The organism is Mycoplana sp. 10N416, from assembly GCF_056394765.1.
The window spans coordinates 168,135-283,157 of record NZ_JBFTIM010000005.1; the positions used below are offsets into that span (position 1 = coordinate 168,135).

The window sequence follows — 115,023 nt, forward strand, 5'->3', positions numbered from 1 at the left end:
CAGAACCAGCCGGGCAAGCTCTTCAATGCTGAACTCGACGGGATTACCGAGATTGACCGGCCCCTCGGCGGTCGGGCTCTGCATCAACCGGTCGATGCCGCGGATCAGATCGTCGACATAGCAGAAGGATCGGCTCTGCGTTCCGTCACCGTAGAGCGTCAGCGGCTGGCCGAGCAGTGCCTGCACAATGAAGTTCGACACCACGCGGCCGTCGTCCCAACGCATCCTGGGCCCGTAGGTGTTGAAGATCCGCGCCATTCTCAGCGTCAGGCCGCGTGCCCTGGCAAAATCGGTGCACAGCGTCTCGGCGAAGCGCTTCCCTTCGTCGTAGCAGGCGCGCGGCCCGATGGAGTTCACATTGCCCCAATAATCCTCGCGTTGCGGATGGACGTGCGGGTCACCATAGACCTCCGAGGTGGAGGTCTGGAAGACGCGCGCGCCGTCCCGTTCGGCCCTGCGAAGGACGTTCCAGACACCGGTGGAATTGACGAGCGCGGTCGAGACCGGATCGGCCTGATAGTGGACCGGCGACGCCGCACAGGCGAGGTTGTAGATTTCGCTGAACGCCGGAAGGGTGTCGGGAATGCCGTCGATGATGTCGTGCCGGACAACGGTCAGACGAGCGCTCGCCTCCAGATTGGCGAAATTTTCACAGCGTCCGGTGTGGATATTGTCGAGGCAAAAAACATGGTTGCCACGGGAAGCAAGGAGCTCGGCCAAATGCGAACCGAGAAAGCCGGCACCACCGGTGATGAGGATATTCCGGTCTTCCGAAACCTCCCTCTGGTCCATCCACTTGAAGCTCACCAATGCACTCCGCTCGAGATCGAGCGCAGCACGGTCCAGCAAGCCCCGCCACGCCATTGCCGCTTTCTCCGTGTTGGCGGGCCTGATGCACGTAACCTGGCGGCGAGCAACATATCCGGAAAATCAACCGTTGCGTCAATTGCCACAAAGCAGTGACTGCAGGCAAGCCCTTGGCTTTCTCGCGAACGATCGCAGCGCCGCGCGAAAAATTGCGTTTTTTGACATAGCGCTGTCGGAATGCTGTCCCATGCTTCGTCAACAATCCGAAGCTGCGAAATCGCCTGCATCGTGGAACGTGGCACGTCCACTGAACGTTAATATCAACCCTGATGTCGAACGCGCTAAAGAGGAGTTACGTGCATGAGACCAAACCACGACATCGTCTCCCGCGACGAATGGCTCGAGGCCCGCAAGTCGCTTTTGGCCATGGAGAAGGAAGAAACGAAACTGCGCGACAAGGTGCGCGCCGAACGCCTGGCCCTGCCCTGGATCAAGGTTGACAAAACCTACACGTTCGACACGCCCGAGGGAAAAAAGACGCTGGCCGACCTCTTCGACGGCCGCAGTCAGTTGATGGTCTATCACTTCATGTACGGGCCGGACTGGAAAGCAGGATGTCCCGGCTGCTCCTTCGTGGCCGACCACATCGACGGCATGCTGCCGCATCTGAACCATCACGACGTGACCTTCATCTGCATCTCGCGGGCACCGCTCGACAAGATCGAGGCCTACAAGAAGCGGATGGGGTGGAAGTTCCCGTGGTACTCCTCGTACGGCAGCGACTTCAACTTCGACTACCAGGTCTCCTTCACCAAGGCGGAGCTGGCGGGCGGCAAGGTTTTCTACAACTACCGCGAGACACCCTCGGCCGACGCCCATGACGAACTGCCGGGCATGAGCGCCTTCTTCCGCGCGGAAGACGGCACCGTCTACCACACCTACTCGGAATACGCGCGCGGCGGAGAGGAAATCCTCGGCACGCTGATGGTCCTCGACCGGGCGCCGAAAGGCCGCAACGAGACCGGAACGCTGAGCTTCGTCAAGCGGCACGACGAATACGACGACGCGCCGCGGGCATAGCCCTGCTGCGGCTGACCGCGGAGGTCGGGAAATCCGGCTGCCGTCCGCGCGTGATTGACTGCGGCCGGCGCCGTCCTATCTCCGCACTTGCTTGTTGGGCCAAATGAAACCGGAGGAACCAATGTCCACGAACCAAGGAAAATTCGTCTGGTATGAGCTGATGACCACCGACACGGCCGCCGCCGAGCGGTTCTACAAATCCGTCGTCGGCTGGACCGCCAAGGATGCCGGCATGCCGGACATGGCATACACGCTCTTCTCCGCCGGTGACCGGATGGTCGCCGGGCTGATGACGACACCGAAGGAGGCCGAGGGCATGCCGCCGGGCTGGATCGGCTACATCTACGCCGACAACGTGGATACGACCGCGAAGGAGGTCGCCGCGAAGGGCGGCAAGGTCTATCGCCAGCCGGACGACATCCCGGGCGTCGGCCGCTTCGCCGTCGTCGGCGATCCGACCGGGGCCGTGTTCTGCCTGTTCAGCTCGACCAGCGAAGAGAGCCAGGATGCCGATCGCGCAGCACCCGGCCAGATCGGCTGGCACGAACTGATGGCCGGCGACCTGAACACCGCCTGGACTTTCTATTCCTCGCTCTTCGGCTGGGAAAAGGACCAGGCGCTCGACATGGGCGAGATGGGCGTCTACCAGCTCTTCAAGATCAATGGCCAAACGTCCGGCGGCATGATGACGAAGCCGAAGGACCTGCCGGCACCGCCCTACTGGGGCTATTACTTCAATGTCGACGCCATCGACGCGGCTGTCGAGCGCGTCACCGCCGGCGGCGGCAAGGTGGTAATGGGACCAATGGAGGTCCCCGGCGGCAGCTGGATCATCAACGCCGTCGACCCGCAGGGCGCCCACTTCTCCCTCGTCGCACCGAAGCGCTGACGGGTTGCCAATGAACTGCAACAGCTCCCCGCGCCGCGCCAAGGCCCGTCGCGGGGAGAAGCTCGGCCGGACCCGTGGCATCGGTTCCGGTCGAGGGTGGAAGTGGGAACCGTGCCCCGCCCCCACGCGTCTCGCCTCCCCTGATCCCGCCATCCGGCTCCCCGCCGAGATCGAGGCTGTGGCACTTTCGCGCTGCGCTTTTCAGTGCGAGTCCCGTTTCCATACAGGCGAACAAGCGCACAACGACCTGCAATTCCAACATCGGTACGGTTTCGATCAAATTGTAGTTACTACCGAAACGGGAAAATAATTTTTCCGCGCTACCGTCCGCCCCAACATTATGATGATGGGGTGGCGACAGATGAAACTGGCAACGGAAAAGCAGGGCGTCCTTTCCCGCCTGGCAAGGGACCGCCGTGGCAACTTCGGAATGATGACGGCGCTGTTGCTGCCGGTGCTTCTGGGCGCCGGCGGGATCTCGATCGACGTCACCAAGATGATGATGACGAAGAACCGGCTGCAGGATGCGGCCGATGCGGCCGCGCTCGCGGCGGCATCGGCGCTTGCCAACGATGGCTACACCATCGACGCAGCCAAGCTCCTGGCATTGCGGTTCATCGAGACGCAGATGCGGAGCGGCGGCAACGTCGATGGCGAAGGGACCGAGACCAAAAATCCGGACAGCGAGGAGCCAAGTTCCTTCGCCAGCTCGGTAGTCGATATCCAGGAGACGGCCACGGGCAAGAGCAGCAAGTCCTGGGTCATCAATGTCACCGCCAGGATGGACATGGACCTGAACCCGCTGACGCGACTTCTCGTCAAGGACAAGGCAACGATAACGGCCAATACATTGGCTGAAAGCGCCACCGAATCGAAGAACGCACTGTCGATGTATCTAGTGCTCGACAAGTCCGGCTCGATGATGGCGAACACCGAAAAGAAGATCATACCGGTGACAAGCTGCGTACAATACGATGACAACTGGAACAAACTGAACAAGGGGAACCCAATTTCTCCTTGCTACGTGAAGAAGATCGAGGCTCTCAAGACCGCCGCGGGCAGCCTGTTTGGCACGCTGGATACGGCCGATCCTGACACGATCTATGTGCGGACCGGCACCGTCTCCTACAACGACAAACCGGGAACGGCCTACAACATCAACTGGGGTACGACCGCGTCCCGCACACAGGTGAATGCGCTCGAGGGCGGCAACGGCACGAGTTCGACCGCCGCCATGCAGGCAGCGTACGACAAGCTGATAGACTCGACTGAAAATACCCAGCACTGGAAGAAGAACCAGCAGGTGCCGACGAAGTACATCGTGTTCATGACGGACGGAAACAACAACAACACCTCCGACGACACGAAGACGCTGAATATCTGCAAGACCGCAAAGAACGCCGGGATGAAAATATACACCGTCGCGTTCATGGCGCCGCCACGTGGCCAAAAGCTGCTGAGCGACTGCGCATCGCCCGGAAGCTACTTCGTCGCCGACAAGATGACGGATCTCGTCAAGGCTTTCGAGAAGATCGGCCAGGAGGCGGCCGCAACGATTGCGCGCCTGACGCACTGAACCCGACGATCTAGGTTCCTGTTGCTTCTGCAAATCCGCCGCGCCCCGGGGTGCGGCGGATTTGGCATTTCTGATTGAACGCCCCTGCATCCACCGCATGCCTCCTATCCGGTGAACTCGTATTGCAAGCGCTTCGGATCGATGCAAAATTATGGCAGGCTGAATTCCAACGGCCGCCGATTGCAATGAAGGGGTTCGTTACCGCCCATGATGAACAGGGTCTCCTCCAACGAAATCCCCGCCCCGGCCCTGCGCTCCACCGAGCCGTCGCAGCTTGCCACCGAGCTTCTGGAACGCCTGAAGTACCGTATCGGCAAGGATCCGAAGGTCGCCAAGCCGCATGACTGGTTGACCGCCGCCATCCTGGTGGCGCGTGACCGCATCACCGACAAGTGGATGGATTCGACCCGGCGCACCTACGCCACCGGCGCAAAGCGGGTCTACTACCTGTCGCTGGAGTTTCTCATCGGCCGCCTGATGCGCGATGCCATGACCAATATCGGCATCATGGACGAGATGCGCGAGGCGCTGGCCTCGCTCGGCGTCGACATCGACGTTATCGCCGAGCTCGAACCGGACGCAGCGCTTGGCAATGGCGGTCTCGGCCGGCTTGCCGCCTGTTTCATCGAATCCATGGCGACGACCGACGTGCCTGCCTACGGCTACGGCATCCGCTACGTGCATGGCCTGTTCCGTCAGCAAATGGCCGACGGATGGCAGGTGGAACTGCCCGAGACCTGGCTGGCGCACGGCAACCCCTGGGAATTCGAGCGCCGCGAAAGCTCCTATGAGATCGGCTTCGGCGGCGCCGTCGAGACGCTCGACCTCGGCGAAAACAAGCAGCGCTTCGTCTGGAAGCCGGCCGAGCGTGTCATCGCCACCGCCTACGACACGCCTGCCGTCGGCTGGCGCGCCAAGCGCGTCAACACGCTGCGCCTGTGGTCCGCCCATCCGATCGATCCGATCCTGCTCGACGCCTTCAATGCCGGCGACCATATCGGCGCGCTGCGCGAGAGCAACAAGGCCGAAAGCCTGACCCGCGTGCTGTATCCGGCGGATGCCACGCCGGCCGGCCAGGAGTTGCGGCTTCGGCAGGAGTTCTTCTTCTCCTCCGCCTCGCTGCAGGACATTTTGCGCCGCCATCTGCAGCAGTATCCGGATTTCACCTCGCTGCCCGATGCGGTCGCCATCCAGCTGAACGACACCCATCCGGCCGTCTCCGTCGCCGAACTGGTGCGCCTGCTGACCGACGTGCACGGGCTGGAATTCGATGCCGCCTGGGACATCGCCCGCAAGACCTTCGCCTATACGAACCACACGCTCTTGCCCGAAGCGCTGGAGAGCTGGCCGGTGCCGCTGTTCGAGCGGCTGTTGCCCCGCCACATGCAGATCGTCTATGCAATCAACGCCAAGATCCTGCTCGAGGCCCGCAGGGACCGCGGCTACGACGACCAGAAGATCCGCAACATCTCGCTGATCGAGGAAGGCGGCGAGCGCCGCGTGCGGATGGGCAACCTCGCCTTCGTCGGCTCGCATTCGGTCAACGGCGTCTCGGCGCTGCACACCGAGTTGATGAAGGAAACGGTCTTCGCCGATCTTCACCGGCTCTATCCAAGCCGCATCAACAACAAGACCAACGGGATCACGCCGCGCCGTTGGCTAATGCAGTGCAATCCCGGCCTGTTCAACCTGATCCGCGAATCGATCGGCACCTCGTTCGAGGACGATGCGGAGCGGCTGAAGGCGCTCGACGTCTTTGCCGGCGATGCCGCCTTTCGGGAGCGCTTTGCCGCCATCAAGCGGGAGAACAAGGTCAAGCTGGCCCATCTCGTCCAGGCCCGGCTCGGCGTGCGCCTCGATCCCGATGCGATGTTCGACATCCAGATCAAGCGCATCCACGAATACAAGCGCCAGCTTCTCAACATCATCGAAGCGGTGGCGCTTTACGACCAGATCCGCTCGCGCCCGGAGCGGGACTGGGTGCCGCGGGTAAAGCTTTTCGCCGGCAAGGCGGCGCCGAGCTATCACAACGCCAAGCTGATCATCAAGCTCGCCAACGACGTCGCACGGGTGATAAACAACGACCCGGCCGTGCGCGGGCTTCTCAAGGTGGTCTTCGTGCCGAACTACAACGTCTCGCTGGCCGAGGTGATGGTTCCGGCCGCTGATCTCTCTGAACAGATCTCCACCGCCGGCATGGAGGCGTCCGGCACCGGCAACATGAAATTCGCCCTGAACGGTGCGCTGACCATCGGCACGCTCGACGGCGCCAATGTGGAAATGCGCGACCATGTCGGCGCGGACAACATCGTCATCTTCGGCATGACGGCGGACGAGGTCGCCCGAGTGCGCGCCGAGGGACACAACCCCCGCGCCATCATCGAGAACTCTCCGGAACTCTCACAGGCGCTGCTCGCCATTTCCTCCGGCGTCTTTTCCCCCGATGACCGCGACCGCTTTTCCGGGCTCATCGACGGCCTCTACAATCACGACTGGTTCATGGTCGCCGCCGACTTCGATGCCTATGCGAAGGCGCAACGCGACGTGGACAGTCTCTGGGTCGACAAGGCCAGCTGGAACACCAAGGCCATCCTCAACACGGCGCGCATGGGCTGGTTCTCGTCGGACCGGACGATCCGCCAATACGCGACCGAGATCTGGGGCGTTTGATGACGAGAAAGGACCCGCTGGACCAACAATCGACGGGTCTTCTGAAGGCCGATATCGAGGCAATTGTTGAAAGCCGGCACGCGGATCCCTTCTCGGTCCTGGGCGTCCAGCAGGTCGGCGACACCTTCGTCGCCCGCTGTTTCATCCCTCATGCCGAAACCGTCACGGCCGAAACGCTCGCCGGCAAGGGGATCGGCCCGCTTGACTGCCTCGACCCCGCCGGCATCTTTGCCGGCCCGGTATCCGTTCGCAAGCAGCAACCGATCCGCTATCGTGCCCGCAATTCCGGCGGCGAGTGGATCGTTGTCGACCCTTATTCCTTCGGCCCGGTGCTGGGACCGATGGACGACTATTACATTCGCCAAGGCTCCCACCTGCGCCTCTTCGAACGCATGGGCGCCCATCCGCTGACGCTGGAAGGCGTCGACGGTTTCCACTTCGCCGTCTGGGCCCCGAACGCACAGCGGGTCTCCGTCGTTGGCGACTTCAACGAATGGGATGGTCGCCGCCATGTCATGCGGCTGCGCCGGGACACCGGCATCTGGGAGATCTTCCTTCCCGGTGTCAGCGCCGGCCAGGCCTACAAGTACGAGATCGTCGGCAAGAACGGCGAACTGCTGCCGCTGAAGGCGGATCCCTTTGCCCGGCGCTCGGAACTGCGGCCGCGAACCGCCTCGATGACGACCGGCGAAATCGCCCAGGTCTGGGAAGACGACGCCCACCGCGCCTTCTGGTCGAAGGCCGATCCGCGTCGCCAGCCGATCTCCATCTACGAGGTGCATGCCGGTTCCTGGCAGCGGCGCGACAATGGCGAGATGCTGTCCTGGGACGAGCTGGCCGACCGGCTGATCCCCTATTGCGTCGACATGGGCTTCACCCACATCGAATTCCTGCCGATCTCGGAGTTTCCCTACGATCCGTCCTGGGGCTACCAGACGACCGGCCTCTACGCGCCCACCGCCCGTTTCGGCGAACCCGAAGGCTTCGCCCGCTTCGTCAACGGCGCGCACAAGGTCGGCATCGGCGTCATCCTCGACTGGGTGCCGGCGCATTTCCCGACCGACGAGCATGGCCTGCGCTGGTTCGACGGCACCGCGCTCTACGAACACGCCGACCCGCGCAAGGGCTTTCATCCCGACTGGAACACAGCGATCTACAATTTCGGCCGCCTGGAAGTCCTCGCCTTCCTGATCAACAACGCGCTCTACTGGGCAGAGAAGTTCCACATCGACGGGCTGCGCGTCGATGCGGTCGCCTCGATGCTCTACCTCGACTATTCGCGCAAGCACGGCGAGTGGGTGCCGAACGAATATGGCGGCAACGAAAATCTCGAGGCCGTGCGCTTCCTGCAGGAAATGAATTCCCGCCTCTACGGCACCCGGCCGGGGGTGATGACAATCGCCGAGGAATCGACCTCCTGGCCGAAAGTCTCCCATCCGGTGCACGAGGGCGGACTGGGCTTCGGCTTCAAGTGGAACATGGGGTTCATGCACGACACCCTGCAGTACCTCAAGCGCGAGCCCGTGCACCGCAAGTTCCACCACAACGACATGACCTTCGGCCTGCTCTATGCGTTTTCCGAGAACTTCGTGCTGCCGCTCTCCCATGACGAGGTCGTGCACGGCAAGGGCTCGTTGATCGCCAAGATGGCCGGCGACGACTGGCAAAAGTTCGCGACGCTGAGAGCCTACTACGCCTTCATGTGGGGCTACCCCGGCAAGAAGCTGCTGTTCATGGGGCAGGAATTCGCCCAGTGGCGGGAATGGGACGAGGACCGCGCGCTCGACTGGAACCTCCTTGAGTACCCCCTGCACGAGGGCATGCGCCGGCTGGTTCGCGATCTCAACGGCACCTACCGGCGGAAGGTGGCGCTGCACGGGCGAGACTGCGAGGGCGAAGGCTTCGAGTGGCTGCTCGCCGACGATCGCGATAACTCGGTGTTCGCCTGGCTGCGCAAGGCGCCCGGCGAAAAGATGATTGCGATCGTCACCAACTTCACGCCAACCTATCGGGAAAGCTATCGCATTCCGCTGCCGGTTGAAGGACGGTGGAAGGAGATTCTCAACACCGATGCCGAGATCTATGGTGGATCGGGCAAGGGAAATGGAGGCGCCGTTCAGGCGACCCGGGACAACAGGGGGAACGTTTCAGCTTCGGTGACGCTGCCACCACTGGCGACGCTGATGCTGGAACAGGATGCATGAGGAATGTCGGGAGGACACGATGGAGCAGAAGCGGATTCAACCCCTCGCGCGTGACGCGATGGCCTATGTTCTTGCCGGCGGGCGCGGTAGCCGCCTGAACGAACTGACCGACCGCCGCGCCAAGCCGGCGGTCTATTTCGGCGGCAAGGCACGCATCATCGATTTCGCCCTCTCCAATGCCTTGAACTCCGGCATCCGCCGCATCGGCGTCGCCACCCAGTACAAGGCCCACTCGCTGATCCGCCACCTGCAGCGCGGCTGGAACTTCTTCCGTCCCGAGCGCAACGAGAGCTTCGACATCCTGCCCGCCAGCCAGCGCGTCTCCGAGACGCAATGGTACGAAGGCACCGCCGACGCGGTCTACCAGAACATCGACATCATCGAGGACTACGGCGTCGAATACATGGTCATCCTGGCCGGCGACCACGTCTACAAGATGGACTACGAGCTGATGCTCCAGCAGCACGTCGATTCCGGCGCCCAAGTGACGATCGGCTGTCTCGAAGTGCCCCGGAAGGAAGCCACCGGTTTCGGCGTCATGCAGGTCGACGAAAAAGACGAGATCATGGCCTTCGTCGAAAAGCCGGCCGATCCGCCCGGCATTCCCGGAAATCCGGACATGGCGCTCGCCTCCATGGGCATCTACGTGTTCCACACGAAGTTCCTGATGGACATCCTGCGCCGCGACGCGGCCGATCCCAATTCCTCCCGCGACTTTGGCAAGGACATCATCCCCTACATTGTCGAGAACGGCAAAGCGGTCGCCCATCGCTTCACCGCTTCCTGCGTGCGCTCCGATTTCGAGCGTGAGGCCTATTGGCGCGACGTCGGCACGATCGACGCCTACTGGCAGGCCAACATCGATCTGACCGACGTGACCCCGGAACTGGACATATACGACGTGACCTGGCCGATCTGGACCTATGCCGAGATCACGCCGCCGGCGAAATTCGTCCATGACGACGAGGACCGCCGCGGCTCGGCGATCTCCTCGCTCGTCTCGGGCAATTGCATCATCTCGGGCTCATCGCTGCATCGGAGCCTGCTCTTCACCGGCGTGCGCGCCAACTCCTATTCTCGCCTCGAAGGCGCCGTCGTCCTTCCCGATGTGACCATCGGCCGGCATGCGCAACTGTCCAACGTGGTGATCGACCGCGGCGTGACCATCCCCGAGGGGCTGATCGTTGGCGAGGACCCGGAACTGGACGGCCGGCGTTTCCGCCGCTCCGACAGCGGCATTTGCCTGATCACGCAGCCGATGATCGACCGGCTGGAACTCTAGGATCTGTTACCAATGAACGTACTTTCGGTGGCATCCGAGGTGTTCCCGCTCATCAAGACGGGCGGCCTTGCCGACGTGACCGGCGCGCTCCCGCTTGCGCTCGACGGCAACGGGGTGCGAATGCGAACCCTGCTGCCGGGCTATCCGGCGGTGATGCAGCAACTGACAAAACCGCGCAAGATCGCGACGCTGCCGAGCGTGTTCGGCGATGAGATGCGGATCCTTGCTGCGCAGCATGCCGGGCTCGACCTGTTCGTCCTCGACGCGCCGGTCTATTTCGACCGCAGCGGTGGGCCGTACGTCGATGCGACCGGCAAGGACTATCCCGACAACTGGAAGCGGTTTGCCGCCCTTTCGCATGCAGGCGCGGAGATCGCGCGCGGCCTGCTGCCGGACTGGACGCCCGACATCGTCCATGCGCATGACTGGCAGGCGGCGATGACCCCTGTCTACATGCGCTATTCCGGTCTCGGGCACATCCCCAGCGTCGTGACGGTGCACAACCTTGCCTTCCAGGGCCAGTTCGGCTCGGAGATCTTTCCCGAACTTGGCCTACCGCCGGAAGCCTTCAGCGTCGAAGGGCTCGAATATTATGGCGACGTCAGCTTCATGAAAGGCGGCCTGCGGACGGCCTGGGAAGTGACGACGGTCAGCCCGACCTACGCGCAGGAAATCAGGACGCCCGAGTTCGGAATGGGGCTCGACGGCCTCATCAACGCCCGTGCAGGCGAGCTGATGGGCATCGTCAACGGTGTCGACACCGCCGTCTGGGACCCGACGACGGATCCGCACATCGCCGCCAACTATGGTCCCGGCGCGCTGCGCGCCCGATCGAAGAACCGGCAGGCGCTGCTCGAGCGGTTCGGACTGGTGGACGGCGGCGGGCCGGTGTTCTGCGTCGTTTCCCGCCTCGCCTGGCAAAAGGGGATCGACCTCATTGCCGAAGTCGCCGACTGGATCGTCGCCGAAGGCGGCACGCTGGCGGTGCTGGGAACCGGCGATCAGGGTCTGGAGGGCGCGCTGCTGGCCGCTGCGTCGCGCCATCGCGGGCGCGTCGGCATCATCATCGGCTACGACGAGCCCTTGTCCCACCTGATGCAGGCCGGCGCCGACGCCATCCTCATCCCCTCGCGATTCGAACCCTGTGGCCTCACCCAGCTTTACGGCCTGCGCTACGGCTGCGTGCCGATCGTCGCCCGCACCGGCGGGCTTGCCGACACGGTGATCGATGCCAACGAGGCCGCACTTTCCGCCCGGGTCGCGACCGGTTTCCAGTTCGCGCCGGTCACGACCGACGCATTCCGCCACGTCCTTCGCCGCGCTTTCACCGCATTTAGGGACCCAAAGGTCTGGGCCCGATTGCAGAATCAGGGAATGAAGTCCGACGTTTCCTGGAAGAAAAGCGCCGAACGCTATGTTAGCCTTTATTCCAGCCTCCTCGCGAGAGTGTAAGCCATGATTACGACTGTAGAAACAAAGCCATACGACGATCAGAAACCCGGCACTTCCGGTCTGCGCAAAAAGGTGCCCGTGTTCCAGCAGGCGAACTATGCGGAGAACTTCATCCAGTCGATCTTCGATTCGCTGGAGGGCTTTTCCGGGCAGACACTCGTGATCGGCGGCGACGGTCGCTACTACAATCGCGAGGTGATCCAGATCGCCATCAAGATGGCGGCGGCAAACGGCTTTGGGCAGGTGCTGGTCGGCCGCGGCGGCATTCTTTCGACCCCTGCCGCCTCGAACCTGATCCGCAAGTACAAGGCCTTCGGCGGCATCATCCTGTCGGCCAGCCACAATCCCGGCGGACCGACCGAAGACTTCGGCATCAAGTACAACATCGGCAACGGCGGGCCCGCACCCGAAAAGATAACCGATGCAATTTACGCCCGCTCGAAGGTGATCGACAGCTACAAGATTGCCGATGCTGCCGATATCAATCTCGACCTCGAAGGAACAAGTACGGTCGAAGACATGACCGTGACGGTCATCGACCCCGTCACCGACTATGCCGAACTGATGGAGCAACTGTTCGATTTCGCCGCGATCCGCCGCATGTTCGCCGGCGGCTTCCGTATGGTGTTCGATGCCATGAGCGCCGTGACCGGTCCCTACGCCAAGGAGATCCTCGAGAATCGCCTCGGCGCGCCCAAGGGCTCGGTGCTGAACTTCATGCCGCTGCCCGATTTCGGTGGGCATCACCCCGACCCGAACCTCGTTCATGCCCGCGCCCTTTATGAGGCGATGATGGCCGACGATGCGCCCGATTTCGGTGCGGCATCGGACGGCGACGGCGACCGCAACCTGATCATCGGCCGCGGCATCTTCGTCACCCCCTCGGACAGCCTCGCGCTTCTTGCGGCCAACGCGCACCTAGCGCCCGGTTACAGCAAGGGGCTTGCCGGCATTGCCCGTTCGATGCCGACCAGCGGCGCGGCCGATCGCGTCGCCGAAAAGCTTGGCATCGGCATGTACGAGACGCCCACGGGCTGGAAGTTCTTCGGCAATCTGCTCGACGCCGGCAAGGTGACGATCTGCGGCGAGGAGAGCGCCGGCACCGGCTCCAATCACGTGCGCGAAAAGGACGGTTTGTGGGCCGTGCTGCTCTGGCTCAACATCCTTGCGGTGCGCAAGGAAAGCGTGCTCGACATCGTCCAGAAGCATTGGGCGACCTATGGCCGCAACTATTATTCCCGCCACGACTATGAAGAGGTCGAAACCGAAGCCGCGAACGGTCTCATCGAAGATTTGCGCAAGCGGCTCGCTGATCTTCCTGGCAAGCCGTTCGACGGCCGCGTGGTCGAGATGGCAGACGACTTCGCCTATCACGATCCGATCGACAAGTCGGTCAGCAAGCATCAGGGCATTCGCATTCTCTTCGTCGGCGGCTCGCGCATCGTCTTCCGCCTGTCGGGCACAGGCACCTCGGGCGCGACGCTGCGCGTCTATATCGAGCGCTTCGAGCCGGACGCGGCGCGTCACGACGTCGAAACGCAAGAGGCGCTGGCCGATCTCATCGCCATCGCCGACGAGATCGCCGGCATCAAGGCCCGCACCGGCCGCAGCGCGCCGAGCGTGATCACCTGAAATGACCGCGGTGCCTCACGCCGCCTCCACGCCGAAGGTGGCGGAACCGCTTGGCGCGACCGTTGTGGAGGGCGGCGTCGCCTTCGCCGTTCATTCCCGCGATGCCGCGCGCGTCGATCTTTGCCTCTTCGACGACAACGGCAAGGAAGAGATACGGCGCTTGCCGATGCGGCGCGACGCGGACAACGTGCACCGGGTCTTCGTCGACGGCGTCGGCCCCGGCACGCGCTATGGCTATCGGGCCGACGGCGTCCATTCGCCCGATCACGGCCTCTGGTTCGATCCGAGCAAGCTGCTCGTCGATCCCTATGCCAAGCAGCTGGACCGGCGCTTCGTCCATGACGTCCGCCTCACCCGCTATGGCGAGGACACCGCCGATCTCGTGCCGAAGGCCATTGTCACGATCGACGCGCCGATGTCGCCGGCCCCGCCGCGGTTTCGTCCGGGCGGGATGATCTACGAGATTGCGGTGCGCGGCTTCACCATGCTGCACCCCGACATTCCGCAAGAAGCCCGCGGCACCATCGGCGCGCTGGCCCATCCATCCGTGATCGCCCATCTGAAGCGGATCGGCGTCGATGCGGTGGAACTGATGCCGATCGTCGCTTGGATTGACGAACGCCACCTCCCCGCGCTCGGGCTGCACAACAGCTGGGGCTACAATCCGGTCGCGCTGATGGCGCTCGATCCGATGCTTGCGCCCGGCGGCATCAGCGAACTGGCTTCGACGGTCGCTGCCTTGCACGCCGAGGGCATCGGCGTGATCCTCGACCTGGTCTTCAACCACTCCGGCGAAAGCGATCGCTTCGGCACAACGCTGTCGATGCGTGGCCTCGATAACCTCGCTTACTATCGCCATGTGCCCGGCCGGCCCAGCGAACTGGTCAACGACACAGGCTGCGGCAATACCATCGCCTGCGAACATCCGGTCGTCCGGCGGCTGATCCTCGACAGCATGCGCCACTTCGTGCGGAACGCCGGCGTGGACGGCTTTCGCTTCGATCTAGCCACGGTTCTCGGACGCGAGGCCAACGGCTTCGACCCCAAGGCGGCGCTCTTTTCGGAAATGCGGACCGACCCCATCTTGTCCGACCGCATCCTGATTGCCGAACCCTGGGACATTGGCTTGGGGGGCTACCAGCTCGGCAGTTTTCCGCCGTCCTTCCTCGAATGGAACGATCGCTTCCGCGATGACACGCGGCTGTTCTGGCGCGGCGATGCCGGCAGGCTCGGCGCGTTTGCGACCGTTCTCTCAGGCTCCGCCGACACTTTCCAGCACGATGGGGCGACGCAGACACGCAGCGTCAATTTCATTGCAGCCCATGATGGCTTCACGCTTCTGGACCTGGTTTCCTATGCCGGCAAGCACAACGAGGCCAACGGCGAACACAACCGCGACGGCCACGACGAAAACCATTCCTGGAACAATGGCGTGGAGGGCGAAACAGGCGACAAGACCGTGCTGTCAGCGCGCAAACGCGACGTCATGGCATTGCTTTCCAGCCTCTTTGCCTCAAAGGGAACGGTGCTGCTCACGGCCGGCGACGAAGGTGGACGCAGCCAGCAGGGCAACAACAACGCGTATTGCGAGGACAACGCGCTGACCTGGCTCGATTGGGCGAGAATCGACGAGGACCTTATCGCCCATGTCGTCGCGCTCGCGGCCATCCGTAGGCGGTTCTCCATCTTTTCCGACCCGAGTTTCTACTACGGCAAGGGAGACGTCGAGTGGCTACGGTTGGACGGTACGCCGATGCAGGTCTGCGACTGGGAAACCCCGTCAGCGTCGTCGCTGGCCATGACACTCACCAGCCTCGATACCGAAAGCGGGCGAACGGTGCGGCTTGCGGTGTGCTTCAACCGAAGCCACGAGCCGCTGCCGCTTTCCCTGCCCGCCGTCGCCGGCGGGAATTGGCGCAGCCTGCTGATAAAGACTGGATCAACGGTGACGGAAGTGCCGCCGCGCAGCGTGGATTTTCTGATCGAGCAGGTTTGACCGTTCGTCCCTGTCAAAAACGGTCGGACCGGGACCTTTCCACCGAACATCGCTGTGAAAACCGGTTACGATTTCGCGACCCATGCGCTAAACATCGCCTTCAAGCTTCGCTGTGCGCCGAACGAAAGGACTGACGATGCCACCCGAAATCCACCTTACCGACGTCAAGGACCTTGTCGGCAAGGAGATCGGCGTGTCGAAATGGTTTTCCGTCGACCAGACCATGATCGATCGTTTCGCCGAGGCGACCGAGGACCACCAGTTCATCCATACCGATCCCGTTCGCGCTGCGGTGGAAACGCCGTTCGGCGGCACGATCGCGCACGGTTTCCTGTCGCTGTCCCTGCTGTCGGCGATGAATTACGACTGCCTGCCGCGCGTCATCGAACAGACGATGGGCATCAACTACGGCTTCGACAAGGTGCGCTTCATGGCGCCGGTTAAGAGCGGCGCCCGCGTTCGCGGCCGCTTCACCATGGCTGAAGCTCGCTTTCGCGGTGCCGGCATGCTGATGGTCACCTACGAGGTGACCGTCGACATCGAGAACGAACGCAAGCCGGCGCTGACAGCGAACTGGATCACGATCATCCAGTTCGACCCGAAGGACCGGCCGGAGGATGCGTAACCGGCCAGTCGATGTCGCCAGGATGCAGACGCGGGTTAAAGCCCCGCGTCTTCTGCTCCTTCCGCAAGAAGCGCGGACGCATAGGGGGCGAACGACCGCCAGCACTCGACCCGAAACTCCTCCTCGCCGGTCCGGAAGATGACGACCTCGATCTTGCCGAGCACCGTCCGTGCACAGGCGCCGACCGGGAACGCCGACGGCGAAAGGTCGTGCGGGGTGGCGCAAGCGATCGCCAGCGCCGCCTTCGGTCCGGCGACCAGGATCGCCGTGTTGCGATGGGAAATATCGGCAGCGGAATGCAGCGCGCCTGCTTTGGCCGCCGCAGCGGCCAGGTCGGCGCCGTTCTCGTCGATCAGCAGCCACTCGTCGGGGCCAAGCCAGAGCGCATGACGCCCGTTCTTGGTGGACGATGTCTTCGGGTCCGTCGGCAGGTCGACGCCGAGCGCGCGGGACAATACGGCGATGGCATCGGGCCGGGCGCGCAATGACAGGCGGGTCGCCGGACCGGCCGCGGAGACGTTGGCGGCGCCGGAGCCGCCGTGAAAGCCGCCGAGGGGCGCTTTTCGCAATGCTTGGTCAGCCATTGAGGCGTGCTCCTTCCTTGTCAATGAACACCATGTCCGTGACCTCGACGGCAATCGTGCGATCGCTCATGGGCACGTAAAGCGTCTGTCCCATGCGGGCCTGGCCGCCGGCGACGAGCGCCAGGGCGATCGAATGGCCGCAATTCGACGACCAGTAGGACGAGGTGACGTGGCCGAGCATCTTCATCGGGATCGGCTGGTTCGGATCGGCGACGATATGAGCGCCTTCCTCCAGCACCACCGTCGGGTCCTTGGTCTTGAGGCCGACCAGTTGCTTGCGGCCCTCAGCGACGAGGTCCGGGCGCTTCAGGCCGCGGATGCCGACGAAATCGGTCTTCTTCTTCGAGACCGCCCAGCCGACGCCCGCGTCAAAGGGCGTTACCGTGCCGTCGGTATCCTGACCGACAATGATGTAACCCTTCTCGGCGCGCAGGACGTGCATCGTCTCGGTGCCGTAGGCGCAGGCGCCCATCGGCTCGGCCCGGGCCCAGATCGCTTCCCAGACGGCCTGGGCGTAGTCGGCCGGGACGTTGACTTCGAAGCCGGTCTCGCCGGTGAACGACATGCGGAACAGCCGGGTCGGCACGCCGCAGATCTTGCCCTCACGCACGCTCATATGCGGGAAAGCCTCGTTCGACAGGTCGATGCCCTCGACGAGCGGTGCGATGATCTCGCGCGCCTTCGGCCCCTGAACGGCGATGACCGCCCACTGCTCCGTGGTCGAGGTCAGCCACACCTTGAGGTGGGGGAACTCGGTCTGGAGGTAGTCCTCCATGTGGTTCATCACCCGCGGCGCGCCGCCAGTCGTGGTGGTGACGTGGAAGCGGTCCTCGGCAATGCGGCCGACGACGCCGTCGTCATAGACGAAGCCGTCCTCGCGCAGCATGATGCCGTAACGGCAGCGGCCGGGCTTCAGCGTGTCCCAGGCGTTGGTGTAGAGCAGGTTCAGGAACTCGGCCGCATCCGGGCCGACCACCTCGATCTTGCCGAGCGTCGAGGCGTCGAACACGCCGGCGACGTCGCGCACCGTCTTGCATTCGCGGTTCACCGCCTCATGCATGGTCTCGCCGGCACGCGGATAGTACCAGGCACGCTTCCATTGGCCGACGTCCTCGAACACGGCACCATGCGCCTCTTCCCAGGCGTGGATCGGCGTCTTGCGGGTCGGATCGAAGAGCTCGCCGCGCGAGTGGTTGATGATCGTCCCGTAGGTCACCGGCGTATAGGGCGCGCGGAAGGTGGTCAGGCCGACCTTCGGGATGTCGCGGCCCAGTGTCTCGGCAGCGATCGCCAGGCCGTGGATGTTGGACAGCTTGCCCTGATCGGTCGCCATGCCGTTGGTGGTGAAGCGCTTGATGTGCTCGATCGAGTGCATGCCCTCGCGAACGGCAAGGCGGATGTCCTTGGCGCAGACGTCGTTCTGGAAGTCGATGAACGCCTTGACATTGTCGTTGGCGCCCGCCCCTTCGGCCGCACCGGCCATGCCGCCGGTCCATTCGAAGGCATTCTCGGCGCGGATCTCGACCTTGCCGCCGGAATTGCTGCCGGTCGCGCGCGCCATCAGTTCACCGGCGGCGAGCGCTTCCTCGACGGTTGCCTGCAGGCCATTGGTGCCGTTGCAGGCGCCGACCGACAGGCAATCCTGCGCATAGGTGCCCGGCAGGAACTGGCCGGCTTCGGCGTTGTAGGCGACCTTGCCGCGCGACTGCGAGAACAGGTGAACGGACGGCGTCCAGCCGGCCGACATGATCAGCGCATCGACGGCAATGGTGCGCTTTCCGCCGCCACCGTTGCGGGCGACCGTCATGGAATTGACGCGGCGATGCCCCTTGGTGTCAATCACGGAATGGCCGGTCAGCACTTCGATGCCGAGGCTGCGGGCTTCGGCGAGGACCGCCTCGCCCGGCTTGGTGCGGTTGTCGACGATCGCAGCGATCCGGACACCGGCGCGCGCCAGATCGAAGGCCGCCTCGTAAGCCGAATCGTTGGCGGTGTAGACGCCAACCTTCTTGCCGACGGCGACGCCGAAGTGGTTGAGGTAGGTCCGCGCGGCGGACGCCAGCATGATGCCGGGACGATCGTTGTTGGCGAACACCATGTGGCGTTCGATCGCGCCCGTCGCCAGGACGACGCGCTTGGCCCGCACCTGCCACATCCGCTCGCGCGGCAGCTTGCGGTCCGGACGCGACAGGTGGTCGGTGACCCGTTCGGCCAGCACGACGAAGTTCTGCGCATAGTAGCCGAAGGCGGTCGTGCGGGTGAGGACGGTGACGTTGTCCATCGCCGCGAGCCGGGCCGCGGTCGCCTGCGCCCAGGCAAAGCCGTCCTGTCCGTCGATCGTGACCGACTTGTCGTAGTGCAACGCACCGCCGACTTCCGGCTGCTCGTCGCAGAGGATCACCTGTGCGCCGCTCTCAGCGGCGGCAAGGGCCGCCGAAAGGCCGGCGATGCCGGCACCGACGACGAGCACGTCACAATGGGCGAAGCGGTTGGCGTAGTGGTCGGTATCAGCCTGCGTCGGCGCGACGCCGAGGCCGGCGGCAGCGCGGATGCGCGGCTCGTAGAACTTTTCCCAGGCGGCTTTCGGCCACATGAAGGTCTTGTAGTAGAAGCCGGCAGCGAAGAAGGGCGACAGCAGGTTGTTGACGCCCCCGACATCGAAGGCCAGCGACGGCCAGCGGTTCTGCGACGAGATCGTCGCGCCGTCGAACACCTCCTGCACGGTCGCCCGCACGTTCGGCTGCTTGCGGGCGGCGTCGCGCTCGACGTCGATCAGCGCATTCGGCTCCTCTGCGCCGGCCGACAGGATGCCGCGTGGACGATGGTACTTGAACGAGCGGCCGACAAGATGGACGCCGTTGGCCAGCAGCGCCGAGGCGACCGTGTCACCCTCCAGCGCCTCATAGCTCTTGCCGTCGAATGTGAACCTTGCCTGGCGGGCGGGGGTCAGGCGACCGGCGCCCGTGATACGATTTGCCCCGCTCATCCTGCCACTCCTTCCGTAGCTTCATAGGTTTCGACGGTCCTTTCCGTCGCTGCCGGCGCCGGCGAAAGATCCGGGCGCGGCTGGCCCGCCTTGTAGGTCGTCACGAACTTGTCGCTCACGGTGTCGCGCGCGGCGTTGAAGAAGCGGCCGCAGCCATGAATGTGGCGCCAGCGCTCGTAGACGAGACCCTTGACGTTGTCGCGCAGGAAAAAGAAGGCCTCGAACTCTTCATCCGAGATGTCAGCGATGTTGGTCGGACGCAGGATATGGGCGTCGCCGGCGCCGCGGAACTCCAGTTCCGGGCGCTCTTCCTCGCAGTAGGGGCAATGGATCAGCAGCATCTTGTCGTCTCCGGCCTGCCACCCTCCACCGGAGAGCGCAGGCGATTAAGAAGGTTTAGTGAGCCACGGCGGCGGCGGCGGCCTCGTCGATCAGGCGGCCGGTACGGAACCGCTCCATCGTGAAGGGCGCATTGATCGGATGCGGCTCGTCGCGGGCGATCGTGTGGGCGAAGACATGGGCGGAGCCGGGCGTCGCCTTGAAGCCGCCGGTGCCCCAGCCGCAGTTGACGTACAGGCCCTTGACCGGCGTCTTGGCCAGGATCGGCGAGCGGTCCGGCGTCACGTCGACGATGCCCCCCCAGGAGCGCATCATCTTCATGCGGGTGAACATCGGGAACAGTTCACAGATCGCATCCAGCGTGTGGGTGATGATGTGCAGGCCGCCGGTCTGCGAATAGGACTGGTACTGGTCGGTGCCGGCACCGATCACCAGCTCGCCCTTGTCCGACTGCGAGATATAGGCGTGGACCGTGTTCGACATGACGACGCAGGGGAAGATCGGCTTGACCGGCTCGGAGACCATCGCCTGCAGCGGGAAGCTGAGGAGCGGCATGCGGATATCGGCCATCTGCATGACGACAGAGGTGTGCCCGGCCGCGACGACGCCGACCTTCTTGGCGTTGATCGGCCCGCGCGTCGTCTCGACGCCGGCCACCGAACCGTCCGGGTTGCGGCGGATGCCGGTGACCTCGCAGTTCTGGATGATGTGGACGCCGCGATCGGAGGCGCCGCGGGCATAACCCCAGGCGACGGCGTCGTGGCGGGCGGTACCGCCCTTGCGCTGCAGCGTCGCGCCGACCACCGGGTAGCGGGCGGAACGGGAAATGTCGAGCGGCGGGCAGTATTCCTTGGCCTGCTCCGGCGTCAGCCATTCATTGTCCACACCGTTCAGGCGGTTGGCGTGGAGAGTACGCTGGAAGCCCTGCGCGTCGTGGATGTTGTGGGCCAGCATCATAACGCCGCGCGGCGAATACATGACGTTGTAATTCAGGTCTTGGGAAAGACCGTCCCACAGCTTCAGGGCATGGTTATAAAGACCTGCGCTTTCGTCATAGAGGTAATTCGAGCGGATGATGGTCGTGTTGCGGCCAGTGTTGCCGCCGCCGAGCCAGCCCTTTTCGAGGACGGCGATATTGGTGATGCCGTGCTCCTTGGCGAGATAATAGGCGGTTCCGAGGCCATGGCCGCCCGCGCCGATGATGATGACATCATACTCCTTGCGGGGTTCGGGCGATGCCCATTGTGGCTCCCATCCCGTGTGGCCGCGCAACGCCTCGCGTGCGACGGCAAAGACCGAATATTTGCGCATCCGCCTCTACTCCGTATGTGTCCGGCTCGATTTCCGTGTCGCCGATAGAAAGCAAATCTGGGGCAGTTACAACGTTTTCTTTGCGACGCATTCAGGCGCGGCTTGCGCGGCTTGCGACATCGGTACGATAACGTACGTCGCAGCCCTTGTTCCGACCGCTGCCCGGTGATTTTTCCCGTGGTTTCGAGCCGGACGTCTGGACTTCCACCCAATGTTCTGGTATCCGACCTCCCACTCGCGTGCCTGCTGGGCTGCGAAACTATTTTTTGTTTGCCTCGTCGACCTGGATCCCCGAGGCGTCCAACACAAACAAAGGAACGGGATACTCGTGCAGGTACTAGTCCGCGATAACAACGTCGATCAGGCGCTCCGCGCTCTCAAGAAGAAGATGCAGCGCGAAGGCATCTTCCGCGAAATGAAGATGCGGGACTACTACGAAAAGCCGTCGCAGAAGCGTGCCCGCGAGAAGGCCGAGGCCGTCCGCCGCGTCCGCAAGCTGGCTCGCAAGCGCGCACAGCGCGAAGGCCTGATTGCCGGTGGCCGCACGGGCCGTTGATCCGTCGTTTTTTCGACGTTTTCAGATGCAAGGTCTGGCGGGGGCGATAGGATCGCCACCGCCTTTTTTGATGCGCGTCGGGCATTGTGCCTGGGGACCCGCGCATTTGCTCCAATCCGCCGCAAGGTGGGTGCCGATCGCGCCGCTGGGCAGCCGACGCATCAGCGTTGCCATGCTGTCCAATGGAACGAGCCCCCAGCGGTGGCAGGTCACGCCGGCGCGAGGGGATGCACGATGGGCGCGACGCGCTTTATTGAGGGATCAGATCTTAATGGCAGCTAATACGGCGCATTCCACCTCCACGCTGAAACGCTTCGCTGATGCCACGAACCTTCGCAGGCCCGTTGCCGTCGCCCTTCTCACCCTTGCCTCGGCCGGGCTGCTGACCGCCTGCCAGAGCAACAGCACCTCCGACGTCATGCGCGTCGAGCGCGCGCAGGGCTCGTCGGAGAACATCTCCTCGTTGTCGAGCGTGATCGCCGCCAATCCGCAGGATCCGGAAGGCTATAACGTCCGCGGCTCCGCCTACGGCCGCGCCGGCCAGTTCCGCGACGCGCTGGAGGACTTCAACCGGGCGGTACAGCTCAACCCGCGCTTCTACCAGGCCTACGCCAACCGCGCCCTGGTTCAACGCAACATGGGCAATCAGGCCGAGGCTGCCGCCGACTACAACATGGCTTTGCAGATCAACCCGAGCTACGACGTCGCCTATATCGGCCGCGGCAACCTCTACCGCCAGGCCGGCCGCATGGACGACGCGTTCAACGACTTCAACAAGGCGGTCCAGCTCGACACGACGGATCCGCGCGCCTACCACAACCGCGGCCTCATCTACCAGAAGCGCGGCCAGCACGGTCCGGCGATCGAAGACTTTTCAAAGGCGATCTCCCTTTCGCCCAGCTCGCCGGAACCCTACAACGGCCGCGGCCTGTCCTATGCCGCCCAGGGCGACGACGAAAACGCGTTTGCCGATTTCAACACGTCGATCACGCTCGACGGCAAGATTGCCGAGTCCTGGGCGAACCAGGCGCTGATCTACGAGCGCAAGGGCGACATGGCGAAGGCTGCGAAGTCCTATTCGCACGCGCTCCAGCTCGACCCCAAGTACCTGCCTGCCAAGGACGGCCTGGCCCGCACCCGCGGCAAGTCGGCATAACAGGCAGCATTCCAGACTGCGAAGAGATTCGGCCAAGCCCGCGAGACGATCGCGGGCTTTTTCATTGCATCGCCGGCTGAAAGGCCCCTCATCCGGCCTGCCGGCCTTCTCCCCGCAAGCGGGACGAAGGACATATGCCGCGCCGCTTCCAACCTACCTCCCCGCATGCGGAAAGAGTGACGGGCACCGCCGCGAGTGCCCTTCTCCCCACAAGCGCGGAGAACGGCACGGCAGGCGGATGAGGGGTTGAGAACCAGCCTTGAACCAAACCAAAAGGCCCGCGATCGTCTCGCGGGCCCCTTTTTCTTTCACCGGTTTGCGTCGGCTCAGTGGTTCATCGCCTTGACGATGTCCTCGGTCATCTTCTTGGCGTCGCCGAGCAGCATCATCGTGCCGTCTTTGTAGAACAGCGTGTTGTCGATGCCGGCATAGCCGGAGCCGAGCGAGCGCTTGACGAACAGGCAGGTCTTGGCCTTGTCGACGTCGAGGATCGGCATGCCGTAGATCGGCGAGGACTTGTCGTCGCGCGCGGCCGGATTGGTGACGTCGTTGGCGCCGATGACATAGGCGACGTCGGCCTGGGCGAACTCCGAGTTGATGTCCTCCAGCTCGAACACCTCGTCATAGGGCACGTTGGCTTCTGCGAGCAGCACGTTCATGTGGCCGGGCATACGACCGGCCACCGGATGGATCGCGTACTTCACCTCGACGCCGTTCGCCTTCAGCTTGTCGGCGAGTTCGCGCAGCGCGTGCTGCGCCTGCGCCACCGCCATGCCATAGCCCGGCACGATGATGACCTTGGAGGCGTTCGCCATCAGGAAGGCGGCGTCGTCGGCCGAACCCTGCTTGACGGTGCGCTGGATGCCGTCGTCGACCACCGCCGCCGTCTCGCCGCCGAAGCCGCCGAGGATGACCGAGATGAACGAGCGGTTCATGCCCTTGCACATGATGTAGGACAGGATCGCACCCGACGAGCCGACCAGCGCGCCGGTGATGATCAGCGCCAGGTTGCCCAGCGTGAAGCCGATGCCGGCAGCCGCCCACCCCGAATAGGAGTTCAGCATCGAGACGACGACGGGCATGTCGGCGCCGCCGATCGGAATGATGATCAGCACGCCGAGCGCCAGCGCCAGCAGGACGATCGCCCAGAAATTGAAATGGCTCTCGGTCAGCGCCAGCCCGACGATGAAGAAGACGATCAGCGCCAGCAGCACGGCATTGATCAAGTGCCGCGACGGAAGCATGATCGGCTTGCCGGACATGCGCCCGTCGAGCTTCAGGAAGGCGATGATCGAGCCGGTGAAGGTGATCGCGCCGATCGCGACGCCGAGCGCCATTTCCACCAGCGCCTGGCCATGGATGGAGCCGACCTCACCAATGCCGAAGGCGGCCGGCGAATAGAGCGCAGCGGCGGCCACAAGCACCGCGGCGAGACCGACCAGCGAGTGGAAGCCGGCGACCAGTTGCGGCATCGAGGTCATCGGGATCGAGCGGGCGATATAGGCGCCCACGCCGCCACCGATCGCCAGGCCGACGACGATCAGCATGAATCCGCCGAAGGAGGGCGAAGCCAGGATCAGCGTCGTGACGATGGCGATGCCCATGCCGGTCATGCCGAGCATGTTGCCGCGCCGGCTGGTGGTCGGGTGCGACAGGCCGCGCAGCGCCATGATGAACAGCACGCCCGAGACGAGATAGAGGAAGGCTGCGAGATTCTGAGACATCAGCAGGCCCTCACTTCTCTTTTTTCTTGTACATCGCCAGCATGCGCTGGGTGACGAGGAAGCCGCCGAAGATGTTGACGGAGGCAAGCACCAGGGCGACGAAGCCGAAGCCGGTGGCGATGCCCGACAGCGAGATGCCGACGGCGAGCAGCGCGCCGACGACGATCACCGAGGAGATCGCGTTGGTGACGGCCATCAGCGGCGTGTGTAGCGCCGGCGTCACCGACCAGACGACGTAGTAGCCGACGAAGATCGACAGCACGAAGATCGCCAGCCGGAAGACGAACGGATCGATCGCCCCGCCGGAAACGCCATGCGCGACGGCGCCGGCGGCCTCGGGGGCATACTCGGCCGCCGTGCGGACCGCTTCGACGGCGCGCTCGAGATCGGTGAGCGCCTTGTCCAGGAGTTCGTTGGCCATCACGCGTTCTCCTTGCTCTCGGCAGCGGCGAAGTTCGGATGGACGACCGCACCATCGCGGGTCAGCATCGTCGCCTTGACCAGTTCGTCCTCGGGATTGACGGCGGGCGTTTTTGCTTCCTTGTTAACCAGCGTCTCCAGGAAGGTGACGAGGTTTTTCGCGTAGAGCAGCGACGCGGAGGCAGGGATCCGGCCCGGCATGTTGAGATAGCCGATGACCTTGACGCCCTCGACATCGACGACCTTGCCGGCCTCGGAGCCCTCGATGTTGCCGCCACGCTCGACGGCGAGGTCGACGGCGATCGCCCCCGGGCGCATCGATTTCAGCATCTCACGGGTGACAAGCTTCGGTGCGGGGCGACCGGGGATCAAAGCGGTGGTGATGATGATGTCCTGCTTGGCGATGTGGTCGGCAACGAGCGCCGCCTGCTTCGCCTGGTATTCCTTGGACATTTCCTTGGCGTAGCCGCCGGCCGTCTCGGCGGCCTTGAACTCCTCGTCCTCCACGGCGATGAATTTGCCGCCGAGAGAGGCGACCTGCTCCTTGGCGGCAGGACGAACGTCGGTGGCGGAGACGGCGGCACCGAGGCGCTTGGCCGTCGCGATTGCCTGCAAACCGGCAACGCCTGCACCCATGACGAAGACCTTTGCGGCCGGAACGGTGCCAGCCGCCGTCATCATCATCGGCAGCGCGCGGTCGTATTCGGCGGCCGCATCGATCACCGCCTGGTAGCCCGCCAAGTTTGCCTGCGAGGAAAGCACGTCCATGGACTGGGCGCGGGTGATGCGCGGCATCAGTTCCATCGCAAACGTGGTGAGGCCCGCCTTGGCCATCGCGGCAAGCGCCTTATCGTTGCCGTAGGGATCCATGATCGCGATGACGAGCGCGCCGGACTTGTAGGATTTGATTTCCTTGTCGGTCGGCCGACGCACCTTGAGCACCACGTCGGCGCCCTTTGCGTCTGCAGCCGAGCCGATCCTGGCTCCTGCGGCCTCATAATCCGTGTCGGGAATACGGGACGAAAGGCCTGCCCCTCCTTCGACGACCACGTCGAAGCCGAGCCCCTTCATCTTCTTCACCGTCTCGACCGACGCAGAAACCCGGCTTTCCGCGGGATCCACCTCCCGCGCAACGAATACAATTCCACTCACACGCCAATCCTCCCCCAGTTCGGCAGCGCTATGCAGAGGCGCCCCCGGCAGGGGGCGCGGTATTCCGTCGTCCGCTAGAGAGCGTTCAGCGCAGAGCGATGAACCCGAGGACGTTGAGAACGATCAGGAGGACGAACCCGGAAAAGAACCCGGCGCTGGTAAAGAAGGCGGCGGCCATTGCGATCATCAGCGTCACGCAGAACATCGTTACGTACTTGGCCGCGTTCAGGAAGAAGACGTAGGTCTTCTCATGCTCTGCGTAGTCCATCGGAGCACCCATTTCGACCGGTCCGGTATGAAGTTCAGCCATGCTATCGTCTCCTGTTTGCCTGCGCCGGCGCTTAGAGGGCGCATTCATCAACGCGGGCCACAAGGCCCCTGTTGCCATCGCTTACACAATGGCTTGTCAAAGCGCAACGCGTGACAGAGTCGCACCTCGACATTTGTCGCTCGAGTTGCGACACGGCACGCGCGGATCAGGCGCGCAGACCCGCCTCGCCGATCTGGATACGGCTGGCGGCGCCGAAATGCGCAAGGCGGGCGGTCGGGCGCACCGTCAGCGGGCTGAAAAGCATGTCTTCGCCGCGCCCGAACAACATCCGCCGCTCGAACGCTTCCGACTTGAAGAAGGGGAAGCGCACATAGAGCGACGGCAGAACCTCCTTCACGCGGGTGGCAAGCAGCATGAGGTCGATGATAAACTTGCCATGGTTGCTCTTCGGCGAGGCGACGAAATCGGCATCGAACACCCGCTTGTAGAAAGCTGCATGCGCCGGCTTGACCATCTGCAGGCAGCGATCGGCCTGGAAATAGTCGGTCGCCATCGTGGCCAGGCGCAGCGTGAGATAGGGGATCGCCGGCATTTCGCTCCAGACCTCCGGGTCGGCGGCCAGGCGGACCGGATCGATCAGCGTCATGCCGGCATCGAGAAAGGCGTTGATCTCGTCGGGAAACACCTTGCCGGACGAGGTAACGCGATGCTCGGGCGTGACGTGATGCAGACGGACGGTCGAGATCAGTCGCTCCTCGTAGTAGATCCCGAACACATAGGCATGACTGTCGAAGTCGGCTTCGTCGATCAGGAGCGGCGACTCGTCGCCCAGCTGCATGACGCTACCGGCCTTGTAGGCCTTGTAGCGGATGCGGGCGACCTCCTCCATGTCCTCCCCGGATTCCACCCGGCGGTACTCCACCCGGTCGAGCAACTGCATGAGCTTGTCCGAGAACCGATTGGTCGCCGATTGTACGCTGGCCATAAGACACAAATCCCCGATTGAATGACCGCGGCCGCAGCACCGCAGGCACACACTCAATCATTTCGATCAATTTGTGTAAATTGCCATCTATTAACCTTAACAGACTTTTCGTCATATAAGGAAATCAGTATTTTAGGGGAAGCTTGAGGATTGCCGGGGCTTGAGAGGAATCAGGCGAAGTGGCGTCCGCGCCGGGCGCGTGTATCGGCGGCGGTACGGGCCAGGGTTTCTGTCAGGTCCATGAGTGCGGCCGAAGACATCGGTGCGGCGAAGACATATCCCTGGACCAGATCGGCACATCGATGCTGGTTGATCAGAGCCAGCTGTTCACGGGTTTCGACACCTTCGATGACGATCTTGAGGCCGAGTTCGCGCGAGAGATTGACCGTGCCGCGCAGCAGCTTGAAGCGACGCGCATCCTCGGCGATGTTGCGCACGAAGGATCGATCGATCTTGATGACGTCTAGCGGCAGCGCGTCGAGATAGCTGAGGCTCGAGTAACCCGTGCCGAAGTCGTCGATGGCGATGGTGATACCGCGCGCGCGCAGTTCCTGCAGCACCGCCTTGACCTTGACCGGTTCCTCCATCAGGCAACTCTCGGTCACCTCCAGGTGCAGTCGGGACGGCTTGAGACCGGACGAAATCAGCGCATCCGTGACAACGCCGACGATCTCGGCGTTGCGCAGGTCCTGCACCGACAGGTTGATAGAAACGCCCATGTGCCCGGGCCAGCCAGCGCAATCGGCGCAAGCGCGCTCGATCATCAGACGCGTGATCTCAGAGACGATTCCCATCTCCTCGGCGATCTGGATGAAGACCGTGGGTGAAACGGGTCCGCGCTCGGCATGCGTCCATCGCGCCAGCGCCTCGCAGCATTCGATGCGCGATCCGTCGGGTTGGAACATCGGCTGGTAAGCGACCGACAGCTCGTCCTTGGCAACCGCCTCGCGCAGATCGGCCTTGAGCTTCTGTCGATCGACGTAACGGGCGTCCATCTCCTCCTCGAATGTGGTGAAGCCGCCCTTGGCCCGCGATTTGGTCTCGAACAAGGCAAGATCGGCCTTGATCTGCATGTCTTCCATGCGAAAGTCTTCGCTGTCGCAGAGCACGCATCCGGCGCTCAGCGACACGTTGAAGGTCATTCCGTCCAGTTCATAAGAGCCGCGCACCTGCTGGTGCATCCGACGCATGCGGTCCTCAAGGTCCTTGCGGTCGTTCTCGTTCGGGAAAAACAGGATGAACTCGTCGCCCATCAGATTGGCGGCGATCGCCTTGTCGCCGGCCGCCTTTCGCATGCGCTCCGCGATCAGGCAGAGTAACCGGTCGCCGGTGACGTGCCCCTTCATGTCGTTGACGTGCTTGAACTCGTCGACGTCCAGCACCATGAAGCCCACGGTGCCCGGCCGCTTGCGCTCCGCCAGCGCCGCCTGCACCAGTTCGCCGAAATAGGTGCGGTTCGGCAGCCCGGTCAGGCTGTTGTAGCGGATCATGTGAAGGATCTTGTTCTCCGCCCGCATGCGGGCCGTCACGTCCTCGAAAATCAGGACGGCGCCGCCGTTTTCCCGGCGGCTGGCGGTGAACTCCAGGTAGAAATCGTCGGTTATCTGCACGAGCGCGCGGGAGCGCTCGCCCTTCAAGAGTTCGTCGAGCTGTCGCAGCACCCCCCTGCTCTGTTCCGCGTTCAGGAAGGTGTTTCGCACGCCATAGCGCAGCACGACGTCGAGGTGGCAATCCTTCAGCCGATCCTTGTCACCGAGTCGCAGCAGCTCACAGGCACGACGGTTGGCGACGAGGATCCGCTGGTCCGCATCCAGCATGAACAATCCGTGCGGCATGTTGTTGAGCGCAGCGTCGAAACGGTCGGCGATGATCTTGATTTCGCGGGTGGCCAGTGCAGCCTTGTGCAGGAAGCTGCGGACGCCGTTCGCCATGATCCTGGTCGTCAGGATAAAGGGCAGAATGAGCACCGCCAGCACGGCGTGGTAGAAGTCCTGCAGGCCGAGAAAGCCCACCACCATCGGAAAGCAGGCCGAAAAGCTCATGTAGTCGACGGCCCGGCTCGAGCCGCAGTTGCGACCCACCACCGACACCATGGTGGCGAGCGTCACGGAAATGCAGGCGAGTTCCGCAAAACTGTCGCGACTGACCAGCAGGCTGTAGCCGCTCGCCATGCCGAGCACGAGCGTCGTGCCGACTGCGCCGGTATTGTACCAGTTTTCCCAGTACCGGATTCCATCATTGTCGAGTGCGGAGTGATCGACGCGGTCGAAACGGCGCATGCCGTGGGCGCGCAGCGACCAGATAAGGACGACCGCAGCGCAACAGGCGAGGAAGAACGGATCGGCGGTCTTTGCATAGACGAACGCGAATGTGACGACATGGGAAATCATGCCGACGAACAGGGTCTGGCGGTTTCCGTAAAGCGAACTGACGAACGACAGATACACATCCGCCGGCAGCGTGCTTTGACCTCGATCCTTCATGGATTCGGCGCTCCCATTGACGGGCGAGCGTTACAGGCGAAATTTTAATGAATGATTTCGCGAAATTGTCCGATTGCGCGGAGTAAGCACCGGCTTTTCGCTGCTTTGTCCGTGCTTTTGCACACCTGTTCAACCCTCTCTTGCGCTGAACACTCCAGGATCGGCCCAAAACGCAACCCCACATAGCGGAATGTTGCAGAAATCGCACTTCGGGCACGGACGGCGCGCGCGGCAGGCCTCACGGCAATCTCATTGCCGGACCTCGGGTTTCTTGGAACATGATGAACCAAAGGTCAATTTTGACAGGCCGGATTTGACCTCTCCTCGCACGTTACGCGCCAGCAGCCGCAGGCCGCAGTTGCGATATTTCTCGTACGGCTCCAAGCTTGGGAATTGACTGGGTTGCGATTTATCGGCAAACCCATCGGATAAGCGTGTTGCGCAATGCGCGATCGCTTGCACTTGGACAAGGCTTGATCGAATTTGCCGCGGCATCGACAAGCCAATTCGATCGGAGTTCAGCATGCCGAAACCTGTCGTCGCCATCCCCGCCGACATCCGCGAGATCGAGGGCAATGTCTGGCAGGCCACTCCGAACCAATATGTCCGCGCCGCCGTCAAGGGCGCCGGCGTCATCCCTTTCCTGGTGCCGGCGCTGGAAAGCGGGCACGACTTCGATGAAATCCTCGACCGCGTGGATGGCCTTCTGGTCAGCGGCTCGCGCACCAATGTGCATCCATCCTATTGGGGCAGCGAAGCGACCGAAGCGGACGGCCCGTTCGACCTCGCCCGCGACGCCACAGCACTTCCCCTCATCAAGCGCGCACTGGAGCGCGGCATCCCGCTGCTTGCGATCTGTCGCGGGCTGCAGGAATTGAACGTCGCGCTCGGCGGAACATTGGCAAACGAGATCCAGGAAATCCCTGGGAACTGGGATCACCGCAAGCCGAACACGACGGACCTCGACGAGGCCTATGGCATACGCCAGGAGGTGATCGTCAAGGAAGGAAGCTGCCTAGCTTCGGTCATCGGCGCCGGGACCGTGCGTGTCAATTCCCTGCACCGCCAGGCAATTTCGAAGAACGCTCCGCAGCTCGCCATCGAGGCTCTGGCCGAAGACGGTACGATCGAGGCTGTTTCGGTCATCGGCTCGAAGGCGTTTGCCGTCGGTGTCCAGTGGCATCCCGAGTACTGGGTCGGCTCCGACGAACCTTCAAACAAGCTGTTTGCAGCTTTTGGCGAGGCCGTCCGCGCCTACGCGGATTCGAAGATGGTCCGGCCGGCGCGCCAAGCTGCCGGCTAAATCTGTCTCCCGGAAGGGGCGGCCAGCTTCGCGGCAAACATGCGGAGGGCCCAGGCGACGCGCACAGGCGATCTGAATAGATCGCTGCAGCCCTTAATCCGCAGCGTTCAGCGTGATCACCGCGTTTGGCGGGTCGATGGCCTCGTAGGCCATCCCGTCGCCTTCGGCCAGCGTCAGCACGGCGTCACCCGCAGCATTGGACAGGACGACCGTTCCGTCGCCGTTCTCGGTCCAGGTTGCCACGTGCGACAAGCCGGGCCAGACCTGCTCGCAGCCCCTGGCCGCGGTAAGACGCATGCTTCTGTTGGTCAGTTTTTCGCCGCGCGATACCGCACAGGCCGTTTCTGCTTCGACATTTGTGACGGATAAAAATCTGTCGCCCGCGGGCGCATCAATCTGAGGGATTGAGCCGGAAATAACCGGGTCCACGTCCGGAGGGCTTCCCCCATCCAGCGACCAGATCCCGGCAAAAAGGGCAAGGGTGCAGCCAACCGGAAGCATCACTTTTCGCATGGCTCTCTCCGAAGCAGGGCGATTCGAAGAAAGCTTGCGCCCGTATCGTTGACGACATCTTAACGACACAGTCTGGCCGTTTCGAAAGGATCCACCGCTTCAGCGCGGCGTTTCCGGCACCGGTGTCAACGGCCTGCCGGAGTCAAACCAGGCCAAGAGGTTGTCCGCGGCCAGATCGGCCATGGCGTCACGCGTGGCGACGGAAGCCGAGGCGACGTGCGGAAGCAGGCAGGTGTTGGGCGCGGCGAGCAGCGCAGCCGGCACGTGCGGCTCATCCTGGAACACGTCGAGCCCCGCGGCGGCGATCGTACCTGCCTCCAACGCTTCCGCAAGCGCCTGCTCATCCACGGTCCAGCCGCGGCCGACATTGATAAGAACGCCGTCCGGGCCGAGCGCCGACAGCACCGTTGCGTCGATCGCCTTGTAGGTCTCCGGGGTCTTTGGGACGATCGCAATCAGTGTGTCGACGGCTGCGGCCATGCCAAGCAATGACGGATGGTAGCCGTACGGCGCATCGGACTTTCTGGTGCGGGTGTGATAGCTGATCGATACCCCGAACCCCTCCAGCCGTCGGGCGATCGCCAGCCCGATCCGGCCCAGCCCGTAGATGCCGACCGAGCGGCCGCGCAGCGTCAGTTTCGACAACGGAAACGCGCCGCTTCGCTCCCAGCGCCCCTTGCGCAACCAGGACTCCGCGTCCGGGAACCGCCGCAACGTGTTCAGAAGCAGCGCGATCGCCGAGTCGGCAACTTCGTCGTTCAGCACGTCCGGCGTGTTGGTCACGACAATGCCACGCGCAGCCGCGCTGCCGACATCGATGCCGTCGTAGCCGACGCCAAAATTGGCGATGATTTCAAGATTCGGCAGACAGTCGAACGCTGCGCCGTCGAAATTGTTGGAGACGGCAACGCCGCGGATTCTGGCCGCGGTTTCGGGATCAAGGACACCGGAAACGAGCGGGGCTGCGCAACGGATCAGTTCCACCGCATCACCGAGCCGCTCGGCGACACGCTCCCTGACTTTCCCGACAAAAAGAACTTTCGGCCTTCCAGACATGGGCTGCCCCCTGCTGTGGCATCGTTCGCCCTCAGGCGGCGTCGTGTCCGTTGTGCTTCAAGGGACCGGTCGACTGGCGAATGCGCATTTCCGGCTTGATGAGGTGAATGCCGTCCGGCTCATGGCTGCCGGAAAGCTTGTCGAGCAGCGCCCGGGCGGCACTGCGCCCGACCTCCGACTGGCCATTCCAGACGGTCGTGAGCGAAGGCGTGGCGATCGCGGCTTCCTCGAGGTCGTCATAGCCGGTCACCGAAACGTCGCGGCCCGGCACGAGCCCGGCGCGTGCGATTCCGTTCATCAGCCCGATCGCGACCAGATCGTTCCAGCAGACGGCGGCCGTCGGCTTCTGCGGCAGCGATAGAAAATTCACCGCGGCCTCGAACCCGCCTTGCTTGGAGCGCGGGCCGGGAATGCGCAAGCCCGGATCGACCTCGATATTGGCCTTGCGCAGCGCGTTCACATAGCCCTGATAGCGGTCGCGCCCGGTGGAGGTCTGGTCGGTGCCGCCGACCATGGCGATGACGCGGTGACCAAGCCCGATCAGGTGGTTCGTCGCCAGCGAGATGCCATAGGCGTCGTCACCGCGGAAGATCGGCACGTCCATACCGTCGATCGACCGCGCGATCAGGATCGCCGGCATGCCGTTGTCCTCCGCCAGCAGGATATCCTCCGGCGGCGTGCCGATCGCCGGCGACATGATGACGCCGTCGCCGCCGAGTTGGAGCAGCGTCTCGATGAAATTTCGCTGCTTTTCGACCGAGTCGTAGTGGTTGGAGAGAATGAAGGTCTGGCGATCGCGATCGAGTTCGCTCTCGATCGCCTTGAGGATCTCGCCGTAGAACGGGTTCATGATGTCGTGCACGACGACGCCGATGATGCCCGACCGCGACGTGCGCAGGCTGGCGGCACGGCGATTGTAGATGTAACCGAGCGCGCGCGCCTGCTCCTTGATCCGGTCACGGGTGGCGACCGCAACGAGCGGGCTGTCACGCAGGGCCAGGGACACGGTTGCGGTAGATACCCCGAGCGTTTCCGCGATCGTGGACAGTTTGACCTTCTGCGCCATGACCTTCCCCGGATCTGACAAACGCGATATTTAAATCGTTTATTTAAACTATTTAAATCTGCTCCGCAACGTTCTTCTCACCGGTTTGCGCCGCGGCGCCGCGCAGATTTCCATCCACGGTGCGCAGCAACTTCAGGAGCGTGCGGACCTCCTTGTCGCTCAAGCCATCGAGTGCCTGGCTCTCACTCAAATCACAGGCTTGCGCAATAAGGGCGAGCGAGGCGCGCCCTGTTTGCGTCAGCTCGACAACGGTAAGCCGCCCGTCAGCCGTGTCCGGCTTGCGCTCGACAAACCCCTGCGCCTCCAGGCGACCGATGGTGCGGGTCATGGTGGGCGCCTTGACGCCGAGGCGGGCGGCGAGCGCGCCTGCGGTCATCCCACCGTTGTCGGCCAGCGCCAGCATCACGCCATCCTGCCCGGCATAAAGACCGCTGGAAAGAAGATTTCGGGAGAGGACGGTGCGGATCGAGCGGGCTGCCTGGACGATGGCACCGGAAACGTCGGTCGATCCGATCGGAGCGTGCTCCTTCTTCTTGGCCTTTTCTTTCTTCTCTTCCTTTTTTTTCTTGCCCATGCGTCCCCGCCGATCTTGTTTCGCCGAACTCACCTTGTATGACAGAGACGACCCGTTGACGACAAGACAGGAAGAGGCCCGATGCGTGTCCGCCCGGCAAGACGCTGGCAAGACAACGACCCTGCGCTCGATGCTGCGGCGCGCGCCGACTGGATTGCCGTCCTCCCCCTTGGCGCACATGAAGGCCACGGTCCGCACCTACCCCTCGAGACGGATTGGCTGATCGCCGACGCGATCGTCGACCGGCTCATCGCAGCCCTCCCGGCGGACCTGCCCGTTACCTTCCTGCCCACCGAACGGATCGGCTACTCGCCCGAGCATCTTGACGTGGAAGGCACGAAATCGCTCGCCTATGACGAAGCCGTGGAGCGCTGGCTCGGCATCGCCGCCGACCTGTCCGCGCTGGGTGTCCGCAAGTTCGTGATGCTCAACGCCCATGGCGGCAACTCGCCGCTGATGACGGTCGTCGCCACCGAGGCGCGCATCCGCTACGAAATGCTGGCGGTCGCGACGAGTTGGACCCGCTTCGGCCAACCCGACGGCTGGATCGCGCCGCAGGAAAAAGCCGTCGATATTCATGGAGGCGACATCGAAACATCGGTAATGCTCGCAATCCATCCGCAATTGGTAAAGCGCGACAAGGCCGCCAATTTCCCATCGCGCCAAACGGATTTCGCCGGCCGGTTCCGCCACCTGCGCGCCTATGGCCCGCACGCCTTCGGCTGGAAGATGTCAGACCTGAACCCGCAGGGCGCGGCCGGCAACGCGGCCGCCGCGACCGCCGAACGCGGCGAGCGATTGCTGGATCATGCGATAACAGGCCTAGTCGAACTGATCGAGGACGTGAACGCATTCGACGTGGCGACGCTGCGCTGAGCGCGCGCAGCGTTTGCGCTGCCGCCTTCGATCTCCTATATCAGACGCCAACCGGGTGCCGACCGCATCCCCGACCGTTCTCGAGGCTCTCATGACCGATACCGCCACGCAAAAGCCCGTCCCCGTCACCGTCCTCACCGGCTATCTCGGCGCCGGCAAGACCACCCTTCTGAACCGGATTCTCACCGAGAACCACGGTCGGAAGTACGCCGTCATCGTCAACGAGTTCGGCGAGATCGGCATCGACAACGACCTGATCGTCGAGTCCGACGAAGAGATCTACGAGATGAACAACGGCTGCATCTGCTGCACCGTTCGCGGCGACCTGATCCGCGTCGTCGAGGGGCTGATGCGCCGCCCGGGTCGCTTCGATGCGATCATCGTCGAGACCACCGGCCTGGCCGATCCCGTGCCGGTCGCCCAGACCTTCTTCATGGACGACGACGTCCGCTCCAAGACCGAGCTCGACGCGGTCGTGGCGCTCGTCGACGCCAAGCACCTGCCGCTGCGATTGAAGGACAGCCGCGAGGCCGAGGACCAGATCGCCTTTGCCGACGTCGTGCTGCTGAACAAGACCGACCTGGTCACCCCGGAAGAGCTGGAGCAAGTCGAGGTGACGGTGCGCGCCATCAACCCGTCGGCTCGCATCTACCGCACAACCCGCTCCGACATCGACCTGGCTAAGGTCCTGGATCAAGGCGCCTTCAACCTGGAGCGCGCGCTCGAGAACGACCCGCAGTTCCTCGACCATGACCATGAGGACCACGTCTGCGGCCCGGGCTGCGACCATGACCATGGGCATGACCACCACCATCACGATCATGACCACCACCATCATGACCATGATCATGACCACCATCACCACGACCATGGCCCCTCGCCGATCCACGACGTGACGGTGCAGTCGATCTCGCTGCGCGGCGGCGAGATGAACCCCGACCGCTTCTTCCCCTGGATCCAGAAGATCACCCAGACGGACGGGCCGAACATCCTGCGCCTGAAGGGCATCATCGCCTTTGCCGGCGACGACGAGCGCTATGTAGTCCAGGGCGTGCACATGATCGTCGAGGGCGACCACCAGCGCGCCTGGAAGGACGGCGAGAAGCGCGAAAGCCGCCTCGTCTTCATCGGCCGCGACCTCGACCGCGAGAAGATCGAGCGTACCTTCAAGGCCTGCGAGGCAAAAGCATGATACCGAAACGTGCGAAACCGTTTTCGGACAACGTCATGCCGACGAAAGATACGCACTGATGCCGACCGTTGCCCCCCTTGATCTCGACGGCCACGTCGTCGCGACGTATTTCCTTGGCGACGTGCCGTTCTTCGCAACGGCGATCGGCGCGATCCACCGGCTCGACCACGGCCACAAGGTCACCGAGGCCAATGACGGGCTGCTCGCCTGCGTCCGCGACGAGGCGAACGACACGCTCGTCACCGGCGGCGAAGACGGCAAGGTCTTCCGGATTGCCGCCGACGGCACCGCAACTCTGCTTTCGGAAGTGCCGCGCAAGTGGATCTCCGTGGTGGCCGCCGGGCCGCAAGGCATCGTCGCCTTCGCCGAAGGTCGCACCACCCGGGTCCGCCTTGCCGACGGCACGCTGAAGGAATTTCCCGAGCAGCGCACGGTCGAAGGCCTTGCCTTCGCGCCGAAGGGGCTGCGCATCGCCGTCGCCCGCTACAACGGTGTGTCGATGCACTGGGTGGCGACTGCAGGCCAGCCGGTCGATCTCGAATGGAAGGGCGCGCACACGGGCGTCACCTTCTCGCCGGACGGGCGCTTCGTCGTCACCAGCATGCAGGAGAATGCCCTGCACGGCTGGAAGCTCGACAGCAAGGCCGCCGAGACCCGTCACATGCGCATGACCGGCTATCCGGCGAAAGTGAAGTCGCTCTCCTGGTCGGCCAAGGGCAAGTGGCTCGCCTCCTCGGGTGCGCCCGCCGCAATTGTCTGGCCCTTCGCATCGAAGGACGGGCCAATGGGCAAGGCGCCGCTGGAGCTTGGCACCCGTGCCGACGTGATGGTGACGTCCGTTGCCTGCCATCCGGCGGAAGAGGTCGTCGCGATCGGCTATTCGGACGGCATGGTGCTCGCCGCCCGCTTTGCCGACAGCCGCGAAGTGCTGCTACGCCGGCCCGGCAAGGGCGCGATCTCGTCGATGGCCTGGAGCGGGAACGGCCGGCAGCTTGCCTTCGCGTCCGAAGTCGGTGACTGCGGCGTCGTCGATATCAGCGCCTGAGCAAGGCTCGGCCGGTATTCGCCGGTGTCACCTTTGGGCCGGCGCGGAGGGACGCTCCGCGACCGGCCACGCCCGCATCGGAGCGTCGGCATCCCTACAAGCTGCTGCGATGGCCTACCATTCCAGCTCGAGATGCGGGCGGCCATCCGAGGTCTTCGCGGCGGTCCGCCCGGTTTCGTCCACCGTGCAGTTGACGCGTTGGCGAAACGCGGAAAAGCTCTCGAACGTGACGACGTCGACCGGCTCGTCGAAATGCAGCGTGAGCCGGTAGCGACCGGGCGACATCGCCTGTACGCCGAGCACCTTCGCGTCGAAAGGCTGCCCGAGGTAGTAGCCGCGAACGCGCGAGCCTAACTGCCACGGATCGAAGGGCGGTCGATTGCCGACGGCGGCGTGCAGCGTGTTCCAGTCGCGATAGCCATATTGGGCGGCCACGAGTTCGAGCGCGCGGGAGTGGCTGATGGGCTGGTCATCGGTCGCAAAACGCGCCCGCAGGCGTTTCGCCTGGTCTTTCAGTCCTTCCAGCGAAGGAAGCGGCGTCGATGGACGCATGGGTTTCTCCAGTCTCTGCATGCGTCATGTCGGGGGGTCCGCATTGCCACCGGTTCGCATGCCTTGAGGGCTGGATAACCGTGTCAGAAGACGAGAGACTTCACCAAAGCTTGCGCTCGCGGACGGCCGGGGCTCTCACCCAAGCATTCCGGTACACCGGCACACGCCGCCTGTCAAAGGGGACGTCGATCCTGACGCCCCCCTCCATCGCTAAGGTCGCCACGCGCCTTTCCGTGTAGTCCGGCAGAGTTCCTTCAATCAGAAGCGCCAAACGCCCCTCGTGCCGGTCAGCCAGGGACAGCCGGGCAGCGGCGCACCGAACTCGTTTGTGACGTCAAGATCGGAGAGGCACGCCGCCGATGTCGTCAGGCAGCCGGACTGGCCCGGCCTTCAAGTGCCACCTGCCCATTGCGCCGCATGACGAAGAGACAGACCATGCCGAGGGCACCGACGATGATGACGAGCGAGCCGATCTTGGCTAGTGTCGGATCCCCGCCGGCATCGATCCGCATCTTGCCGGCCACGAGAAGTACGGCGCCGAGCTGGTAGACGAGGAACTGTGGAAGGGCCAGCCGTGCCTCCCGCATCGCCGGATAGGCGCGCAGGATCAGACCGAACAGGACGGACGCAACAAAACCGAGAAGATTGGCGTGGGCGTGCGAATTGCCGAAGTTCAGTTGCATCGCGATGCCCATCCAGATGCCGTAAGCCATCCCGAACACCAGCCAAAGCAGCCCGCAGGCAATGTAGGAGTCATCAAGTCTGCGCATGAGTGGTTCCCCTGTTTAAGGCGGCGCCCCTCGCGCCGCCGGCCGATAATAACACCGGCCGGGGAAAATTCCATCGTGACAACTGCAGGTTACCGCCGATGATTGCGGTTCGTCAGGCCGCCTTGTGAAGCCCAGCGCGACCAAGCCGGCGCCCGGAGGCGACGAGAACGCCGGCCGCGCCTTCGAGCCAGCCCTCCTTCAGCTCGAGCGCGAGGAAGCGATGACGCTCGAACGGGCCGGGCATGACGAGATGTTTCGCCCTGTCGGCGAAGAAGCCGAAGCGCTCGTAATAGGGCGCATCGCCTACCAGCACCACGGCACCGTGGCCGCGTGTCGCTGCCTCGGTGACGGCAGCGCGCATGAGCGCGGAGCCGATGCCCTTGCCTTCATGGTCCGGATCGACCGCGAGCGGGCCGAGCAGCAGCGCCGGCACCGCATTTCCCGAGGCATCGACGCCCGCCTCGACGTTCCACAACCGCACAGTGCCGATCACCTGGCCGTCCGGGTCGCGGGCGACGAGCGCCAGACCGTCTGCCGGCACGTGGCCGCGGCGGAGCTTTTCGGAGGACTTGCGGAAGCGCCCCTCGCCCATGGCGCGGTCGAGCAGGCGCTCGCGCGCGACGACGTCGCCCGGATTCTCCTGATCGACGGAAAAGGCAGTTTGCGCAAAAAATGCGCGGACAGAACCAAGAACAGTGGCCATTCCGGCCTCCCGAACTTCAATTGCCGCCACGAGCGGTCATCGGATCTCATTGTGAGTGGCACTCCCGCTTCTCGCGGGAGCGCCCGGATCGGTTCAGATCACGTAGGCCTTGAGCGGCTCGAAGCCGTTGAAGGCGACGGCCGAGTAGGTCGTCGTGTAAGCGCCGGTGCCCTCGATCAGCACCTCGTCACCGATCGAAAGGGTGATCGGCAGCGGGTACATGTTCTTCTCATAAAGCACGTCGGCCGAATCGCAGGTCGGGCCCGCGAGCACGCAGGGCTCCATCGCGTCGCCGTCGCGCGCGGTGCGAATCGGGTAGCGGATCGCCTCGTCCATCGTCTCGGCAAGTCCGCCGAACTTGCCAATGTCGAGGAACACCCAGCGGTGCGCGTCGTTGTCCGACTTCTTCGACACCAGCACGACTTCCGCCTTGATCACGCCGGCATTACCGACCATGCCGCGGCCCGGCTCGATGATCGTCTCCGGGATGTGGTTGCCGAAGTGCTTCTTCAGCGCGCCGAAGATCGCCTGCCCGTAGGCCTCCGCGGAAGGAATGTCCTTCAGGTACTTCGTCGGGAAACCACCGCCCATGTTGACCATCTTCAGCTCGATGCCCTGCTTGGCAAGCTGGACGAAGACGCGCTTGGCATCGGCGAGCGCCGAATCCCATGCGTCGACCTTCGTCATCTGCGAACCGACATGGAACGAGACGCCGTAGGAGACGAGGCCGAGCTGGTGGGCGTAGACGAGTACGTCGACAGCCATCTGCGGCACGCAGCCGAACTTGCGCGACAGCGGCCACTCTGCGCCCTCGCCATCGGTCAGCACACGGCAGAAGACGCGGGCGCCGGGTGCGGCACGGGAAATCTTCTCGACTTCCTCGTGGCTATCGACCGCAAAGAGGTTGACCCCGAGCGCGTGGGCGCGGGCAATGTCGCGCTCCTTCTTGATCGTGTTGCCGAAGGAGACACGGTTCGCGGTCGCGCCGGCATTGAGCGCCATCTCGATTTCGGCGACAGACGCGCAATCGAAGGAGGAACCCATGCTGGCGAGCAGGCGCAGGATCTCCGGCGCCGGATTGGCCTTGACAGCGTAGTAGATCGAGCTGTCCGGCAGAGCGTGGCGGAAAGCCTTGAAATTGTCGCGCACCACGTCGAGGTCGACCACCAGGCAAGGGCCATCGGGTCGTCGGGTGTTCAGGAAGTCGATAATGCGTGCAGTGGTCATCTTGCCAATCCCCGTGATCAGACGCTCCGGAAAAATCCGGAGGACAAAGGGCGACGCGAACATGCAATGGAACCAGCCGGTGGAGACCCCGGTACCAGGCATGCGCGCGATGCGCGAAACGATGAACCTGAGCCCGCCGAGGCTCGGATTCGGCTTTGTCTGCCATGGATTGGAGGGGGTAACCCAACCGCACTTCCGGCAATGAAGGTGTGCCTCTTCAGTAACCCCGGCTGATGGAAAGCCGGCAGACACCAGAAAGGCCCGCACCGTCGTTGCTTCAAGATGTCCTCGCATTTCCCGGTTGGCCGGAATAGCGACTGGAGCGGTTAGATCCAGGTACCTTACCGATGACCTCACCTTAGGGATGGCTCCCAGTTCGAGGGTCGGCGGACACCCACAGGCACGTGCGACTTTGGGCAAGGGCGGAAATAGGGAGATTCCCTGTCGCAATCAAGAGTTTTTCGATACCGCTATTGAAAAAAATTCGACCGCCCACGACATTGCCGTTGCCCGGATTCGGAACGGATTCGTTGCCATCCGGCAGGAAGGATACTTGATGGACACGCTCACCCGCATTCGCGCCTATATCGACGTCGTGGATGCAGAAGGCTTCTCTGCCGCCTCTCGCAAGGTCGGCAAGTCAAAGGCGTTGCTGTCCAAATACGTGCGCGAGTTGGAAGACGAACTCGGCGCGCTGCTCCTGAACCGCACGACGCGACAGTTCTCCATGACGGAAGCCGGCCATACCTACTACCGGACGGCCTCGGAAATCCTCAAAGAGATCGACAACCTCGCCGACCTGGTCCGTGAGAACAACGCCGACCTGAAGGGCAAGCTGAAGATCTCGGCACCGCGCACCTTCGTCGACGCGGACATCGGCCAATCGCTCATCGATTTCGGCCGCGAGCATCCGGAGTTGTCACTGGAGATCGTTTCCGACGATCGTTTCGTCGATCTGGTGGAGGAGGGTTTCGACGTGGCGGTCCGCATCACGCGGCTCGAAGACTCCACTCTGATCGCCCGCAAGCTCGGGGACTTCTATCTCAAGATCTGCGCCTCGCCGGACTTTCTTGAACGAACTGGTCCGATCGGCCACCCGTCGGAGCTGTCGCGCCTGCCCTGCGTCATCGACACCAACGGCAAGTCGCACAGCAACTGGCGCTTCATCGATGCCAAGGGCACGAACTTCAGCGTTCCGGTGAGCGGGCATATCGAGGTCAACAGCCCGGCCTCCGCCGTCAGGGCGGCGGCAAGCGGCCTCGGCATCGCCCAGGTGCCGGAATTCATTGCCCGCGCCAGCCTCGATTCGGGCAAGGTCATATCGATCCTCGACGACTATCTTCCCGCTGACCGCGGCATTTACGCGATCTATCCGCATCGCCGCTATCTGCCGGCGAAGGTGCGCACCTTCGTCGATTTCCTGCACAACTGGTTCAAGAAACACGGCAACGGCGCCGACGCGCGGAGCTGAGAAGGGTGGGCGCGACAATTCGCGCCTCGGCCATCGTCCCAAATCCGGCCCAATTTCTGTACACTTGGCTGCGTGTCCGCAAATGCCATAGATGAGAGGAAACCTGCGCGCATGAAGTCCACCGCCCTTCTGTTCGCAGGCGCCGTTTGGCTGCTGCCGGCTGTGGCCCTTGCCCACCCGCACATCTTTGCCGAAGCGCGCCTTGAGGTCGTCGCCGGCGATGACGGAACGATCGCCGAACTACGAAACGTCTGGCGCTTCGATGAGATGTTCTCGTCCAGCGTCGTGCTCGAATTCGACAAGAATTCCAATCGCAAGCTTGATGCCGATGAACTGGCCGAGGTCGGCCAGACGGTGCTCGAATCGCTGGAGGAATTTAGCTACTACACCTCCATCACCGAGGACGGGAGAACCATCAAGGTCGCCAAGCCGGAGGCCATCAACGTCGATTTCCAGGACGGCCAGCTCCTGATGTTCTTCAAGGTTAGCCCCGGAGAGGCCTTGGCGCTGAAAGGGAAGCTCACCTTCGGCGTCTATGACCCGACGATGTATGCGGCAATGGATTTCGCCACCGATGGCGACCTGGTTGTCGTCGGCGAAAAATTCGCCGCCTGCAAGCACGAGGTCGTGCGCCCGGATCCTGACGAGGTTCTTGCTCAGAACCAGGGTACATTGACCGACGCGTTCTGGAGCGACCCGGCCGGAACCGACATGACGAAGCTGTTCGCAACGCGGCTGGAGGTCACATGCTGACGCGCCGAACGATCCCGCACATCGCAGCCGTCGCTGTGCTCCTCTTCCTGGCTGGCCTGACCGCAGCCCACGCCCAGTCGCCGCTCGGGATCGGCAGCGCCGAGCCTGCCTTCAAGACGACCGGCCTCTTCGGTGGCGTGTTTGCCTGGATCAACAGCGAGCAGCAGGCGTTTTATCGCATGCTGACCGGCGCCTTGAAGAACATGCGCGACAATCCCTGGGCGGCCTCGACGCTGGTCGGCCTGTCCTTCGCCTATGGTGTGTTCCACGCCGCAGGCCCCGGTCACGGCAAGGCCGTGATCTCCTCCTACATGCTCGCCAACGAAATCGAGCTGAGGCGCGGGGTGTTGCTCTCCTTCCTGTCATCGCTGATGCAGGGCATCGTCGCAATTCTGCTCGTCGGCGCCGCCTATCTTCTTCTGCGCGGAACATCGATTTCGATGACCGAGGCGACAAAGGCACTGGAGACATTCAGCTACGCGCTGATCGCGGCTTTTGGCGCGTGGCTGCTTTACCGCAAGCTCTGGGGCCGGAACCGCCGCCCGGCACCCGTCGAGGTCTTTGCGATGGCCCAGTCCGAGCCCGCTGGACATGGCCACCGTCATCATGCCCACACCAGCCCCGCCGCCGGCCATCATCACGATCACTCGCATGGCCACAATCATGGCCATTCGCACGCCCCCGGCGAGGTCTGCGCCAGCTGCGGCCATGCCCATGCGCCGGACCCGGCGCTGCTGAAGGGGGACAGGTTTGCGCTGCGCGAGGCCTGGTCGGCGATCGTCGCCGTGGGTCTTCGCCCGTGTTCGGGTGCGTTGATCGTGCTTTCTTTCGCGCTGCTGAACGGGCTCTATCTCGGCGGCATCCTGTCGGTCGTCGCCATGTCGATCGGCACGGCGATCACGGTCTCAATTCTGGCAACGTTGGCTGTGACGGCCAAAGGCGCGGCGATGCGCCTCGCAGGCGGCAACAGCGCGGCGCTTCGTGTCGGCAATGCCATCGAAATCCTCGGTGCGCTGCTGGTGCTCGTTCTCGGATTGGTGCTGCTCGGCGCGTCGCTCCAGAGCTGAGCGACGCTACTCGCCCCTGCGCTGGTAGCGGGCCCGCAGCCAGAACACCAGGAAGAAGGCAAGCACGAGAGCTGCCCCCGCCGCCGCAGCGAGCCATGGCGAGGTCTGGCCGAGCCAGATCATCACGTTTGGCAGGACGAAAAAAGCAAGCCCCGTGATGAGCAGAATCACGGCTGCGGCGATGGCGGCGGAGCGGCTGCTCGTGCCCGGATTGTTGCTCATTGCGATACCAATTCCTTCATTTCCGCACGGATGTCTTCGAGACGCCGCTTCTGCCTGCCTTGGTCGTCGAAATTGTCCGCCGAGAGCCAGCGCTCGAAGGACTGCGCGAGAGCCGGCCATTCGCCGTCGATGATCGAGAACCAGGCCGTGTCCCGGTTTGCGTGCTTTGAAAGCATGTGCTGGCGGAAGACGCCCTCGAAGGTGAAGCCCAGCCGCTCAGCGGTCCGCTTGCTGGGCTTGTTCTCGTTGTGGCATTTCCATTCGTAGCGCCGATAGCCAAGATCCTCGAAGACATGCTTGGCGAGGAGATACTGCGCCTCGGTGGAGACGGGCGAGCGGGCCATCGCCGGACCATGGGCAATGCCGCCGATCTCGACAACGCCGTTTGCCGGATCCGGCCGCATGTAGTGCGCCATGCCCACGGCCTCACCGCTCGCCTTGTCGATCATTACTTCGCGAACCCAGCCGGACTTGATGACCGCTTCGGACCACGCATCAAAGTCCTCGATGCCGCCAAAATCGTCCTGCGTGAAGTATTGAAGCAGCGGGTTGATCGCCGGGCCGCCGAAGGCATCCCAGAGGGCCTGCAAATGCTTCGCGCGTTCATAAGGTTCGATACGAACGAACCGGCCGTCCAGCGTAACCGGCTCAGGTGCCGGGCAGCCTTTCCAGTGGCTCAGGTCTCGCATCGTGTCCTCCTTCGTGTCGTGCGCTCTACCGGCCCGAGCCGATTTAGTTGCTCCCCAGCCATAGGCCAGAGCCCGCGGCGACACAAATGCAAAGTCGTGATCGACCGATCACGCCCAGGGGCCGGCCGGCGCCTTTGCCGTGGAGACGGTCGCCTCGATGTGATCGACCAGCGTATCGTCCAGGCCAAGGCGGCCGGCGAGCAGGTCGAGGTAGCCACGCTCGGCGCGACTGTCGGGCTCGATCGTCAACCGAGAGGCGGTATAGAGTTCGACCCGCTGCTCCTCGGTTTTGGCGGCGGCGACAATACCGTCGATGTCGATCGGATTGGCGAGTTCCTGCTCCAAGAAGGCGGCCGCATCACCGCCGATGCCGGAGACCTTCAGTCTGTCCATGATGTGCGCGCGCTCGGCATCATCGATGTGGCCGTCGGCGCGCGAGGCGGCGATCATGGCGCGGACCAGGGTGAGCGCAAAATCGGCGCTGACGGCCTGCGTGGCAAATCCGGAGTTTTCAGGCGGTGGAAGCAGTTCAGGCTGGTTCTCGGCCGGCGACGAAGCGGCGGTGGCGGGCGCTTGTCCCGCCTGATAGTTCTTGTAGGCTTGATAGCCCAGTCCTGCGATTGCCGCCAGTCCGCCGAGCTTGAGCGCTGCCCCGGTGACCTCCCGGCCACTCTTGGTGCCGAGCAGAATTCCTGCGATAGCGCCAGCCGCGAGCGGATTGTCCTTCGCCAGTTGGCCCGCCTGTCCCGCCCGCTCGCGCACTGTGCCGCCGGCACCCGGGATCTGCGAGCCGAGAAACTGGTCCAGCAACTTCTTCGCATCAAACATCGTGTTCTCTCCCCTGCCGTGTCGAAGCCGGCCGTGTTGAATCCGGATGAGACATAGGAATGCGACGGGGGGAATACAAATCCGACCTGCAGGATGAGAACACCCCCAGCGGCACCCGGCGGCGAACATTTGCGGGCCGATTTCCTTAGCCGGCTAGTTTTTCAGCGTTGCCGCCTCGGCCGCCAGTTTGGTGATTCCCGTCCAGTCCTCCCGCATCACCAACTCCTTCGGCGCCACCCATGACCCGCCGACGCAGACAACGTTCGGAAGCGACAGATAGTCCTTCGCATTGGCAAGCGAGATCCCGCCTGTCGGGCAGAACAGCGTCCCGGCAAGCGGCGACGAGAGGGCCTTCAGATAGGCCGCGCCACCCGCCTGTTCGGCCGGGAAGAATTTCAGCACTTTGTAGCCCTGCTCCCGCAGCGCCATGGCCTCGCTGGCCGTTGCGGCGCCCGGCAGGAGCGGCACCGGCGATTGGGCGGCGGCATCCAGCAGCTCCCGCGTCGTGCCGGGGCTGACGATGAACTTGGAGCCGGCCTCGACGGCCTGGTCGAACTGGGCCGCATTCAGGATGGTGCCGGCACCTGCGACGGCGCCCTCGACCTCGTTTGCCACGAGCCGGATCGCCTCCAGTGCGGCCGGAGTACGCAGCGTGATCTCGATCGCTTTCAGGCCGCCCGCGACAAGAGCGCGCGCCAGCGGCACGGCACTGGCCGCGTCATCCACCACAAGAACCGGAACGACCGGCTGTAGGTTCAACACGGTAAGGAGGTTTTCGGTTTTGCCTGACATGTTCCAACCCCTTAAAACGATTTAATTCGCGGTGAATACTCCCTCGCTCGGTGGCTGTCGAGAAAAAAGGGAGGCACAGAAACCATCGCGCAACGTCATCACACGTCGCGCCCTTTCGCTCCTTGTCATGAACGTCCCATCGTGTAGAGTTTTATTGCCCGACTATCCACAATGCGAAAGCGAGTGGCATGGCGAAAGAGATCGAGCGAAAGTTCCTAGTTTCCGGCGAGCACTGGCGTCATTTCGCCGACGCGGGTGTCGCCATCAAGCAGGGCTATCTTGTTGCCATGGACGATCGTTCATTGCGCGTGCGCACCTATGACGACGGTCGTGCCTGCCTGACGCTGAAGATTGGCAAGACCGCGCTTTCCCGTGACGAGTACGAATTCGACATCGACGCCGAGACCGCCACCGACATGCTGCACCAAGCCGTCGGAACCGTCCTAGAGAAAGTCCGCTACGAGGTGGAGCATGAGGGTTTCACCTGGGAGGTGGACGAATATGGCGGGCGTTACAGCGGCCTCGTGGTTGCCGAAGTCGAACTCGACAGCGAGGCCGATCTGCCGAAAATCCCCGATTGGGTGGGACACGAAGTGACAGGCGACGACCGCTACTCGAACCAGGCAATGGCCTTGTCCGCAGCAACGACCGGATCCCTGGATGAGCCTCACTCTTAAAGCGGATAAGCCGCTCGCCAACGAAGTGCGACGGGTTGCATCCCGCTATCTGGTGCGGGCCAAGTCCGTGCTCGAAGAACAGCCGGACGGCCCCCACGAGGCCATCCATACCGCCCGCAAGCAGTTCAAGCGCGTCAGAAGCCTGTACCGGCTGGTTGCGACCGCAGACCGGGCGTTTCAGAAAGAGGAAAACGAACGGATCGGTGCGCTTGGCCGTCACCTCAGGGAAAGCCGGGACGCGACCTCACTCGTCGAAACCGCGCACAGGCTTGCGGATGCGGCCTCGACGGCAGAGGAGCGCATGGCGGTGACCCGCATCCATCAGCGGCTCGTCGCCCGCCGTGACTCCGTCGCCAACGCTGCGACGACGGACGACCTGATCAAGGAGGCCATCGCAACCTGCGACGACGCCCTGGAGGCCATCGCCCGTTTCCGCCTTGACGCGGGTCCGAAGCGATCCGCTGAGATCCTCGGCGAAGGATGGCGCAGGACGGGCAAGAAGGCCGTCCGTGCGCTCCGTCAGGCAAAGGAGACCGGCGCGGCCGACAGTTTTCATGCGCTGCGCAAACGGACGCAAGACCGCTGGGCCCATTGCCTTTTCCTGGCCCAGGCTTGGCCGGCCGCACTGTCCAGCGCGCAACGACAGGCGAAGCACCTGGCGGCGCTTCTCGGCGAGAACCAGGACATCGCCCTGTTGTCCGACTTTGCCGATGCGCATCCGCACGAGGTCGGCCAGCCGAAAGACCTGACGCATCTCACCGCCGTGATGACCGCCGAAGAAGCCCGAATGCGGGCGGAAGCCCTGCCCCTGGCGGCGATGCTGTTTCCGCGGAACGTCAGGCAGGACGCCGAACACATCGTATTATTGTGGCGGCACGCTGCCTGAGCACGAGGCTTGCCGCAGCCGTCCAATTGCGCCGCAGCGCACAAAGCTGTATTCCAGCGGCCATGACAGCCATCTCTTCCAGCATCCCGGATCCGAACGAGGCATCGTTCCTCGTTGCCGCCCTCTATCATTTCGTTTCCGTGCCGCGTTTTGCCGACCTGCGCGCGCCATTGCAGGCGCTGTGCGAGGACAAGGGCGTGCGCGGGACGCTGCTGCTCGCCCATGAAGGCATCAACGGCACCATCGCCGGTCCCGAGGCCGGCATTCGCACCGTGCTCGCCTTCCTGCGCGCGCAGCCGGAATTTGCCGGCCTCGAGCACAAGGAAAGCGCCGCCGCCGAAATGCCGTTCCTGCGCATGAAGGTGCGCTTGAAGAGGGAAATCGTCACCATGGGGGTCGAGGTCATCGACCCGAACCAGGTGGTCGGAACTTATGTTGCACCGAAGGACTGGAACGCGCTGATCTCCGATCCGGACACGATCCTCATCGATACGCGCAACGACTACGAGACCGCCATCGGCATCTTCAAGGGCGCGGTCGATCCGCAGACGAAGACGTTCCGCGAGTTCCCGGACTGGGTGCGCAACCACACCGGCCTGCACAACAAGCCGAAGATCGCCATGTACTGCACCGGCGGCATCCGCTGCGAGAAGGCGACCGCCTTCATGAAGGAACAGGGCTTCGACGAGGTCTATCACCTGAAGGGCGGCATCCTGAAATATCTCGAGGAGGTGCCGGCCGAAGAGAGCCTGTGGGAGGGCGCCTGCTTCGTCTTCGACGAGCGCGTCTCGATCACCCATGGCCTCGAAGAGGGCGAGCACACGCTCTGCCGCGCCTGCCGGCATCCGCTGACGGCCGAGGAGGTCACGGCGTCGACCTACGAGGCCGGGGTCTCCTGCCCGCATTGCTTCGCAAGCCGGACCGACGAGGACCGGGCGCGCTTCCGAGAGCGACAGAAGCAGATGGGCCTCGCCCGCAAGCGCGGCGAGCGGCACCTCGGCAAATAGCGGCACACCGAGCGGCAAGGATCTTCGCCGGAATCCGCCCGGCGTTCCTTCTGGTCCGGACAACTGGCGCCCATGCCGCGCTCTGATTGCTTGCCTCCACGTGGCCTGCGGACGTATTTTGTGCGTTTCGCCAGCCTGTCCCAGCGCGTGGCCGAGATGAAAGGCTTGGCGACAGAGGGAGGTTTGTCATGAGAACCGCATCGATATTTGCAGCCGGCTGGATCGGATTCTGCGCAATCGCCTCCTTTGCCCTGGCAGAGGGTGCGCACACGATGGTTGCTCCCAATGACATCAAGTGGGCTCCCGCCCCCAAAATGCTTCCCGCCGGAGCCGAAGCGGCGGTCCTCTTCGGCGATCCCACCAAGGAAGGCCTGTTCGCCCTTCGGCTGAAGGTGCCGGCGGGCTATGCGATCCCGCCCCACACGCATCCTGCCTATGAAGTGGTCACCGTCATATCCGGGGCGACCAACCTTGGAATGGGCAAAACCGCCGATCCGGGCGCCACCAAGGCACTGCCGGCAGGCAGTTTCTTCGCGCTGCCGCCTGGCATGGCGCACTACGTCTACTTCGACGAGGAGACGGTGGTTCAAGTCACCACCAACGGCCCGTGGGGCATCAAGTACGTCAATCCGGCGGACGATCCGTCAAACTAGGCAGCCGCAATATTGAAAGCCGATCGCCCCGTCGCCGTGCGCGACGCGGCACCGGTGCATCAACGCCTAAATGATGAAAAACGGCGGGGACGGCAGAGGCGCGGTTCGGACCGGATCGCGCCGGGTCCCCTTTGGAGGACAAGGAATGTCCGAGACGACTGTCAATGTCCGCTACATGGTCGATGACGTGGAAGCCGCGATCGCCTGGTATACGGCCCACCTTGGCTTTTCGCTTCTGTCGAACCACGCTCCGGCGTTCGCGGACGTGCGGCGCGGCGCCTTGCGGCTGCTGCTCAGCGGGCCGGCGAGTTCGGCGGGACGGCCGATGCCGGATGGAGAACAACCGGGACCCGGCGGCTGGAATCGGATCCATCTCATCGTTGACGACCTGCCGGCGGAGGTGGCGCGGTTGCGCGCTGCTGGCGTTCGGTTCCGCAACGACATCGTCACCGGGCCCGGTGGTGCGCAGATCCTGCTGGTCGACCCGTCCGGCAACTTCGTCGAACTGTTTCAGCCGGCGCGCGGGTGATCCGGCTAGAGTGACGTCTGCAACAGTGCTGCCAGTTACGACACGGCGCGAGTTGCATGCTCGCACCCTGCATTGCGAACACCCGGAATAGATGTATCATCATCGCGCTTTTGGCTTGTTTGTCGCGATGAACCTGCGATGCGCACTTCTTGTCTGCTGTGGTGTTCTGGTGGGAAGCACACCCGCCCGACCTGATCCGGTTGCCGTCGATCTTGAGCTGGTTCTCGCTGTGGATGTCTCCTACTCGATGGAGATGCACGAACAGCAAATCCAGCGTCAAGGTTATGTCGATGCATTTCTCCAGCCGGAACTCATCAGCGCCGTGCAAAGCGGGCCGCTCGGCAGGATTGCCGTGACCTATGTCGAATGGGGCGGCTCCGCTGTCCAGGTCTTGCCCTGGACTTTGATCGACGGGCCAGGCGCGGCGGCTCAATTTGCAGAAGCTCTGCGTCGGCAGCCGATCCGACGGATTTCCTTCACCTCGATTTCCAACACCCTGATATTTGCGCGGCAACTCTTCCAAATCAGCCCATTCCAGGGAACGCGGCGCGTCATCGACATATCCGGCGATGGCCCGAACAACGCTGGCGTTCCGGCACCCGTCGCCCGCAATTCGACAGTCGCCCAAGGCATTGTGATCGATGGCCTTCCCATCATGTTGATGCACCCGGATTCTGCATCGATACCGGACCTCGACGTTTACTATGAGGAGTGCGTAATCGGCGGAGACGGCGCCTTTTTATTGAAGGTGTCCGACGTCAGCCATTTTGCGGACGCGATTCTCCGCAAGCTCGTTGTCGAGATATTGGGAGCGGAGGTGAGCGAATTGCGGCCGTTCGATTTGCCGCTGAGAAGGGTTGTTGACCGCCAAGGCTACAATTGCTTCGTGGGCGAAGAGATGCAGGAGCGCCGGATAGGGCAGTAGTCCTTCCCATGCTTCCTCATTCCAGGCCGACCCCAGTTCATCGCGCCGGAAGGCGACAACGGTGGCAACTTCGCCCAACGCAGCGTTGCCGCTGCCACAACCAGGGTCAGCACAAAGGGCATATGGGGGACGTGTCGCACGTCCCCCATATCCTGCCTTACGAAACACCTTGGCCCTTCCAGAGGGAGAAGTCGGCGATCAGACCTTCACCCAGGCGCCGTTCTTCTTCGAAGACTGCACGCAGGCGTCGACGAAGACCATGCCCTTCAGGCCGTCATCGACCGTCGGGTAGAGCACGGCCGGATCGACCTTCGCGCCCTTGCGCTTGGCGTAGATGGCGCGTGCAGCTTCCGAATAGATGTTGGCAAAACCTTCGAGATAGCCTTCCGGATGGCCCGAAGGAACACGGCTGACGCGGGCAGCGTCTGCACCGGAGCCGGCACCGGCGCGGGTGATGAGACGCTTCGGCTCGCCGAAGGGCGTGTACCACAGGTAGTTCGGATCGGCCTGAACCCACTCGAGCCCGCCCTTGGTGCCGTAGACCCGCACCTTCAGGCCGTTCTCGTGGCCGGGCGCCACCTGGCTGCACCACAGCATGCCCTTGGCGTGCACGCCGTCCTTCTCCGCAAAGCGCATCATCACATGGGCGTTGTCGTCGAGCTGGCGCCCCGACACGAAGCTGTCGAGGTCGGCGGAAAGTTCCGCAAGCTCGAGGCCGGAGACGAAGCAGCCGAGATTGTAGGCATGCGTGCCGATGTCGCCGGTCGAGCCACCCGCACCCGATTTCGCCGGATCGGTGCGCCAGGCCGCCTGCTTTTGGCCGGTCTGCTCGATATTCTCCGTCAGCCAGTCCTGCGGATATTCCATCTGCACCAGCCGCACCGGGCCAATCACCCCGTCCCGAACCATCTGCCGCGCCTGGCGCACCATCGGATAACCGGTGTAGTTGTGGGTGAGCACGAACAACGCGTCGCTCTCGTCGGCGAGCTTCTTCAGCTTCCTGGCGTCACCGAGCGTTGAGGTCAGCGGCTTGTCGCAGATGACATGGATGCCGCGCTTCAAGAATTCCTTCGCCGCCTCGTAGTGGACGTGATTCGGGGTGACGATCGCCACCGCCTCGATGCCGTTCTTCAGCTTGGCTTCGCGGATCGCCATGTCCTTGAAGCTGCCGTAGCAGCGCGCCGGCTCCAGCCCGAGCTCCCGGCCCGAGGCGACGGATTTTTCCGGCGTCGACGACAGCGCGCCGGCGACGAGTTCGTAGTGGTCGTCGAGCCGGGCTGCGATGCGGTGCACCGCGCCGATGAAGGCGCCCGATCCGCCGCCCACCATGCCGAGCCGGATCCGCGGCTGCCGCGCCTCGCTCGTGCTTCCTTCAATTGCCATTGGGTTCCTCCTTGCCTTAACCCCCGCACGGGATTTGGAATATTGCGACTTTGCCTCTATATCGGTCCCCGTTTTGCGGAGCCCACGCCGATGAACAAGTAAGATCCGCCTCGATCGAGGCATCCATCACAAATCAAATGCGTACGCCTTCGGGCGGGCGCGCCATTCTTGTGTTGAGAGATCTTGCTCATGCCATTGCTCAATTCCACGCTTGCCCACCCGATTACCGCACCCGACGGCACTGTCATCAGGAACACCGTCTATCTCCGCAATGTCATCGACCATCCCAGGATCGAGGTCGGCGACTACTCCTATGCCAGCGATTTCAGCTGCCCCGACGACTGGGCCGCGACGCTCGCGCCCTATCTCTTTGACTTCAGCCAGGAGAAGCTCGTGATCGGCCGGTTCGTCCAGATCGCTCACGGCGTGCGCTTCATCACCAGTTCTGCGAACCATCCAATGGACGGCTTCACGACCTATCCCTTCCGCATCTTCAATCTCGCCGCGACCGGCGGCTATGCCGATCTTCCATTTAACGACACGGTGATCGGACACGACGTCTGGCTCGGCCATGGCGCGCAGGTCATGCCCGGCGTCACGATCGGTCCAGGCGCGATCGTTGCGGCCGGCGCAGTCGTCACGCGCGACGTCGAACCGTACACGATCGTCGGCGGCAATCCCGCTGCCCCCATCCGCAAGCGCTTCAGCGATGACGTGATTTCGACCCTCCTTGACCTTGCCTGGTGGGACTGGGACCCCGAAAGGATCGAGCGCAACATCGCTGCGCTCGAAAGTGCCGATCTGGTTGCCCTACGCTCCGCCTGAGCTCAGATCCCCAGCATGCGCCGATTGGCCGCCTCGTCGGTGCCGGCGCCGGCGAAGTCGTCGAAGGCTTTTTCCGTGACGCGGATGATGTGGTGCCGGACGAACTCCGCCCCCTCGCGCGCGCCGTCCTCGGGATGCTTGAGCGCGCATTCCCATTCCACGACCGCCCAGCCGGCAAAATCGTTCGCAGCCATCTTCGAGAAGACCGCGCCGAAATCGACCTGGCCGTCGCCGAGCGAGCGGAAGCGCCCGGCCCGGCTCACCCAGCCCTGATAGCCACCATAGACGCCCTGCCGGCCGGTCGGGTTGAACTCCGCGTCCTTGACGTGGAACATGCGGATGCGGTCCTTGTAGATATCGATGTTGTCGAGATAGTCGAGGCACTGCAGCACGTAGTGCGACGGATCGTAGAGCATGCAGGCGCGGGTATGGTTGCCGGTGCGCTCCAGGAACATCTCGTAGCTGATGCCGTCGTGCAGGTCCTCGCCGGGATGGATCTCGTAGCAGACGTCGACGCCGCAGTCCTCGGCATGGTCGAGGATCGGCTTCCAGCGGCGGGCCAGTTCATCAAATGCGGTCTCGACGAGACCGGCGGGACGCTGCGGCCAGGGATAGACGAAAGGCCAGGCGAGCGCGCCCGAGAACGTCGCATGTGCGCCGATGCCGAGGTTTTTGGACGCGGTTAGCGCCAGCTTCACCTGCTCGACGGCCCAAGCCTGCCGTGCCTTCGGATTGCCGCGCACCTCGGGGGCGGCAAAGCCGTCGAAGGCCTCGTCATAGGCCGGATGCACGGCGACGAGTTGTCCCTGCAGATGGGTGGAAAGCTCGGTGACCTCGACGCCGTTCTCACGCGCCTTGCCGGCAAACTCGTCGCAGTAGGTTTTCGATTCAGCCGCCTTCCTCAAATCGATCAGCCTGCCGTCCCATGACGGCACCTGCACGCCCTTGTAGCCGATATCGGCGGCCCATTTGGTGATCGAGTCCCAGGAGTTGAACGGCGCCGCGTCGCCGGCGAATTGGGCCAGAAACAGCGCCGGTCCCTTGATCGTCTTCATCTGATGTTTCCTCCCATCGCATGGACCGTCCCGTGGCCCCGCGTCCTGAAATTACCTGCCCGCCATTCCGCGCCCTGCGGCCCGAGTTCCCCGCCGGGCAGTGTCGATCGAAAATCGCCCGGGCCGAAATGGCCCGGGCGGTGTCATGCGGTCCGGATCAGAACGGCGAATCCGGGAAGTAGAAGTCCTTGGCATTGTCCTTGGTGATGAGCGTCGCATCGATCGTGTAGACGCCACGCACCGGCACCTGGCCATAGAAGTTGGCGACGGTCATCTCGAGTGCGGTGCCGACCATGGCCGGCGGATAGAGCACGTCGACCGGGATCATCTTGTCGCCGTCCATGACCTTCTTGACCATGTCCTTCGAGCCGGCACCGGCAACGACGTACTGGATGTCGGTGCGCTTGGCCTGGTCGATCGCCTGCAGCACGCCGACGGCCATGTCGTCGTCCTGGCACCAGACCACGTCGATCTTCGGATACTTGGTCAGGTAGTCCTGCATCACCTTGAAGGCGTCGTCGCGATTCCAGTTGCCGTACTGGCGATCGAGAATCTTGACGTTCGAGCCTTCGATGCCCTTGTCGAAGCCGTCCTGGCGCTGCTGGTCGATCGGGATCGGCAGGCCGCGGATGACGACCACTTCGGCATCCGGCGTCGTCGCCTTGATGTACTCGCCGGCGGTCTGGCCGAGCGCCGGGTTATTGCCGGCGACATAGAGGTCGCGCACCGAATTGTCGTTGACGGACGGCGCGCGGTCGACGAGCGCGACGAACGTGCCCTTGCCCTTGACCTCCTTGATGGCGTTGACGAGCGGATCCGGGTCGGTCGGCAGGATGACGAGCGCGTCGATGCCCTGCGTCTCGAGGTCCTGAACGGCGTTCGCCTGGCTGGCCGGATCCGGCGAGGTCTTGACGATGACCTTCAGGCCGGGGTGCTGCTCCATCAGGAGCTTGGCGACACGTTCGGCATGGAAGACCACACCAGCCGTCCAGCCGTGGTCGGCGGCGGGGATCGAGACGCCGATCGTCACGTTCTTGTCCTGGGCGTGGCTGACGCCGGCGAAGGCGGCCACGGCCGCGACCGTCAGAGCCAAAAATTTCTTGCGCATTAGGTTCCTCCCACAATCAGGTCAGTCTCTATGCCGGGAGACCTGTTGACCCGGCTTCCTTCCTCGCAATTCCGGACAAATCGCTTCGCGCTTCTGCCGGAGTCGCTTGGTTTCACGATTTGCGCACCAGCGAGCGCTGGACGAGCATCGCAATGATGATGATCGCCCCCTGGATGGCGCCGATCAGGTACTCGCTGATGAAGTTGGACAGCAGCATGATATTGCCGACCAGTTCGAGGATGAAGGCGCCGCAGATCGTGCCCCAGACCCGGCCGGCGCCGCCCTTGAGCGCCGTGCCGCCGACGACGACGGCGGTGATCGCCTGCAGTTCCCAAAGGATGCCGGTAGTCGCCGAGGTGGAGCCGAGCCGCGGAACGTAGAGCAGGACGGCGACAGCGACGCACAGGCCCTGGATGACGAAGGCGACCGTGCGGACGCGATTGACGGCGATGCCGGAGTAGCGCGCGACGTCGCTGTTGGAGCCGACGGCGACGACGTGCCGGCCATAGCGGGTGCGGTAGAGGACGAAAGCGGCAATGACCGTGACCGTGAGGATGACGACGATCGGCACCGGCACGCCGAGGATCGAGCCGAAATAGGCGGGCCGGTACATCTCCTGCAGCTGCGGCTCCTTCAGCGTGATGGCCCCGCCCTGGGACAGCCAGGTGGTCAGCCCTCGATAGATGCCCATCGTGCCGAGCGTGGCGATGAAGGGCTCGATCTTGCCGACCGTGGTGATCAGGCCGTTGGCAAGGCCGCAGGCGGCACCGGCCGCAATGGCGAAGGCGACCGCCGCCGCCAGCATCAGCGCCGGATCGGCGATGACGCCGGAGTTCATGAACAGGATCATCAGGCTGGCGATGAATGCCACCATCGCGCCGACCGAAAGGTCGAGGTCGCCGGCGGAGATGACGAAGGTCGCGCCGACGGCGATGATGGCGATGAAGGCGCTGCGGGTGGCGACATTGGCGAGGTTATTGATGCCGATGAAATTCGGATTGACCAGGGCCCCGATGACCAGGAGCAAGGCCAGCGCGGCAAAGGGGGCCACGGCCCTCAGATCGACATCCCGCCAACTGCGACGGCGGATGCCGCCCTGGCTGCTTTCCTCATTCACGCTCATGTCCAAGTCCAATCCTCCCGTCCCGCTCCCGCGGGGAATGTCTCTTGTTGCCGGCGCCTGCGGGGACGCTGTCGTCAGGCGGCAGCCTTCCTTTTCAGGCCGGCGGCATAGCGCATGATCTCGTGTTCAGTGATCTCGTCGCCCTCGAGCATGCCGACGATATGGCCCTCGCGCATCACCGCCACGCGGCTGCACAGACCGATGATCTCCGGCATCTCCGACGACACGACGATGATCGACCGGCCATCCCGCGCGAGCGCGGAAATGAAATGGTAGATCTGCTGCTTGGTGCCGACGTCGATGCCGCGCGTCGGCTCGTCGATGATGATGATCTGCGGATCGGTCTCCATGACCTTCGCAAGCAGGAGCTTTTGCTGGTTGCCGCCGGACATGCGTCCGGCCACGACGCTGGCGTCCCGCACACGAATATCGAAACGGCGCCGCGCCTTGACGAGCGCGGCAGTCTCGCTGGCCGGATCGAGATAGCCGAGCTTGGTGTGACGCTCCAGCGACTGCAGGGTCAGGTTCGCCATCATGCCGGCGTTCAGAAGCAGCCCCTTGGCCTTGCGGTCCTTCGTCATATAGGCAAGGCCGCTCCGGTTGGCCGCGTGCACATCACCGGACGAAACGGGTTGACCTTTCGCCAAAACATCGCCGGAAAGGCGCGGCCGGAGGCCGACGATCGCTTCCATCAGCTCGGTCCGCCCCGAACCGATCATGCCGGAGAAGCCCAGGATCTCGCCCTTGCGAACCTCGAAGCTCGCGTCGCGCACATAGCCGGTCGAAACCCCCTCGACCCGCAGCGCCACCTCCTCGTCCACATCCGGCTCGGTCTTCGCCGGATAGAGACTGGAGAGTTCGCGGCCGACCATCAGTTGGGCAATCGCCTCGCCATCGAGGATCGCCGTCGGCGATGTCTTGATCCATTGGCCGTCGCGCAGGACGGTGACGCGGTCGGTCAGCTCCATCACCTCGTCGAGCTTGTGCGAGACGAAGACGAAGCTCGTGCCCTGCTCGCGCAGCTTGCGCACCTGACGGAACAGGAAGTTGGTTTCCTCGCGCGACAGCACCGCCGTCGGCTCGTCCATGATGACGACGCGCGCGTCGCGGCTGATCGCCTTTGCGATCTCGACCATCTGCTTCTCGGCGATCGACAGCGATCCGATCACCGCGTTCTCGTCCACATGCGAGCCAAGCAGGTCGAGCACGCGCCGCGTCTCGGCGCGCATGAACTTGCGATCGAGCACGCCGAAGCGCGTCACTTCGCGGCCGAGGAAAAGGCTCTCGGTGACGGTCAGGTGATCCGCGAGGTTGAATTCCTGATGGATGATGACGATGCCGAGCGCCTCGGCGGCACCGTTCGGCGGGAGCATAACCGGGTTACCGTCGAGGAGAATTTCGCCTGACGTCGGCTGCTCGAAACCAGAGAGGATTTTCACCAGCGTCGATTTGCCAGCGCCGTTCTCGCCCATCAGCGCATGGATCTCGCCCTGACGCAGCTCGAAATCGACGCTGAACAGCACCTGCACGCCGCTGAACGACTTGCTGATGCGCCGCGCGGACAGGACGACGGGAGCCCCGTCGACGACATCCGAATCCATGAAGCCCTCCCGTGCGGCTCTCCCCACCGCTTGCACTGATGTAAACCTTTACATCGTCGAATGTAAAGGTTTACATCAGTCGATATCCCGAATTTTTGCGCGGCGGCGTTTGACCGCCGGACGAGTCTGTGTAGTGTCCCCGCAACTTGAGCCCGAGGCAGAACGCAGTGTCGAATTCCTCCCCCGCAACGATCGAAGACGTCGCCCGGATCGCCGAAGTGTCGATCGCGACGGTCTCGCGGGCGATCCACACGCCGGAGAAGGTGGCGAAGTCGACACGGCTGAAAGTTGACCAGGCGATCGCCATCACCGGCTACACCACCAACGCGATGGCCCGCAGCCTCAGGCTCGGCCGCTCCAACATGATCCTGGTCGTGGCCCCCGACATCGGCGACCCAAACTTCTCCAACATCCTCGTCGGCCTGGAGAACGAGGCCCGCGCGCATGGTTATGGCGTGCTGATCGGCCATACGCAGAACGAGCCGCAGCGCGGCCTCGAGTACCTGAAGTTTCTGAATTCCAACCAGGCGGCCGGACTGATCCTGTTCACAGGCATCCTGCCCTTCGGCCACCGGGCAATGACGGCGCGCCTGCCCCCCTGTGTCGGCGTCTTCGAGCCGGTCTTCAACGGCGGCATTCCCTATGTGGGTGTCGACGACGTGGAGGGCGCGCGCAAGGCGGTCGATCTTTTGATCGCCGAAGGTCACCGAAAGATCGCCTTCATCGGCGATTCGCGCACGAAGCTCGCCCACAACCGCCGCCGCGCCGGCTATGAGGCCGGTCTCGATGCCGCCGGCGTGCCGGCGGCCGGCCGGATCGTCATGGAGGGCGACGGCACGATCGAAAGCGGCCGGTTGGCGCTCGAGCAGCTTTTCATGCGCGACGACCTGCCGAGCGCCTTCATGTGCGTCAACGACCAGACTGCACTCGGTGTAACGATCGGCCTGAAGGCCCGCGGCTACGACATTCCCAGCGATTTCTCCGTCACCGGCTTCGACGACATTCCGCAAGCGAGCTTCATGACACCATCGCTGACCACGATCCGCCAACCCCGCACCGCCATCGGCAAGCGTGCCATGGCGCTGCTCCTGGAGATGCTGTCGGATGGAACGTCGGCGGAGACGGAGACCGAGATCCTGCTTCGACCGGATCTCGTGGTGCGCAACTCGGTGGCGGCGCCGTCAAGGCAGCGAGTGGGGCGTTGAGGCGTTCGCTCGGGATCTGAAGGCACCTGCACGCCTCCGTGCGAGCTAGCCGTGCTTGGCGCTGCCCGTCGACGAGGTGAGCCAGACCCCGAGAAGGGTGACGAACAGCCCGCCGAACATCGACACGGTGAGCGGCTCGGAAAACAGCGCCCAGGCCCATATCATCGTGACAGGCGGGCTGAGATAGATCGCGGCACTGACCTTGGCGGCCGGAAACAGGCGCAGACTCATATAGTAGGTCGTGTAGCAGAGGAACGTCGCGACCAGCACGAGCCAGGCAATCCCGACAGCAAAGCCGCGATCGGCCGGGGGCAGCAGCCCACCCTGTGCATTGGCGACAACCCCGAACAGCACCGCGCCGGTCAGAAACTGGATGCAGAGGCTCTGATGGATCGGCATCTTCAGCGTGCCGAAGCGCTTCTGAAGAACGGTCGCTAGCGCAAACACTGCCATCGAGGCGACCGTCACCACATAGGCCCACACCGGCGCGGTGCCGAGGCTCAGGCTGTCGAACGACACGATCAGCACGCCGGCAATCGCGATTGCGGTGCCAGCCCATTGGCGCAGGCTCATCCGCTCACCCAGGAGCGTGTGCGACAAGGCAGCGATCGCCAGCGGCACCAGATCCGAAATCAGCGCAACGAGACCCGTCGGCACCCGTTGCTCGATCGCCAAGGCGAATCCGCCCAGATACAGGAAGACGATCATTACGCCGAAGATCATCTGCACACCGACGGCCCGGAGCGATATGCGCGGCCCGACCAGCAAAGCGAACGGCAGCAGGATGACCCCGGACAACAGGGTGCGCCAGAAGAGCACCAGCATCACACCTGCCTGTTCGCTGGCGTAGCGGATTCCGACGAACCCCGAACTCCAACCCACAACCAGGACGGTAGCCAGAAGCGGCCAAAGAAGGCGGTGGCCAGAAACAGGGGAGGATGCAGCAGTCGTGTCAGCCATGGTCGCCCGCAACGTGGTTCAGTGTGATGACGGTCCCGGCCGAATACGCGCAAACCCGGACGAGATCACATGACAAATTTCGATCATGCAATGAATGTTCAACGAAATCTGGATTGAAGACTGTATGCGGCCGCCAAGATTTGTCATTCTGGCCGCAGTTGTTTTTGTAGGACAGGAACCATGACCGAACTGAACGCCAGGCGTCTGGATGTCGACGCGCTTCGGGCTCTCCAGGCTATCCGGCTTCACGGTGGCGTCACGCGCGCGGCGGCGGCCCTGCGGCTGTCGCAATCGGCCGTCAGCCACAAGATAAGGCGACTGGAAGCCAATATCGGCTGCGAACTGCTCAGCCGAAAACCGGACGCTCCACTATTCACGGAACTGGGCGAGGAACTGCTGGACTATGCCGAACGCATTTTGAGCCTGCACGACGAAGCGCTTCTCAGCCTGTCCAAGAGTTCGCTTGCGGGGAGAATCACGCTCGGCATGACCGAGGATACGACCTGCACCGACCTTTCGCGCATCCTGGGCCGGTTTCGCCGGCTGCATCCGGAAGTGTCGGTCAGGGCGCAGGTAAAGATGAGCCTGACGCTTCGATCCATGCTGGACGACGGACGGCTCGATGCCGCCATTATCCAGGTGTTTGCGCATGAAGTTCGCCCCTCGGACGTGGTCCTGTTTCGCGAGGATCTCCACTGGGTGAAGTCGCCGGAGCTTTCCTTGCCGGACGCCGGCCCGATACCCTTCCTGTCGTTCGACGACGCGTGCTTCTACCGGCAATGGGCGTTCGAGATCGCAAAAGACAGCGACCTAGTGTTCGAGACCGTGCTGGAATGCACGAGTGCTGCGGGGATCGTGGCAGGCGTCGCCTCTGGCCTCGGCGTCGCCATCGTCAGCAGCCGCCATCTCTCTCAGGAGATGGAACGCGTTGCCGGACGGCTGCCGCAGCCACCATCGGTCGCCTACGTCGTGCGACGCGCCCGAAAATCCCGCAATCCCGCCCTGGATGTCCTCATCGCAGAAATCAAACGCGAGACCGACCGCTACGGCTACCTGAGGATCGGGCCTGACGCAGCGGTCGACACCGGCCAGCTCAGACGTAGCGGTTGACCACGTTCTCCAGCAACTCCTGCCTGCCGGAGCGCGGCTTCGGGTTGAGGTCGGATTTCAGCACCCAGGCCTCGATCTCCTCCAGAGAGAAGCCGCCGTCGAGCATCTTCTTCGCTTCCGGTACCTTCCAGCCGGCATAGCGCTCCTCGAGCGGCTTCGACAGCGCCTCGTCCTCGATCATCCTTGCCGCCGCCTTCAGGCCGCGGGCGCAGCAGTCCATACCGCCGATATGGGCGATCAGCAGGTCCTCCGGATCGATCGACTGGCGGCGCAACTTGGCGTCGAAATTGGTGCCGCCGGTCCTGAAACCGCCTCCGGCCAGCACCTGGTAATAGGCCAGCGCCATCTCCGGCACGTTGTTCGGGAACTGGTCAGTGTCCCAGCCGGACTGGTAGTCGTTGCGGTTCATGTCGATCGAGCCGAAGATGCCGAGCGCATTGGCCAGCGCCAGCTCATGCTCGAAGGAGTGGTTGGCGAGGATGGCGTGGCCCTGCTCGATATTGACCTTCACCTCGTTCTCCAGCCCGTATTTTTTCAGGAAGCCGTAGACGGTGGCGACGTCGAAATCATACTGGTGCTTGGTCGGCTCCTGCGGCTTCGGCTCGATCAGGATCGTGCCCGTAAAGCCGATCTTGTGCTTGTACTCGACGACGAGGTTGACGAAGCGGCCGAGTTGGTCGAGTTCGCGCTTCATGTCAGTGTTGAGCAGCGTCTCGTAGCCCTCGCGGCCGCCCCAGAGCACGTAGTTCTGACCGCCGAGGCGCTTGGTGGCGTCGATACAGGTCTTCACCGTCGCCGCCGCGAAGGCGAAGACGTCCGGATCCGGATTGGTCGCCGCCCCGCCCATGTAGCGGCGGTTGGAGAACAGGTTCGCCGTGCCCCACAGCAGCTTGACGCCGGTCTCCGCCTGCTTCTTCTCGAAATGGTCGACGATCTCGTTGAGGTTCTTCGTATTCTCGGCAAAGCTCTTGCCTTCCGGGCGCACGTCGGCGTCGTGGAAGCAGTAGAACGGCACGCCGAGCAGTTGGAAGAACTCGAAGGCGACATCGGCCTTCAGCTTCGCTGCGTCCATCGTGTCCTTGAACCACGGCCGCTCGAACGTCTGCCCGCCGAACGGGTCGCCGCCCGGCCAGACGAAGCTATGCCAATAGGCGACGGCGAAGCGTAGGTGATCCTCCATGCGCTTGCCGAGCACGACTTCGTCCTTGTCGTAATGGCGGAAGGCCAGCGGATTGGTGCTCTCCGGGCCCTCGTATTTCACCTTGGCGATGTCGCCGAAAAAGCCGGTGCTCATGGGTGTCTCCTCCTTGAATAACTGAACCTGGTTGCAGCGGACGCCCCTCATCCCGCTGCCGCGACCTTCTCACCGCGAGCGGGGAGAAGGGATATGCCGCGTCCCTCACCTTCTGGGGACGAACCGTCTCGTCAGGGACGCTCCGTGTCCCACGTCCCCTCTCCCCGCCTGCGGGGAGAGGGTTAGGGTGAGGGGCAAACCCCGCCTTCAAAACATCGCATCGCGAATCGCCGGGTAGAGTCGGCGGTAGCGCTCGTAAGCCGCCTCATACGCACCGCTCAGCGCCGCGTCTGGCTCGATCGTCTCGGCCGTCGAAGGCGGCGTGCAGATTGCCACCGGATCGCTTCCCGTCGCCGCGATCAGCCCGAGCCGCGCCGCCCCGAAGGCCGCGCCGAAATCGCCGTCGGCCGGCACGTCCACCGGCAGCGACAGCGCGGTGGCGATCGCCTGCAGCCAGTAGCGCGAGCGCGAGCCGCCGCCGATCGCAGTGACCCGCGTCAATTCCGTGCCGGCAAGCCGCAGCGCCTCCAGGCTGTCGCGGATCGCGAAGGAAACGCCCTCCAGCACCGCCTGCGTCAGCGCCGCGCGGTCGCTCTCGTGACCGAGACCCGCGAAGGCGCCGCGGATCGCGGCGTCATTGTGCGGCGTGCGTTCGCCGGACAGATAGGGCAGGAAGGTGACGCCGGAGGGTCGCTTCAGCGTCTCGCCGAGTTCGGCGGTGAGTTCAGCGGCGCTCACGCCGGTGATGCGCGCATGCCAGTTCAGCGCATCTGTCGCCGACAGGATCACGCCCATCTGGTGCCAGGTGTTCGGCAGCGCGTGGCAGAAGGCGTGCACGGCGCTTTCCGGGTTCGGCAGATAGCGCCCGTTCGCGGCAAACAGCACGCCCGAAGTGCCGAGCGAGACAAAGGCCGCGCCATCCCGCACCGTGCCCATGCCGCAGGCCGACGCCGCATTGTCCCCTGCCCCGCCGGCGACGACGACGCCCGCGCCGAGGCCCCAGCGGGAAGCGAGTTCGGCGCGAAGCGTGCCGGCGCTGTCGGTGCCCTCGACGAGGTCAGGCATCTGCCGCTCCTCGAGCCCGGTGGCAGCAAGAAGCTCCGGCGACCATTTTCGCGCGCCGGTGTCCAGCCAGGAGGTGCCGGCGGCATCGGACATCTCCGACATGTGCTCGCCGGTCAGCCACAGGCGCAGATAATCCTTCGGCAGCAGGACCCGGCGAACCTTGGCAAAGATTTTCGGCTCGTTGTTCTTCACCCAGACGAGTTTTGGCGCCGTGAAGCCGGGAAAGACGATATTGCCGGTGATGGCGCGAAAGCGCGGATCGGCGTCGAGCGCCGCCGCCTCGCGATGGCTGCGGGTGTCGTTCCACAGGATGCAGGGGCGCAGCACCCGGTCGTTGCCGTCGAGCAGCGTCGCGCCGTGCATCTGGCCGGAGAGGCCGATGCCGCGCACGGCGGCAAGCGCGGCCGGATGCGTGGCCTTCAGGGCGTCGAGTGCATTCTCGGCAGTTGCGATCCAGTCGGCCGGATCCTGCTCCGACCAACCCGGGTGCGGGCGCGAGACGTCGAGCGCGCCGCTGGCCGAGCCGACAATCCGCTGGTCGGCATCGATCAGCATCGCCTTTACGCCGGACGTTCCAAGGTCGATTCCGAGATACATGGCAGGCTCCTAAGCTTCGCCCGGCTGTGACAGCCCGGCTTCTCCGCCCTCCGGCGGCAGGTTTTCCCTGATGAAGATATCGATGCGGATGCGCTCCTGCGCCTCGACCACCGGCAGGCCGTCGGCCTTGGCGCGCAGGATGCGGATGGCGCTGCGCACCTCGTGACCGGCATCCTGGTTGAGCACCGCATCGACGAGGCCGCTTTCCAGCCCAGCCCGCGTCGGCGCCGTCAATTCGTGAGCGATGACGCAAAGGTTGTCCCTGCCGGCGGCGGCGAGCGCGGCGACCAGGCCGCCATTGCCGGCACCGAGGCTGTAGATGCCAACGAGATCCGGGTTGCCCTTCAGGCACTTCGCAATCAGCGTTCCCGCAAGCTTTGGATCGTCCTGCCCTTCCAGGACGTCGAGCACCGGTCGCCCGCCGCCTGCTTCTGCCATGACGGCGCGAAACCCTTCCAGGCGCTCGCGATGGTCGCGCACCAGCATCGAGCCGGCGAGCACGGCGACGGGTCCCGGGCGCGTCCCCAGGAAACGCGCCATCAGGCTGCCGGCGGTGCGACCGGCCGCGACATTGTCGACGCCGCAGAAGTGGTCGCGTTGCGAGGCGGCCAGATCGGAAACGAGCGTGACGAAGGGGATACCGGCCGAGTTCGCCCGTGCGATGGCCGCGGCGACTTCCGGCGCATCGACCGCGACGGCGGCGACCCCCGCAACACCGTCGGCAATGGCCGCATCGATAGCCGTTACCAGCGCGCCTGCATCGAAGGGAGGAACGTTAACGATCGAAATCCGCGTTCGCTCGAAAGAGGAACGATCGACCGCGTCTAGCACCTCTCGCTCCAGCCCGCGCATAAAAGGGTTTTCGCCGTCAGGCACAATGAAGGTAAGCGGATAGACTCGCCCCTTGGCGAGATTGGCCGCCGCCACGTCGCGGACAAAGCCGAGCTTCCGGATCGCCGCCTCGACCCTGGCGCGAGTGACGGCACGCACGCCGGGGCGGCCGTTGAGGACGCGATCGACGGTGGCCAGGCTGACGCCGGCATTTGCCGCGATGTCATGAACGGTGGGTCGCATCAATTCCTCCGGCGGCGAGCTTTAGCGGAGTTTTTGATGTACGTAAATCAGAAACTGGCAGCGACTGGTTTCGGTCCGGTGGCTTGCCTTGGGAAGACTGGCCAAACGGCACTTTTCGTTGCCTTCAAACCGTCCTTGTCGTCATCCCGGCCTTGAGCCGGGATCCAGCAACCGCGTCTGCGGCGCGGAAAGGCCCTTTTGCGCGCAAGGACTTGCCCGCGCTGAATGCCGGGTCGAGCCCGGCATGACGGGAGAGCCTTGCTGATCGCCGAGCCAACCCTCTCCGCACCAGCCAAAAGAACGCGGAGAGACCCGTCACCTGCCCAGCGGCTTGCTGAAGGCGTGGGTGAAGACGACGTCGCCGCGCTCACCGTAGGCTTTCGCCAGCACCACCTCGAAACGCTCGTCGGTGACCCGGGCGACGGCCAGCCCGCCCTTGTAGGCGGCGATCGGCTTGAACAGGTCCAGGCCATCCCGGCGGTAGATCATCGGTGTGTCGTGCTCGTGGCCATGGAACAGGCCAATCACGTTGTAGCCCTTCAGCGTCGCCAGCAGCGCCTGGCGGTCGTCCTCGGTCCACCAATGGGCCTTTCCAGTACCCTGATCATCGAAGGCCATCTTCGACGGATTCCAGCGCTCGATCGAGAACGGGTCCCAGCCATAGTGCTGGAAAAGCAAGACGGGCCGTCCATCGACGGCATAGGCGGCGAGGTCTTGCTGCAGCCAGGACAGGCCGCTGACCGCCCCCTTCGCCTCGTCGCCGCCGAAGCGTTGCAACTGGACGAGATGCAGACCGCCCCAGTCCCAGGAGTAGCTGTCGGAAGGCACGTGGAAGTTCGTCACCGGCACCGGCGGCTTGTAGAACACCGACATGCGGTGGTTCAGTTCCACGTAGTCCCGCATCGCTCGCCGGTAGAAGTCGACATGCGGCGCTACGCCATCCTGGTCGAGATCGTGGTTACCGAGGCCGTTGTAGACCGGGTAGTGCACCTCGTCGAGGCCGGTGCCCTGCCGGTAGCGGCTGGCGAACTGCTGCAACTGCCATCCGACGCCAGGGACCTTCAGTTGCCCGCCACCATCGTCGGTCATGTCGCCGCCCATGACCACGCCGTGCGGACGACCGATCGGCTTGCCGGCGTTTTGAAGTCCAGTGTCGACGCCGTCGATGTTGCGCGGCCAATCCTTGTGTTCGATCTGATTGATCGCCCGGACGTGACGGACGAGATTGGCGTCGGTCTTGCCCTCCTGTTCGCAATGCGGGCTGAGCGTGTCCGCGGTGACAAGGCAGGCATGCACGTCGGCGGCGAAGATGAACGTCGAATCGATCGCCGGCCAGGGATTTTCCGCGCGCGCCGGGAGGCTGCGAAGCATCGGCGCTGCTCCGAGGCCAGCGATCACGCCCAACAAGGCGCGCCGTGAAAGCCATGACCGTCGTTCGAATGCCATGCAATGATCCGAATTGATCCGTCGGCACGACATCCTAGCGAAAGCGGGCGTTCCAATACAGCCCCCGCGGGCAAAGCGGTCAGTGACCGCCGCCCTCGCCTGCATGGGCGCCGGGCTTCTTGATGAGCACCACGCAGGCCAGCATGCCGGCAAAGAGGACGGTCAGGAGCAGGAACACGTCGCTGAACGACATGATCATCGCCTGCCGCTGGACGATGCCGACCATCTGCTTGATGGCGATCGTCGCGCCATCGAGTCCGTGCGCGGAATAGTTGGCGGCCATGTTCTTCAGCTGCTCGACAGCCGCCGGGTTGCCCCAGTCGATGTGCTCGCGCAGCCGCATGTAGTGGACGTCCTGCCGCGTCGTCAGCATCGAGTTGATGATGGCGAGACCGACGGCACCGCCGAGATTACGGGTCAGGTTATAGAGGCCGGAGGCGTTTGGAATGCGCGCCGGCGGCAGGGTGCCGAGCGCGATGTTGTTGATCGGCACCATGCACAGCATCAGCCCGACACCGCGCAGGATCTGGGGGATGAACAGTTCGTAGAAGTCCCAATCAGCCGTCAGCCCCGTCATGATGTAGGTACCCGCACCGAAGGAGATGAAGCCGATCGCCATCATCACCCGCAGGTCGAGCTTGCTCGACAATATGCCGGCGACCGGTGCGGTGAAGAACATCGCCAGGCCGGAGACGAACATGGTCTCGCCGATCATCAAGGAATCGTAGCCACGGATATGGGCGAGATAGACCGGGTAGAGATAGGTCAGGCCGTAGAGGCCGATACCCATGATGAAGGAGAACATCGAGCCGAAAGCGAAGTTGCGATCGGAAAAGGCGCGAAGATCCACGACCGGAAACTCGACCTTGAAGGCGCGGTAAAAGAAGACCGCAGCACCCATGACCGAGGCGACGGCGCCCATGACGATATGCTCGTCGTTGAACCAGTCCTTGGCATTGCCCTCTTCCAGCACGTATTCAAGCGCCCCCAGGAAGACGGCCATGGAGAGAAGCCCCCACCAGTCGAACCTCTTCATCAATGACAGCTGCGGCTTGTCGAAATCGATGAAGTTCCACGCGACGATGGTGACGATGATGCCCGGGATGACGTTGATCAGGAACAGCCAGTGCCAGGAAAAGGCATGGCTGAGATAGCCGCCGACGGTCGGCCCGATGGTGGGCGCCAGGGTTGCGATCAGGCCGATGATGGGCGAGACGATACTGCGCTTCGACGGCGGGAAGATGGTGAAGGCGGCGGCGAAGACGGACGGGATCATGCCGCCGCCGATAAAGCCCTGAATCGCCCGGTAGACGATCATCTGCTCGATGTTCGTCGCGGTCGCGCAGAGAATGCTGGCGAGCGTGAAGCCGGCGGCGGAGATGGTGAACAGGTAGCGGGTGGAGATGATCCGGGCGAGCGTTCCCGAAAGCGGGATCATGATCACTTCGGCGATCAGATAGGAGGTCTGCACCCAGGCGATCTCGTCCGACCCGGCACTCAAGCCTGCCTGGATTTCCGATAGCGAGGCCGACACCACCTGGATATCGAGGATCGCCATGAACATGCCGAGCACCATGGCGAAAAAAGCGATCAGTCGCTTCGGGTCCATGGTCTCTGAGGCGTTCGGAGCGGCCGAGCCCGAAATAACGGTTGTGGCTGACATGGCCGACTCCGACGGTCAATGCTACCCGGGACACGTGCGGCGTCCGGATACTGGATCAAAGAGGATTGCGGAATGTTGCGCGTCCGGAGAACGCGCAACATTCACTTAGCCGCAGCGGCGCCTGCCTCGGGAGCCGTGCGGGTATCGACATCGACGACGACGCTCAGGCCCGCCCGGAGGCGGCCGCTGTCGAGCGCGTCCTTGGGCAGCGCGATGCGCACCGGTACGCGCTGGATCACCTTGGTGAAGTTGCCGGTCGCATTCTCCGGCGGAAGCAGCGAGAAGACCGAGCCGGATGCCGGCGAGATGGACTCCACGGTGGCCTGAATAGCGTCGTCGTCATAGGCATCGACGTAGACCTTGACCTTCGAGCCGGGCACCAGGCGCTTCAGCTGCGTTTCCTTGAAGTTGGCATCGACATAGAGTTCGCGGGTCGGCACCATCGCCATCAGCCGCTGCCCCGGCGCAACCAGATCGCCAACCTGGACGGAGCGGTTGCCGACGACGCCGTCATAGGGCGCCTTCAACACGGTGAAACCCAGGTCGCGCGCGGCTTTGTCACGCTCTATCTCCAGGGTCCGGATCGTACCCTCGGTTTCCTTTCTTTGTGCTTCGAGCAACGCGATATTGGCCTTGGCGGCAATGATGTTGGCCTCGCCTCCGGCCAGGTTCGCCCGGGCCTGGTCAAGGGCAACATTGGCACTGTCAAGTTCGGCCGTCGTACCGACGGACTTCGACTGCAAGGTGCTGGCACGTTGCTGATTGATTTCGGCACCGCGGACGGCAGCATCAAGCGCCACCTTCGTTGCTTCCGCCTGGGCAAGCGAGGCCTTCGCGCCGTCGATTTGCGCATCGATCCGATGCAGGGAGAGTTCGGCGGTCGTAATCCGCGCTTTCGCCTGATCGAGGGCGTTCTGGTAGTCGCCGCTGTCGAGGGTCACGAGCACGTCGCCAGCCTTGACCTGCTGGTTGGCGGCGACGTGAACCTGGGCGACATAACCCGTCACCTTCGGCGAAATCGTGGCGATATCGCCGCCGATATAGGCGTCGTCGGTCGAGACCATGAACCGTCCGGTCGTCCACCAGTCGTAGCCGTACCAGCCGCCGCCGGCGAGCAATGCCAGAAACAGCACCGGCAGAACACGGCGCTTGCGTCCTGCCTTGGCGGATTTGGTAGCCGGCACCGGCGCCGGCTCGACGGTTGCCGGTGCCTCCGGCGCGGGCGCAGTCGGCGCTTCCGCGACGAAATCATCGTCGACCGGACGCACCTTGGCTTTGCTCGATGTCTTGGAAATTGACATATGTTCACCCGCAAATGGCATGGCAGCGATGATGCAATCGAACTGAACCGTTCAGTTCGATTTGACATAGTACCAAATATGTTCCATATCAAGGCGAAATCGAACCGCGCGGTTCGAAAAGCAAGTAGCAAGAGGAATTTCTGCAAGGCGCGATGGAAACGAAGTTAACGGCAACTTGCGACGAGACCTGCCCCAGTTCCCCGACCGGGCGGCGCGCCGCCGGCGCGGATCCGGTAAAGCGTGAGCAGATCCTGGACGGCGCCAAGCGCGTTTTCATGGAACAAGGCTTCGATGCGGCGAGCATGAACGACATCACGCGAGCGGCCGGCGTGTCCAAGGGGACGATCTACGTCTATTTCGAGAACAAGGAAGACCTGTTCGGTGAACTGATCCAGCGCGAACGACTGCGCATCACCGAATCGACCCGCAGCGCCCTCAAAGACAACCTGACGGTGGCCGAGGCCCTGCACGACTTCGGCATCCTTTTCGCCACGCACATTTCGGCGGACTATACGATCAAGGCCATGCGCATGGTGATCGCGGTCAACCAGCGTATGCCGCTGCTGGCCTGCAACTTCCTTTCCGCCAGCCCCATGAACCCGGTTTCGGTTCTGACGGCCTACCTGGACCGGCAGGTCGAGGATGGACGGCTTGCAATTGACGATACCGAGCTCGCCAGCCGGCAATTTCTGGAACTGGCGACGGCCGGCATCTTCAAGCACCGCCTGTTCGGTTCGATGGAGACGCCGCCACCCCCCTCCGAGATCGAGCGGATCGTGGCGAGCGGCACCAAAGTCTTCCTGGCAGCCTACGAACGGAGCGCAGCCGAAGGTCGCCTGTCTTTGCAGCCCCAGGAATCCGACAGCCCAAAATCCGCCGGCCAAATCGGATAAATGCATCGGACGGCAAGCTTTTTTCGCATCCTATCTGTAGCTGCTGCCTTGTAAGCCCTCTGATTCTCCATACATAGCGACGTCATTGACGTTCCGATTTGGAGAGGAAGATCGCATGGACAGCATCCTTGTCCTGATGCAAAGCCCTGAAGCCTGGGTTGCCCTTGTGACGCTGATCGTCATGGAAGTGGTGCTGGGCATCGACAACCTGATCTTCATCTCGATCCTGACGAACAAGCTGCCGCCCGAATATCGCATCTCGGCACGGCGCATCGGCATCGGCCTGGCCCTGATCATGCGACTGGCACTGCTCGGCACGATCGCCTGGATCATCAAGCTGACGACGCCGGTGTTCGAGATCTTCGGCCAGGGCTTTTCGTGGAAGGACATGATCCTGATCGCCGGCGGCCTCTTCCTCGTCTGGAAGGCGACCAAGGAAATCCACCACAACGTCGATCCGGCCGCTCACAGCGAGGATTTCATCGGCACCGCCGCGGCCGCCTCATTCAGCGCCGCCATCGGCCAGATTCTGCTGCTCGACCTCGTTTTCTCCGTCGACAGCATCATTACCGCGGTCGGCATGACGCCGCATCTGCCGATCATGGTCGCAGCCGTGGTCGTCGCCGTCGCCGTGATGCTGCTGGCGGCAACGCCGCTTGCCAACTTCATCGAGAAGAACCCGACCATCGTCATGCTGGCGCTTGCCTTCCTGCTGATGATCGGCATGACGCTGATCGCCGAAGGCATGGGTTTCCACGTGCCGAAGGGCTACGTCTACGCTGCCATGGCGTTCTCGGCGCTGGTCGAGGCGCTCAATATGTTGGCGCGCAATGCGAGGCGGCGGAAGAAGGCCGACGCGCAGACGCTCCACTGAGCGCCTGCCGATCAGACCGGAACGGGCCGGCGAGTGATGCGCGCCGGCCAAAAGGAAGAAGATGCCTAGGCCCCGGACGGGCTTAGGTCGCTCGCTTCCTTTGTTGGCTGCAGGACGAAATAGGAAAATCCCCGCACTCCCCATCCGCGTTGTCCGTTGGCGTCCCACGGAAAGCCATCACGCACCGAAGGTTCCGGAACCTTTTGCCGACGCTGGAATTCTCCATTCATCATTGCGAGGCTGCATCCCCTCGCAGGGACGATGGGGGAGCCATGACGACGGAACAGATGCTGGCATTCGGGGTCATCCTCTTGATGATGGCCGGCTTTATCTGGGGACGTCTTCGCTACGACATCGTCGCCTGCCTGGCGCTTCTGGTGTCGGTCGCCGTCGGCATCGTCCCCTATGACAAGGCATTTTCAGGCTTCAGCGACGACATCGTCATCATCGTCGGCAGCGCGCTGGTGGTCAGTGCGGGCGTCGCCCGCTCCGGCATCATCAACACCGCCGTGCAGCGGTTCTTTCCGAGCCTCGTCACCTTCACACCACAGATGCTTTTGCTCCTGATAACCGTCGCGGTGATGTCCGCCTTCATCAAGAACATCGGCGCGCTTGCCATCATGATGCCGATGGCCTTCCAGTTTTCCCGGCGCTCGGGCGTGCCGGTGTCGCGCTACCTGATGCCGATGGCGTTTGCCGCCCTGCTCGGCGGATTGATGACGCAGATCGGCACCTCGCCGAACATCGTCGTGTCGCGCATGCGCCAGGAGATCACCGGCGAGAGCTTCACGATGTTCGACTTCACACCGGTCGGCGGAATCCTGACGATTGCGGGCGTCCTTTTCCTGATCGCCTTCAATCGACTTGTTCCAGCCCGCATCAACCAGAACCCTTCGCTGGACGAAGCGCTCGACTTCGCCACCTATTCCTCCGACGCCACCGTGACGGCGAACTCCGGCGCTGCCGGCAAGTCGCTGAGCGCCACCCTCAAGCCCGGCGAGGGCGATATCACCGCCACCGCGATTATCCGCAACGGTCGCCACTTGGCACCGCTTCCGGACGTGACGGTTCGGGTCGGCGATACGATCCTCTTTGAAGGAACGCCGCAGGCGCTCGATCGGGTTACGTCGGCCGCCGGCCTCGAGCTGTCGGGGAAACCGATCAAGGAGGCACCCGCAACCGGCGAGGAGATCGCTGCGGTCGAAGCAGTCGTCGGAAACGACAGCCGCCTGGTTGGGCTGTCGGCCAGGCGGTTGGCACTGTTCCACAGCTACGGCATCAACCTGCTCGCCGTCAGCCGGCAGGGAAAGCGGTTGACGGAGCGCCTGAGCGAGGTGAGCCTCGACCCCGGCGACGTGCTGATGGTGCAAGGCGGAATGAAGACCCTGCCCGCGACCCTGCAGGAACTGAACCTGCTGCCGCTCGCCCAGCGCGAGATCCTGCTCGGCACAAAGCGGCGCGCCATCGTGCCGGTGATCATCCTCGCCGCGGCAATGCTCGCCAGCGCCACCGGAACGGTGCCGGTCGCCATCGCCTTCTTCGCCGCCGCGATCGCCATGCTGCTCTGTCGGGTGATCCCGCTCGCCGACGCCTACCGGGCGGTGGACGGCCCGATCCTCGTCATGCTCGCGGCCCTCATCCCCGTCTCGGATACGCTCCGGACCACCGGCGGCAGCGAACTGATCGCCGGCTGGCTAGCTGACGTCGCTTCTGGCATGCCGGTCTATGGCGCGTTGGCGCTGATCCTGGTGACGGCGATGGCCGTGACCCCGTTCCTCAACAACGCCGCCACCGTGCTCGTCATGGCACCGATCGCCGTCAGTTTTGCCGCTGCGCTCGACTACCGACCGGAAGCCTTCCTGATGGCGGTGGCGATCGGCGCCGGCAGCGATTTCCTCACGCCGATCGGCCACCAGTGCAATACGCTCGTCATGGGGCCGGGCGGCTACCGGTTTAGCGACTATCCGCGCCTCGGCCTGCCGCTGTCGCTGCTCGTCGTCCTCGTCAGCGTGCCAGCCCTGCTCTACGTCTGGCCGGTGCGCTAGAAGAGCCGACAATCTCTTGACGCACCGGATCGAATATGGTCTCACCCCTGACCAAATGGAAAACTCCGTCTCCGCCGCAATTTGGCGGCATATCGGGCTTTCCCTCCCATAAAGCATGAGCCGATCACGCAGGAACTCCTCCGGCGAACGGCGTCAGAGCATTCGACCGGACCGAGCAACCCATGACCACCTCCGCAACGAACGTACGCGTCCGCATCGCCCCCTCACCGACCGGTGAGCCGCATGTCGGCACCGCCTACATCGCGCTGTTCAACTACCTGTTCGCCAAGAAGCACAACGGCACCTTCATCCTGCGCATCGAGGACACCGACGCGACCCGCTCGACGCCGGAATTCGAGACCAAGGTGCTCGACGCGCTGAAGTGGTGCGGGCTGGAATGGGCGGAAGGCCCGGATATCGGCGGCCCCTACGGTCCCTACCGCCAGTCCGATCGCAAGGATCTCTACCAGCCCTACGCCCAGGACCTGCTCGACAAGGGCCACGCCTTCCGCTGCTTCTGCACGCCCGAGCGGCTCGAGCAGATGCGCAGCGCCCAGCGCGCCGAAGGCAAGCAGCCGAAGTATGACGGCCTCTGCCTCAACTTGAAGGCCGAAGAAGTGACCGCCCGCATGGCCGCAGGCGAACCTTCCGTCGTGCGCATGAAGATCCCGGCCGAGGGCTCCTGCGACTTCCGCGACGGCGTCTATGGCGACGTTTCGATCCCGTGGGACTCCGTCGACATGCAGGTTCTGATCAAGGCCGACGGCATGCCGACCTATCACATGGCGAACGTCATCGACGACCACCTGATGAAGATCACCCATGTCGCGCGCGGCGAGGAGTGGCTGGCTTCGGTCCCGAAGCACATCCTGCTTTATCGCTATTTCGGCTGGGACGAACCGACCTTCATGCACCTGTCGCTGATGCGCAATGCCGACAAGTCGAAGCTGTCGAAGCGCAAGAACCCGACCTCGATCTCCTACTATTCCGCGCTCGGCTATGCGCCGGAAGCGCTGATGAACTTCCTCGGCCTTTTCTTCATCCAGATCGCCGAGGGCGAGGAACTGATGACGATGGCCGAGCTGTCGGAGAAGTTCGAGCCCGACAACCTGTCCAAGTCCGGTGCGATCTTCGACATCCAAAAGCTCGACTGGCTGAACGGCCGCTGGCTGCGCGAAAAATTCTCGGAAGAGGAATTCACCGCCCGCGTGCTCGCCTGGGCAATGGAGAACGACCGGCTGAAGGAGGGCCTGAAGCTCTCGCAGTCGCGCATCACCAAGCTCGGCGAACTGCCGGACCTAGCCGGATTCCTGCTGAAGTCCGACCTCGGACTGACCCCGGACGCCTTCGCCAAGGTGAAGTCGACGCCGGAAGAAATCCTGGAGATCCTCAACACGGTCCAGCCGGAGCTGGAGCGCATCTTCGAGTGGAACGTCGAGAGCATCGAGGCTGAGCTGCGCGCGATTGCCGACCGCATGGGCAAGAAGCTGAAGGTGGTGCTGGCGCCGCTGTTCGTCGCCGTATCCGGCTCCTCGCGCTCGCTGCCGCTATTCGATTCCATGGCGATCCTCGGCCGCTCCGTCGTGCGCCAGCGCCTGAAGGTGGCCGCGCAGGTGGTGGCCTCGATGGTCGGAAGCGGGAAGTAAGTAAGGGCAAAAGCCCCTCATCCGCCTGCCGGCACCTTCTCCCCGCAGGCGGGGAGAAGGACACCAGCCGCAGCGCCAGTCCCCTCGCCCCGCTTGCGGGAAGAGGGTTAGGGTGAGGGGCAGACACGCAGAAACGCAAACCTGCGACAGGAATTGACACGATGACCGACACCAAGACCGACACCGCCCTCTCCTCCGACGCCACCGAAGTGCGCCGCCAGAAGCTCGACCTTCTGCGCGAGCAGATCGGCGACGTCTATCCGGCGCATTTCCACCGGACGATGACCAATGCCGAGTTGGCGGAGAAATACGAAGGCCTGGAGCCGGACACCGAGAGTGGCGACGTCGTCACCGTTGCCGGCCGCGTCTATTCCTCGCGCAATTCCGGCATGTTCATGGACCTCCATGACGCCTCCGGCAAGATCCAGATCTTCAGCCACAAGGACACGACGCCGGAAGAGGCCCGTGGCCTGCTGCCGATGATCGATATTGGCGACATCATCGGCGTGACCGGCGTCGTCCGTCGCACCAAGCGCGGCGAACTGACGATCAATGCGCAAGCAATCACAATGCTGACGAAGTCGCTGCTGCCGATGCCGGAGAAGTGGCACGGCGTCTCCGACGTCGAGATCCGCTACCGCAAGCGCCACCTCGACATCATGACCAACGAGGAATCGAAGCTGCGTTTCCAGCAGCGTTCGAAGATCGTCTCCGGCATCCGCCGCTTCATGGAGAACGACGGCTTCATGGAGGTCGAGACCCCGATGCTGCATTCGGTCTACGGCGGCGCCACCGCCGAACCGTTCAAGACGCATCACAACACGCTGAAGCTCGACATGTTCCTGCGTATCGCGCCGGAGCTGTACCTGAAGCGCACGCTGGTTTCGGGGCTCACCGACAAGGTGTTCGAGATCAACCGCAACTTCCGCAACGAAGGCGTTTCCACCCGGCACAATCCCGAATTCACGATGATGGAGTGCTACTGGGCCTATGCCGACTACGAGGACGTCATGGACCTCGTCGAGCGGATGTTCGCGGAACTGGCTGTGAAGATCCACGGGTCGACCGAATTTGCCTACGGCGACAAGGAAATCTCCTTCAAGGGCCCGTTCCGCCGCGTGCCGATGCCCGACGCCGTCAAGGAAGTGACTGGCATCGACTTCCTGACACTCAAGACCGACGAGGAAGCCCGCGCCGCCGCCAAGGCTGCCGGCTTCGAGGTCGAGAAGGACTGGACCTGGGGTGAGTGCCTGGCCTTCCTCTTCGAGGAAAAGGTCGAGCCGACGCTGATCCAGCCCGCGCACGTCACCCACTTCCCGAAGGACATCTCGCCCTTTGCCAAGGAAGTGCCGGGCGAGCCGCGCCTGGTCGAGCGCTTCGAGACCTATTGCAACACCTGGGAACTCGGCAACGCCTTCTCGGAACTCAACGATCCGGAAGAGCAGCGCGCCCGCATGGTCGAGCAACTCGAGCAGGCGCATGCCCGCGGCGAGAAGGCCAAGCAGCTCGACGAAGAATTCCTCGACGCGATCGACCAGGGCATGCCGCCCGCCGGTGGTCTCGGCATCGGCGTCGACCGCCTGATCATGCTCTTGACCAACGCGCCGTCGATCCGCGACGTCATCCTCTTCCCGGCCCGCCGGGCGAAAAACGACTGAGTTCATGAGCTCAGGCATTTGGTCACCCCGGTCTTGAGCCGGGGTGTCCGACAACGCCACGTCTGCGGCGCGAAGAATGCTAAAGGACTATGAGCCGTTTCACCGCGTCGACACGCGGCAGCTGGATGCCGGCTCAAGGCCGGCATGGCGAAGGGGAACGCTTCGCGCCTGACGTTGGGCGTCAGTGTCCGTTCGCCGCGACCTCGTGGGAGCCTTCTGCAGCGGGCGCGGCCTCTCCTGCGCTCGCCACTTCGCCGCCTGCTTCGTCCTCCGCGACGGGGTCTAAGCAATCAGCCCGCTCCGCCATCGCCGTAACGATGTCCTTGATCTCGTCGAGATCGAGCGCCTTGCGCTCGCCGTAGAACTCGCCGTTTTCCGCGGCCGTGCCTTCGGCATAGCTCGCCTGGAATGGTGCGTTCATCCCAGGAACCTTACCGGGATCGCGGGAAAACAGTACTTCCGCGCCGATCGCGCGACCCCGCATATCCGCCCGCTGAGCAGGACCTGCCTCGTCAAGCAGAACGACCTGGTAGAGATCCGCCTGCTCCTTGTTGGAGAGCGCGCCGGCCACCCGCAGCGCCGTCTTGATCCGCACATCGCCGTCCTCGGCCTTGGCGCGAATGTAGTGGCGGATCCAGCGCTGGCCATCCTGTTCCTGGCGCTGCGTCAAGACCGTCGTGCAGGCTACGCCGGAGATGCGCTCCGGTCGCGGCCCCAGAATGGCTTCACGTCCGACGAGCGCGGCCACGGCCCCTGATGCCCCGGTCAGGACAACGACGCCTGCGAGGAGAATCAGCACCTTCTTGGGCAGGCGCAGCTTCGAGGGGATAAACTTCACCGGAACGCACTACTCTATATCGTGAAGAAAAAAACGCAGGCCTCAACTGGCGCAGGACCCTAGCTCAGCCTAGGTCGCGGGGCGTTTCCGAAATCTTAAAGAATGGCTGCGCGCGGCCAATAACCGACGTCCGCCCCCGCTTGTCGTCTCGAATGGTTAACGCCCGCCATAATTGAGAATGATTTGCAATTGCATTGACAGCCTGTCGCACCGCCGATACGTTATTGCAACTCATTTGCAAAAGCGTTTTGGGATTTCACATGATTGCCCGGTTGGCTAAAGCAGCCCTTCTAACAGCGCTCATGACGTTCGGAGGGTTCGCGGCAGCCGCAGCCCAGGAAAAGCCGAAAGTCATCACCACCTTCACCGTCATCGCCGACATGGCCCGCAACGTGGCGGGCGACGCCGCGACCGTGGAGTCGATCACCAAGCCCGGCGCCGAGATCCATAATTACCAGCCGACCCCGCGCGACATTCTCAAGGCCCAGGATGCGACGCTGGTGCTCTGGAACGGCCTCAACCTCGAGCGCTGGTTCGAAAAATTCCTGGCCAATCTCAGCGATGTGCCGAGTGCCGTCGTTTCGGACGGCATCGCGCCGATGAGCATCGTCGAGGGCCCGTACGAGGGCAAGCCGAACCCGCATGCATGGATGTCCCCGGACAATGCGCTGATCTATGTCGAAAACATCAGAAAGGCGCTCACCTCGATCGATCCGGCCAATGCCGCTGTCTACGAGGCGAATGCCAAGGCCTACGGCGAGAAGATCAAGGCCCTCTCCGTCGACATCAAGGCTGAACTTGGCAAACTGCCGGAGGACAAGCGCTGGCTCGTCACCAGCGAGGGCGCCTTTTCCTACCTCACACGCGATTTCGGCCTGAAGGAACTGTTCCTCTGGCCGATCAACGCCGACCAGCAGGGCACGCCCAAGCAGGTGAAAGCGGTGATCGATGCCGTGCGCGAGCACAACATCCACGTCGTCTTCTCCGAAAGCACCGTCTCCGACAAGCCCGCCCGGCAGGTTGCCGCCGAAACCGGTGCGGCCTACGGCGGCGTTCTTTACGTCGATAGCCTCAGCGAAGCCGACGGCCCGGTCCCGACCTATCTCGACCTTTTGCGCGTGACCTCGGAAACGATCGTGAAAGGCCTCTCGCAATGATGATGGGCAACCGCAGGAAACTGGCCGACGGCATCGTTGCGGAGGACGTCACCGTCACCTACCGCACCGGCGTCACCGCGCTGAAGCATGCCAGTTTCTCGGTGCCACGGGGAACCATCACAGCCCTTGTCGGCGTCAATGGCAGCGGCAAGTCCACCCTTTTCAAGGCGATCATGGGCTTCGTGCCGCTCGCCGGCGGCAAGGTGACGATTCTCGGCATGCCGGTGCGCGAGGCGCTGCGCAAGAACCTCGTCGCCTACGTGCCGCAGGCCGAGGAGGTCGACTGGACCTTTCCGGTCCTCGTCGAGGACGTGGTGATGATGGGCCGTTACGGCCACATGAACTGGCTGCGCATCCCGACGAAACGCGACCACGAGATGGTTTCGGAGGCGCTCGCCCGGGTCAATATGAGCGACTACCGCAAGCGCCAGATCGGCGAACTCTCCGGCGGCCAGCGCAAGCGCGTCTTCCTCGCCCGTGCGCTCGCGCAGGAAGGCCAGGTGATCCTGCTCGACGAGCCCTTCACCGGCGTCGACGTGACCACCGAGGAGCAGATCGTCCAACTGCTCGGCACGCTGCGCGACGAGGGCCGGGTCATGCTCGTCTCCACCCACAACCTCGGCAGCGTCCCGGATTTCTGCGACCGCACCGTCTTCGTCAAGGGCACGGTAATCGCCTCCGGCCCGACCGCCGAGACATTCACCGAGGCCAACCTGGAGCGCGCCTTCGGCGGCGTGCTGCGCCATTTCATCCTCTCCGGCCACGACCTGCACGAAGACGCGGATCCGCGCCAGGTGAAGGTCATCACCGACGACGAGCGGCCTTTCGTCATCTATGGCGAAAAGAGCAGCGAGACGACCGAGACAGCAGAAACGGAGAAGGCCGGAAAGTGACCCTGCTCCTCGAACCCTTCGGCTACGGCTACATGGTCAACGCCATGTGGGTCAGCGCGCTGGTCGGCTGCATCTGCGGCTTCCTGTCGGCCTATCTGATGCTGAAAGGTTGGTCGCTGATCGGCGACGCACTCTCGCACTCGATCGTGCCCGGCGTCGCCGGCGCCTACATGCTCGGGCTGCCGTTTTCGCTCGGCGCCTTCCTCTCCGGCGGGCTCGCCGCCGGCGCCATGCTGTTCCTGAACCACCGCACAAAACTGAAGGAGGACGCGATCATCGGCATGATCTTCACCTCCTTCTTCGGCGTCGGCCTGTTCATGGTCTCACTGTCGCCGACCTCGGTGAACATCCAGACGATCGTGCTCGGCAACATCCTGGCCATCACACCTTCCGACACGCTGCAGCTCGCCATTATCGGCGGCGTCACGCTGCTGATCCTGCTTCTCAAGTGGAAGGACCTGATGGTCACCTTCTTCGACGAGAACCATGCCCGCTCGATCGGGCTGAAGCCGCTGGCGCTGAAACTCCTGTTCTTCACGCTGCTGGCTGCCTCAACCGTCGCTGCCATGCAGACGGTCGGCGCTTTCCTCGTCATCGCCATGGTCGTCACCCCCGGCGCCACCGCATATCTTCTGACCGACCGCTTCCAGCGGCTGATCGTGATCGCCGCTTTGCTCGGCGCCGGCACCAGCCTGGTCGGCGCCTATGCCTCCTATTTCCTCGACGGCGCCACCGGCGGCATCATCGTCGTCCTGCAGACGCTGATCTTCCTGACCGCCTTCGTCTTCGCACCGAAGCACGGGGTGCTGGCGCTTCGTCGCAAGGGAAGGCTTGCGCTCGAGCAGCGCGGAGGCATTGCATGAGCGAGTTCCTTGACCTTGCCCTCATGCCGTTCCGCCTCGGCTTCATGCAATACGCCTTCGCCGTGACGCTGATGATCGCCGTACCGATGGCGCTGCTGTCCTGCTATCTCGTTTTGAAGGGCTGGTCGCTGATGGGCGACGCCGTCTCCCATGCGGTGTTGCCGGGCGTCGTTATCGCCTATGTCGTCGGCCTCCCCTTTGCCGTCGGCGCCTTCGTTGCCGGCCTCTTCTGCGCGCTCGCGGCGGGCTACATCCGCACCAACAGCCGGGTGAAGGAGGATACGGTGCTCGGCATCGTCTTCTCGGGCATGTTCGGGCTCGGCATCGTGCTCTATGTGGCGATCGAATCCGACGTCCACCTCGACCATATCCTGTTCGGCGACATGCTCGGCATCGCGCCGTCGGACCTCGTCGAAACGGGACTGATTGCGCTCGCCTGCACCGCCTTCATCCTGTTCTTCCGCAAGGATCTGTTGGTGCAGGCGTTCGACCGGCAGCACGCTGCGGCAATCGGCCTGCCCGTCAACCTGCTGCACTACGGCCTGCTGGCGGTGCTGTCGCTGGTTGTCGTCGGCGCACTCAAGGCGGTCGGCATTATCCTGTCGGTGGCGTTGCTGGTGGCACCGGGCGCGATCGCCGCGCTTCTGACGCGGCGATTCGCAACCATGCTCGCAACCGCCGTGGCCATTGCCGTCGGTGCCTCACTCGCGGGAATCTATCTCAGTTTCTTCCTCGACAGCGCCCCGGCACCCACGATCGTTGTTCTCATGACGGTTCTGTTTGTCGCTGCCTTCGTCGTGCAGACCATGCGCAGCCGGCAGACGGCGACTGAGATTCCAGGGCCATCGGCGCGCCACTGACCACGGAGCAGACGATGTCGAGGGCAGTGGTGACGGCCGAAACCAGCTGTGCGTGACCGACCGGGGCGCGGTCGACAGGCCTTTCGTTTCCGTCTATCGTCCGCCCCGATCAGGAGGTGGCCTCCCGTTATGGCGAGCCACCGCGCGGACCTAGCAGGACAGGCATGGCACATATCGGCATCGTCGGCGGCGGCATTATTGGCTGCGCCACAGCACTTCATCTTCTCGACCGCGGCCACCAGGTGACGGTCATCGAGCGCGACGCGGGCGGATTGCCGGCCTCCGTCGGTAACGCCGGCATCCTCGCCGCTCCGGAAATCGACCCGATCGCGCGGCCCGGAATGCTCTTATCGGCGCCTGGCTGGCTGCTTGATCCGCTCGGACCGCTGACGGTGCGCTGGAAGGACCTCCCCTCTCTCCTGCCCTGGCTGACGCGCTTCCTGCTGTCCTCACGGCCGGGACAGGTCGAGCAATCCCGACAGGCGCTGACCTTCCTCATGCGAACCGCGGCGGCCGATCACGCCTCCATGGCGAAGATGGCCGGTATCTCCGGCTATATCCGCAAGACCGGCGCGTTGGCGATCTTCGATACGGTAGCCGCACGCGACAAGGCCTTCGCCCACGAGGTTGAAAACGCTCGCCTGCTTGGCGGGTTCGACATCGAGAAGCTTGATGCGGCCGAGGCGCGTCGCCGCGTTCCGGCGCTGAGCGGCAATTTCGCCGGCGCCGTGTTCAACCAGGGCTATCAGACCTTCGAGTATCCGCTGACTTTCCTGCGCCGGCTGCAGGCATCGATTCGCGAGCGCGCGGCCTTCATCGATGCGGCCGTCTCATCGATAGAATGGAACGATCAGGGCATATCGGTTCGCACCGAGGCGCAGAACACCCATCGCTTCGACAAGGTCGTCGTCGCTGCCGGGGTCTGGTCCAAGGCGCTCGTCGAGCGGCTCGGCCTGCAGGTGCTGCTCGAGACCGAGCGTGGCTACAACACCACCTTCGTCAATCCGTCGGTGACGCTGGAGATGCCGGTGTTCTTCTCCGAACATGGCTTCGTCGCAACGCCGTTCGAAAACATGCTGCGCGTCGGGGGCGCCGTGGAAATGGCCAAACCCGACACCGCCGCCAACTACGCGCGCGCCGCCGCCATGCGCAAGAAGATGCGCCGCTACGTTCCAGAGCTGCCGGAGGACGGTGGCACGGAATGGATGGGCCGTCGTCCCTCGACGCCGGATTCCATCCCGGTCATCGGCCTGCACCCGGGCGACCCGCGCATCGCCTTTGCCTTCGGCCACGGCCATCTCGGCCTCACGCTGTCGGCCGCCACCGGGCGCCACGTGGCCGCACTCTTTGCCGGCCAGGCCAGCCCGGAACTTGACGCTTTCTCGATCCGCCGGTTCCAGTAGACCGCACTGCAGACCTCGAAAGAATCGCCACCATGCACAAGGTCATATTCGACACCGATCCCGGCATCGACGATGCCATGGCTCTGCTCTTCCTGCACCAGCATCCCGACATCGACCTGATCGGCATCACCACCGTCTTCGGCAACGCCTCGGTCGAGACGACGACGCGCAACGCGCTGTTCCTGAAGCGCGAGTGGAAGATTGCCGCTCCCGTCGCCAAGGGCGACGGCAAGGCCTTCAATCCGATGCGCAACCCGACCGACTGGCCGGTGATGATCCATGGCCATGACGGGCTCGGCAACATCGACGTGCCGCAGACGATCGACCTGCCGATCGATCCCCGCCCCGCCCATCGCTTCATCATCGACACCGTGCGCCAAAACCCGGGCGAAGTGACATTGATCGCCGTCGGCAGGATGTCGAACCTCGCCTTTGCGCTGAAGGAGGATCCGGAAATCGCCGCGCTGGTGAAGCAGGTGATCATCATGGGCGGCGCCTTCGACGTGCCCGGCAACATCACGCCCGCGGCCGAAGCCAATATCCACGGCGATCCGGAAGCGGCCGACGTCGTTGTGACGGCACCCTGGGAGGTGACGGTCGTCGGGCTCGACGTGACGATGAAGACGGTGATGACGCGCACGCTGCTGAACGAGATCGTCGCGAAAGGCGGCGCGCGCGCCAGGCTGCTTTCCGATATCTCCCAGTTGTACATCGACTTCTACGGCCGGCACGTGAAGGACGGCATGGTCGTTCACGACAGTTGTGCCTGCGTCTACCTGGTGGCGCCGGAACTGTTCACCACTCGCAGCGGCACGATCCGCGTCGTCGCCGGCGGCATTGCCGATGGCCAGACGATCCAGAAGCCGGATGGACGCACCTTTCCGCCGGGGAATTGGGACGAGCTGCCGAGCCAGCACGCCTGCATCGGCATCGATGCCGATGCGGTGCTGGCCTTGATTGCCGAGACGCTTTCCCGCCCGGCCTGAGCCTATTCCGGACTGGCGGGCAGGCGCCAGTCGATCGGCTCGCGTCCCCGGCCTTCCAGGAACGCGTTTCCCTTGGAGAAATGCCGGCAGCCAAGGAAGCCGCTGTGGGCGGAGAGCGGCGAGGGATGCGGCGCACGCAGCACAAGATGCCGTTGCGGGTCGACGAACGCCGCCTTCTTCTGCGCATAGGAACCCCAGAGCATGAAGACGACCGGCTTGTCGTTTTCGTTCACCGCGCGGATCACCGCATCGGTGAAGCGCTCCCAGCCCTGCCCCTGATGTGAGGCGGCACGCCCCATTTCCACTGTCAGAACGCTGTTCAACAGCAGCACGCCCTGCCGCGCCCAGTGCTCCAGAAAGCCATGACGCGCCCTTGGGATGCCGAGATCGGCCTCGATTTCCTTGTAGATGTTGACGAGCGACGGCGGGATGCGCACGCCGGGCCGCACGCTGAAACATAAGCCGTGCGCCTGGCCTTCGCCGTGATAGGGGTCCTGACCAAGGATCACGACCTTGACGTCCTCCAGCGCGGTCAGGTCGAGCGCGCGGAAATATTCGGTCCCCTTGGGAAAGATGCGCTTGCCCTGCTCCTTCTCGCGGACAAGAAAACCCTTCAGTCCCGCCATGTAGGGACTGTCGAACTCAGCCGAGAGTGGCCCCCTCCAGCTTTCCCCGATCCGAACTTCCGCTACCGACATACCGCTCTCTCCGTATTGAGCCTTTGGTTCTGGATAGCGCATGCATGTGGAAACTGAAATCGGCCGACGCCGGTTTCAGAACTTGTGCAGCCCTGCACATGCTCGAAAAGCGCCAGAACGCCAAAAGGGAACCACGCGGAAATTGCGGCGCGCACACCGCCCGGCCAATGACGCGATGCCGCCGGATCTTGTCTACCTTCGGATCAGGTCGCGGCGCCGGGAGAACAGAATGTCTTGTACAGTGCCCCGACGACGTTGCGGGCCGGCTCGCTTTCGATGCGATACCAGATGGTCTGCCCATCGCGTCGTCCGGCGATGAGGCGGTCCTTGCGCAACAGCGCCAAGTGCTGCGAGACCGTTGAGTCTCGAATGCCCAGGAATTCGGCCAGTTGGCCGACCGATTTCTCGCCTTCGATCAACTGGCACAGGATCAGCAGGCGGTGCCGGTTCGACATCGCTTTCAAGAGCTCGCTTGCCTCGTCGGCCGCGGCCTGCATCAGATCGGCATCTAGTTTCACGCCTATGCATCTACGGTTATTTGCATATATCGTCAACATCAAACGAAACTCCGTTCAGCGGCTGGTCTGCCGATGCGGCGCATCGGCTGCTTGCCCGGCGGCCCACTTGATGGGCCTGAGCGCGCCTGTCGATCGACGTCTCGCAAGGGCCTTGCGTAAATATACCATACTACGTATATACAGATCTATCAAACACGGAGAAAACGTCATGTCTCTCGATAAGTCCATTCTCGCCTTTGCCGGCTTCATGGTTCTCTTGTCCGTTGCCCTAACGGTCTGGGTGTCGCCGCTCTTCGTCTGGCTGACCGTTTTCGTCGGCGCCAACCTGCTGCAATCCGCCTTCACCGGATTCTGCCCGGCCGCGAAGCTGCTCAAGAAACTGGGCGTCAAGTCCGGGACCGCCTTCTAAGCGCGTTTCGCTGCTTCACACTCATCAGCTCTTTGGTTTTTCGCATGTCTCCCGAAACGGCCCCCCCTTTCGGGAGACATGCTTTAAAACACGACCGAGGCCATCAATGCGCTACATCTTCTTGGCTGCCCTCCTCCTGGGGGCGACCGCTGGGGAAATGACAATCACCACGACCGCCATCACGGAGTGGAAGCCGGTCTATGGCCGTGTGGAGACGCGCGATCTCGTCCCGGCGCGGGCACGGATCGGCGGAACGATCGCCGAGCTGCTCGTCAGTGAGGGCGACAGCGTCGAGCCGGGCCAGCGCATTGCCCGCATCCAGGACGACAAGATCACGTATCAGATCTCCTCCTTTGACGCCCAGATCGCCGCCCTGCGCTCGCAGCAGGAACGGGCCCGGTCCGAGCTGAGCCGCGGAAAATCCCTGATCGAACGCGGCGTGATTACGGTCCAGCGGTTCGAACAGCTCCAGGCGGAACTGGACGTGACGACGAACCAGATCGCGGCCGCAGAGGCGCAGCGGTCGGTGGTTGTCCGGCAACAGCAGGAGGGCGAGGTGCTCGCTCCCGCCGCCGGACGTGTCCTGACCGTACCCACGACCCGCGGCGCCGTGGTGCTGGCCGGTGAGACCGTCGCGACGGTCGGCAGCGGCGGCTTTTTCCTGCGGCTGGCGATTCCGGAACGCCACGCTCAGATGCTGCGCTTGGATTTAGACATCCGCATCCAGGCAGGCGGCACCGAGATGGTTGGCCGGCTCGCCAAGATCTATCCCCGCATCGAGAACGGGCGCGTCGTCGCCGACGTCGAAGTCGCGGAACTAGACGAAGCCTTCGTCAATGCGCGCATCCTGGTGCAACTGCCCGTCGGACAGAGAGATGCGCTCCTTGTGCCGGCCGCGGCGATGGAAACACGCTCGGGAATCGATTTCGTCACGGTCCTCGACAACGGCAAGCCTGTCCTTAGGGCGGTGGTGCCTGGGGAACGATTGGACCATGCAGGCGAGCCCATGGTGGAGATACTCACCGGCCTTTCCGCCGGAGAAAAGGTCGTTACGCCATGACGTCGTCGTCCCCCAGACTCGGACTGGCCGGGTGGCTGACGCGTGCCTTCATTTCCTCGCCGCTCACACCGCTGTTCCTTATCGCAGCCTTTGTCTTCGGCCTCGTCGCGCTGCTTGCCCTGCCGCGCGAAGAGGAGCCGCAGATATCGGTGCCGATGGTCGACATCCTGTTGCGAGCCGACGGGCTGAAGGCGGAAGACACCGTCAAGCTCGTCACCGAACCGCTGGAGACGATCGTCAAGGGGATCGACGGCGTCGAGCATGTCTATTCGCAGACCCGCGACGACAGTGTCCTGGTGACCGCCCGCTTCCTCGTCGGCACTTCGGCGGATGCCGCCGTGCTTCGTGTCCACGACAAGGTGCGCGCCAACATGGACCGCATTCCCGTCGGCATACCGGAGCCCCACATCGTCGGCCGGGGGATCGACGACGTCGCGATCGTGTCGCTGACGCTGTCGCCGAAGCCCGGGGCGGCCGACCACATTTCCGCCAACGACCTGACGCGCATCGCCCGCGAATTGAGGACGGAAACGACGAAGATCGAGGATGTCGGCTTTGCCTATCTGGTCGGCGCGACCGACGAGATCATCCGCATCGCCCCCGACCCGTCGAAGCTCTCCCTTTACGGGGTTACCCTCCAGCAGCTCGCAGAAACGGTCGGCAATGCGAACCGGGCCTTTCCGGCGGGTCTGCTTCGCCAGGACGGCGAGCAGATCACCCTGGTCGCCGGCGAAACGCTCGCCACTCCGGCGCAGATCGGCAATCTGCTTCTCACCTCGCGCGACGACCGCCCGGTCTATGTGCGCGACGTCGCTGCGATTGAATTCGCCACCGACACGACCGATGCGCTCGTCTCCACCGTCACGCGCGGCGGCGAGACCGGCAGCGTTGTCCGCGTGCCCTCCGTCACGCTCGCCGTGACCAAACGCGCCGGCTCGAATGCCGTGACCGTTGCCGAGGCGATCCTGCACCGGGTCGAGCAGTTGCAGGGAACGTTGATCCCGGAGCAGATCGCCGTCGAGGTGACGCGCGACTACGGCGAGACCGCCAACGAAAAGGCAAACGAGTTGCTCTTCCACCTCGGCCTTGCCACGGTGTCGATCATCCTGCTTGTCTGGGTCGCGATCGGACGACGGGAGGCGATCGTCGTCGCGATCGTCATTCCCGTCACCATTTTGCTGACGCTGTTTGCCTCCTGGGTGATGGGCTACACGCTCAACCGCGTTTCGCTGTTTGCGCTGATCTTCTCCATCGGCATCCTTGTCGACGACGCCATCGTCGTGATCGAGAACATCGCCCGGCACTGGGGCATGGGCGACGACCGCAAGCGGCAACAGGCCGCCATCGAGGCGGTGGCAGAGGTCGGTAATCCGACCATCGTGGCAACGCTGACGGTGGTCGCCGCGCTTCTGCCCATGCTGTTCGTGTCGGGGATGATGGGCCCGTACATGAGCCCGATCCCCGCCAATGCGTCCGCCGCGATGATCTTTTCCTTCTTCGTCGCAGTCACGGTAACCCCCTGGCTGATGCTGAAGATTGCGGGCGGCAGGCCGGTTCACACCCATGACGACCATGCGCATGGTGGCATGCTCGGGCGCATCTACGCTTCGGTCGCGAGGCCGATCCTGTCGTCCAAGGCCGCAAGCTGGACCTTCCTTCTCATCGTCGGCGCTCTGACGCTGGGCTCGCTGCTGCTGTTCTACACCAAGGACGTCACGGTGAAATTGCTGCCATTCGACAACAAGTCGGAGCTTTCCGTCACCATTGACCTGCCCGAGGGCTCATCGGTGGAAGCCACCGACGCGGTGGCACAGGCCGTGGCGCGGATCACGCTCGATATGGATGAGGTTCGATCCGTTCAGGCCCATGCGGGAGCCGCCGCCCCCTTCAACTTCAACGGCCTCGTGCGGCATGCCTTCTATCGCACCGAGCCGCATCAGGGCGAAGTGGCGATCAACCTGCTGCCCAAGAGCGAGCGCAGCCGCTCCAGCCACGCGATCGCCCTCGACATCCGCGAGCGGATCGCCGCGGTGGCGATGCCCGACGGAACCAGTCTCAAGATGGTGGAGCCGCCGCCCGGCCCGCCGGTGATGGCAACGCTCCTGGCCGAGATCTACGGCCCCGATGCCGAGACCCGCCGTCGGGTTGCTGAACGGGTCGAGGGGGCGTTCCGCGCCGTGCCGTTCATCGTCGACACCGACAATTCCTACGGAACGGCCGCGCGCCGCCTGCGGATGACGATCTCGACCGACGACCTGGAACTGTTCCAGGTCAAGCAGGGCGACGTGTTCGACACCATCGACATCCTCAATGGCGGCAAGACGATCGGATATTCGCATCGCAGCGGCGGCAGGCAGCCAATCCCGATCCGGATCGAGCGGCCGAAGGGCGAGCGCACGCTCGACGAGCGCTTCCTGACGACCCCCATACCGGCCAACGTGCTGCCGGGCGATCGCAGCGTGGTCGAACTGGGCGACGTGGTGCAGGTCGCGGAGGAGCGCGCCTCCTTCCCCGTCTTCCGCCACAACGGCCGCGCCGCCGAGATGGTCACCGCCGAGCTCGCCGGCGCCTTCGAGGCACCGCTTTACGGCATGCTCGCCGTCCAGGAAGCACTCGACGCGCAGGACTGGACCGGCCTGCCCAAACCCGTCGTGTCGCTGCATGGCCAGCCTGAGGACGAAAGGGCCGCCACCCTGCTATGGGACGGCGAATGGGAGGTGACCTGGGTCACGTTCCGCGACATGGGCGCCGCCTTCATGATCGCCCTTCTCGGCATCTACATCCTCGTCGTGGCGCAGTTCGGCTCGTTCAAGGTGCCGCTGGTTGTACTGACACCGATCCCGCTCACCTTCATTGGCATCCTTGGCGGCCACTGGTTGTTTGCGGCCCCGTTCTCGGCCACCTCGATGATCGGCTTCATCGCACTCGCCGGCATCATCGTGCGCAACTCGATCCTGCTGGTAGATTTCATCCGCCACGCCGATACCGGTGACCGACCGTTGACGGAGATTCTGATCGAGGCCGGTTCGATCCGCTTCAAGCCGATCCTGCTTACAGCACTTGCCGCGATGATCGGGGCGGCGGTCATCCTCGCCGATCCAATCTTCCAGGGGCTGGCGATCTCGCTGCTGTTTGGTCTTGCGTCCTCGACGCTGATGACGGTGCTGGTCATCCCGGCCATCTATCGCGTGCTCCGGACCTAGCGCGAGGCGTCGGCGACCAGAGGAGCAATGCTCACCGGCGGATCGTCTCGCGCCAGACGAGTTCGGCGTGCAGCCTTGTAGAGTCCCCGCGCCCCTCATCGGCGGGCGCGTCCGTGATCCAGGTGACCGCCGCATTGGCGATCGCCCCCACTGGCTAGGCAAACGTCGTCAACTGATAGGAAATCCAGGACGCCTGGGCGATGTCATCGAAGCCGGCGATGCAAAACTGTTCCGGGATCGGGATCGAAAATTGATGACGAGCAAGCTGGTTGACTCGATAGCCGAGCGCCTCCAGCACCTTGCGGCGCGTTTCCGGACGCGGCGGCGACCGGTCCCACTTCGGCGCTACTCCGCGACCCCCTGCACGGCGAGAAGGTTCTTCATCCATGCTGCCGCAAGGTCCGGCTTGTCGAGCACGTTCGCCCGGTCCGCCAAACGGAAGACGTCGGCATAGTGCAGCAGGCCGCGAGCGGACTGCAGGCCGGCCGGCATCGTGAAATGGTGCTGATGGCCGTTGAGCCAGGCGAGAAAGACGACGCCCGCCTTGTAATACTGAGTCGGCGCCTCGAAGATTTTTCGTGATAGCGGCACCGTCGGCGCGATCACGGCCCGAAAGGTCGAAACGTCGCCGGCTGCGAGGGAGGCGAGAGCCTTCGACGCCTGCGGCGCCACCGCGTCGAAGATGCCGAGCAGCGCGTGGCTGTATTTCTGCCCGTCGCCCTCGATCAGTTCGGCGTAGTTGAAGTCGTCACCGGTGAAGCAGAGGACGCCCTCCGGCAGCCGGTCGCGAAGCGCCACCTCCTTGGCGTTGTCGAGCAGCGAGATCTTGATGCCCTCGACCTTGCCCCGGTTCTCGTCGATGATCGACAGCACCGTCTCTAGCGCGCCCTCGAAATCCTTCGAGCCCCAATAGCCCGCGAGTTGCGGATCGAACATGTCGCCGAGCCAGTGCAGCACGACCTTGTCCTTCGCCTGGCCGAGAATGCGGCCATAGACCTTGCGGTAGTCGTCCGGCGACCGCGCGACCCGCGCCAGCGCCCGGCTCGCCATCATGATCGCCCGGCCGCCATGTTTCTCGACGAAGCCGACCTGCTCCTCATAGGCGGCGATCACATCGTCCAGCGACCGCGCATCGGCGGGCGCGAGATGGTCGGTGCCCGCCCCGCAAGCGAGATCGGCGCCCGGCACCGCGCGCGCCTCGGCAAGCGAGCGGCGGATCAGTTCCTGTGCGCCGGCCCAGTTCAGCCCCATGCCGCGCTGGGCGGTGTCCATCGCCTCGGCGATGCGAAAGCCGAGCGACCAGAGGTGATGGCGAAACGCCATCGTCGCGTCCCAGTCGATCGCCGGCTCCTCCCACGGCCGCGCGTCCTGCCACGGATTGGATACCACGTGAGCAGCCGCATAGGCGATGCGGTTGAACGCCGGCGGGCTGGCGGGCCGCGCGACCGGCGTCCCGGTGAGCGCGTAGTGCTCGAGCGTACCGTCCGCCTTCGGAAGCGTGACTGTCGGCATTGGTTACCCTCCTCCACGGTTTTCATCGTCAATAATTTAGATCGTTCCAAATTTCAAGAGCCCGATTTTCTTACCCGTAACCGGGATGTCCGGTCACGCTAAGTCGGCCCGACTATACGAGGACCAAGTGAGGCCATCCGCCGAAGGCAATCCTGGCCAACCTCCACAGGCTTGCCGCTGGCGCGGACCTGGTCGCCCTGCGCACCGCTGTCGCAGTCCGGGCCGAACCAGGTCCGTCAGGAAGCGTTCAATCCACTACCAATTGAAATATAGGTATTATTTAGGAGATGGGTCCCCAGGAAAGCCCGAAGACTGCACAGTGGCGACGCTCCGGCCAAGCGGAACGATCGCAGGTGATCGCAGGGGCGCGATGCGCCGCGATCTCTCCGCCAGCCCCCACATTGCGCCGGCACGTTCGAGCGCCTACCGCCGAGGACGGCCGGCGCCGCCGCCGCCTTTCACGCATAGGCCACTTGACTCAATTGGAACGATCCAATAAATCTTCAATCGAAGGCGGGCGGAGGTCCGAGAGGGAGGAAATCGTGACCAAGAGCCGGGTGACCGTTATCGACATTGCGCGCGCCGCCGGCGTGTCGAAGTCGACCGTATCGCTGGTCCTGCAGGCAAGCCCGCTCGTCAACGAACAGACCCGCGCCAAGGTCAACGCCGCCATCCGCGAACTCGGCTACGTCTACAATCGCGGCGCCGCCAACCTGCGCCAGACGGCGGCCTCGAAGATCGTCGGCATCGTCGTCAACGACCTCACCAACTCGTTCTTCGCCGAGCTCGCCGTCGGCATGGACATGGTCATGCAGTCGGCCGGCTTCGTGCAGTTCCTGGCCAACACCGGTGAAAGCGTCGACCGTCAGCGCGAGGTGATCGCCTCGATGCGCGAGCACGGCGTTTCCGGGCTGATTATCTCGCCGGCCCGCGGTACCGAGGCCGCCGATTTCAAGCCGCTGACGGCCGCCGGCATTCCGGTCGTGGTCGTCGTACGCAACATCGCCGGCGCCAAGGTCTCCTCACTGACGTCGGATAACTATGCCGGCGCGCGCGAAGCGACGGCCCACCTGATTTCGCTCGGCCACAGTCGCATCGCCTTCCTCGGCGGCTTCGCCGACACGGCCGTCTCCGGCGAGCGCATGCAGGGCTACCGCGACGCGCTCAAACACGCCGGCATCGACGCCGGCGACGCCCTCGTCGTCAACTCCGCGCCATCGCGCGCCGGCGGGGTCGCTGCGATCGAGCGCGCCATGCTCCTGTCCGATCGCCCGACGGCGGCGCTGTGCTTCAACGACGCGGTCGCCTTCGGTGTCTGTGACGGCCTGCGCGCCGCCGGGCTGGAGCCGGGCCGCGACTTCGGCGTGGTCGGCTTCGACGACGTGATCGAGGCGGAATCGGCCGTACCCGGACTGACGACGGTCTCCGTCGACCCGCAAGGGATGGGCCGGCGCGCGGCGCAGATGCTCTTGAAGCAGATCAATTCCGGCCGGGTGGAGGCCGAGGCGATCGTCTCCTCGGTTCGGCTGGTGGTGCGCCAGAGCTGCGGCGCGGCGATGAGAGATATAGAACGGAGGAGCATCGGATGACGCGGTGGGGACTGATCGGCGCGAGCACGATCGCGCATGAATGGGTGATCGGGGCGATCCGGGCCACCGGCGGCGAGATCGTCTCCGTCATGAGCACCAGCGCCGAGCGCGGCCAAAAATACGCCGCCGACCACGGCATTGGCAAACCCGTCACGACCACCGCCGATCTCGTCGGCGATCCGCAGGTCGACGCCGTCTACATCTCCACGACCAACGAACTGCACCGCGACCAGGCAATCGCCGCCGCCCGCGCCGGCAAGCACATCCTGTGCGAAAAGCCGCTGGCGACCTCGCTGAAGGATGCGCAGGCGATGGTGAAGGCGGCGAACGATGCCGGTGTCGTCATGGCGACGAACCACCACCTGCGCAACGCCGCCACCCATCGCGCCATGCGCGATGCGATCGCGGCGGGTCGGATCGGCAAGCCGCTGGCCGCCCGCGTCTTTCATGCCGTCTACCTGCCGCCGCACCTGCAGGGCTGGCGCCTCGAGCGGCCGGACGCCGGCGGCGGCGTCATCCTCGACATCACCGTCCACGACACCGACACGCTGCGCTTCATCCTCGGCGACGACCCGGTTGAAGCGATCGCCTTCTCGCAGATGGGCGGCATGGGCCAGGCCGGCCTCGAGGACGCCGTGATGGGCGTGCTGCGCTTCAAGTCCGGCGTCATCGCCCAGTTCCATGACGGCTTCACCACCAAATTTGCCGAGACCGGGCTGGAGGTGCACGGCACCGACGGTTCGCTGATCGGCCGCAACGTCATGACCCAGCGGCCGGTCGGCACCGTGACGCTGCGCAACGCCGAGGGCGAGCAGGACCTGCCGCTCGACCACCGCAACCTCTACGAGACGGCGCTTGCCGCGTTTCATGCCGCAATCGCCGGCAAGGGCAAACCCGCCGCCACCGGCGAGGACGGCGTCTGGTCGCTGGCGACCGGCCTTGCCGTCGTGGATGCAGCTAAGACCGGCAAGGCCGTGACGATCGTATCAGGACTTTGAGCAGTATCATGAGCAAGCACATTACCCCCGCCGAAGCGGCAAGCCTGATCCCTGACGGCGCCATCGTCTCGGTGTCGTCATCGTCCGGCCTCGGCTGCCCGGACCTGATGCTGAAGGCGATCGGCGAGCGCTTCGAGGCGTCTGGCCACCCGAAGAACATCACCACCCTGCACCCGATCGCCGCCGGCGACATGAGCGGCATCAAGGGCGTGGATTACATTGCCCGGAAGGGGCTGCTTGCGAAGATCATCGGCGGCTCCTATCCGTCCGGTCCCTCCTCCGCCGAGCCGCCGCTGATCTGGCAGATGATCACCGGCAACGACATCCCGGCCTACAACATCCCCTCCGGCATCCTGTTCGACATGCATCGCGAGGCGGCCGCCAAGCGTCCCGGCGTGCTCACCAAGGTCGGCCTCGACACCTTCGTCGATCCATCCCGGCAGGGCTGCGCGATGAACGACAAGGCCGCCGCCGAGCCGGTCGTGAAGAAGATCGAATTCGAGGGCGAGGAGTGGCTGTACTTTCCGGCGATCCTGCCCCAGGTGGCGATCATTCGCGCCACCACTGCCGACGAGCGCGGCAACCTCACCTATGAGCACGAGGGCGCCTATCTTGGCGGCCTCGACCAGGCGCTCGCCGCCCGCAACAACGGCGGCATCGTCATCGCCCAAGTCAAGCGCATCACCAAGGCCGGCTCACTGCGCCCCCACGACGTCCGCGTGCCCGGCATGCTGGTCGACTATGTCGTCGTCGATCCCGACCAGAAACAGACGACGCAGACCCTCTACGACCCGGCGATATCAGGCGAGATCATGCGTCCGCTCGAGACGTTCCGGGTGCCGGAGTTCAACATCCAGAAAGTCATCGCCCGCCGCGTCGCGCAGGAGCTTCAGGCCGGAAGCTGCGTCAATCTCGGCTTCGGCATCTCCGCCAACGTGCCGCGCATCCTGCTGGAGGAAGGCCTGCATGGCGCCGTCACCTGGGTGATCGAACAGGGTGCGGTCGGCGGCGTGCCGCTGCTCGACTTCGCCTTCGGCTGCGCCTCCAATGCCGATGCCTTCATGCCCTCGCCCTACCAGTTCACCTATTTCCAGGGCGCCGGCTTCGATGCCTCGCTGCTGTCCTTCCTCGAGATCGGACGCGACGGCTCCGTCAACGTCTCCAAACTCTCCTTCCGCCCGCATGTGACGGCCGGTGTCGGCGGCTTCGTCGACATCACCGCAAGGGCCAGGAAGATCGTCTTCTCCGGCATGTTCAATGCGGGTGCAAAGCTTTCAGTCGAGGACGGCAAGCTCGTCATCGAGAAGGAGGGCAAGCTGAAGAAACTGGTGAACGAGGTCGAGCACGTCACCTTCTCCGGTCGCCGCGCCGTCGAGCAGGGCCAGGACATCACCTATGTCACCGAGCGCTGCGTGATGAAGCTGACGGCCAAGGGCATCGTGCTGACCGAGATTGCGCCGGGCGTCGACCTGCAGGCGCACATCCTCGACCAGTCAGAATTCCCGCTGATCGTCTCCGATAATCTGAAGACGATGGATGCCGCCCTGTTCCACGAGGCGCCACTGGGGCTGGAATTGCCGGCCAAGACGGCGCGGCGAATTGCAGGAGGCGAGCGTGGCTGACGAGCGCATCCGCATCGAGATCGACGGCCCGATCGCCACGCTGACCGTGGCGCGGCCGGAGAAGCTGAACGCCTTCGACATCGACATGCTGAAGGAACTTTCCGCTGCCTGCGACGCGATCGAGGCGAATGCCGCCGTGCGTGTCGCCATCCTCACCGGCGAAGGCAAGGCCTTCTCCGCCGGCGGCGACATCCGCGCCTGGGCCGGCATGGAGCCGAACGAATTCGGCCACGCCTGGGTGCGCTTTGGCCATCGCGTCTTCGAGCGGCTGGCAACGCTCCGCATGCCGCTGGTCGCTGCGATCAACGGCCACGCGCTCGGCGGCGGGCTGGAACTGGCTGCCGCCGCCGACATCCGCATCGCTGAAAGCCAGGTAAAGATCGGTCTCCCGGAAGCGGGGCTCGGCATGGTGCCCGGCTGGTCCGGCACACAGCGGCTGGTGAAGCGTTTTGGCGCGCAAGCCGTGCGGCGCATGCTGCTTGGCGGCGAGGTGCTGACGGCGGCGGAGGCGTCGAGCCTCGGCATCGTCGACCAGGTCGTCGAGACCGGAACCTCCGTGCAGGCGGCAAAGGACTACGCGGCCCGCATCGCCGCGCGCGGCCCGGCCGCGACCGAAATCTCGAAACTGATGATCGCCGTCGCCAACGGCGAGGACAACGGCAGCGCAGTGGAAGCCCTCGGCTCCATCCTCGTCGCCAAGACCGGGGACCTGAAGGAAGGCGTCGCCGCCTTCACCGGAAAGCGCCCCGCTGAATTCAAGGGAGAATGGTGATGACGGTCACGGTGCAGCCGAAGGCGCTGACGAACTACAAGGCACGCGACTTCCGCATGCTGGTTGACGGCAACTGGGTCGAGACCGAAGGCGGCGCCACGCTGGAGCGCGCCGCCCCCGGCCACGGCGTCACCGTCAGCCGCTACCAGGCCGGCACCAGGCGCGATGCCGAGCGCGCCATTGCTGCCGCCCGCCGCGCCTTCGACGAGGGTCCCTGGCCGAACATGACCGGCGCGGAACGCTCCAACATCCTGCTCAAGGCCGCCGACCTGATCGCCGCGCGCGCCGATGAACTCGCCCATCTGGACGCCATCGAATCCGGCAAACCGATCAGCCAGGCCAAGGCCGAGCTCGGCGGCGCCGTCGACATCTGGCGCTATGCCGCGGCGCTCGCCCGCGACCTGCATGGCGAGAGCTACAACACGCTCGGACAGGGCACGCTCGGCGTCGTGCTGCGCGAGGCGATCGGCGTCGTCTCGATCATCACGCCGTGGAACTTCCCCTTCCTGATCGTCAGCCAGAAGCTGCCCTTTGCGCTCGCGGCCGGCTGCACCACCGTCGTCAAGCCGTCGGAACTAACCTCCGGCTCGACGCTGGTGCTCGGCGAGATCCTCATCGAGGCCGGCATACCCTCGGGCGTCGTCAACATCGTCACCGGCACCGGCCCCGAGGTCGGTGCCCCGATGACGACACATCCGGACGTCGACATGGTCTCCTTCACCGGCTCGACCGGCGTCGGCCGCCTGACCATGGCGAACGCCGCGCAGACGCTCAAGAAGGTCTCGCTCGAACTCGGCGGCAAGAACCCGCAGCTCGTCTTCCCGGACGCCAACCTCGACGAATTCGTCGACGCCGCCGTCTTCGGCGCCTATTTCAACGCCGGCGAATGCTGCAACGCCGGCTCGCGGCTGATCCTGCACCGCGACATCGCCGACGAGGTGACGGCCCGCATCGCCGAACTGTCCAAGAAGGTGAAGGTCGGGGACCCGCTGGACCCGTCGACGCAGGTCGGCGCGATCATCACGCCGCAGCATCTGGAAAAGATTGCCGGCTACGTGTCCGGCGCCCAGGCATCCGGCGCAGGGATCGCGCTTGGCGGCGAAGCACTCGATCTCGGCCTCGGCCAGTTCATGGCGCCGACGATCCTGTCCGGCGTCAGGCCGGACATGGCCGTGGCGCGCGAAGAAGTGTTCGGGCCGGTCCTCTCCGTCCTGACCTTCGAGACGACCGACGAAGCGATCCGCATCGCCAATTCTATCGACTACGGCCTTTCCGCCGGCGTCTGGAGCCGCGACTTCGACACCTGCCTGACGATCGGACGGAAAGTGCGCGCCGGCACCATCTGGATGAACACCTTCATGGACGGCGCCTCCGAATTGCCCTTCGGCGGCTACAAACAATCCGGGCTCGGCCGAGAACTCGGCCGGCATGCGGTCGAGGACTATACCGAGACGAAGACGCTCAACATGCACATCGGCGCCCGCACCAATTGGTGGATGCCGCGATGAACGCAACGCTTCCGACCCCCATCGCAGGAGGCGCCTGCGCCCCTTCAGGGCGTCGGGAAGTTCAATTGCGGCGCCAGCAGCACATGCAGGTCCGCTGCATCCTCGCCGGCGATGCGCCTCAGCAGAATGTCGCCCATCGCCTCACCCGTCGCGGTCAGGTCCTCGTAGATCGTCTCCACCTTGGGCTGGATCTGCGTCAGAAGCCGGGAGGTCTGCTTGGCGACGATGTCATACTCGACGCCGAGCGAAAGGCCGCAGTCGCTCATGCCGGTGATCGAGGCCAGCGCCGAGACCTCGCCGGGGCAGACGATGCCGTCCGGCGCGTCGGCCTGCGTCACGCGCCGGCGCATGTGATCGCGGATCTGGTCGGGCGGGCAGTCGAGATCGATGGCCTCCGGAACATCGAAGGCGACCCCTGCCTCACGCACCGCGGTCATGAAGCCGTGCAGCATGTGCTGATAGAAGGTCAGCCGCTTCAGCGGCGGGATGAGGACCAGCTTACGGCGGCCCTTGGTGATCAACCGGCGCACCGCTTCATACGCGAAGGTGTAGTTGTCGTAGTCGACGTAGGGATGCGGTGTCGTGAACTCCGTCCGGCCGTGGGTGACGAAGGGAAAGCCGTTCTCCAGCAGCAGCCGCACACGCGGGTCAAATGGCTCGGTCCGCGAGAAGATCAGGCCGTCGGCCATGCCGTTGCGAATGATGTAATTAACGGCGTCGACATTGCTGCCACTGATGAAGTTCGGCGTGACGATCAGGTGGTAGGGCGTCGACTGCAGGGCGCGCGCCAGACCATGCATCAGCGACGTGCCGTAGCCGAGGATTTCCTCGTGTGGGTCGAGCAGAACGGAAATGACGTTGGTGCGCCCGGTCTTCAGGCGCTGCGCGGCGCGATCCGGCAGATAGCCGATCTGACTTGCCACTTCGTGCACCCGCTTGCGCGTCGCTTCCGAGATCTGCGGCGCATTGCCGAGCGCGCGCGAAACGGTCGTGACAGCAAGCCCGGTCAAATCGGCGATGGTTTTCAGGGTCGGCTTTCCGCCGCGCGAGCCGGTCTTCGTCATCTCGGTGTCGGAAAGCGTTGCTCGGCGTGGCACGTCGTTCTTCTTCAGCTTGAGGTCGCAAATTCGGCGGCACATTACAAACAGGCTGGGCCTGAGGCAATCCTGCACTGCAAACGATTTAAATCCAATCGGGTGCCCTGCACATCTTTCCGTCCGCATCGTCACATGACGATTAAACTTGGAAATTCACGGCATATCGAAGGATCGCCGGCGGCGGTCGCGGCGTGCTTGACTTGGCGGGACTTATAACGTTTTAAATTGAGCCAGCGGCGTGAGGCCGTGGCTCCAACGTCTTCGCCGGAGGTCCGGCGGCGGCTGAGATGGGCGGGAGGAGGATCCCGCCAGAGAAACTTGCAAAACGGGAGGAAATCGATGCGCAAGTTCGTAACGACAACGGCAATTGCCGCGGTGATGATGACACTCGGCGGCGGCGTTTCCGCGCGCGCTGCGGAAAACGTGGAGGTCCTGCACTGGTGGACGTCCGGCGGCGAGGCCGCGGCGCTTGACGTGCTGAAGAAGGACCTCGAATCCAAGGGCATCACCTGGACCGACATGCCGGTCGCCGGCGGCGGCGGCACCGAGGCGATGACCGTCCTGCGCGCCCGCGTCACCGCCGGCAACGCGCCGACGGCCGTGCAGATGCTCGGCTTCGACATTCTCGACTGGGCCAAGGAAGGCGCGCTCGGCAACCTCGATGAGGTCGCGGCAAAGGAAGGCTGGGACAAGGTCGTTCCAGGCGCGCTGCAGCAGTTCTCGAAGTATGACGGCCACTGGATCGCCGCCCCGGTAAACGTCCACTCCACCAACTGGATGTGGATCAACAAGGCGGCCCTCGACAAGGCCGGCGGCAAGGAGCCGCAGAACTGGGATGAGCTGATCGCCCTGCTCGACAACTTCAAGGCCCAGGGCATCACCCCGGTCGCCCACGGCGGTCAGGCCTGGCAGGATGCGACGATCTTCGACGCCGTCGTGCTCTCGCTCGGCAACGACTTCTACAAGGCCGCCTTCATCGACCTCGATCCGGCAGCCCTCGGCGGCGACAAGATGAAGGAAGCCTTCGACCGCATGACGAAGCTTCGTAGCTATGTCGACGACAACTTCTCCGGGCGCGACTGGAACCTGGCGTCGGCCATGGTCATCGAGGACAAGGCCGGCCTGCAGTTCATGGGCGACTGGGCCAAGGGCGAGTTCCTGAAGGCCGGAAAGAAGCCGGGTACCGACTTCGTGTGCATGCGCTTCCCCGGCACACAGGGTTCGGTCACCTTCAACTCCGACCAGTTCGCAATGTTCAAGGTCTCCGAGGACAAGGTCCCCGCCCAGCTCGCCATGGCATCGGCGATCGAGAGCCCGACCTTCCAGTCGGCCTTCAACGTGGTCAAGGGTTCGGTCCCGGCCCGCACCGACGTTCCGGACACCGCCTTCGACGATTGCGGCAAGAAGGGCATCAAGGACCTCGCCGAAGCCAATGCCAACGGCACGCTCTACGGCTCGATGGCACATGGTCACGCCAACCCGGCTGCCGTCAAGAACGCGATCTACGACGTCGTGACGCGCCAGTTCAACGGCGAGCTCTCCTCCGAGGAAGCCACCAAGGAACTGGTCGCAGCCGTCGAAGGCGCGAAGTAAGCGACTGATGGGGCAAGGACGCCCCTCACCCTAGCTCTCTCCCCGCAAGCGGGGAGAGAGCTAGGCCGCGGCTTGGTCCTTCTCCCCACCTGCGGGAGAAGGTGCCGCCAGGCGGATGAGGGGCGGCCTTGCATCAGCCGGTGAGGGGCATCCACCCCTGAACCACAAACCGCACAAACACGGTGGTAACGATCATGGATAGCCGCGCCCGGCTGCAGGAGCTTCTGCCGAAGCTCGTGCTCGCCCCCAGCTTCCTCATAGTGCTGGTGTTCGTCTACGGCTTCATCGCCTATACGGGCCTCTTGTCGCTGACGGACAGCAAGATGCTGCCGTCCTACAATTTCGTGGGCCTGCAGAACTACGTCCGGCTCTGGTCGTTGCCGCACTGGTGGCGGGCGATCTCGAATCTCGCGATCTTCGCCTCGCTCTACATCATCATCTGCAGCGTGCTCGGCCTGGGTCTCGCGATCCTGCTCGACCAGCGCATCCGCATCGAAGGCGTGCTGCGGCCGATCTATCTCTATCCGATGGCGCTCTCCTTCATCGTTACCGGCACCGCCTGGAAATGGTTCCTCGATCCCGGCATCGGGCTGGAAAACACCATGCACCTCTGGGGCTGGGAGAGCTTCTCCTTCAACTGGATCAAGGACCGCAACTACGCGATCTACTGCGTCGTCATCGCCGCCGTCTGGCAGTCCTCCGGCTTCGTCATGGCGATGTTTCTTGCCGGGCTCCGCGGCGTCGACAACGAGATCATCAAGGCCGCGCAGATCGACGGCGCCTCGACCGTGACCGTCTACCGCCGCATCATCATCCCGCTGATGCGGCCGGTGTTCCTGTCCGCCTTCGTCGTGCTCGCGCACCTGGCGATCAAGGCTTACGACCTGATCATCGCCCTGACCGGCGGTGGCCCGGGGCAGGCGACCGAACTGCCGGCGACCTTCATGTATTCCTACACCTTCACCCGCAACCAGATGGGGATCGGCGCCTCGTCGGCGATCATCATGCTGATCATGATCTTTTCGATCATCGTACCCTATCTCTATTCCGAAATCCGCGGAGGCAAAGGCCGATGAGTGCTGCAAGCTCCGACAACGTCATCAGCCACGGCCGCCTGACGCGCGCGCTGCTCTACACCGCGCTGCTGGTCTTTGCCTTCTACTACCTGCTGCCGCTGTACGTGATGGTGGTCAACTCGCTGAAGCCGCTGGACGAAATCCGCCAGGGCGGCATGCTGAACCTGCCGCAGACCTGGACGATCGACCCCTGGCTGTCGGCCTGGTCGACCGCGCAGATCGGCGTACAGCCGACGGGCCTGCGCCCCTTCTTCATCAACTCGATCCTGATGGTCGTGCCCGCGGTCGCGATCTCCACCATCGTCGGCGCGCTGAACGGCTATGTGCTGACGAAGTGGCAGTTCCGCGGCTCGAACATCTTCTTCGGCATGCTGCTCCTGTCCTGCTTCATCCCCTTCCAGATCGTGCTGATCCCGATGGCGCGCATGCTCGGTATCTTCGGGATCGCCGGCACCATTTGGGGCCTGATCCTGGTGCACGTGATCTACGGCCTCGGCTTCACGACGCTCTATTTCCGCAACTACTACGAGGCGTTTCCGACCGAGCTGGTGCGCGCCGCCCAGATCGACGGGGCGAGCTTCTTCCAGATCTTCCGCCGCATCCTGCTGCCATCCTCCGGGCCGATCATCGTCGTCTCGGTCATCTGGCAGTTCACCAACATCTGGAACGACTTCCTGTTCGGCGCCTCCTTCTCCGGCCCCTACTCGACGCCGATGACGGTGGCGCTGAACAACCTCGTCTCCTCCTCGACCGGCGTGAAGGAATACAACGTCCACTTCGCGGGCGCGATCCTCGCAGCCCTCCCCACCCTCATCGTCTACATCGTCTCCGGCCGCTACTTCGTCCGCGGTCTGATGTCCGGCGCCGTGAAAGGATGACCGCAATGTCGTTTCTCAAGATCGCCAATCTTCGCAAGTCCTTCGGTTCGCTGGAAATCCTGAAGGACATCAATCTCGAGATCGAGCAGGGCGGCTTCCTGGTGCTGGTCGGCCCGTCCGGCTGCGGCAAGTCCACGCTTCTCAACACCATCGCCGGGCTGGAGCCGATCACCTCCGGCGAAATCGCCATCGACGGCCGCTCGGTCGCGGGCCTGCACCCCTCCAAGCGCGACATCGCCATGGTGTTCCAGTCCTATGCGCTCTATCCGAACATGACGGTCGCCGGAAACATTGCCTTCGGCATGGAGATCCGCGGCGTGCCGAAGGCGCAGCGCGACAAGGCGATCAAGCAGGTCGCCGAGATGCTGCAGATCGGCCATCTGCTCGAGCGCAAGCCGGGCCAGCTCTCCGGCGGCCAGCGCCAGCGCGTCGCCATGGGCCGCGCACTGGTGCGCGATCCGAAGCTGTTCCTGTTCGACGAGCCGCTGTCGAACCTCGACGCCAAGCTGCGCGTCGACATGCGCACCGAAATCAAGCGCCTGCACCAGCGCATGAAGACGACGATCGTCTACGTCACGCACGACCAGATCGAAGCGATGACGCTGGCGACGAAGATTGCCGTGCTGAAGGACGGTGTGCTGCAGCAGTTCGGCAGCCCGGCCGAGATCTACAATAACCCCGCCAACATGTTCGTCGCCGACTTCATGGGCTCGCCCGCGATGAACCTGCTGAAGGCGAAGATCGAGGGCGACGGCGGCGCGTTGGCCGTGTCGCTCGCCCGTCCCGAAGCCGAGCCGCTCAGGCTCGTCGTCGACAACGCACCGCAGGGCCTTGGTGCCTATCGCGGCAGGGAGGTAGTCTTCGGCATCCGGCCCGAGGCTCTGACCGATCCCGAGGGCGCCGATCACAACGCCCGCACGATCGCCGAGGGCGATTGCCTGATCGAGGTGGTCGAGCCCGCCGGTGCCGACACTTTCGCCGTGACACACCTCGGCGGCAAGGAGATCGTCGCCCGGCTTCGCGCCGACGCGCGCATATCCGCCGGGCAGAAAGCGCGGCTCGCCTTCAACCTCGACAAGGCCGTCTATTTCGATCCTGACAGCCAGCGCCGCATCGCCTGAGACGACAGCATGACCACGCAGCCCGACATCGTCATCATCGGCTCCGGCATCGGCGGCGCCACGATCGCCGCCGGCCTGGCCCCGACGGGCGCCGGCATCCTCATCCTTGAGGCCGGCGAGCAGATCAAGGACCGGCCGGAGAACCGCGACCAGCGCGCAATCTTCCAGCGCGGCCACTTCCGCCCTGACGAAACCTGGTACGAAGCCGGCGGCGAAGGCTTCAACCCCGGCAACTACTACAATGTCGGCGGCAACTCGAAATTCTACGGCGCCGTGCTCGTGCGCTACCGCCGCGAGGATTTCCTGGAAATGCGCCACCGCGACGGCGTCTCGCCCGCCTGGCCCTTCCCCTACGAGGAACTGGAACCTTGGTATACGGCGGCGGAGCGGCTCTACCAGGTGCGCGGCACGCTTGGCGAAGACCCGACCGAACCGGATCACTCTGCCCCCTACCCCTTCCCGCCCGTGCCCGACGAGCCGGCGATCGCGAAGGTGCGCAAGCGGCTGATGGCGGCCGGCATGCACCCCTCTGCCCTGCCGCTGGGCATCGACATCGAGCGCTGGCTGAAGAAGGCGAAGACGCCGTGGGACGCCCATCCCAACTGCGACGACGGCAAGATGGATGCCGAGAGCGCCGCCCTTGCCGAGGCGCTGAAGCATCCGAACGTCAGGCTCCAGACCGCCAGCCGCGTCACCCGGCTCTACGCCGCGCCGCACGGTCGCGCGATCACGACGGTGCGCTACATGCGGGATGGCGACGACCACAGCGTCTCGCCGAAGCTGGTGATCCTTGCCGCCGGCGCCGTGCAGTCCGCCGCCCTGCTGCTGCGCTCGGCCAGCGACGCGTTCCCGCGCGGTCTTGCCAATTCCTCCGACCAGGTCGGCCGCAACTTCATGAACCACAATTCCAGCGCGGTGATTGCGATCTCGCCGCGCTATCGCAACGACTCGGTCTACCAGAAGACCTTTGGCTTCAACGACTTCTACCTCTCGGACGGCGCCGGCGGACCGCCGCTCGGCAACGTCCAGCTGCTCGGCCGCATCTCCGGAAAAATCCTCAAGGCCAATATGCCCTCCGTGCCGGAATGGCTGCTGGAACGCGTCTCGCGCCACGCGATCGACTTTTACGCCATGAGCGAGGACCTGCCGCATCCGGAAAGCCGCATCACCGTCGACGGCGACCGGATCGTGCTGAAATGGACCCGCACCAACTGGGATGCCCATCTCGAGCTGGTCGCAAAGCTGAAGGGCGTGCTGAAGAAGGCCGGCTTTCCGATCGTGCTGTCGCGTGCCTTCGACAAGCGCACGCCCTCGCACCAGTGCGGCACCATCCGCATTGGCAGCGATCCGGCGACGGCGCCGCTCGACGTCTTCTGCCGCGCCCATGACCATCCGAACCTGTTCGTCGTCGACGCCTCGTTCCTGCCGACCTCGGCCGCCGTCAACCCGGCGCTGACCGTCGCAGCCCAGGCGCTGCGTGTCGCCGACCACATCCGGACAAGGGAGCTTGCCGCATGACCGGCCCGTCTCGACCGCTCGCCATCGTCACCGGCGGCCGCCGCGGCATCGGCCTCGGCATCGCCCGCGCCCTTGCCGCCGACGGCTTCGACATCGCCATCACCGGCATCGGTGAAACCGACGCCAGCACCGACCAAATGCTTACCGACCTCGGCCAGACGGGCGCGAAGGCAGTCTATTTCAAGGCCGACCTCGCCGATGTGGCGGGTCATGCCGGAACGGTCGAGGCGGTGCTCGATGCCTTCGGCCACATCGACTGTCTCGTCAACAATGCCGGCATCGCCTCCGTGGTGCGCGGAGACTTTTTAGACCTCGAGCCGGAGAACTTCGACACGATCGTCGCCACCAACCTGCGCGGCACCGTCTTCTTCACCCAGGCCGTGGTGCGCGCCATGCTCGCCGCGCCCGTTGCCGGCCCGCGCGCGATCGTCAACATCACCTCCGTCTCGGCAACACTGAGTTCCCCCGAACGCCTCGACTACTGCATGACCAAGGCCGGCCTCGCGGCCTTCAGCAAGGGGCTGGCGCTGCGGCTCGCCGAAACCGGCATTTCAGTCTTCGAGATCCGCCCCGGCATCATCCGCTCGGACATGACCGCCGGCGTTTCGACGAAATACGACGCGCTGATCGAAGGCGGGCTGGTACCGATGAAGCGCTGGGGCGAACCGGGCGACATCGGCGCCGCCGTCGCCGCCCTCGCCTCCGGCCGCTTCGCCTTCGCCACCGGCTCGGTGATCGACCTGGACGGCGGGCTTTCGATCGGGCGGTTGTGAATTGCGTGAAGCCCCTCCCCCTTGTGGGGAGGGGTTGGGGAGGGGAGTCACGCCAGACGAACCCCTCCCCGTCGCTTCGCTCCGACCCTCCCCACAAGGGGGAGGGTTGGGTGCCGCACCGTCGCGCCGGGACGCTGGCAAGAATTTGAGGAACTGTGCATGACCTACGACTACATCATCACCGGCGCCGGACCGGCCGGCTGCGTGCTCGCCAACCGCCTCAGCGAGGATGCGGGCGTGCGGGTGCTGCTGCTGGAGGCCGGCGGCGGCGACTGGAACCCGCTGTTCCACATGCCGGCGGGCTTCGCCAAAATGACCAAGGGCGTGGCCAGCTGGGGCTGGGAGACCGTGCCGCAGAAGCACATGAACGGTCGCGTGCTGCGCTATACCCAGGCCAAGGTGATCGGCGGCGGCTCCTCGATCAACGCCCAGCTCTACACCCGTGGCAACTCCGCCGACTATGACCTGTGGGCGAGCGAGGACGGCTGCGAGGGCTGGGACTATCGCTCGGTGCTGCCCTATTTCAAGCGCGCAGAGGACAACCAGCGCTTCGCCGACGACTACCATGCCTATGGCGGCCCGCTCGGCGTCTCCATGCCGGTCTCCGGCCTGCCGATCTGCGACGCCTATATCCGCGCCGGCCAGGAGCTCGGCATCCCCTATAACCACGATTTCAACGGCCGCCAGCAGGCCGGCGTCGGCTTCTACCAGCTGACCCAGCGCAACCGTCGCCGCTCGTCGGCCTCGCTCGCCTATCTTTCGCCGATCAAGTCCAGGAAGAACCTGACGATCCGCACCGGCGCCCGCGTCGCCCGCATCGTCCTGGAGGGCACCCGCGCCGTCGGCGTCGAGGTCGTCACCGCGCGCGGCATCGAGACGATCCGGGCGGAACGCGAGGTGCTCGTCTCCTCCGGCGCGATCGGCTCGCCGAAGCTCTTGCTGCAATCGGGCATCGGCCCGGCCGATCACCTGAAATCGGTCGGCGTGGACGTGAAGCACGACCTGCCCGGCGTCGGCTCCAACCTGCAGGACCACCTCGACCTGTTCGTCATCAGCGAATGCACCGGCGACCACACCTACGACAACGTGGCGAAGCTCCACCGCACGCTCTGGGCCGGGCTGCAATATGTGCTGTTCCGCTCCGGCCCCGTCGCCTCGTCGCTCTTCGAGACCGGCGGCTTCTGGTACGCCGATCCGCAGGCCCGCTCGCCCGACATCCAGTTCCACCTCGGCCTCGGCTCCGGCATCGAGGCCGGCGTGGAAAGGCTGAAGAATGCCGGCGTCACGCTGAATTCGGCCTATCTGCACCCCCGCTCGCGCGGCACCGTCCGGCTTTCCTCCGCCGACCCGGCCGCAAGCCCGCTGATCGACCCGAACTACTGGGAGGATCCGCACGACCGGAAAATGTCGATCGAGGGCCTGAAGATCGCCCGCGAGATCATGCAGCAGGCGGCGCTGAAGCCCTATGTGCTTGCCGAACGGCTGCCGGGGCCGAAATACCTCACCGACGAGGACCTGTTCGACTACGGCTGCGCCACTGCCAAGACCGACCACCACCCGGTCGGCACCTGCAAGATGGGAACCGGAGCGGATGCCGCGGTGGGCCTCGACCTGAAGGTGCGCGGGCTCGAAGGTCTCAGGGTGTGCGATTCCTCCGTAATGCCGCGGGTGCCATCCTGCAACACCAATGCCCCGACGATCATGATCGGCGAAAAGGGCGCGGACATAATCCGTGACTTTCAGCCGCTTTCGCCGCAGATTTTCGCCCACGAACGAAACGACACGCGGCCGCGCGCCCGTGCCGAGATCCGATAGGAGCCTGCCTTGATCCGGCACTGTGTCTTCATCCGCTTCAAGCCCACCATTTCGCAGGCCCGGAAAGCGGAGATCTTCGACGAGATCGCCGCGCTGAAGGGCCGGCTGCCCGGCCTGCTCGCCGTTCATGTGGGTACGAATGTCAGCCCGGAAGCGGGCATGGACAAGGGCTTTTCCGACGGATTCATCGTCGATTTCGACGACAGCTTCGCCCGCGACGCCTATCTCGCCGACGAAGAACACCGGAAGACGGGGGCCAAGATCGTGGCCGCAGCACTCGATGGTGCGCGCGGTATCCTCGTCTATGACCTCGAAACCGAGGATTGATCGCGCATGATCGATGATCCCCGCGCCTTCCTGGCGTCCTTGTTTCACGAGGCCGTCAAGGCGGCCGACCCGCTCGCGGCGATCCGCGCCCATCTTCCCGAGAAACCGAAGGGCCGCACGGTCGTCGTCGGCGCCGGCAAGGCGGCGAGCCAGATGGCGGCGGCGCTGGAAAGCCTGTGGGACGGGCCGCTTGAAGGCGCCGTCGTCGCCCAACACGGTCCTGTCGCCGCCTGCCGGCAGATCGAGGTGCTGCAGGCTGCCCACCCGGTGCCGGACGCGGCGGGTCTTGCCGCATCGGAACGGCTGCTGCAGGCGGTCCAAGACCTCACCGCGGACGATCTCGTCATCGCGCTGATATCGGGCGGCGGCTCATCGCTGCTGCCGGCGCCGGCAGGCAACCTCACGCTCGACGACGAGATCGCCGTCAATCGCGCGCTGCTGGCCTCCGGCGCGCCGATTTCGGCGATGAACGTGGTGCGCAAGCACGTCTCGCGCATCAAGGGCGGCCGGCTTGCCCATGCCGCTGCGCCGGCCAGGGTGGTCAGCCTGATCGTCTCCGACATTCCCGGCGACAACCCCGCCCATGTCGCCTCCGGCCCGACGGTCCCGGACGGCTCGACGCCAAAGGACGCGCTGGAGATCGTCCGCCAGTACCGAATGAACCTGCCAGAGGCGGTGATGGCGCATCTGGCTTCGGCCGAGGCGGCCGCCCCCGGCCCGGACCATCCGGCCTTTGGCAATCACGAGCATCACGTCATCGCGTCAGCCCGCGTCTCGCTGGAGGCCGCCGCAGCCCAGGCCCGCGCCGCGGGGATCGAGACCGTCATCCTGTCCGATTCCATCGAGGGCGAAGCGCGCGACATCGGCCTGATGCACGCGGCGATCGCCCGCGAAGTGCGCACTCGCAACCGCCCCTTCAACACGCCGGTGCTGATCCTCTCCGGCGGCGAGACGACCGTGACCATCCGCGACGAGGGCCACGGCAAGGGCGGGCGCAACAGCGAGCTCCTGCTGGCCTTCGCCCCTGCCATCGACGGCCTTGCCGACATCCACGCCCTTGCCGCCGACACCGATGGCCGGGACGGCTCGGAGCACAATGCCGGGGCGTTTGCCGATGGCGGCACGATCGCCCGCATGCGCGCCGGGGGCGAGGATCCGCGCGCGCGACTGCTCGGCCACGATGCGTTCACCGCCTTTGAGGCGATCGGTGATATTTTCCATACCGGGCCGACCGGCACCAACGTTAATGATTTCCGGGCAATACTGGTGCTTTGATCCCCCATTTCCGACAGAAATGACCATGACCCACAAAGATCTGCAAAGCTCCAAGCCTCGCGCCCGGGCGCTCGGCCTGCCCTTCTCCGGCCGCACGGGCGAATTCAACGCCATAACCGACGTTGCCGGCATCGAGATCGGCTTCCGCACGATTGTCGAAGATGCGCCCCGGCCGGGCCGCAAGTGCCCCGTCCGCACCGGCGTCACGGCGATCATGCCGCATGCCGCATCGCCGGTTCCGGTGCCCGTCTATGCCGGCATCCATCGCTTCAACGGCAACGGGGAGATGACGGGAACCCACTGGATCGAGGACGGCGGCACTTTCATGGGACCGGTGATGATCTCCAACACCCACGCCGTCGGCATGACCCATCACGCAACGGTCAAATGGATGCTCGAGCGCTATGCCTCGACCTACGAAAGCGATGATTTCCTCTGGCTGATGCCGGTGATCGCCGAGACATACGACGGCGTCCTCAACGACATCAACGGACTGCCATTGGCCGAGACCGACGTGTTTGCCGCCCTTGATATCCTGGCCTCCGGTCCGGTGCAGGAAGGAAACTGCGGCGGTGGCACCGGCATGATCGCCTACGGCTTCAAGGGCGGCACCGGCACCGCGTCACGCGTCGTTGCCCTTGGCGGCAAGGACTACACGATCGGGACGCTGGTCCAGGCCAATCACGGCCAGCGCGACTGGCTGACGATCTGCGGCGTTCCCGTCGGACAGCACATGCGCGACGGAACCCCGCAAAGCCAGATGCAGGAACGCGGCTCGATCATCGTCGTCATTGCCACCGACCTGCCCATGGCACCGCACCAGTTGAAGCGGCTGGCGCGACGCGCTTCGATCGGCATCGGCCGCAATGGCACGCCCGGCGGCAACAGTTCCGGCGATATCTTCCTGGCCTTTTCCACGGCCAATCCGCAACCGATGGCCCACCGCGCGCCGCCGCTCCTCAAGCTCGAGATCGTCAACGACGAACAGCTCGACCCGGTCTATCTGGCGTCGGTCGACAGCGTCGACGAGGCGATCGTCAACGCCATGCTGGCGGCCGAAACGCTGGGCGGAACCGTCCATGACCGCTTTAGGATCGAGGCGATTCCGCACGATCTGCTGACCGATGTGATGCGCAAATACGGACGCATGACGCGGTAGAGCACCGCAGCGCCCAGCACCTGCCGGTGTCAATACTTTCGGGTCGCCTTGACGCGCGAGACGTATGCGGCTCGCGTTTCCAAGGGCGGGCTCGGCGCGCGACGATGCGCCGGCCGGCGCCGGACGCATCGTTGTTCTTGTCAGAAACTCAGGGCGGCGAGCGTGTCGTCGAGCGCGTTCAGGAAATAATCGCAGTCCTCAGTGCTGAACGGCGCCGGCGGCTTGATCTTCAGCACGTTGTGGTGCGGCCCCTCGCTGCTCAGCAGGATACGGTGCCTTTGCTTCATCGCCGCGATGATGGCGTCGAGCTCGCTTGCGGCTGGCTCCAGCGTCTCGCGATCGCGCACCAGTTCGATGCCGTTGAAGAGGCCGTGGCCGCGCACGTCGCCGATGATCGGGTGACGCTTGGCTAGTTCCTGGGCGCCGTCCATCAGCCGGGCTCCGACGACGTGGCAGTGGTGCATCAGCCGCTCGTCGCGGATGACGTCGAGCACCGCAAGGCCGATCTCGGCCGAGACGGGATTACCGCCGAAGGTGTTGAAGTATTCCATGCCGTTCGCGAAGGCCGCAGCGACAGCTTCCGTGGTCACGACCGCGGCCATCGGGTGGCCGTTGCCGATCGGCTTGCCCATGGTGACGATGTCCGGCACCACCCCTTGCGTCTCGTGCGCCCACATGTGGCTGCCGACCCGGCCGAAGCCGACCTGGACCTCGTCGGCGAGGCATAGGCCGCCGGCAGCGCGAACATGGGCATAGGCCTCCTTCAGATAGTCGGCCGGCAGGGTCAGTTGCCCGCCGGTGCCGAGGATGCCCTCGCTGAAGAACAGCGCCGGCCGGCGCCCCTCCGCCGCAAGCGCTGCCACCTGACTGCGCACGTCCTCGGCATATTTGCGCCCGGCATCCGCGTCGCCGTAGCGGAAGCGGCCGCGATAGAGGTCGGGCATTTCGGCGACGCGTACATGCGCCGGCCTGCCCTCCCCGCCCTTGCCGGCGAACTTGTAGGGGCTGACGTCGATCAGGCTCGAGAGATGGCCATGATAGGCATGGTCGACGGTGATGATGTCGCGATTGCCGGTATAGGCGCGCGCCAGCCGGATCGCCAGGTCGTTCGCCTCGCTGCCCGAATTGACGAAAAAGCAGACGTTGAGCGGATCCGGGAACAGCGCCGCCAGCCGGCGCGAATATTCGACCAGCGAATCGTGCAGGTAGCGCGAATTGGTGTTGAGCCTTGCCATCTGCGCCTGCGCGGCCTTGACGACGCGCGGATGGCAATGGCCGACGTGGCAGACGTTGTTGACCATGTCGAGCCAGCGGGTACCGTCCTCGTCGATCAGGTAGGTCCCCTCCCCGCCGACGATCTTCAGCGGTGCTCCGGAATAGGCGATGCTGAGCGAGCGGCCGATCCGGCGCTGGCGCTCGCGGACGAGGAACGCCTTGTCGCGCGCGACGATCACCGAGGCGGGGACGGAATAGCCGAGGATGACGCTTGGGTCCGGGCTGACCGCGCGCCAGACCTGCCAGTGGCGGCGCACGCCGACGCCATGCATCCGCGCTTCGAGGCCGAGGTGGTCGGTGACGATCTGGAAGTGGAGGTGCGGCGACCAGTTGCCGTTCTCCGAGGCCGCGCCGAAGGCGCAGAACGCCTCGCCGACACCAATGGTTTGGCCGATCGACAGTCTTGCAACGCTTTCGCGCGAGAGGTGGCCGTAGAGCGTCCAGAAGACGTCGCCCTCGTCGGTTGCGTGTTCGAGCAGGACGGTCGGGCCGAAGCCGAAGGGGACGGCGTCGTCATAAATGAAGGCGACCTTTCCGGAGAACGGCGCATGCACGGGCTCATGGGCCGGCGCGAAGATGTCAACGCCGATATGCACCGTCCGGCGGGCGCCGGGGGAGGCGGTCTCGAAGGCGTCGCCCTTGTAGATGACGCGGTCCTCGCCATAGAGGCCGATCGCGAAGTCGGCTCCGTTCTCGGCCACACGCTGATCGACCAGTGCCTCGGCGCCGGCGGCGTCGAGGGTCGCCCAGGCCTGCGCGTCCGGCCCATGGGCCGTCAGGTCCAAGGCGAGCACCGTCGGCTTGGCGACCGCGGGGCGCACGACCGGGGAGAACGCATGCGCGTTGCGCTCCAGCCAGCGCTCGACGCGGGGCGCGTGCGCAATCGGCGCGAAGCCGCAGGCGTCGCGAATGCGGGCAATGACGATCGAGCGGTTCTCCCGCTGCAGCCGCTGCAGCTCGCGCCACACGTCGTCCTGGCTGACCAGCAGGTATGTGTTTTCGGGATTGTCGCGGATCTGCCGGCCGGCCATGCACATGCTGACCGCGTAGCGCGTGCAGACGAGATCGAAGATCAGTTCCGCCTCGACTTCGCTGATCGGGTTGACGGCGTGATAGGCCTCGGCGAGCCGGGCGATCGTCTCAACCGGATCGGCCGTACCGATCAGCGCATAGGCGCCGGCGACGGCAATCTCGATCACGCGCCATGTCTCCACCATGTCGCCGAAGTCGAGCAGGCCGCTGACGCGCCCCTCGCCGTCAAGCAGCACGTTGTAGTCGTTGGCGTCGTTGTGGATGATTTGTCGAGGGCAGGCTTCGAGGCGCGGAAGCACATCGCTGGCGAAGCGCTCGAGGATAACGCGGGCGGCCTCGCGCCTTTCGGCGTCCTCGATGAAACGGACGTTCTCCAGATGCATCCCGGCACGCCCGATATCCCAGGCGTAGTGGCGAACAGCACCGGCATGATTGAAGCTTTCGAGGCTCCGGTCCAGCTCGCCGAGCAGACGACCGAGCGTTTCGATGCTCCCGTCACCACGCGCCGCAGAGCGCGACCAGACCTCACCGGGAAGCCACGTCAGCAGGCGCGCTACCCGCTCGCCGCGCACATGCGCCGTTGAGATCGCGGCGCCGTTCATGTCGGGCAGCGTGCGCGAGACCGGCAGATCCGGCGCGACACGTACAAGATGATCGAGGACGGCCATTTGCATCGCCAGCTCAAGGGGCGCGCCTGGAGCATGCAGCTTGAGCAGGAACGCCTCACCGCTCGCCGAGCGGACGCGGTAGTTGAGATCGTGTTCCCCAGGAAGGGCCGTAATCTCACCCGCCATGCCATAATGGTCGCGAAGAAGCGCACCTATCGCCTCGGCTTCATGGCTGGGTTCATTTCTGATGTCCGTCATTTCCTTGCCGACTCCCCTACCAGCTCGTGTCGCCCGTCATAAGCGCGAAATGTTGGCTTGCCGCCGTGACCGTCCCGTCAATGATCGCTTCAGTCCGGCTGTAGCCCGTGCAGTGAAATCTGCAATCGCGTCCTTGCGCAGGTCTTGCGCCACTTCACCGTGGCCATGTTCAACGCCACCGACAAGCAGCAATAGGCCTGGTCGCATCCCCGTTGTCGTTTTTCATTGGATAAGCACGTTTTCGTTGACGAATGTGACGCCTCTATCATCACGCCGCCGGCGGGATCCAACCGCCGACAGCGCTGTCCGCGTGTGCGGATCGTCAGGCTCTCGGTCGGACTTGCTGGTAGACCTTGCTCGATCCGTCCTTGGCGACGGCCAGGACGTCATAGTTGGCACCGGGATCATCGCCCATGCCCAGCGATCCGCTCGGCATTCCAGGCACCGCAAGCCCGGCAACGGCGGGACGTTCGGCGAGGAGACGGGTGACGGCTTCGAGAGGGACATGGCCCTCGAGATAGTACCCCGCGACAATCGCGGTGTGGCAGCCCTGCAGCTGCGCTGGAATCGCAAACCGTTGCTTGATCGCGTCGAGATCGTCGACATTCTCGATCTTCACCGAGAACCCGGCTGCCGTCATCGCGTCTGCCCAGGCCTGGCAACAGCCGCAGTTCGGGTCCTTGTAGACCAGGATACTTTCGGCGGCAGCGCGTGCCGATCCAGCCATTGCGATCGCGCTGGCCGCGGCGACGGACCAGAGGAATTGTCTTCTCTTCATTGTCTTTCTCCATCCTGTTTCGGAGATTTAGCCGATCGACTGATTCCACCTGACGCCAACCGAAGTCTG

At 64.2% G+C, this 115,023-nt stretch carries 101 protein-coding genes (1 of these 101 cut by a window edge); 58 read left to right on the plus strand and 43 right to left on the minus strand.

Going from position 1 to position 115,023, the window contains the following annotated elements; genetic code table 11:
- Nucleotides 1–792 carry the 5' portion of a UDP-glucuronic acid decarboxylase family protein gene (locus AC1DDS_RS12245; protein ID WP_477479342.1) on the minus strand. Its footprint begins 204 nt before the window's first position, so the window shows 792 of its 996 coding nt (coding positions 1–792); its start codon is at nt 790–792; its stop codon lies beyond the left edge, outside the window.
- A gap of 100 nt (nt 793–892) precedes the next feature.
- Between AC1DDS_RS12245 and AC1DDS_RS12250 the strand changes: the two genes are divergently transcribed.
- The 11 genes from AC1DDS_RS12250 (at nt 893) to AC1DDS_RS12300 (ending at nt 16,213) form a co-directional block, all read left to right on the plus strand.
- Entirely contained in the window at nt 893–1,171 is a 279-nt protein-coding gene (locus AC1DDS_RS12250) for a hypothetical protein (protein WP_477479141.1), read from the plus strand.
- Nucleotides 1,168–1,887, plus strand: a complete 720-nt coding sequence (locus AC1DDS_RS12255) for a DUF899 domain-containing protein (protein ID WP_477479142.1) — start codon at nt 1,168–1,170, stop codon at nt 1,885–1,887. The genes AC1DDS_RS12250 and AC1DDS_RS12255 overlap by 4 nt, the downstream gene beginning before the upstream one ends.
- Before the next feature lie 121 nt (nt 1,888–2,008).
- On the plus strand, nt 2,009–2,776 hold the full coding sequence (locus AC1DDS_RS12260) for a VOC family protein (protein ID WP_477479143.1): 768 nt from the start codon (nt 2,009–2,011) through the stop codon (nt 2,774–2,776).
- Nucleotides 2,777–3,137: 361 nt separating this feature from the next.
- Entirely contained in the window at nt 3,138–4,352 is a 1,215-nt protein-coding gene (locus AC1DDS_RS12265; RefSeq protein ID WP_477479144.1) for a pilus assembly protein TadG-related protein, read from the plus strand.
- 207 nt (nt 4,353–4,559) lie between these two features.
- The gene (locus tag AC1DDS_RS12270; protein ID WP_477479145.1) at nt 4,560–7,022 is read left to right on the plus strand and encodes a glycogen/starch/alpha-glucan phosphorylase; all 2,463 of its coding nucleotides are present in this window, start codon (nt 4,560–4,562) and stop codon (nt 7,020–7,022) included.
- Nucleotides 7,022–9,226, plus strand: a complete 2,205-nt coding sequence (glgB, locus tag AC1DDS_RS12275) for a 1,4-alpha-glucan branching protein GlgB (protein ID WP_477479146.1) — start codon at nt 7,022–7,024, stop codon at nt 9,224–9,226. The genes AC1DDS_RS12270 and glgB overlap by 1 nt, the downstream gene beginning before the upstream one ends.
- 19 nt (nt 9,227–9,245) lie before the next feature.
- Nucleotides 9,246–10,508 carry a glucose-1-phosphate adenylyltransferase gene (gene glgC, locus AC1DDS_RS12280; RefSeq protein ID WP_477479147.1) on the plus strand — a complete coding sequence of 421 codons (1,263 nt, stop codon included), beginning with the start codon at nt 9,246–9,248 and terminating at the stop codon, nt 10,506–10,508.
- 12 nt (nt 10,509–10,520) lie between these two features.
- On the plus strand, nt 10,521–11,960 hold the full coding sequence (gene glgA / locus AC1DDS_RS12285; protein ID WP_477479148.1) for a glycogen synthase GlgA: 1,440 nt from the start codon (nt 10,521–10,523) through the stop codon (nt 11,958–11,960).
- Nucleotides 11,961–11,963: 3 nt separating this feature from the next.
- Nucleotides 11,964–13,592, plus strand: a complete 1,629-nt coding sequence (locus AC1DDS_RS12290) for an alpha-D-glucose phosphate-specific phosphoglucomutase (RefSeq protein WP_477479149.1) — start codon at nt 11,964–11,966, stop codon at nt 13,590–13,592.
- A gap of 1 nt (nt 13,593) precedes the next feature.
- On the plus strand, nt 13,594–15,588 hold the full coding sequence (gene glgX / locus AC1DDS_RS12295; protein ID WP_477479150.1) for a glycogen debranching protein GlgX: 1,995 nt from the start codon (nt 13,594–13,596) through the stop codon (nt 15,586–15,588).
- Nucleotides 15,589–15,724: 136 nt separating this feature from the next.
- Complete coding sequence (locus tag AC1DDS_RS12300; protein WP_477479151.1) at nt 15,725–16,213, plus strand: MaoC family dehydratase; 489 nt, start codon at nt 15,725–15,727, stop codon at nt 16,211–16,213.
- 35 nt (nt 16,214–16,248) lie between these two features.
- Here the strand turns inward: AC1DDS_RS12300 and AC1DDS_RS12305 are convergent, their stop codons facing one another.
- Genes AC1DDS_RS12305 through AC1DDS_RS12320 form a run of 4 tightly spaced genes read right to left on the minus strand, consistent with a single transcriptional unit; the run spans nt 16,249 to nt 21,433 of the window.
- Complete coding sequence (locus AC1DDS_RS12305; protein WP_477479152.1) at nt 16,249–16,797, minus strand: sarcosine oxidase subunit gamma; 549 nt, start codon at nt 16,795–16,797, stop codon at nt 16,249–16,251.
- Entirely contained in the window at nt 16,790–19,783 is a 2,994-nt protein-coding gene (locus tag AC1DDS_RS12310) for a sarcosine oxidase subunit alpha (RefSeq protein ID WP_477479153.1), read from the minus strand. Before AC1DDS_RS12310 ends, AC1DDS_RS12305 begins: the two co-directional genes overlap by 8 nt.
- Nucleotides 19,780–20,124, minus strand: a complete 345-nt coding sequence (locus AC1DDS_RS12315) for a sarcosine oxidase subunit delta (RefSeq protein ID WP_310419881.1) — start codon at nt 20,122–20,124, stop codon at nt 19,780–19,782. Before AC1DDS_RS12315 ends, AC1DDS_RS12310 begins: the two co-directional genes overlap by 4 nt.
- A gap of 55 nt (nt 20,125–20,179) precedes the next feature.
- The gene (locus AC1DDS_RS12320) at nt 20,180–21,433 is read right to left on the minus strand and encodes a sarcosine oxidase subunit beta (RefSeq protein WP_310419883.1); all 1,254 of its coding nucleotides are present in this window, start codon (nt 21,431–21,433) and stop codon (nt 20,180–20,182) included.
- Nucleotides 21,434–21,761: 328 nt separating this feature from the next.
- Between AC1DDS_RS12320 and rpsU the strand changes: the two genes are divergently transcribed.
- Both rpsU and AC1DDS_RS12330 read left to right on the plus strand, forming a co-directional pair.
- Nucleotides 21,762–21,989 carry a 30S ribosomal protein S21 gene (gene rpsU / locus AC1DDS_RS12325; RefSeq protein WP_037155834.1) on the plus strand — a complete coding sequence of 76 codons (228 nt, stop codon included), beginning with the start codon at nt 21,762–21,764 and terminating at the stop codon, nt 21,987–21,989.
- A gap of 271 nt (nt 21,990–22,260) precedes the next feature.
- Nucleotides 22,261–23,145, plus strand: a complete 885-nt coding sequence (locus AC1DDS_RS12330) for a tetratricopeptide repeat protein (RefSeq protein WP_477479154.1) — start codon at nt 22,261–22,263, stop codon at nt 23,143–23,145.
- 326 nt (nt 23,146–23,471) lie between these two features.
- On the opposite strand, the gene AC1DDS_RS12335 is transcribed toward AC1DDS_RS12330, so the two are convergent.
- From AC1DDS_RS12335 to AC1DDS_RS12360, 6 genes are all read right to left on the minus strand, one after another.
- Complete coding sequence (locus tag AC1DDS_RS12335) at nt 23,472–24,869, minus strand: NAD(P)(+) transhydrogenase (Re/Si-specific) subunit beta (RefSeq protein ID WP_477479155.1); 1,398 nt, start codon at nt 24,867–24,869, stop codon at nt 23,472–23,474.
- Nucleotides 24,870–24,879: 10 nt separating this feature from the next.
- Complete coding sequence (locus tag AC1DDS_RS12340; protein ID WP_374837634.1) at nt 24,880–25,290, minus strand: NAD(P) transhydrogenase subunit alpha part 2; 411 nt, start codon at nt 25,288–25,290, stop codon at nt 24,880–24,882.
- Nucleotides 25,290–26,441, minus strand: a complete 1,152-nt coding sequence (locus tag AC1DDS_RS12345; RefSeq protein ID WP_477479156.1) for a Re/Si-specific NAD(P)(+) transhydrogenase subunit alpha — start codon at nt 26,439–26,441, stop codon at nt 25,290–25,292. The genes AC1DDS_RS12340 and AC1DDS_RS12345 overlap by 1 nt, the downstream gene beginning before the upstream one ends.
- A gap of 85 nt (nt 26,442–26,526) precedes the next feature.
- Nucleotides 26,527–26,751 carry an aa3-type cytochrome c oxidase subunit IV gene (locus AC1DDS_RS12350; RefSeq protein WP_477479157.1) on the minus strand — a complete coding sequence of 75 codons (225 nt, stop codon included), beginning with the start codon at nt 26,749–26,751 and terminating at the stop codon, nt 26,527–26,529.
- Nucleotides 26,752–26,917: 166 nt separating this feature from the next.
- Nucleotides 26,918–27,697, minus strand: coding sequence for an N-acyl amino acid synthase FeeM domain-containing protein (locus AC1DDS_RS12355; RefSeq protein WP_310419895.1), 780 nt, complete (start codon nt 27,695–27,697; stop codon nt 26,918–26,920).
- 170 nt (nt 27,698–27,867) lie between these two features.
- Entirely contained in the window at nt 27,868–30,180 is a 2,313-nt protein-coding gene (locus AC1DDS_RS12360; protein WP_477479158.1) for a putative bifunctional diguanylate cyclase/phosphodiesterase, read from the minus strand.
- A 523-nt stretch (nt 30,181–30,703) separates the two neighbouring features.
- On the opposite strand from AC1DDS_RS12360, the gene AC1DDS_RS12365 reads away from it, so the two are divergent.
- Nucleotides 30,704–31,483: a gamma-glutamyl-gamma-aminobutyrate hydrolase family protein gene (locus AC1DDS_RS12365; protein WP_477479159.1), complete on the plus strand. Its 780-nt coding sequence runs from the start codon at nt 30,704–30,706 to the stop codon at nt 31,481–31,483.
- Between the two features lie 93 nt (nt 31,484–31,576).
- On the opposite strand, the gene AC1DDS_RS12370 is transcribed toward AC1DDS_RS12365, so the two are convergent.
- The 4 genes from AC1DDS_RS12370 to AC1DDS_RS12385 all read right to left on the minus strand — a co-directional run bounded on the left by AC1DDS_RS12370 (nt 31,577) and on the right by AC1DDS_RS12385 (nt 34,692).
- Nucleotides 31,577–31,996, minus strand: a complete 420-nt coding sequence (locus AC1DDS_RS12370; protein ID WP_477479160.1) for an AprI/Inh family metalloprotease inhibitor — start codon at nt 31,994–31,996, stop codon at nt 31,577–31,579.
- Nucleotides 31,997–32,095: 99 nt separating this feature from the next.
- On the minus strand, nt 32,096–33,052 hold the full coding sequence (locus AC1DDS_RS12375; protein ID WP_477479161.1) for a 2-hydroxyacid dehydrogenase: 957 nt from the start codon (nt 33,050–33,052) through the stop codon (nt 32,096–32,098).
- 31 nt (nt 33,053–33,083) lie between these two features.
- Nucleotides 33,084–34,118, minus strand: coding sequence for a LacI family DNA-binding transcriptional regulator (locus tag AC1DDS_RS12380; protein WP_310419906.1), 1,035 nt, complete (start codon nt 34,116–34,118; stop codon nt 33,084–33,086).
- Nucleotides 34,119–34,170: 52 nt separating this feature from the next.
- Nucleotides 34,171–34,692 (minus strand): MarR family winged helix-turn-helix transcriptional regulator, encoded by a 522-nt coding sequence (locus AC1DDS_RS12385; protein ID WP_477479162.1) that lies wholly within the window; start codon nt 34,690–34,692, stop codon nt 34,171–34,173.
- An 81-nt stretch (nt 34,693–34,773) separates the two neighbouring features.
- On the opposite strand from AC1DDS_RS12385, the gene AC1DDS_RS12390 reads away from it, so the two are divergent.
- The 3 genes from AC1DDS_RS12390 to AC1DDS_RS12400 all read left to right on the plus strand — a co-directional run bounded on the left by AC1DDS_RS12390 (nt 34,774) and on the right by AC1DDS_RS12400 (nt 37,805).
- A complete protein-coding gene (locus tag AC1DDS_RS12390; RefSeq protein WP_477479163.1) occupies nt 34,774–35,568 on the plus strand; it encodes a creatininase family protein in 795 nt (264 codons plus the stop codon).
- 91 nt (nt 35,569–35,659) lie between these two features.
- Entirely contained in the window at nt 35,660–36,760 is a 1,101-nt protein-coding gene (locus AC1DDS_RS12395) for a CobW family GTP-binding protein (RefSeq protein WP_477479164.1), read from the plus strand.
- A gap of 58 nt (nt 36,761–36,818) precedes the next feature.
- Entirely contained in the window at nt 36,819–37,805 is a 987-nt protein-coding gene (locus AC1DDS_RS12400; protein ID WP_477479165.1) for a WD40 repeat domain-containing protein, read from the plus strand.
- A gap of 114 nt (nt 37,806–37,919) precedes the next feature.
- Here the strand turns inward: AC1DDS_RS12400 and AC1DDS_RS12405 are convergent, their stop codons facing one another.
- The 4 genes from AC1DDS_RS12405 to odc2 all read right to left on the minus strand — a co-directional run bounded on the left by AC1DDS_RS12405 (nt 37,920) and on the right by odc2 (nt 41,057).
- On the minus strand, nt 37,920–38,357 hold the full coding sequence (locus tag AC1DDS_RS12405; RefSeq protein ID WP_477479166.1) for a glyoxalase superfamily protein: 438 nt from the start codon (nt 38,355–38,357) through the stop codon (nt 37,920–37,922).
- Between the two features lie 365 nt (nt 38,358–38,722).
- Nucleotides 38,723–39,127, minus strand: a complete 405-nt coding sequence (locus AC1DDS_RS12410) for a hypothetical protein (protein ID WP_477479167.1) — start codon at nt 39,125–39,127, stop codon at nt 38,723–38,725.
- A 112-nt stretch (nt 39,128–39,239) separates the two neighbouring features.
- On the minus strand, nt 39,240–39,830 hold the full coding sequence (locus AC1DDS_RS12415) for a GNAT family N-acetyltransferase (RefSeq protein WP_477479168.1): 591 nt from the start codon (nt 39,828–39,830) through the stop codon (nt 39,240–39,242).
- Between the two features lie 93 nt (nt 39,831–39,923).
- Nucleotides 39,924–41,057: an ornithine/lysine decarboxylase gene (odc2, locus tag AC1DDS_RS12420; RefSeq protein ID WP_477479169.1), complete on the minus strand. Its 1,134-nt coding sequence runs from the start codon at nt 41,055–41,057 to the stop codon at nt 39,924–39,926.
- A gap of 556 nt (nt 41,058–41,613) precedes the next feature.
- On the opposite strand from odc2, the gene AC1DDS_RS12425 reads away from it, so the two are divergent.
- The 3 genes from AC1DDS_RS12425 (at nt 41,614) to AC1DDS_RS12435 (ending at nt 44,348) form a co-directional block, all read left to right on the plus strand.
- The gene (locus tag AC1DDS_RS12425) at nt 41,614–42,528 is read left to right on the plus strand and encodes a LysR family transcriptional regulator (protein WP_310419924.1); all 915 of its coding nucleotides are present in this window, start codon (nt 41,614–41,616) and stop codon (nt 42,526–42,528) included.
- Nucleotides 42,529–42,639: 111 nt separating this feature from the next.
- Nucleotides 42,640–43,281 carry a DUF1007 family protein gene (locus AC1DDS_RS12430; RefSeq protein ID WP_477479170.1) on the plus strand — a complete coding sequence of 214 codons (642 nt, stop codon included), beginning with the start codon at nt 42,640–42,642 and terminating at the stop codon, nt 43,279–43,281.
- Nucleotides 43,275–44,348 carry a nickel/cobalt transporter gene (locus AC1DDS_RS12435; protein WP_477479171.1) on the plus strand — a complete coding sequence of 358 codons (1,074 nt, stop codon included), beginning with the start codon at nt 43,275–43,277 and terminating at the stop codon, nt 44,346–44,348. Before AC1DDS_RS12430 ends, AC1DDS_RS12435 begins: the two co-directional genes overlap by 7 nt.
- A gap of 6 nt (nt 44,349–44,354) precedes the next feature.
- On the opposite strand, the gene AC1DDS_RS12440 is transcribed toward AC1DDS_RS12435, so the two are convergent.
- The 4 genes from AC1DDS_RS12440 to AC1DDS_RS12455 all read right to left on the minus strand — a co-directional run bounded on the left by AC1DDS_RS12440 (nt 44,355) and on the right by AC1DDS_RS12455 (nt 46,879).
- Entirely contained in the window at nt 44,355–44,570 is a 216-nt protein-coding gene (locus AC1DDS_RS12440; protein ID WP_310419930.1) for a hypothetical protein, read from the minus strand.
- Nucleotides 44,567–45,259, minus strand: a complete 693-nt coding sequence (locus tag AC1DDS_RS12445; RefSeq protein WP_477479172.1) for a GNAT family N-acetyltransferase — start codon at nt 45,257–45,259, stop codon at nt 44,567–44,569. Before AC1DDS_RS12445 ends, AC1DDS_RS12440 begins: the two co-directional genes overlap by 4 nt.
- A gap of 108 nt (nt 45,260–45,367) precedes the next feature.
- Nucleotides 45,368–46,087: a tellurite resistance TerB family protein gene (locus tag AC1DDS_RS12450; RefSeq protein ID WP_477479173.1), complete on the minus strand. Its 720-nt coding sequence runs from the start codon at nt 46,085–46,087 to the stop codon at nt 45,368–45,370.
- A gap of 153 nt (nt 46,088–46,240) precedes the next feature.
- Nucleotides 46,241–46,879 (minus strand): 2-dehydro-3-deoxy-phosphogluconate aldolase, encoded by a 639-nt coding sequence (locus tag AC1DDS_RS12455; protein ID WP_477479174.1) that lies wholly within the window; start codon nt 46,877–46,879, stop codon nt 46,241–46,243.
- 188 nt (nt 46,880–47,067) lie between these two features.
- Here AC1DDS_RS12455 and AC1DDS_RS12460 point away from each other — a divergent pair, with 188 nt between their 5' ends.
- From AC1DDS_RS12460 to AC1DDS_RS12485, 6 genes are all read left to right on the plus strand, one after another.
- Nucleotides 47,068–47,556 (plus strand): CYTH domain-containing protein, encoded by a 489-nt coding sequence (locus AC1DDS_RS12460; RefSeq protein ID WP_477479175.1) that lies wholly within the window; start codon nt 47,068–47,070, stop codon nt 47,554–47,556.
- A complete protein-coding gene (locus AC1DDS_RS12465; RefSeq protein ID WP_477479176.1) occupies nt 47,540–48,442 on the plus strand; it encodes a CHAD domain-containing protein in 903 nt (300 codons plus the stop codon). Before AC1DDS_RS12460 ends, AC1DDS_RS12465 begins: the two co-directional genes overlap by 17 nt.
- Nucleotides 48,443–48,504: 62 nt before the next feature.
- A complete protein-coding gene (gene trhO, locus AC1DDS_RS12470) occupies nt 48,505–49,449 on the plus strand; it encodes an oxygen-dependent tRNA uridine(34) hydroxylase TrhO (protein WP_477479177.1) in 945 nt (314 codons plus the stop codon).
- Nucleotides 49,450–49,637: 188 nt separating this feature from the next.
- Nucleotides 49,638–50,102 carry a cupin domain-containing protein gene (locus AC1DDS_RS12475; protein ID WP_477479178.1) on the plus strand — a complete coding sequence of 155 codons (465 nt, stop codon included), beginning with the start codon at nt 49,638–49,640 and terminating at the stop codon, nt 50,100–50,102.
- Between the two features lie 145 nt (nt 50,103–50,247).
- On the plus strand, nt 50,248–50,631 hold the full coding sequence (locus AC1DDS_RS12480; protein WP_477479179.1) for a VOC family protein: 384 nt from the start codon (nt 50,248–50,250) through the stop codon (nt 50,629–50,631).
- A 91-nt stretch (nt 50,632–50,722) separates the two neighbouring features.
- Nucleotides 50,723–51,556: a DUF1194 domain-containing protein gene (locus AC1DDS_RS12485; protein WP_477479180.1), complete on the plus strand. Its 834-nt coding sequence runs from the start codon at nt 50,723–50,725 to the stop codon at nt 51,554–51,556.
- 198 nt (nt 51,557–51,754) lie between these two features.
- Here the strand turns inward: AC1DDS_RS12485 and AC1DDS_RS12490 are convergent, their stop codons facing one another.
- Complete coding sequence (locus AC1DDS_RS12490) at nt 51,755–52,939, minus strand: Gfo/Idh/MocA family protein (protein ID WP_477479181.1); 1,185 nt, start codon at nt 52,937–52,939, stop codon at nt 51,755–51,757.
- 189 nt (nt 52,940–53,128) lie between these two features.
- Here AC1DDS_RS12490 and AC1DDS_RS12495 point away from each other — a divergent pair, with 189 nt between their 5' ends.
- Nucleotides 53,129–53,764 (plus strand): CatB-related O-acetyltransferase, encoded by a 636-nt coding sequence (locus AC1DDS_RS12495; RefSeq protein WP_477479182.1) that lies wholly within the window; start codon nt 53,129–53,131, stop codon nt 53,762–53,764.
- Nucleotides 53,765–53,766: 2 nt separating this feature from the next.
- Here AC1DDS_RS12495 and AC1DDS_RS12500 read toward each other — a convergent pair whose 3' ends face one another.
- The 4 genes from AC1DDS_RS12500 to AC1DDS_RS12515 all read right to left on the minus strand — a co-directional run bounded on the left by AC1DDS_RS12500 (nt 53,767) and on the right by AC1DDS_RS12515 (nt 58,651).
- Entirely contained in the window at nt 53,767–54,819 is a 1,053-nt protein-coding gene (locus AC1DDS_RS12500; protein WP_477479183.1) for a sugar phosphate isomerase/epimerase family protein, read from the minus strand.
- A 157-nt stretch (nt 54,820–54,976) separates the two neighbouring features.
- Complete coding sequence (locus tag AC1DDS_RS12505) at nt 54,977–55,927, minus strand: substrate-binding domain-containing protein (protein ID WP_477479184.1); 951 nt, start codon at nt 55,925–55,927, stop codon at nt 54,977–54,979.
- 112 nt (nt 55,928–56,039) lie between these two features.
- Nucleotides 56,040–57,050 (minus strand): ABC transporter permease, encoded by a 1,011-nt coding sequence (locus AC1DDS_RS12510; RefSeq protein ID WP_477479185.1) that lies wholly within the window; start codon nt 57,048–57,050, stop codon nt 56,040–56,042.
- Between the two features lie 74 nt (nt 57,051–57,124).
- The gene (locus tag AC1DDS_RS12515; protein ID WP_477479186.1) at nt 57,125–58,651 is read right to left on the minus strand and encodes a sugar ABC transporter ATP-binding protein; all 1,527 of its coding nucleotides are present in this window, start codon (nt 58,649–58,651) and stop codon (nt 57,125–57,127) included.
- A 167-nt stretch (nt 58,652–58,818) separates the two neighbouring features.
- Between AC1DDS_RS12515 and AC1DDS_RS12520 the strand changes: the two genes are divergently transcribed.
- Complete coding sequence (locus AC1DDS_RS12520; RefSeq protein WP_477479187.1) at nt 58,819–59,856, plus strand: LacI family DNA-binding transcriptional regulator; 1,038 nt, start codon at nt 58,819–58,821, stop codon at nt 59,854–59,856.
- Between the two features lie 45 nt (nt 59,857–59,901).
- Here AC1DDS_RS12520 and AC1DDS_RS12525 read toward each other — a convergent pair whose 3' ends face one another.
- Nucleotides 59,902–60,816 (minus strand): DMT family transporter, encoded by a 915-nt coding sequence (locus tag AC1DDS_RS12525; protein WP_477479188.1) that lies wholly within the window; start codon nt 60,814–60,816, stop codon nt 59,902–59,904.
- Nucleotides 60,817–60,996: 180 nt separating this feature from the next.
- On the opposite strand from AC1DDS_RS12525, the gene AC1DDS_RS12530 reads away from it, so the two are divergent.
- Complete coding sequence (locus AC1DDS_RS12530) at nt 60,997–61,926, plus strand: LysR family transcriptional regulator (protein WP_477479189.1); 930 nt, start codon at nt 60,997–60,999, stop codon at nt 61,924–61,926.
- Here the strand turns inward: AC1DDS_RS12530 and xylA are convergent.
- From xylA to AC1DDS_RS12560, 6 genes are all read right to left on the minus strand, one after another.
- Nucleotides 61,910–63,220, minus strand: a complete 1,311-nt coding sequence (xylA, locus tag AC1DDS_RS12535) for a xylose isomerase (protein ID WP_477479190.1) — start codon at nt 63,218–63,220, stop codon at nt 61,910–61,912. The genes AC1DDS_RS12530 and xylA overlap by 17 nt on opposite strands.
- Before the next feature lie 207 nt (nt 63,221–63,427).
- Nucleotides 63,428–64,882, minus strand: a complete 1,455-nt coding sequence (gene xylB, locus AC1DDS_RS12540) for a xylulokinase (RefSeq protein WP_477479191.1) — start codon at nt 64,880–64,882, stop codon at nt 63,428–63,430.
- A 9-nt stretch (nt 64,883–64,891) separates the two neighbouring features.
- Complete coding sequence (locus AC1DDS_RS12545; protein ID WP_477479192.1) at nt 64,892–65,956, minus strand: LacI family DNA-binding transcriptional regulator; 1,065 nt, start codon at nt 65,954–65,956, stop codon at nt 64,892–64,894.
- A gap of 315 nt (nt 65,957–66,271) precedes the next feature.
- Nucleotides 66,272–67,327, minus strand: coding sequence for a metallophosphoesterase (locus AC1DDS_RS12550; RefSeq protein ID WP_477479193.1), 1,056 nt, complete (start codon nt 67,325–67,327; stop codon nt 66,272–66,274).
- A 154-nt stretch (nt 67,328–67,481) separates the two neighbouring features.
- Nucleotides 67,482–69,065 carry a DHA2 family efflux MFS transporter permease subunit gene (locus AC1DDS_RS12555; RefSeq protein ID WP_477479194.1) on the minus strand — a complete coding sequence of 528 codons (1,584 nt, stop codon included), beginning with the start codon at nt 69,063–69,065 and terminating at the stop codon, nt 67,482–67,484.
- A 101-nt stretch (nt 69,066–69,166) separates the two neighbouring features.
- Nucleotides 69,167–70,366: an HlyD family secretion protein gene (locus AC1DDS_RS12560; RefSeq protein WP_477479195.1), complete on the minus strand. Its 1,200-nt coding sequence runs from the start codon at nt 70,364–70,366 to the stop codon at nt 69,167–69,169.
- Nucleotides 70,367–70,518: 152 nt separating this feature from the next.
- Here AC1DDS_RS12560 and AC1DDS_RS12565 point away from each other — a divergent pair, with 152 nt between their 5' ends.
- The 5 genes from AC1DDS_RS12565 to lysS all read left to right on the plus strand — a co-directional run bounded on the left by AC1DDS_RS12565 (nt 70,519) and on the right by lysS (nt 77,482).
- Complete coding sequence (locus AC1DDS_RS12565; RefSeq protein WP_477479196.1) at nt 70,519–71,259, plus strand: TetR/AcrR family transcriptional regulator; 741 nt, start codon at nt 70,519–70,521, stop codon at nt 71,257–71,259.
- 115 nt (nt 71,260–71,374) lie between these two features.
- Nucleotides 71,375–72,133, plus strand: coding sequence for a TerC family protein (locus tag AC1DDS_RS12570; RefSeq protein ID WP_477479197.1), 759 nt, complete (start codon nt 71,375–71,377; stop codon nt 72,131–72,133).
- Between the two features lie 272 nt (nt 72,134–72,405).
- Nucleotides 72,406–74,178: an SLC13 family permease gene (locus AC1DDS_RS12575; RefSeq protein WP_477479198.1), complete on the plus strand. Its 1,773-nt coding sequence runs from the start codon at nt 72,406–72,408 to the stop codon at nt 74,176–74,178.
- 182 nt (nt 74,179–74,360) lie between these two features.
- Nucleotides 74,361–75,824: a glutamate--tRNA ligase gene (gene gltX / locus AC1DDS_RS12580; protein WP_477479199.1), complete on the plus strand. Its 1,464-nt coding sequence runs from the start codon at nt 74,361–74,363 to the stop codon at nt 75,822–75,824.
- A 161-nt stretch (nt 75,825–75,985) separates the two neighbouring features.
- The gene (gene lysS, locus AC1DDS_RS12585; RefSeq protein ID WP_477479200.1) at nt 75,986–77,482 is read left to right on the plus strand and encodes a lysine--tRNA ligase; all 1,497 of its coding nucleotides are present in this window, start codon (nt 75,986–75,988) and stop codon (nt 77,480–77,482) included.
- Nucleotides 77,483–77,663: 181 nt separating this feature from the next.
- Here the strand turns inward: lysS and AC1DDS_RS12590 are convergent, their stop codons facing one another.
- Nucleotides 77,664–78,320: a hypothetical protein gene (locus AC1DDS_RS12590; protein WP_477479201.1), complete on the minus strand. Its 657-nt coding sequence runs from the start codon at nt 78,318–78,320 to the stop codon at nt 77,664–77,666.
- Between the two features lie 302 nt (nt 78,321–78,622).
- Between AC1DDS_RS12590 and AC1DDS_RS12595 the strand changes: the two genes are divergently transcribed.
- The 6 genes from AC1DDS_RS12595 to AC1DDS_RS12620 all read left to right on the plus strand — a co-directional run bounded on the left by AC1DDS_RS12595 (nt 78,623) and on the right by AC1DDS_RS12620 (nt 84,482).
- Nucleotides 78,623–79,477 carry a metal ABC transporter substrate-binding protein gene (locus AC1DDS_RS12595; protein ID WP_477479202.1) on the plus strand — a complete coding sequence of 285 codons (855 nt, stop codon included), beginning with the start codon at nt 78,623–78,625 and terminating at the stop codon, nt 79,475–79,477.
- Complete coding sequence (locus tag AC1DDS_RS12600) at nt 79,474–80,370, plus strand: manganese/iron ABC transporter ATP-binding protein (RefSeq protein WP_310419996.1); 897 nt, start codon at nt 79,474–79,476, stop codon at nt 80,368–80,370. Before AC1DDS_RS12595 ends, AC1DDS_RS12600 begins: the two co-directional genes overlap by 4 nt.
- A gap of 32 nt (nt 80,371–80,402) precedes the next feature.
- The gene (locus tag AC1DDS_RS12605) at nt 80,403–81,233 is read left to right on the plus strand and encodes a metal ABC transporter permease (protein ID WP_477479343.1); all 831 of its coding nucleotides are present in this window, start codon (nt 80,403–80,405) and stop codon (nt 81,231–81,233) included.
- Nucleotides 81,230–82,093, plus strand: coding sequence for a metal ABC transporter permease (locus AC1DDS_RS12610; RefSeq protein ID WP_477479203.1), 864 nt, complete (start codon nt 81,230–81,232; stop codon nt 82,091–82,093). The genes AC1DDS_RS12605 and AC1DDS_RS12610 overlap by 4 nt, the downstream gene beginning before the upstream one ends.
- Nucleotides 82,094–82,257: 164 nt before the next feature.
- Complete coding sequence (locus AC1DDS_RS12615) at nt 82,258–83,496, plus strand: NAD(P)/FAD-dependent oxidoreductase (protein WP_477479204.1); 1,239 nt, start codon at nt 82,258–82,260, stop codon at nt 83,494–83,496.
- A gap of 32 nt (nt 83,497–83,528) precedes the next feature.
- Nucleotides 83,529–84,482, plus strand: coding sequence for a nucleoside hydrolase (locus tag AC1DDS_RS12620; protein ID WP_477479205.1), 954 nt, complete (start codon nt 83,529–83,531; stop codon nt 84,480–84,482).
- Between the two features lie 2 nt (nt 84,483–84,484).
- Here AC1DDS_RS12620 and ung read toward each other — a convergent pair whose 3' ends face one another.
- The gene (ung, locus tag AC1DDS_RS12625) at nt 84,485–85,180 is read right to left on the minus strand and encodes a uracil-DNA glycosylase (RefSeq protein WP_477479206.1); all 696 of its coding nucleotides are present in this window, start codon (nt 85,178–85,180) and stop codon (nt 84,485–84,487) included.
- Between the two features lie 203 nt (nt 85,181–85,383).
- Complete coding sequence (locus AC1DDS_RS12630) at nt 85,384–85,737, minus strand: ArsR/SmtB family transcription factor (protein WP_477479207.1); 354 nt, start codon at nt 85,735–85,737, stop codon at nt 85,384–85,386.
- Nucleotides 85,738–85,906: 169 nt separating this feature from the next.
- Between AC1DDS_RS12630 and AC1DDS_RS12635 the strand changes: the two genes are divergently transcribed.
- The 3 genes from AC1DDS_RS12635 (at nt 85,907) to AC1DDS_RS12645 (ending at nt 90,370) form a co-directional block, all read left to right on the plus strand.
- The gene (locus AC1DDS_RS12635; protein WP_310420009.1) at nt 85,907–86,107 is read left to right on the plus strand and encodes a YgaP family membrane protein; all 201 of its coding nucleotides are present in this window, start codon (nt 85,907–85,909) and stop codon (nt 86,105–86,107) included.
- Nucleotides 86,108–86,213: 106 nt separating this feature from the next.
- The gene (locus AC1DDS_RS12640; RefSeq protein ID WP_477479208.1) at nt 86,214–87,167 is read left to right on the plus strand and encodes an efflux RND transporter periplasmic adaptor subunit; all 954 of its coding nucleotides are present in this window, start codon (nt 86,214–86,216) and stop codon (nt 87,165–87,167) included.
- Entirely contained in the window at nt 87,164–90,370 is a 3,207-nt protein-coding gene (locus AC1DDS_RS12645) for an efflux RND transporter permease subunit (protein WP_477479209.1), read from the plus strand. The genes AC1DDS_RS12640 and AC1DDS_RS12645 overlap by 4 nt, the downstream gene beginning before the upstream one ends.
- A 154-nt stretch (nt 90,371–90,524) precedes the next feature.
- Here the strand turns inward: AC1DDS_RS12645 and AC1DDS_RS12650 are convergent, their stop codons facing one another.
- Together AC1DDS_RS12650 and AC1DDS_RS12655 are read right to left on the minus strand one after the other, a co-directional pair.
- Nucleotides 90,525–90,668, minus strand: coding sequence for a hypothetical protein (locus AC1DDS_RS12650; protein WP_477479210.1), 144 nt, complete (start codon nt 90,666–90,668; stop codon nt 90,525–90,527).
- 47 nt (nt 90,669–90,715) lie between these two features.
- On the minus strand, nt 90,716–91,882 hold the full coding sequence (locus AC1DDS_RS12655; RefSeq protein WP_477479211.1) for a dihydrodipicolinate synthase family protein: 1,167 nt from the start codon (nt 91,880–91,882) through the stop codon (nt 90,716–90,718).
- 542 nt (nt 91,883–92,424) lie between these two features.
- Between AC1DDS_RS12655 and AC1DDS_RS12660 the strand changes: the two genes are divergently transcribed.
- Genes AC1DDS_RS12660 through AC1DDS_RS12680 form a run of 5 tightly spaced genes read left to right on the plus strand, consistent with a single transcriptional unit; the run spans nt 92,425 to nt 98,371 of the window.
- On the plus strand, nt 92,425–93,471 hold the full coding sequence (locus AC1DDS_RS12660; protein WP_477479212.1) for a LacI family DNA-binding transcriptional regulator: 1,047 nt from the start codon (nt 92,425–92,427) through the stop codon (nt 93,469–93,471).
- Nucleotides 93,468–94,469, plus strand: a complete 1,002-nt coding sequence (locus tag AC1DDS_RS12665) for a Gfo/Idh/MocA family protein (protein WP_477479213.1) — start codon at nt 93,468–93,470, stop codon at nt 94,467–94,469. Before AC1DDS_RS12660 ends, AC1DDS_RS12665 begins: the two co-directional genes overlap by 4 nt.
- 8 nt (nt 94,470–94,477) lie before the next feature.
- A complete protein-coding gene (locus AC1DDS_RS12670; protein WP_477479214.1) occupies nt 94,478–96,091 on the plus strand; it encodes an acyl CoA:acetate/3-ketoacid CoA transferase in 1,614 nt (537 codons plus the stop codon).
- Nucleotides 96,084–96,863, plus strand: coding sequence for an enoyl-CoA hydratase/isomerase family protein (locus AC1DDS_RS12675; RefSeq protein ID WP_477479215.1), 780 nt, complete (start codon nt 96,084–96,086; stop codon nt 96,861–96,863). Before AC1DDS_RS12670 ends, AC1DDS_RS12675 begins: the two co-directional genes overlap by 8 nt.
- On the plus strand, nt 96,863–98,371 hold the full coding sequence (locus AC1DDS_RS12680) for an aldehyde dehydrogenase family protein (protein ID WP_477479216.1): 1,509 nt from the start codon (nt 96,863–96,865) through the stop codon (nt 98,369–98,371). The genes AC1DDS_RS12675 and AC1DDS_RS12680 overlap by 1 nt, the downstream gene beginning before the upstream one ends.
- Nucleotides 98,372–98,415: 44 nt before the next feature.
- On the opposite strand, the gene AC1DDS_RS12685 is transcribed toward AC1DDS_RS12680, so the two are convergent.
- Entirely contained in the window at nt 98,416–99,435 is a 1,020-nt protein-coding gene (locus tag AC1DDS_RS12685) for a LacI family transcriptional regulator (RefSeq protein WP_477479344.1), read from the minus strand.
- A 411-nt stretch (nt 99,436–99,846) separates the two neighbouring features.
- Here AC1DDS_RS12685 and AC1DDS_RS12690 point away from each other — a divergent pair, with 411 nt between their 5' ends.
- The 10 genes from AC1DDS_RS12690 (at nt 99,847) to AC1DDS_RS12735 (ending at nt 111,003) form a co-directional block, all read left to right on the plus strand.
- A complete protein-coding gene (locus tag AC1DDS_RS12690) occupies nt 99,847–101,061 on the plus strand; it encodes an ABC transporter substrate-binding protein (RefSeq protein ID WP_477479345.1) in 1,215 nt (404 codons plus the stop codon).
- 194 nt (nt 101,062–101,255) lie between these two features.
- Complete coding sequence (locus tag AC1DDS_RS12695; protein WP_477479217.1) at nt 101,256–102,137, plus strand: carbohydrate ABC transporter permease; 882 nt, start codon at nt 101,256–101,258, stop codon at nt 102,135–102,137.
- Entirely contained in the window at nt 102,134–103,015 is an 882-nt protein-coding gene (locus AC1DDS_RS12700; RefSeq protein WP_477479218.1) for a carbohydrate ABC transporter permease, read from the plus strand. The genes AC1DDS_RS12695 and AC1DDS_RS12700 overlap by 4 nt, the downstream gene beginning before the upstream one ends.
- A 5-nt stretch (nt 103,016–103,020) precedes the next feature.
- Nucleotides 103,021–104,136 (plus strand): ABC transporter ATP-binding protein, encoded by a 1,116-nt coding sequence (locus AC1DDS_RS12705; RefSeq protein WP_477479219.1) that lies wholly within the window; start codon nt 103,021–103,023, stop codon nt 104,134–104,136.
- A 9-nt stretch (nt 104,137–104,145) separates the two neighbouring features.
- Nucleotides 104,146–105,654, plus strand: coding sequence for a GMC oxidoreductase (locus AC1DDS_RS12710; RefSeq protein ID WP_477479220.1), 1,509 nt, complete (start codon nt 104,146–104,148; stop codon nt 105,652–105,654).
- Nucleotides 105,651–106,427, plus strand: a complete 777-nt coding sequence (locus tag AC1DDS_RS12715) for a 3-ketoacyl-ACP reductase (protein ID WP_477479221.1) — start codon at nt 105,651–105,653, stop codon at nt 106,425–106,427. The genes AC1DDS_RS12710 and AC1DDS_RS12715 overlap by 4 nt, the downstream gene beginning before the upstream one ends.
- A 159-nt stretch (nt 106,428–106,586) precedes the next feature.
- Entirely contained in the window at nt 106,587–108,242 is a 1,656-nt protein-coding gene (locus tag AC1DDS_RS12720) for a GMC family oxidoreductase (protein WP_477479222.1), read from the plus strand.
- A 9-nt stretch (nt 108,243–108,251) separates the two neighbouring features.
- On the plus strand, nt 108,252–108,569 hold the full coding sequence (locus tag AC1DDS_RS12725) for a Dabb family protein (protein WP_477479223.1): 318 nt from the start codon (nt 108,252–108,254) through the stop codon (nt 108,567–108,569).
- A 6-nt stretch (nt 108,570–108,575) separates the two neighbouring features.
- Complete coding sequence (locus tag AC1DDS_RS12730) at nt 108,576–109,844, plus strand: glycerate kinase type-2 family protein (protein ID WP_477479224.1); 1,269 nt, start codon at nt 108,576–108,578, stop codon at nt 109,842–109,844.
- A 25-nt stretch (nt 109,845–109,869) separates the two neighbouring features.
- Nucleotides 109,870–111,003 carry a DmpA family aminopeptidase gene (locus AC1DDS_RS12735; protein ID WP_477479225.1) on the plus strand — a complete coding sequence of 378 codons (1,134 nt, stop codon included), beginning with the start codon at nt 109,870–109,872 and terminating at the stop codon, nt 111,001–111,003.
- Nucleotides 111,004–111,143: 140 nt separating this feature from the next.
- On the opposite strand, the gene AC1DDS_RS12740 is transcribed toward AC1DDS_RS12735, so the two are convergent.
- Both AC1DDS_RS12740 and AC1DDS_RS12745 read right to left on the minus strand, forming a co-directional pair.
- Nucleotides 111,144–114,176 carry an aminotransferase class III-fold pyridoxal phosphate-dependent enzyme gene (locus tag AC1DDS_RS12740; protein ID WP_477479226.1) on the minus strand — a complete coding sequence of 1,011 codons (3,033 nt, stop codon included), beginning with the start codon at nt 114,174–114,176 and terminating at the stop codon, nt 111,144–111,146.
- 322 nt (nt 114,177–114,498) lie between these two features.
- Nucleotides 114,499–114,954, minus strand: a complete 456-nt coding sequence (locus AC1DDS_RS12745) for a DUF411 domain-containing protein (RefSeq protein ID WP_477479227.1) — start codon at nt 114,952–114,954, stop codon at nt 114,499–114,501.
- Nucleotides 114,955–115,023: the final 69 nt, after the last annotated feature.

Coding starts and splice junctions, on each gene's coding strand:
- AC1DDS_RS12250 (WP_477479141.1), top strand. CDS start 893: ATGCACGTAACCTGGCGGCGAGCAACATATCCGGAAAATCAACCGTTG.
- AC1DDS_RS12255 (WP_477479142.1), top strand. CDS start 1,168: ATGAGACCAAACCACGACATCGTCTCCCGCGACGAATGGCTCGAGGCC.
- AC1DDS_RS12260 (WP_477479143.1), top strand. CDS start 2,009: ATGTCCACGAACCAAGGAAAATTCGTCTGGTATGAGCTGATGACCACC.
- AC1DDS_RS12265 (WP_477479144.1), top strand. CDS start 3,138: ATGAAACTGGCAACGGAAAAGCAGGGCGTCCTTTCCCGCCTGGCAAGG.
- AC1DDS_RS12270 (WP_477479145.1), top strand. CDS start 4,560: ATGATGAACAGGGTCTCCTCCAACGAAATCCCCGCCCCGGCCCTGCGC.
- glgB (WP_477479146.1), top strand. CDS start 7,022: ATGACGAGAAAGGACCCGCTGGACCAACAATCGACGGGTCTTCTGAAG.
- glgC (WP_477479147.1), top strand. CDS start 9,246: ATGGAGCAGAAGCGGATTCAACCCCTCGCGCGTGACGCGATGGCCTAT.
- glgA (WP_477479148.1), top strand. CDS start 10,521: ATGAACGTACTTTCGGTGGCATCCGAGGTGTTCCCGCTCATCAAGACG.
- AC1DDS_RS12290 (WP_477479149.1), top strand. CDS start 11,964: ATGATTACGACTGTAGAAACAAAGCCATACGACGATCAGAAACCCGGC.
- glgX (WP_477479150.1), top strand. CDS start 13,594: ATGACCGCGGTGCCTCACGCCGCCTCCACGCCGAAGGTGGCGGAACCG.
- AC1DDS_RS12300 (WP_477479151.1), top strand. CDS start 15,725: ATGCCACCCGAAATCCACCTTACCGACGTCAAGGACCTTGTCGGCAAG.
- AC1DDS_RS12305 (WP_477479152.1), bottom strand. CDS start 16,797: ATGGCTGACCAAGCATTGCGAAAAGCGCCCCTCGGCGGCTTTCACGGC.
- AC1DDS_RS12310 (WP_477479153.1), bottom strand. CDS start 19,783: ATGAGCGGGGCAAATCGTATCACGGGCGCCGGTCGCCTGACCCCCGCC.
- AC1DDS_RS12315 (WP_310419881.1), bottom strand. CDS start 20,124: ATGCTGCTGATCCATTGCCCCTACTGCGAGGAAGAGCGCCCGGAACTG.
- AC1DDS_RS12320 (WP_310419883.1), bottom strand. CDS start 21,433: ATGCGCAAATATTCGGTCTTTGCCGTCGCACGCGAGGCGTTGCGCGGC.
- AC1DDS_RS12330 (WP_477479154.1), top strand. CDS start 22,261: ATGGCAGCTAATACGGCGCATTCCACCTCCACGCTGAAACGCTTCGCT.
- AC1DDS_RS12335 (WP_477479155.1), bottom strand. CDS start 24,869: ATGTCTCAGAATCTCGCAGCCTTCCTCTATCTCGTCTCGGGCGTGCTG.
- AC1DDS_RS12340 (WP_374837634.1), bottom strand. CDS start 25,290: ATGGCCAACGAACTCCTGGACAAGGCGCTCACCGATCTCGAGCGCGCC.
- AC1DDS_RS12350 (WP_477479157.1), bottom strand. CDS start 26,751: ATGGCTGAACTTCATACCGGACCGGTCGAAATGGGTGCTCCGATGGAC.
- AC1DDS_RS12355 (WP_310419895.1), bottom strand. CDS start 27,697: ATGGCCAGCGTACAATCGGCGACCAATCGGTTCTCGGACAAGCTCATG.
- AC1DDS_RS12360 (WP_477479158.1), bottom strand. CDS start 30,180: ATGAAGGATCGAGGTCAAAGCACGCTGCCGGCGGATGTGTATCTGTCG.
- AC1DDS_RS12365 (WP_477479159.1), top strand. CDS start 30,704: ATGCCGAAACCTGTCGTCGCCATCCCCGCCGACATCCGCGAGATCGAG.
- AC1DDS_RS12370 (WP_477479160.1), bottom strand. CDS start 31,996: ATGCGAAAAGTGATGCTTCCGGTTGGCTGCACCCTTGCCCTTTTTGCC.
- AC1DDS_RS12375 (WP_477479161.1), bottom strand. CDS start 33,052: ATGTCTGGAAGGCCGAAAGTTCTTTTTGTCGGGAAAGTCAGGGAGCGT.
- AC1DDS_RS12380 (WP_310419906.1), bottom strand. CDS start 34,118: ATGGCGCAGAAGGTCAAACTGTCCACGATCGCGGAAACGCTCGGGGTA.
- AC1DDS_RS12385 (WP_477479162.1), bottom strand. CDS start 34,692: ATGGGCAAGAAAAAAAAGGAAGAGAAGAAAGAAAAGGCCAAGAAGAAG.
- AC1DDS_RS12390 (WP_477479163.1), top strand. CDS start 34,774: ATGCGTGTCCGCCCGGCAAGACGCTGGCAAGACAACGACCCTGCGCTC.
- AC1DDS_RS12395 (WP_477479164.1), top strand. CDS start 35,660: ATGACCGATACCGCCACGCAAAAGCCCGTCCCCGTCACCGTCCTCACC.
- AC1DDS_RS12400 (WP_477479165.1), top strand. CDS start 36,819: ATGCCGACCGTTGCCCCCCTTGATCTCGACGGCCACGTCGTCGCGACG.
- AC1DDS_RS12405 (WP_477479166.1), bottom strand. CDS start 38,357: ATGCGTCCATCGACGCCGCTTCCTTCGCTGGAAGGACTGAAAGACCAG.
- AC1DDS_RS12410 (WP_477479167.1), bottom strand. CDS start 39,127: ATGCGCAGACTTGATGACTCCTACATTGCCTGCGGGCTGCTTTGGCTG.
- AC1DDS_RS12415 (WP_477479168.1), bottom strand. CDS start 39,830: ATGGCCACTGTTCTTGGTTCTGTCCGCGCATTTTTTGCGCAAACTGCC.
- odc2 (WP_477479169.1), bottom strand. CDS start 41,057: ATGACCACTGCACGCATTATCGACTTCCTGAACACCCGACGACCCGAT.
- AC1DDS_RS12425 (WP_310419924.1), top strand. CDS start 41,614: ATGGACACGCTCACCCGCATTCGCGCCTATATCGACGTCGTGGATGCA.
- AC1DDS_RS12430 (WP_477479170.1), top strand. CDS start 42,640: ATGAAGTCCACCGCCCTTCTGTTCGCAGGCGCCGTTTGGCTGCTGCCG.
- AC1DDS_RS12435 (WP_477479171.1), top strand. CDS start 43,275: ATGCTGACGCGCCGAACGATCCCGCACATCGCAGCCGTCGCTGTGCTC.
- AC1DDS_RS12440 (WP_310419930.1), bottom strand. CDS start 44,570: ATGAGCAACAATCCGGGCACGAGCAGCCGCTCCGCCGCCATCGCCGCA.
- AC1DDS_RS12445 (WP_477479172.1), bottom strand. CDS start 45,259: ATGCGAGACCTGAGCCACTGGAAAGGCTGCCCGGCACCTGAGCCGGTT.
- AC1DDS_RS12450 (WP_477479173.1), bottom strand. CDS start 46,087: ATGTTTGATGCGAAGAAGTTGCTGGACCAGTTTCTCGGCTCGCAGATC.
- AC1DDS_RS12455 (WP_477479174.1), bottom strand. CDS start 46,879: ATGTCAGGCAAAACCGAAAACCTCCTTACCGTGTTGAACCTACAGCCG.
- AC1DDS_RS12460 (WP_477479175.1), top strand. CDS start 47,068: ATGGCGAAAGAGATCGAGCGAAAGTTCCTAGTTTCCGGCGAGCACTGG.
- AC1DDS_RS12465 (WP_477479176.1), top strand. CDS start 47,540: ATGAGCCTCACTCTTAAAGCGGATAAGCCGCTCGCCAACGAAGTGCGA.
- trhO (WP_477479177.1), top strand. CDS start 48,505: ATGACAGCCATCTCTTCCAGCATCCCGGATCCGAACGAGGCATCGTTC.
- AC1DDS_RS12475 (WP_477479178.1), top strand. CDS start 49,638: ATGAGAACCGCATCGATATTTGCAGCCGGCTGGATCGGATTCTGCGCA.
- AC1DDS_RS12480 (WP_477479179.1), top strand. CDS start 50,248: ATGTCCGAGACGACTGTCAATGTCCGCTACATGGTCGATGACGTGGAA.
- AC1DDS_RS12485 (WP_477479180.1), top strand. CDS start 50,723: ATGTATCATCATCGCGCTTTTGGCTTGTTTGTCGCGATGAACCTGCGA.
- AC1DDS_RS12490 (WP_477479181.1), bottom strand. CDS start 52,939: ATGGCAATTGAAGGAAGCACGAGCGAGGCGCGGCAGCCGCGGATCCGG.
- AC1DDS_RS12495 (WP_477479182.1), top strand. CDS start 53,129: ATGCCATTGCTCAATTCCACGCTTGCCCACCCGATTACCGCACCCGAC.
- AC1DDS_RS12500 (WP_477479183.1), bottom strand. CDS start 54,819: ATGAAGACGATCAAGGGACCGGCGCTGTTTCTGGCCCAATTCGCCGGC.
- AC1DDS_RS12505 (WP_477479184.1), bottom strand. CDS start 55,927: ATGCGCAAGAAATTTTTGGCTCTGACGGTCGCGGCCGTGGCCGCCTTC.
- AC1DDS_RS12510 (WP_477479185.1), bottom strand. CDS start 57,050: ATGAGCGTGAATGAGGAAAGCAGCCAGGGCGGCATCCGCCGTCGCAGT.
- AC1DDS_RS12515 (WP_477479186.1), bottom strand. CDS start 58,651: ATGGATTCGGATGTCGTCGACGGGGCTCCCGTCGTCCTGTCCGCGCGG.
- AC1DDS_RS12525 (WP_477479188.1), bottom strand. CDS start 60,816: ATGGCTGACACGACTGCTGCATCCTCCCCTGTTTCTGGCCACCGCCTT.
- AC1DDS_RS12530 (WP_477479189.1), top strand. CDS start 60,997: ATGACCGAACTGAACGCCAGGCGTCTGGATGTCGACGCGCTTCGGGCT.
- xylA (WP_477479190.1), bottom strand. CDS start 63,220: ATGAGCACCGGCTTTTTCGGCGACATCGCCAAGGTGAAATACGAGGGC.
- xylB (WP_477479191.1), bottom strand. CDS start 64,882: ATGTATCTCGGAATCGACCTTGGAACGTCCGGCGTAAAGGCGATGCTG.
- AC1DDS_RS12545 (WP_477479192.1), bottom strand. CDS start 65,956: ATGCGACCCACCGTTCATGACATCGCGGCAAATGCCGGCGTCAGCCTG.
- AC1DDS_RS12550 (WP_477479193.1), bottom strand. CDS start 67,327: ATGCTTCGCAGCCTCCCGGCGCGCGCGGAAAATCCCTGGCCGGCGATC.
- AC1DDS_RS12555 (WP_477479194.1), bottom strand. CDS start 69,065: ATGTCAGCCACAACCGTTATTTCGGGCTCGGCCGCTCCGAACGCCTCA.
- AC1DDS_RS12560 (WP_477479195.1), bottom strand. CDS start 70,366: ATGTCAATTTCCAAGACATCGAGCAAAGCCAAGGTGCGTCCGGTCGAC.
- AC1DDS_RS12565 (WP_477479196.1), top strand. CDS start 70,519: ATGGAAACGAAGTTAACGGCAACTTGCGACGAGACCTGCCCCAGTTCC.
- AC1DDS_RS12570 (WP_477479197.1), top strand. CDS start 71,375: ATGGACAGCATCCTTGTCCTGATGCAAAGCCCTGAAGCCTGGGTTGCC.
- AC1DDS_RS12575 (WP_477479198.1), top strand. CDS start 72,406: ATGACGACGGAACAGATGCTGGCATTCGGGGTCATCCTCTTGATGATG.
- gltX (WP_477479199.1), top strand. CDS start 74,361: ATGACCACCTCCGCAACGAACGTACGCGTCCGCATCGCCCCCTCACCG.
- lysS (WP_477479200.1), top strand. CDS start 75,986: ATGACCGACACCAAGACCGACACCGCCCTCTCCTCCGACGCCACCGAA.
- AC1DDS_RS12595 (WP_477479202.1), top strand. CDS start 78,623: ATGACGTTCGGAGGGTTCGCGGCAGCCGCAGCCCAGGAAAAGCCGAAA.
- AC1DDS_RS12600 (WP_310419996.1), top strand. CDS start 79,474: ATGATGATGGGCAACCGCAGGAAACTGGCCGACGGCATCGTTGCGGAG.
- AC1DDS_RS12605 (WP_477479343.1), top strand. CDS start 80,403: ATGGTCAACGCCATGTGGGTCAGCGCGCTGGTCGGCTGCATCTGCGGC.
- AC1DDS_RS12610 (WP_477479203.1), top strand. CDS start 81,230: ATGAGCGAGTTCCTTGACCTTGCCCTCATGCCGTTCCGCCTCGGCTTC.
- AC1DDS_RS12615 (WP_477479204.1), top strand. CDS start 82,258: ATGGCACATATCGGCATCGTCGGCGGCGGCATTATTGGCTGCGCCACA.
- AC1DDS_RS12620 (WP_477479205.1), top strand. CDS start 83,529: ATGCACAAGGTCATATTCGACACCGATCCCGGCATCGACGATGCCATG.
- ung (WP_477479206.1), bottom strand. CDS start 85,180: ATGTCGGTAGCGGAAGTTCGGATCGGGGAAAGCTGGAGGGGGCCACTC.
- AC1DDS_RS12630 (WP_477479207.1), bottom strand. CDS start 85,737: ATGTTGACGATATATGCAAATAACCGTAGATGCATAGGCGTGAAACTA.
- AC1DDS_RS12635 (WP_310420009.1), top strand. CDS start 85,907: ATGTCTCTCGATAAGTCCATTCTCGCCTTTGCCGGCTTCATGGTTCTC.
- AC1DDS_RS12640 (WP_477479208.1), top strand. CDS start 86,214: ATGCGCTACATCTTCTTGGCTGCCCTCCTCCTGGGGGCGACCGCTGGG.
- AC1DDS_RS12645 (WP_477479209.1), top strand. CDS start 87,164: ATGACGTCGTCGTCCCCCAGACTCGGACTGGCCGGGTGGCTGACGCGT.
- AC1DDS_RS12655 (WP_477479211.1), bottom strand. CDS start 91,882: ATGCCGACAGTCACGCTTCCGAAGGCGGACGGTACGCTCGAGCACTAC.
- AC1DDS_RS12665 (WP_477479213.1), top strand. CDS start 93,468: ATGACGCGGTGGGGACTGATCGGCGCGAGCACGATCGCGCATGAATGG.
- AC1DDS_RS12670 (WP_477479214.1), top strand. CDS start 94,478: ATGAGCAAGCACATTACCCCCGCCGAAGCGGCAAGCCTGATCCCTGAC.
- AC1DDS_RS12680 (WP_477479216.1), top strand. CDS start 96,863: ATGACGGTCACGGTGCAGCCGAAGGCGCTGACGAACTACAAGGCACGC.
- AC1DDS_RS12685 (WP_477479344.1), bottom strand. CDS start 99,435: ATGACGAAGACCGGCTCGCGCGGCGGAAAGCCGACCCTGAAAACCATC.
- AC1DDS_RS12690 (WP_477479345.1), top strand. CDS start 99,847: ATGATGACACTCGGCGGCGGCGTTTCCGCGCGCGCTGCGGAAAACGTG.
- AC1DDS_RS12695 (WP_477479217.1), top strand. CDS start 101,256: ATGGATAGCCGCGCCCGGCTGCAGGAGCTTCTGCCGAAGCTCGTGCTC.
- AC1DDS_RS12700 (WP_477479218.1), top strand. CDS start 102,134: ATGAGTGCTGCAAGCTCCGACAACGTCATCAGCCACGGCCGCCTGACG.
- AC1DDS_RS12705 (WP_477479219.1), top strand. CDS start 103,021: ATGTCGTTTCTCAAGATCGCCAATCTTCGCAAGTCCTTCGGTTCGCTG.
- AC1DDS_RS12710 (WP_477479220.1), top strand. CDS start 104,146: ATGACCACGCAGCCCGACATCGTCATCATCGGCTCCGGCATCGGCGGC.
- AC1DDS_RS12715 (WP_477479221.1), top strand. CDS start 105,651: ATGACCGGCCCGTCTCGACCGCTCGCCATCGTCACCGGCGGCCGCCGC.
- AC1DDS_RS12720 (WP_477479222.1), top strand. CDS start 106,587: ATGACCTACGACTACATCATCACCGGCGCCGGACCGGCCGGCTGCGTG.
- AC1DDS_RS12730 (WP_477479224.1), top strand. CDS start 108,576: ATGATCGATGATCCCCGCGCCTTCCTGGCGTCCTTGTTTCACGAGGCC.
- AC1DDS_RS12735 (WP_477479225.1), top strand. CDS start 109,870: ATGACCCACAAAGATCTGCAAAGCTCCAAGCCTCGCGCCCGGGCGCTC.
- AC1DDS_RS12740 (WP_477479226.1), bottom strand. CDS start 114,176: ATGACGGACATCAGAAATGAACCCAGCCATGAAGCCGAGGCGATAGGT.
- AC1DDS_RS12745 (WP_477479227.1), bottom strand. CDS start 114,954: ATGAAGAGAAGACAATTCCTCTGGTCCGTCGCCGCGGCCAGCGCGATC.